Genomic DNA, 115,343 nt, shown 5'->3' on the forward strand with positions numbered 1-115,343 from the left:
GTCGTGGGACTTCGCCCCGCACTTCAACATGTTCAACATGATTCGCAACCATGGCTCCGTGATTGCGCTGCTTCCCTCTGCACCCGACGGAAGCGCCTGGTCAGCCGCCTCGTATCCGCAGGGCTTCCACGCACTCCTGGCTTCCCTCGCTGAAGTCGTCGCCGGCAGCAAGGCCGGCGACGTCGCCCAGGAATCAGTCCTGTTCCTCAAGCTCGTCGGCGTGGCGGCCATCCTTGGCACCCTCCTGGTGGTGGCGGCACTCACCTCCCTGCCCGTTTTCCGGCGGCATTTCCTGGTCACGCTTCCCTTTGTCGCCGTTGTGGCTACTGCGTGGATAGTTGGACCCGGAGCCATTCCTGTGTTCAATGCGTTCCCAAACTTCGGCCTGGGGGTGGCACTCTGCGTCGCCTGCATCGCGGTCGTCCAGCTGCGGCGCGTCGTTCACCCTGTGGCCGCAACGAGTGCCCTTGTCCTGATCCTGACTGCCGTCGCCCACGGCTGGATACTGTTGCTGATCCTTTGCCTTCCGAGTGTCCTCGTCTACGGCGTCTATCTGTTCTGGCACCGGCGGGAAGCCGGCTGGCGCAGCTTGGCGCTCCACTCGGGGGTTGCTGCCGTGGCCGTGGCCGGCGTGCTCGGCGCCGTCTGGCAGCTCCGGAAGTTGTCGGCGGGCGAGGTCCTGACCACACCAGGCGGGACGGCCACTGCTGACACGGGCGTGGCTGTGCTGTGCATCGTCGCAAATGCCTTTGTGGCTTTGGCTTTCTACTCACGCCGCAAGGTCGGCCACGCCGACGACCGCCGGGGAACCCTGACATCTCTCCACGTTCTGGCAACCCCGCTCTTCGCAGCCGTTCTCCTCGTCGGCCTGGCGGTTTTCCAGCTGATGGAAGCTTCCAAAGTCACGTACTACTTCCACAAGTCGTTCCTTGCAGTCGAGCTCCTGGCCATCGTTTGCACCGTTGTTGGGGCGGCGGAACTTTGGGCGCCCCTCCTGGCAGGACAGAGCCGCCGAAAAACCTTTGTCGCCGCGTCCCTGTTGACGTCGCTGGGCGCCACGCACTTCTTCGGGCTGCCGTTCACGAATCTGAGCGAACAGGGACTGGAGCCGACAGCGCAAGGTGCCGTAGGCGTCCTGCAGCAGTCCAAGGCACTGTCCGACCCGGTACCGCGGCTGATTTCAAAACTGACCGGAATGGCCGCCCTGAAGAACCCGCGGCCTTTCATCTATGTCGGCTTCGACGACGCCTTTGACCCCCAGCTGGCAGCACAATGGTCTTTGACCCTGCAAGGGAAGTGGACGGCGTCCTCCGACCTCGCGGTGCCGATGGTCAAGCCGCTTTACCGGGGTCCGTCCCATGTCCCGGAGGCAATCGACGCCATCCTGACAGCTAAGCCGGACATCGACGTCGTCGTGGACCCGGAACTGGTCCCGGAGCTGCGGGCCTGGCGTCCCCAATTCGCGTCCCGGATCATTACGTACTAGGCCCGGCCTGGCAGCCCGCTGGCACAGAACTAAGGCCACCCCTGCCGCAGCAGGGGTGGCCTTAGTGATGGGTCGCAGTCTTAGCGGGGGTTGACGGCGATTCCGGCCCGCTGGTGGTGGGTGTGGGCGGTCGAGCGAATGAAGTTCACTGCCCGGCGCGACGTATCGCTGATCTGGTAATCCGCCGGAATTGCCGGCGGACCATCCGTCTCAAACTGGTCGAGAACGATCGCGATGGCATCAACTATTGCGTCAGCCTTCACTCCGGTCGTGATGATGGCTGCGGTGTCGAGGGACTCCGGCCGTTCAATTGCGTCCCGCAAGGTCACCGCGGGGAACCCCAGCAACGAAGACTCCTCGCTGATGGTCCCGCTGTCCGAAAGGACGAGCCGTGCATCTTTCTGCAGCCTGACGTAGTCATTGAAGCCAAATGGCGGATGGAAGCGCAGACCGCGCTTGAGCTCTTCCGGCTGGTCCTCGAGGCGCTTCCTGGTCCTCGGGTGTGTTGAAACCAGGACGGGAAGCCCGTACCGCTCGCTCACGGCCTGGAGGGCCTTCAGGATCTCGGCCAGGCGCTCGGGGCTGTCAACATTTTCTTCCCGGTGCACGCTGACCATGAAGTACCCGCCGGGGGTAAGCGACTGCTTCTCGAGGACATCGCTCGCAGCGATGGCGTCCGCGTTGCCCTGCAGGACCTCTTTCATCGGGGAACCGGTGAGCAGGATGCGGGACGGGTGAAGCCCTTCCGCGAGCAGGTTGCGACGAGCGTGCTCGGTGTAGACGAGGTTGTAGTCGGCAACATGGTCCACCAGGCGGCGGTTTGTTTCCTCGGGAACGTTCTCGTCGAAGCACCGGTTGCCGGCCTCCATGTGGTAGACGGGGATTTTGAGCCGCTTGGCCATCAGCGCGGAGATGCAGCTGTTGGTATCGCCCAGGACCAGCATTGCATCCGGCTTCTCCTGCAGGAGGACCTGCTCCGTCTTCGCCAGGATCGAGCCCAGGACGGCGCCCAGCGATGACGTGTCGGCGGCCAGGAAGTGATCAGGCTTGCGCAGTCCCAGGTCTTCGAAAAAGACTTCGTTCAACTCGTAGTCGTAGTTCTGGCCGGTGTGTACCAAAACGTGGTCCGTGCTTCTGTCCAGACGTCGAATTGTGGCAGCCAGGCGAATGATTTCGGGCCTGGTGCCAACAATGGTCAAAACTTTTAGCCTGCGGCCAGCGTCGGTCATACTTCCTCCGGGAAAGTGTCGGGAGAGGCTGGATCAAAGATTTCGTTGATCCAGAACATCGTGTATAGCTTATCGGATCCGGTATTTGTGATCTTGTGCGACCACATTGTCGGCATGTCTATGGCGACAGGATTTTGCCCGTCGACGTGATAGGTGACAACGTCATCGCTGAAGAGTTTTCGCATGGAAATTTCAGCGGTGCCCGACAGCACCGTAAATCGTTCTATCTTGCGCCGGTGGTAATGCTGGCCCCGCGTCACGCCCGGTACCGTCGTGGAGAACGAGGACTGGCCTTCTCCTCCACCGCTGCGCACGACTTCGAAGAAGGCGCCTCGCGAGTCTTCCTTCCGGTCCAATGAAATCGGGAGCCGGTCGCCGACCAGGAAAGAACGGTAGGTGTTGAACATGTCCCGTTCAAAGGGCCCGGAAATGTCGGGAATTGTCCCCGTGGAATAGTGGTCCGCAGTCTTTTGGATCAAGTCCGCCACTTCGCTGACCAGCCTGGTCGTGGCGAGGCCCAGCGCGTCCTCCGGCTCATGGAGCCCCAGCAGGACTTCCGCGGCCGTCTGTGCGTGGAGCAGCAGCAATTCCTTGTCGTCCTGGACCTGCAAGGGTTTGCCGTTGGCTGCGAGGTGGCAGAAGGTGGCGACCACAGAGTTGTAGAAGGGGAGCCCGTGCTCGCCGAACAGGTTGGGGAGCTTGACGTCGACGAAGCGGGCGCCGGCTTTCTTCGCCGCCTCTTCCAGAATTGTTCCCGCCTGTTTCTTCCCGAGCCCGTAGGGCGAACTGTTTCCGGCCTGGATGGAATTGGCATACACGACAGTTGTTGGCTTCGTGGGCGCCGTTTCGAGTGCCCGCGCGAGTTGCTCCGCAAATTCCACGTTTCCCTGACGGACGGTCTCGTCGTCGCCACGGTTGACCCCGGCGACGTGAACCAGTGTCGTTGCGTTTTCGACGGCGGTGGCAGCCGCAGCGGCGTCGAACTTCTCGCCCAGGGTTATTGCCTCCGTCGTCTCGCCGAGGGAATGGGCGAGGACCCGGGTGTGCCATCCAAGGAAGCCGTTGCTCCCGGTTAATGCGATCGTCACTGCAGTGTTCCTTTCAACGTGTATGCCGTCACTGTCCGCACGCAGTCAGTTTGTAAAGTTTCGCTTGTCCTTGGGAATCCACGAGGCTGGCGACGCCGTCTGCCTCAAGGTTGTCCAGTCCTCTGAACCCGTTGTCTCCCCCGTGCACCTCCCGGTGGCCAAAGTCCAGGACATAGCCCACGTGGAGCTGTTGCACGGCGGGGCAGACGGCGGGATCGGACTTCGCCTCATTCAGGTGCGTGAACACCTCCTCCGCGCCGGCCGGCAACTCGCTCAGGATGTGAAGCTGAATAAGTTTGCGCCCGGTGAAGGCGTACGCCAGCGCGCTTCCGTTCCACGGGTTGCCGGCCAGGGTCGCGTCTTTCGGGACCTCACTGGGAATCCGATTAATCAATGCCAGCTCGTCGGAGGAAACCAACGGCGAGTCATTGGACAATTGATAGCTCACCGCTGCGGAGGACACTGCCTCGCGGACGTTAGCCTGCTGGGTGCTGACGGCCAGCAGGCCGGCCACAATCACTGCAGCCGCGCCCATCGCGAGACCTGGTGATCCGCCGGGCCGGTGCGCGAGCCGGACACTGCGTCCAACCGGGTATTTGACCGCAAGGGGGCGAATCCAGGTGTCCCAGCACCACACGGTGCCCACGGTAGCCAGAGGCAGAATCACCACCGGCAGCAGCGAAGCCAGGCGGGGCGGGTCGTTGTACCAAACACCGGTAAAGAACGTGCGCACAGGTCCAAACGGGAACGAGGTTACGACGACGAAGAGCCCACCGATCACGGCATACATGCCCACGAGCCAGAGTTGATGCCGCCGCACAAGCAGCGTGACCAGGCCGACGACGGCCAATGCCGCGATGGCCCAGGATACCGAACGGCCGATGCCTGAACTGGTGAGAAGCTCGCCTATGGCCCGTCCGGTCGTTTCGATGGGCGGCCAGAATGCGGCGGCCTCGGCGGGGCGGACGACTTTCCAGATGACCGCAACGATCGCCAGCCCGACGGCCACCAGGGCCACCATTACCGCCAGGGTTCGCCACCGGTTGCCGCTCCTCCGGACGAGTCGGCGGGTCGTCTTGGCCCAGATGAAGAGGAACGGCGGGAGCAGTAACGCGAGCAGCGCCATGGTGCTGCTGGGGTGCGCCAACGTGATTCCAGGGAGAACCGCAACCAGCAGCAGCGCGTCAATGAGCCTTGTCTTGGGCGCCTGCACCGCGACCTGCTTGGACGCCTGCTTGGGCGCCCGCTTCGGCGCCTGCGCCGCGAGGCCGATGGCCTGCAGGCCAACTCCAAGCGCCGCTGGCAGCAGTGCGTTGCCCAGGAAGTTCGGATACAGCACTCCGAAGTCGAGCAGGAGCAGCGGGAAGGCGCCGAACCCGGCAGCCAGGATTCCGGCCACGGTGCTCACGATGACACGCTTCCCGAGGATCTTGTGTGCAAGGAAAATGCAACCCAGCGGCCACACGAGTGAACCCACAACCAGGTTGGTGACATTGACGGCAACGGGGATGCTGGCGCCCGTGACGTCTGCAAGCAAGGCCACGAGATCGTGCCAGGCGGACGGGTAGAAGCCGCCGCCCGTCATGGCGCTCACGGTGTAGGACGAACCGGATCCTGTTTCCTGGATGTAGCGGACAGCGTTCAGGTGGAAAACGTTGTCAAACGTTTGCGAGAAGGACTCGGGCCTGCCGAAAGCAGCGACGAGCCGGCGGCTGATAAGGAATCCTGCAGCAAGGACGGCTGCCGCGTGCCCGGCGCCTGCCCACCAGTTGATCGGCGTCGGTTCAGGCCTGGTTTCGGTCCGGCGAAGCCAGGTGGCCACCCCCAGGGCGACGGCCGCGATGACGATGGTGACCAAAGCCACCGGCAACGGTGACCACTTCAGGTTGACGACAGGCGCCACCAGGGCTGAGACAGCCACGATCGAAACCGTAATTGCCGGGGCCACACCCAGCAGGGCCATCCCGCGGACCCGGCTGGCCCAGGCAACTGCAGCTCCGGGAACGAACAACAAACCGATTGCCACGAGAGCAAGCGGAACTACAGACCACCAGGACAAAGGATGCCTCCAAAACGTTGAGCGAACGGCAGAGACAAATCGTGAGACTTGCGCCGTCCCCGAGAAATCCTACTCGACTGGGCTTCAGCGCCGGCGCGGCTAGAACCCGAGTGCCTTGGCAAGGGTGGGGGCCAAGGTCTTGGCGAAAGTGTTGGTCATGTGATTGTCCCGATACACCAGGACATTGCCGATCACTGCCGGGCAGAGGTCATTGCGGCAAAAATGGGGGTACAAATCGATCACGTCAACGCCCGCCACCTGCGCTGCGGCACTCTTCAGGGGGTCGGCAGGCCTGTCGCCTGGTCTTTGCAGTATCTGGCACTCCGTTGAATCAGCGCCCTTAAGCTGAACGCATTCAGGGGCCGAGAAGCTTGGATAGGGTATGTCCAGGACAACGGCCACATGGATCCCTGCCTGTCTGAGGGGTGCCAAAAGTTCCACGTACCCGCCGACCGGCGCTTCGGGGTCCTGCCATCCCCACTTCAGCGCCCGCCGGTACCCATCCGGCGTCATGCCGGAGACGACGACGAGGTCAGGCTTGAGGGCCAGGATTTTTTGCAGCGTCGCCTTGTTCTGATCGGTGCAATTGCGGTAAACCGTGCCGGCATCCTGGGGCGGTGCAGCCGTAAACGGGCAACCGTTGCGAACCATGGCTCTCACGTTCCAGCCTGAGGACTGGCCGGCAAGAAGAAGGGGATCAACGTACTGCGCTGCATGGGAGTCGCCGACGACGATCATCTTCTTGGTCGCGTCTGGCGCGCCATACACACACTGTTCGTCGTGCATGAGTGCGGGATCAAAAATTCCGCATTCGTCTTTCCCGGTCAGCGGCACGTCTTTCATTGCCACGCCCGGGTCGGGCTGTACCGGAAGACCGCCGGGAACCGGGGCGGGATGTTCCGGGTCAAATGCCATGGCGCCGGGATACTCACGCAGGTTCAGCAGCCCATTTAGCTCCTGTGCCTTGGCCTCAACGATCCCCCAGGGGATCAACGCCGCAGTGCACGTCGCCGCCAACAAGCCCAGCGCCAGCACAAAAGCGCCCCGGGGTCGTGGCCGTCGACGGGTGGCCAGCGGGGCGGGGCTCAAAGGCTGCTTGCCGCCGTGCCTGAATTTCTGCTCCACGACGTAATAAGACGCCACCGCCAGGACCAGGCTGATAGCGACGATCATGGCGCCGTGGAGGGGGCCGGGCGCCCTTCCGAGAAGGAAGACGTAGAAGACGACGACGGGCCAGTGCCAAAGGTAAAGGGAATACGATACGTCGCCGATGTAGGTGGCAGGCCGCATGCTGAGCAATCCGGCTACCGACATTGGCTGGCCGCTACCGGGCGCTGCCTCCGAAGAGCCCGACGCGAGGATGGCCAGTGTGGCTACCACGGGCAACACTGCCACATAGCCGGGGAATGCCATCGCTGTGGTGAAGGTGACCGCCGAGTAGAGGATGCCGGCGAGCCCAGCCCAGCCCAAAATTCGTCGAGCCGCTGCCGTCAAGGACAGCTTGGGTAGAAGCAGGGAGCCGATGCCCCCGAGCCCGAGCTCCCACATACGCGTGGTGGTTGCAAAGTAGGCAACATCGTGCTCCGCCGCGGAGAATACGATGCTGTGCACGAGCGACGCGGCAGTCACGGCGGCCAGGAGAACGAGGCAGACAGTTTCCGCCCGAAAGCCCCGTTTCCGCAGCGCAACCACAGCGCCTATGAGAAGGAGCGGAATCACGATGTAGAACTGCTCTTCAACGGCCAGAGACCAATAGTGCTGCACAGGGGACACCAAAGCCGTCGCTCCGGCGTAGCTACTGGTGCTGAACGCCTGGTTCCAGTTCTGGATCTGCAGGCCCGACATAATGACGTCCAGGCAAATCGACTGCCACCTGCTTTGGGGAAGGAGGAGCACCGTCCCGACGAGGGTCGCGAGCAGAACAACGCTGGCCGCCGGGAGGAGCCGCCTGATCCGCTTCCCGTAAAAGGTGGTGAGCCTGATGCGGCCCGTTTCGGCCAACTCCCGGACGAGCGATCCGACGATGAGGAAACCCGAAATAACGAAGAATACGTCCACCCCGACAAAGCCGCCGGACAGAGCCCCCGGCCATATGTGGTAGACGATAACCAAACCCACCGCCAGCGTCCGCAGGCCTTGTATGTCCGCGCGTTGTGCGCTCCGTGGCTTGGCGCCCTCGGGGCCGCGTCTAGTGCGGCGGCCCTGGATAACCTGAAGGGTCGGCGAGATGGTGATCACAGCTCTCTGTCATCCGGGGTCGGTTTCATGCGCGCAGGAGCGCTACGGCTTCGTGAATGGGTCCATCGAACATCAGGTTGCCATGCTCCAGCAGCACGCCGCGGGAGCAGATGCGCGACACCAGGTCCAGGTCATGGCTGACGACGACGAGGGTCTTGCCCTTCTCTGCCAGTTCCTGGATCTTGGCGATGCATTTGCGTTGAAACGGCTCGTCTCCCACCGCCAGGATCTCGTCGATGAGGAACACTTCCGGATCCGTGTGGACCGCCACCGAAAACGCCAGCCGCAGGTACATTCCCGAGGAATAGAACTTCACTTCGGTGTCGATGAACTGGCCGATCTCCGAGAATTCCACGATCTCGTCAAACCGGTCGTTGACTTGCTGCTCAGTCATGCCCAGGATGGCGCCGTTAAGGTACACGTTGTCCCGACCCGACAGATCCGGGTGGAACCCGGCACCGACTTCGATCAGGCCGGCAACCCGCCCCCGGGTACGAACCGTGCCGGTGTCCGGCAGCATGACACCTGAGATGTGCTTCAGCAGCGTCGATTTTCCGGACCCGTTGAGGCCCAGGAGCGCGACGGTTTCACCGGACTCAACCTGGAGTGAGACGTTCTTCAGAGCGTGGAACTTCTCTGACAGGTCTCCCCGGCGGCCTTTCGCGAGCCAGACCACAGCTTCCTTGATCGACCTGGTATGGCGCAGCACGAACTGCTTGCTGATATCAGAGACCTCTATTGCGGTTACCACTTACAGCTCCTGCGCAAAGCGGCCCTCGAGCCGCCGAAATGTTAGTTGACCAAGTCCAAGCACCAACAGTGAGGCCACAAAGCCCACTGGCACCCACAGGCTGAACAGATTCGGGGGCATCGCCGTCGAACCGTCCGTCGTCGGCAGCCAGAATGCATAGTGGAAGAGCTCGACGCCGACCGTGACCGGGTTGGCCTGGTAGATGGAAAAAGCGGCTGAACCGAGTTTCGTTTGCACCATCGTCCACGAGTACATCACCGGGGACGCCCACGTCGCGATCATGAGCAACATGTCCACGAGATTCTCCGAGTCGCGGAAGTAAACGTTTGCGGCGCCGAAGAGCAACCCGAGTCCGGTTGCGAGCAGCGCAACGATGACGAATCCGACTACGGCCGCAATCAACTGGAGTATGTCCGGGTGCCAGCCCGCGAACAAGCATCCTGCCACCAGGACAACCAGCTGCGGGAAGAAGTGAACGGCCGAAACCCACACCGAGGCCACCGGAAACAATTCCCGTGGCAGGTAGATTTTCTTGATCAGGTTCCCGTTGTTCACGATCGACCGGGCCGCATTGCCTAAGGCCTCCGAGAAGAAGTTGATCAGCGCAATGCCCGAGAACAGGTACACCGCATAGTTCGCCAGGCCATCAGGGTTCTTGGAGCTGCGCTCCAGCCCGAGGAAAACGCCGAGGGCAACGTAGAAGACGATGAACTGCACGCCAGGCTTCACGTAGGACCACAGAAGTCCCAGCACGGAGCCGCGGTACCGGACCTTGAGTTCCTTGCGCACCAGCAGCTTCAGCAGGAAGCCTGACTGGCGGATGTCGCGGATGCCTCCGCCCACCCCGGGAGTGGTGAGTTCCGCGTAGGAAACCTGGCTCACTTGGTCTCGTTCTGGGTGTGCTCTTCGAACGTCTTCCTCCAGGACTCAATCGAGGTGAGGTCCTGCATGGCTGACTTGTACTGGGCGCTCAAGGCACGCCAGTCCTTGAGCAGCAAAGCATGGAGCCTGGTGCTCTCGGCCAGCATGTCCCGCATTTGCTTTGGGTCGCGCTTGTACCAGGAGGCGCCGGTTCCTTCGGCGTTTGAAACAACAGCACTGTCGTACTGTGCCATCCGCCACCAGCGGTTGTCCTGGTGGGCGACCGTGGCCTGGGGGCGCTCGGCGCTCGACGCAGTCACCGGGCGCAGCAGCTGCCGCATCACAGTCTTGGCCGCCCATGGCACGAGGCTGATCTTGGAGGGCTGCGAAATACCATGACCGCGCCGCGGCGGCTTGTCCATCTTGGGCGCAGGGAACTCGTCCTGGTCCGGGCGGAAGACTGAATCGGAGTAGTCCGCCATCATTTTGCGGATCTCCGGAAGTTTCGAGGGCAGCAGCGCCCGAAGGCCGTCCGGGCCCTTCAGAACGTCTTCAAGGGCCCAGTTGCGGCCGTGGGCCGTAGCGTATTGCATTGAAACCAAGTGCTTGACGTCCATGTACTGGGACTCCCGGACTACACGGCCACCGTATTCGTAGGGGCTGTGAAGCAAGGCCGTGACCACACGGTTGCGGGCATGGAAATAGGCCTGCCAGCCGACGAGGTCGTCCTTGTCGATCCACGAGACGTGCCAGACAGCGGACCCGGGGAGAGACACGGTGGAGAATCCGTGCTTCTTTGCCCTCAGTCCGTATTCCGAGTCATCCCACTTGATGAACAGCGGGAGCGAAAGGCCGATTTCCCGGATCACTTTGGTGGGGATCAGGCACATCCACCAGCCGTTGTAGTCCACATCGCATCTGCGGTGCAGCCACGACGTCTGCCGCAGGTTCGAGGACATGAAGTCATGTCCCAGCACCATGTCCTCGCTCGGGAGTGAAGGCTGGAACCGGTAGGGGTTCACAACCTCGCCGAAAGTGTGCAGCACCGTCCGGTTGTAGAGATCGAACATGTGCCCGCCAACGATGGTGGGCGTCTTGCAGCGGTCTGCAAAAGTCAGCAGGCGGACAATGCTCTCGGGCTCCACGACGACGTCGTCATCCATGAGAAGCACGTAGTCGCTGCCGTTTTCGACGGCTTCGAACATTCCGCGGGCGAAACCGCCCGATCCGCCAAGGTTGGACTGATTGATGATCCGAAGCTTCCCGTGGAGGGAATCGCGGACTTCCTCAAATCCCTCGGCGTCCTCGACTTTCTGCGAGCCCTGGTCCACGAGAAGAATTTCCTGGACATGCTGCAGTGATTCGGGCGTCTCCGCCAGCAGACGAAGGTTGTTGAGGCAGAAATCAGTCTTGTTCAGCGTCGTGATCTGCAGCGTCACGCTCCCGGGCTGGCTGGCCTGGGCCGGTCCCTGCCATTCTGCTTCGAGCATGACGAGCGGTTCCGAACCTGCCACGAGGTCAAACCAGTACCAGCCGCCATCACCAAAGGGCGCCAGTGAGAGGTCGAAGAAACTTTCGGAGATGCCCTCGACCCGCCGGGTGTCCACACGCTGCAGCGAGCCGCGTGCGTTGGATTTGTACACGATGACCGACCCGGTTCCCTGGGTGCGCACGTGGAGCCGGACACTCTCAACTGTCGTCCACCGACGCCAGTAGCTGGCCGGGAACGCATTGAAATAGCTGCCGAACGAGACCCGTTCCCCGGACCTGACCGACGTGGAACGCCGGGACAGAAAGTCCTCGACGTGGGCTTCTTTGGTGGAGCTGCTGAAGGACTGCGGCCTGCTCGGTTTTCCGTCGCGGTCCCCGGCAGTCGGGAGCTGGATGCCCGTCGCCGCGCCCATGTCCATGTAGAGCGGGACCGTGTCCATCTGGCTCGGGCTGGGAAGGATCACGCGCTGCAGGGTATCCCACTCCGGCTCTGACCCCACGGTTAATTCCTGTTCAGTGCGTGCTTGTTTTTCACTGGAGATGCTCATGCGTCCACTCCCCCGCTTTCGATGGTGGCGCCACTCTCAAAATGGGGGCGGATCTTGTTGTCGAACATGGTCAGGGCGGAGCCGATTGCCATGTGCATGTCGAGGTACTTGTAGGTGCCCAGCCGTCCGCCGAAGAGAACGTCCTTTTCGGCGGCAGCCAGGTCGCGGTACTTCAGGAGGCGGTCGCGGTCCGCGGCGGTGTTGATCGGGTAGTAGGGCTCGTCGCCCTTCTCCGCGGCGCGGGAGAACTCGCGCATGATGACGGTTTTTTCCGTCTGGTAAGCGCGCTCCGGGTGGAAGTGGCGCGGCTCGATGATGCGGGTGTAGGCAACGTCGTCGTCGTTGTAGTTGACCACGGAGGTTCCCTGGTAATCGCCGACGTCGAGGACTTCTTCCTCGAAGTCAATGGTGCGCCAGGACAGGTCGCCTTCGGCATAGTCGAAGTAGCGGTCCACGGGGCCCGTGTAGATGACCGGGATGTTGCCGACGACCTTGTCCTTGCTGTACTCGTGCGAGTCATCGAAGAAGTCGGTATTGAGCCGCACTTCGATGTTCGGGTGCTCGGCCATCTTCTCGATCCAGGCGGTGTAGCCGTTGGTCGGGAGGCCCTCGTACTTGTCGTTGAAGTACCGGTTGTCGTAGTTGTACCGGACCGGGAGGCGGGAGATGATGCCGGCGGGCAGGTCCTTGGGATCGGTCTGCCACTGCTTGCCGGTGTAGTGCTTGATGAACGCCTCGTACAGGGGCCGGCCGATCAGCTGGATGCCCTTGTCATTGAGGTTCTGCGGATCGGTGCCGGCAAGCTCGCCGGCCTGCTCCTTGATCAGTTCCTGCGCCTGTCCCGGGGTGAGGTTGGCCCGGAAGAACTGGTTGATCGTGGCCAGGTTGATCGGCAGGGAGTAGACCTCGCCCTTGTGGACGCCGTATACCTTGTGCACGTAGTTGGTGAACGTCGTGAACCGGTTCACGTACTCCCACACGCGGTCGTTGGAGGTGTGGAACAGGTGGGCACCGTAGCGGTGGACCTCGATGCCTGTCTGCTCTTCTTTTTCGCTGTAGGCGTTTCCGCCGATGTGATGGCGACGGTCGATGACGACGACCTTCAAGCCCAGCTCAGTGGCGGCCTGTTCTGCGATTGTCAGGCCGAAAAAGCCCGACCCTACGATGACGAGGTCAGCGGTCACAAAATCTCCTGGTTCGAATGGGGGCAGCGCAACGTTGTGCATTGTCTGCTGCTCTAGCCTACCCGAGACAGGGTATGAACCGGCGAATCGGGCCGCACCCCCGGCTCCGTCCCGCCCCCGGTCAGCGTCGCAACGGCCCGGCCTGTGGGTGTCACGACAACGCGGCCTGGCCTTTCCACATAGCCGGAAATCCGCGGGTCTGCTGCCCTCCGCCTGCCTTACCGTGGGTTCCAGGCCACGGGCCGGAAAGGATCCGTCGATGTTGCTCCATTGCACCCTGGTATCGGCACCCGGGAGTTCTGCACTGAGCCGGGAGCCGGTCGAGCTCTCCGTCGCAATTCCGTCCGGCTGCCCCGGTGCGGACCTGCAGGCGGCCGTGTCCCGGCGCTACGGAACCGGAGGGCTGTTCGTGCAGGGCGTCGCAGTGGCAGCCCTGACTGTTGGCGTGGCGCCCCTTGTCCACGGTGCCGTCCTCATCGATGGATTCACGGGAGCCTCCCCCAGAGCGGCAGCCGGGCAACCGCCGAAAGCCGCACTGATTCTTGCGGTCCATAGCGGACCGGGTGCCGGAACGATCGCCGCGCTGCGGCGCGGGCGGTTCCGGATCGGTCGCGGCGGGGCGGAAATAGCCATTCCGGATGCCGAACTTTCGCGGGACCACGCGCGGCTGGAGGTCTCTGACTCCGCAGTCACCATTGTCGATCTCGGCAGCTCGAACGGTACAAGCGTCGACGGCCGGATGGTCCGGGAGTCTGCTGTCACCACCGGCTCGATCATCCGTTGTGGCGACTCGACGATGTCCCTCATCTTCGGCACTGTCGATGCATCCGGCGACGTCCCGGACTGTGTCCTCGCGGCTGCCGGGTCCAACGTCGCCGAGCCGCTGCTTGTCCGGAACACCGTTGGCCAGGGCAACCGGGCGGCACTTGTTCTGGCTGCCACCGTGCCCCTCGTGATCGGGATCGGCCTGGCCCTCGCCACCGGCACGTGGATGTTCCTCGCCCTGACTGCAGCCTCTGCGTTCTCGGTCGTCGTTCCGGCCCTGTCCGGCCGCCATCAGCGCCGCGAACGCCGGGCGGATGTTGCTGCTGCGATGCAGCGGGACAAGGAACGACGGCGGCGCGCTGCTCCGTCCGCGGCGGAGCTGTGCGTCCGCGCCGCATCCGGAGGACCCGGTCCGGTGCCGCCCGCCGGCAGAACGGCACCGGTGTGGCTGCGACTCGGGCTGGCCGGGCAAGCGGCCAACCTCAGGCTGGAACCCGCAGACCCCCGTTTCCAGCCCCCTCCGCTGGGCCTGATGCCCCTGACGCTGGACCCGTCCGCTGTCCTGACCACCGTTCATGGACCGCGACGCGCCGTGGCCGGGCTCGTCCGTTCCTTCACCATGCAACTCGCCGGATACCCCCTCGCGTGCCGTACCAGGCTCCTCATCCACGGCTCCCCGGAGTCCCTCCCGTTTGCGGCCCGGTTCCTTCCCGCCGTGGCGCTGTCGGCCAATGGAGCCGCCACCGCCGCCATGCTGGCTGCCGGTCCCGGCGAAGGCTACGACCACGGGCTGTTGATCATCCTTGACATGGCCCCCACCCCGTCGGACGGGACGGTTTCCCACGACGCCAACGGAACGGCAACGCTGTGCGCCGTGGCCAGCGGCCACGGCTGGCGGGTGATCGACTGCTCACAGGACCCGGACCGGGACCGGGACCCAAGTTCTCCCGCCGGCCCGGGCATTGTGCTCGGCGGACACAGCGCCCGGCTCGTTGCCGGATCCGCTGTGATCCGCTTTGTCCCCGACCTCGTCCCGCCATTGGTGTTCGACCGTTTCTGCCGCCGGTCCGGATCCGCAGCGTGGCCAACGGATCCGTCCCGGGCGGCCATTCCGCGCCGCTGTGCCCTGGAGGAAGTCCTGGCCCTCTCGGCCGCCGACATTTCCCGGCGCTGGGAGCGCGGCCGACGCACGCATGGGCTCCCCGTCCCCGTGGGCGCCGGCAGCGCCGGACCTATTTACGTCGATGTGGAGGCGGACGGTCCCCACTTCCTGGTCGCCGGTACAACCGGCTCGGGGAAATCGGAGTTCCTGCGCACGCTGGCCGCAGCACTCGCGGCCAGCCATGCTCCGGACCGACTTAATCTGCTCTTCGTCGACTTCAAGGGCGGCTCGGGTCTGGGGCCGCTGACTGGCCTGCCGCACTGCGTCGGCGTACTGACGGACCTCGGCGCGAATGGCATGGGGCGCGCGTTGGTTTCGCTGCGCGCCGAAGTGCGGCGCAGGGAAGAGCTTCTGGCCGCTGCGCATGTCCCGGACCTCGCCACATACGAGTCGCGGGACGGGCCGGCCGATCCCCTGCCGCACTTGCTACTCGTCATAGACGAGTTCCGGATCCTGGTGGAGGACGCGCCCGAGGCGCTCTCCGAACTCATGAGGATCGCGACCATCGGCCGTTCACTCGGGATCCACCTCATCATGGCAACCCAGCGACCCCAGGGGGCCCTGACGGCGGACATCCGCGCCAACGTGACGAGTTGCGTCGCCCTCCGGGTCCAGTCCGACCTCGAATCGATGGACGTCATGAATTCCAGGCTCGCGGCAGGGATCCCCATCGCCAGTCCCGGGCGCGCATTCCTGACCCGTGGATCCGGCGCGCCCGAGGAATTCCAGACCGCCACCATCACGCCGCAGTCCGCGGCCGCAGGAGCTGTCACTGTGGAGACTGCCAAAGACGTCTTCGTGCGGGCGCCCGTTGCCGCGCCGCACAGCACCGACGACGGCCCCGGCCCCCGCCCCGGAGAAACACTGACGCCTGCGCAGGCGGCGGCGTCGTTGGTCGAGGTGACTGCCGGTTTGTGGCGGGCCCTCGGCGGCGCGCCACCACGCCGGCCGATAGCCGACCCGCTCCCTGCCCGCCTGCCCTATCCGGTGCCGAAACCCCGCGCAGCCGCACGGCTTCACCGTGCACCGGAAGCCGAACCGGGACGCGCAGTCGGACATGACGAGACCGCTGAGGGCACGGTCCGGCTCGGATTGGTGGACCTTCCGGAAGAGCAGCGCGTCACCGAGTTGGGCTGGAGTCCTGCCGGACACGGGCATCTCGGACTCATAGGCGGTGCCGCAGGGGGCGCGGACCAAGCCTTGGCGCTGGTCATGGATCAACTCCTGGCTGCGGAGACGGAGACGCACCTCTACTTCCTGGACTCCGCCGGCTCTTTCCTCACGGTTGCGGACTCCCCCCGTGTCGGAGCCGTGGCGGGTTTGCACGAGCTCCGCCGGGCAGTCCGGGTACTGGAACTCCTCACCGGCGAAATGACGCGGCGGCTCAGCGCGCTGGCGTCCCGTGGATCGCCTCGGCTGGTCCTGGTGCTTTGCGGCTGGGGAGCATGGGTGTCGGCGTTACGGTCCGGGCCCCTGGCGTGGGCTGAAGACCTCGTCCTGGATATTGTCCGGGACGGCTCGAAGGCTGGAATCACTGTCGTCGTTTCCGGTGAGCGTGAACTGGTGACGTCGAGGTTCTTCGCTGCTGTCCCGAACCGGGTCTTCTTCCCCGCGGGATCCACGGAGGAGGGACGGCTCACGTGGCCGCGCCTGCCGGCCCTTGAATCACTTCCGGGGCGCGTGGCCGTTTTCGGTGCATTCACAGGCAACACTGGCCCGGGAAGCCCTGCGCCGGCCGGCCACGTGTGCCAGCTCTTCGAAACGCCCGGACCCGGACGGCTCCGCACCCCTCCGGCGGTCCGGAGCCGTCCCTTCAGGGTCGAGGCACTCCCCCGTCTCGTTTCTGTTGCCGAGCTACGCACCCGGTGGGCAGGGGCCAAGGGAACGCTTCGTGCGGCCCAGCTTCGAGGAGCACCGTTTTCGGCGGTGCCGGCACCCGCACCGGCCGGACCCGCCGGCACGGCGGAGCATCCACTCTGGACTCCGCCGAGGAACTCGCTCTGCATCGGCGTCGCAGGAGACGAGCTGCAGCCGTTCACGGTTCCCTTGCCAGGGGGCAGCGTTCTAGCCGTCCTCGGAGGGGCCGGGTCCGGTAAGAGCACCTTGCTGGCGGCCCTGCCGGGCCTCAACCCTGCCGCCGGCTGGCTGGCACCGGACGCCGGAACAGAGCCCGAAGCGTATTGGTCCGGGGTGCACGCCAGCGCCCTCGCCGGCACCCTGGATTCGACAGCGGTCGCGTTGGCCGACGATATTGATTTACTGTCCGAAGCCACGAACGCCCGGCTGCTCGCGCTCAACAGTCTCGGCTGGACAGTGATCCTGACGGCCGGTTTCGACACGGCACTCAGTCAGAGGGTGCCCCTTGCCGTGAAAGCGCGCAACCAGGGACGCGGGATCCTGATTCGTCCGCGAACACCTGTCGATGGGGACGTGTTCGGAGTCCGGTTCGAACTCGAACACAACCCTCCCCCGGGACGCGCCGTCGCAATCTTCGACGGGCAGGCAACAGCCGTTCAGCTGGCCGTAAACGCACAGGACAACCCGCGGGACATCCGGCAGCTGTAAGGGTCCGCCGAACGCCCGTGCGGACCGGGCTACGATCCGGCGCACGTCGAGGCAGGCCACGGGCCAGGCCGCTGGGCCCCGTGACGCTACAGGGCAGGCGGCGCCCCGCCTGCCCGCGAGGCGAAGGCGATGACACGCTTGTCGAACAGCAGCACAATTGCGGTGGCGGCAGGAATCAGCATGGCCAGGCCGGCGAAGGGGTAGCCGCCCGCCAGGGTCGGGAAACCGATGGTCAGCACAAATAGCTGGGCCACCAGGGAGCCGGCCCGGGGCCAGCGGAAACCGCGCATCAAGAACCGTGCCACGGCATACAGCCAGACTGAAAACGCCAGCAGCAGAAAGAGAGTAAAGACGGCACCCCAAAAGGACAGCACGGGGGCTCCGGTCAGGAGCTGGGTTCCGTACCAGAGGGACGCAAACAGGAGAGCCGTTGCCTCAAGCGCCACAACGATGGCGATGACAAGAATTCCCACCGGCCTTGTGGCCCCTTTGGTCACGGCGCGGCCGGCACCGTGTTCGCCGGACCCTGGCACTCCCGCCGGGCCGCCGCCGGGATTCCCGGAGGGATTTTCAGCAGGATCGGGGGGGTTCACCGGGGCTCTTGACACACTGGCACACTACCGGACATAGTCGACTAGATGTGAGGACGCCGCCAGAAGATGTGATGCATCGCTCACAATCCCACTGCATTTTGACGCCCCACACCCCTTGTTTACACAGCGTTAACATGACACGCTTAATCCAGATGACCGAGGGGGCCCCAGAGGGCCCCTTTCTTATGAAGCCCCTAGTGAATAATTTCACAAAGGCATTTAACGTGTTCCCAGGAATGGAGTGACTGATCAGCATGGATTGGCGTAACCGCGCAGCGTGCCTTGACAAGGACCCGGAGCTGTTCTTCCCCGTAGGAAACACCGGGCCTGCCCTCCTGCAGATCGAGGAAGCCAAAAGCGTCTGCCGGCGCTGTCCCGTCGTGGACACCTGCCTGCAGTGGGCCCTCGAATCCGGCCAGGACGCCGGCGTCTGGGGCGGCATGAGCGAGGACGAGCGCCGCGCCCTGAAGCGCAGGGCAGCCCGGGCCCGCCGCGCCTCCTGATTTTCCGCCGGCCGGTGCGCCGGCCCTAGAACCGCAGCAACGGCCGCGGACCAAATGGTCCGCGGCCGTTGCCTTTAAGCCGGTTCCGGCCCTGTGGCGAAACTCTGGGTGCGGCCAAACTCAGCGTGTGGCCAGGCTCAGGACAATCTGCACGGCCGTTCCGCCCCCCTCGCGGGACTTCCACTGGATGTTCCCGCCGAGTTCACTCGTGACGAGGGTACGGACGATCTGCAGGCCCAGCCCCTCGACGTACGGCGTTTCCGGCAGGCCGATGCCGTCATCCTCGACCGTCACGGTGAGAAGCTCCTCGCCGTCTTCGCTTTCGGTACGGTCTGCAATCAGACGTACGGTGCCGGTCCGCCCCTCCAGCCCGTGTTCGACGGCGTTGGTCACCAGCTCGTTGATGACCAGGGCCAGGGGTGTGGCGAAGTCGCTCGGCAGCTCGCCGAAAAGTCCCGCGCGCTGTGTCTTGACCTGCTGCGACGGCGAGGCGACCTCTGCTGACAGGCGGAACTGCCGCCCTATGAGTTCATCGAAGTCAACGCTTTGGGCCAGGCCCTGGGAGAGTGTCTCGTGCACAAGGGCAATCGTTGCCACCCGCCGCATGGCCTGTTCGAGCCCTTGTTTGGCCTCGTCGCTGACCATGCGCCGGGACTGCATCCGCAGCAGTGCCGCCACGGTCTGCAGGTTGTTCTTCACCCGGTGGTGGATTTCGCGGATGGTCGCGTCCTTCGTGACGAGTTCCATCTCCCGCCGCCGCAGTTCCGAAACATCGCGGCACAGCACCAAGGCGCCGAACCGCTGCTGTTCGTCGCGAAGCGGGATGGCGCGCAGTGACAGACTGACACCGCGGGATTCGATTTCGCTGCGCCACGGCATGCGTCCGGTGACCACCAAGGGCAGTGTCTCGTCGACCAGCCGCCGGTCTTTCAGGAGCCCGGCGGTCACCTCGGCGAGGGACCGGCCCTCGAGGGACTCGCCGTCGCCGAGGCGGCGGAACGCGGAGACACCGTTGGGGCTCGCATACTGCACGATCCCTTCGGCGTCGAGCCTGATCAGGCCGTCGCCAACCCGGGGCGCGCCGCGGCGGGACCCGGTCGGCGAGGCAAAGTCCGGCCACAGCCCCAGCGTTCCCATGCGCAGCAGGTCGTAGGCGCACTGGCGGTAAGTGAGTTCAAGCCGCGACGGCATGCGCGAACTGGAAAGGTCCATATGGGAGGTCACGATGGCCAGCGTGCGGCCATTGCGGACCATCGGCACCGCCTCGACCCGCAGCGCCATGTCGCTGCTCCAGTTGGTTTCATTGGAGCGCTCGATTGTTCGGCTCTCCCAGGCTTTGTCGACCAGAGGCAACAGGTCGGACCTGATTCCCTCGCCCACGAAGTCGGCGTGGAACACCGTGTGCGTAGTGGAGGGCCGGACATGGGCCAGGGCCACGTAGCCCAATTCAGGATGCGGAAACCACAGCGCCAGGTCGGCGAAAGCCAGGTCGGCGACCATCTGCCAGTCGCCGACCAGGAGGTGCAGCCACTCGGCATCACCGGGCCCGAAATCAGCGTGCTCCCTGATAGGGTCCGTAAAGATTGCCACAGCACCTCCATTTGCGACACCGGGGACAACTGCCCCTAGCGTCGGACGATTGACCTCAAGAGCCTCAATGCTACCGACAGTGAGGCCATGTCATCGGCTTCGAGCGCGTTGACTTCGTCGAACATGGACTTCGCGCGGTCCAGCTGCTCCAGGTTCTGGCCCTCCCAGGCCGCGAGGCGTTCCTCCGCAGGAGTTCCCGCGGGCGTGCCCTCCAGTACCGCCGTCGTCATATCCGAAATGGTGGAATAGAGGTCGTCGCGCAGGGCCGCACGGGCCAGTGCCTGCCAGCGGTCCTCCCTCGGCAGCTTCGTGATGCGTTCGAGCAGGGAATCGGCGTGGAAGCGGTTGAACACCGTGTAGTAGACGTGGGCGATGTCTTCCACCGGCTCGGGGCTGACATGGACAATCTTTGCGATGTCCAGGAGCACGAAGCTCTCGAACAGCTCCGCCCAGCGGTGTGCCAGGTCTTCCGGGAGGTCCCAGCCACGGGCCTTCTCCAGCCAGTCGGCGACGCGGGCACGGTCATCGCCGCGCAGGTAGTCCAGCAGCCGGGCCCGCATGGGGTCCATCAGCGGTTTGAACTCTGCGACCGTCTCGGCGATGGGCCGGGAAGTGTTGCCCTGGCTGAGGACCCACCGTACGGCGCGGTCCAGGAGCCTGCGGATATCGAGGTGGACGGTGCTCCAGTGTTCTGTCGGGAAGGACGCGGGCAGTTCGTTCAGTTCCGCGACCATGACGTTCAGCTCGTAGACCTCCCTGAGCGCCACGAAGGCCTTGGCTACTGCGGCCTCGGTGGCCGAGGTCTCCTCGATGGCCCGGAAGGCGAAGGTGATGCCGCCCAGGTTGATCATGTCGTTGGCCACGACGGTCGCGATGATTTCCCGGCGCAGCGGGTGGGTGTCCAGTTCGGCGTCGAACCGTTCACGCAGCTGCTTCGGGAAGTAGGCCCTGAGTGTGCCGCGGAACCACGGATCATCGGCGAGGTCGCTGTCCCGCAGTGCCGTGGCGAGTTCGATTTTGGCGTAGGCCGCCAGGACCGAGAGCTCGGGGGACGTCAGCCCCTGTCCCTGTGACAGGCGCTCGCGAAGTGTGGCGGTGCTGGGCAGCGCTTCCAGGTCCCGCTTCAGGTCGGCTGACTTCTCCAGCCAGTCCATGAGGCGTTCGTAGCTGGGGCTCCATTCGGACACCCGCATCCTGTCGTTCAGCAGCAGGATGTTCTGGTCGATATTGTCCTCCAGCACCAGCCGGCCGACTTCGTCGGTCATGGAGGCCAGGAACTCCGCGCGCTCTTCCTTGTGAAGCTTGCCGGCGGCGACCATGCGGTCAACGAAGATTTTGATATTGACCTCGTGGTCGGAGCAGTCCACCCCGGCAGAGTTGTCGATCGCGTCGGTGTTGAGGATGACGCCCTGCAGCGCCGCCTCAATGCGTCCGCGCTGCGTCATGCCAAGGTTGCCGCCTTCGCCGACCACCTTCACACGGAGCTCACGTCCGTCGACGCGGATTGCGTCGTTGGCCTTGTCGCCGACCTCCGCGTTGGTTTCCGTGCTGGCCTTGACGTACGTGCCGATTCCGCCGTTGTAGAGCAGGTCGGCGGGGGCAAGGAGGATCGCGCGCAGGAGTTCCGGCGGGCTCAGCTGGGTGGTGGCCTCCGGAAGCCCCAGCGCGGCGCGGACCTGCGCAGAGATGGGGATGACCTTGGCCTGGCGGGGGAAGATGCCTCCGCCGTCGCTGATGAGCGACTTGTTGTAGTCGTCCCAGGAAGACCGGGGCAGCTCAAAGAGCCGCTGGCGCTCCGCAAAGGATGCGGCCTCGTCCGGGGTGGGATCGAGGAAGATGTGCCGGTGATCGAAGGCGGCCAGGAGGCGGATGTGCTTGGACAGCAGCATGCCGTTTCCGAAGACGTCGCCGGACATGTCGCCGACGCCCACAACAGTGAAGGGCTCGGACTGCGTGTCCAGGTCCAGCTCGCTGAAGTGGCGCTTGACCGACTCCCAGGCGCCTCGGGCCGTGATGCCCATGGCCTTGTGGTCGTAGCCCACGGAGCCGCCGGAGGCAAACGCGTCACCAAGCCAGAATCCGTACTCCATAGCAAGGCCGTTGGCGATGTCGGAGAACGATGCGGTGCCCTTGTCTGCCGCAACCACCAGGTAGGAATCGTCGTCGTCGTGGCGGACGACGTCCGAGGGCGGCATGACAGTTTCGCCCTGCGGCGTCGCGACGAGGTTGTCGGTGATGTCGAGGAGACCCCGGATGAACGTCTTGTAGCTCTCGATGCCTTCGGCCATCCAGGCGCTCCGGTCCAGGGCCGGGTCCGGGAGCTGCTTCGCGTAGAAGCCGCCCTTGGCGCCGGTGGGAACGATCACGGCGTTCTTGACGGTTTGGGCCTTGACCAGGCCGAGGATCTCGGTGCGGAAGTCCTCGCGCCGGTCCGACCAGCGCAGGCCGCCGCGGGCCACCTTGCCGAAGCGCAGGTGCACGCCTTCGACCCGGGGCGAGTAGACCCAGATTTCGAACATGGGCCTGGGGAACGGCAGCCCGTCGATGGCGGCGGGGTTCAGTTTGAAGCTGACGTGGGTCTTGTTCTGGAAGAAATTGGTCCGCAGTGTCGCGCGGATCAGGTTGGCGAAGGTGCGCAGCACCCGGTCAGCGTCGAGGGTGGCAACCTGTTCGATGGCGGCGTCCAGTTCGACGCTGACCTGGTCCTGCCTGCGCGTGCGTTCGGCATCGGTCAGTGTCGGATCGAAGCGTGCGCTGAACAGGGCGGTCAGCGCACGGGTAACGTCCGGGTTCGCCAGCAGGGTGTCGGACATGAACTCGAAGGAGTTTGTGTTGCCCATCTGCCGCATGTACTTGGCATAGGCGCGCAGGACGATGACCTGGCGCCAGTGCATGCCCTCGCGCAGCACGAGACGGTCGAAGCTGTCGGATTCCACTGCACCGGAGACGGCTGCGCCGAAGGATTCCCCCAGGAGTTGGCCCGTGCTTTGCGGATCCACACCGGCCGGGTATTTCAGGCCGAGGTCGTACAGGAAGAAGTCGCGGTGGTCCGCGGTTTCAATCTCGAAGGGGCGTTCGTCCAGGACTTCGAGCCCGAGGTTGTGGAAATACGGGAGAATTTGGCTGAGGCTCTTGGGTTCGAGCATGTAAAGCTTGACCCGCGCGTCCTCCTCCAGCGTCGCCCCGGCACCTTCGGGCAGGTAGACGTGCACGCCGGGCTGTTCCTTGGCGCTTTCCGCTGCCCGTTCAGCCGCCGCGCCGTACTTTTCGAAGCGGGCGATGTCTTCCAGCGCGTCTTCAACCTCGTAGTCCACGCGGTAGCCGGCCGGGAACGCCTCGGCCCAGAGGGCTGCCAGTTCCTTCGCACCTTCGGCGCCGTCGTTTTCAGCCCGTGCGTGCAGGACCTCGGAGACGCCCTCGCTCCAGGAGCGTGCGGCGCGCACCAGGCGTTTCTCCAGCTCGTCGCTGTTGACGTTGCTGACGTCAGCGTCCTTGGGCAGGCGGATCCGGAAGAACAGCCGGGCGAGAGCGGATTCGGTCATCCGCGCCTCGTAGTCGATGGACACGGCGTTGAACGTCTCCCGCAGCTCCTGCTCAATGCGCAGGCGGACGTTCGTGGTGTAACGGTCGCGCGGTAGGTACACGACGGCGGACATGAACCTGCCGTAGATGTCCGGCCGGAGGAAGAGCCGCGTCCGGCGGCGTTCCTGCAGCCGCTGGATGCCGGTGGCGGTGGCCGAGAGGTCGGGGACCTCGATCTGGAAAAGCTCATCGCGCGGGTATGTCTCCAGGATGCCCAGGAGGTCCTTGCCAGAGTGGGAGTCGGGCGGGAAGCCGGCCTCGCTCAGCACGGCGGCCACTTTTTCCCGGACTACAGGGATCTCGCGGACGGAGCCGGCGTAGGCGCTTGTAGCGAAGAGGCCGATGAAGCGGCGCTCCCCGTTGACGTTGCCGGCCGCGTCGAAGCTTTTGACGCCGATGTAGTCCAGGTACGCCGAGCGGTGGACGGTAGAGCGGGAGTTTGCCTTGGTGATCACCAGGGCGCGCTTCTCGCGGGCTTTCTTCCGGCCTGCCTCGGTGAGGTGCTGCACCTGGCGGGTGTCGGTGCCCCCGCGCAGCAGGCCCAGCCCGCTCTCTTCGCGCAGCTCCAGCACGTCCTCGCCGGATTCGTTCTTGAGGTCATATTCCCGGTAGCCGAGGAACGTGAAGTTTCCGTCGTCCATCCAGCGCAGCAGCTCCTGCGCCTGGCGCAGCTCGGCAATCTGGGCCGGATTTGCCACCTTGTCAAGGTCCGCTGCAATCTCCAGCGCCTTGGTCCGCATCTTCGGCCAGTCCTCCACGGCCGCCCTCACGTCGCCGAGTACGCGGCCGATGCCCTCGATCAGCTGCTCGCGCTTGGCGTCGTCGGCGCGGTCGATTTCGACGGCGATCCAGGACTCCATGTGCGAGGCATTGTCACCGTGGGCAATCAGGTGGGACAGGTTCGGCATTGCAGCGGTGTCGCCGCTGGAGATGCCCAGGTGCGAGGGTACGCGCGAGACCCGGACGAGCTGGCCGGTCTCGCGGTTGCGGGTGACGACGAAAAGCGGGTGCAACACGAGGTGGATCGGGGCGTGCTGGCGGACCAGTTCCGCGTTGACCGAGTCGACGAGGAAGGGCATGTCATCGGTGACGATGTAGACGACGCTGCAGTCTGCCTCATCGATGATGGAGATGTTGGCGACGCCCGGGAGCCGCTTGGCGGCCAACTGCCGGTGCGTTTCGGCCCGGGCGGTCAGGACTTCCTGGGCATACCCGCGGAAGTCCTCTTCTGCAAGGTGCTCGTAGTAATCCCCGAGGTAGCCTTCAACGGCACCGATCGAAACGGGTTGATCCTCCACGCTGGACCCAGACGACATCGACAAACGCCTCCATAAAGCAGTTCATGGCCGCCTCTTTGCGGCCCCTACGTCGACCCTAGCCCTTTGCCGGCCGCTTTGCTGTGGAAGAAAAGACAGAGGATTTACGATTTCGCTGGGCAGGTGCACAAACCAAAAGTGCGATGGCCCGGCGCAGGGCAGAGTCAGGGGCGGTTTCCAGCAGGAGCGAGCCCGCCAGCAGTGCCGCGTCGCTCGCCGCGGGGTCTGCGGGCAGGAAGGCCGTCAGTTCCAGGGCGGGCCCGTACCGCTGCCACGCGTCCCGCAGCTGACGTTCCGGGGACCGCCCCACGGCGGCTGCCCGAACCTTGTTCATCACGACCGTGGGGAAAGCACCAGGAACGGCCGTTTGCAGTTCGGCCAAACCGCGGACAAGCCGCGGGACACCGATCGGATCCGCAGCTCCGACGGCAAAGACGGTATCGGCCATTTCCAGGCTCCGCAGTGTCGCCGCGTTCCGCCGCGGCGCCATCGTGTCGAAACTGAGTTCCTCGTCGGTCTCGAGGCAGAAGCCGGTGTCCACCACCGTCACGTCGGCGATCTCCCTCGACCGCTCGAGCACCAGCGAGAGGGGGGCAGCGCGCAGTTCAGTCCACCGGTCCGCCCGCGTGATGCCGGTCAGCACGCGGAACGTCCCCGACCTGGTCGCCACCGGCGCCGCTATCCTGAGCAGGGCATCGGCGTCGAGCAGTCCCTGGTCCGCCAGCCTGCAGGCCTGCGCCAGCCCGGCAGCCTCGTCGAGAAGACCAAGCATGGCCGCAACGCTGGCGCCGTAAGTGTCGGCGTCGACAAGCAGGACGGATTGACCTTCCGCGGCCAGTTCCCCTGCGATGTTGGCAGCCACGAAGGTCCTGCCCGGCGAGCCGGCAGGACCCCACACGGCAATGATCCGCCCCTTACCTGTGTGGTCCGGGGTGCCGGCGCGGGAAGCCGTGTATCCATCGGATGTCGCTGCCCGGGACGCCGGAACGGGTGCATGGTCCACGAAGGCGCCGCCGGCCAGGTGCGGCCCCGGCCCGGCCCCGCTCAGCTGCGCCACTGCGGCCGAGATCCGTGCGGCGAGGGTGGACGCATCCACCGCACGCAGCTCCGCAGCTGCGCCGATTCCCCGCAAACGGGCCATTTCCTCCGGGCTGTCCGTCAATGCCAGAACAGCCACACCGACGGCGGACAAGCGGTCAACCAGCGAGGCCGTCAGTTCCTCGCTCCCGGCCACGACGACGGCGGCGCGGGCAAGTCCGCTCTGGCACGCTGCGAGCAGCTCCGCGAGTTCGCTGCACCGGCGGACGACGGATACCGGACCGTGGAGGCGTTCCAGGCCGCCGACCAAATCGTCGTTGGAATGTCCGACGGTCACGACGGGAATGTTCACCGCGGCGTACCACCCGGGTTCCAGACGACCGATATCTTGGCCTTGTTAGCCTGGGCCCCCAGCAGCTTCGGCATCTGCTGATCGGCCACCAGCACCATCACGACGGTGGAACGCGATGACCCGAGCGCGGAACTACCAGGGCTAATCTGCGCGATTTCGGCGCCCGGCAAAAGCAGCGTGGGCTCGCTGAAACCGTTACGGGTATCCGGAAGCGCCACCCAGACATCCACGCGTGAGCCCGCCACCGCCTGCACCGGAAGGCTCTCTTCGATGGTGATGGCCACGGGCTTGCGGTCCAGGCCGTCGAGTCGGCCTACACTCTCGCGAGGCAGCAACTGGTCCTTGCCGATCCTCTGGACGGCCACGAGACCGTCGGCAAGCCCGGTCTCCGGCGTCAGGTAGTGCTCTTCAACCTCGCCGAGGCGGACCTTGACGCGATGGAGTTTGTCGGCGGTCAGCGTCTCCCCGACTGCAATCGGCTCGCGGGCCGCATAGGCTTCGGTCGTCTGGTCCGCCGCTCCAACCAGCGAGATGACGCCCACGACCGAAGCCAGGACCAGCAGGATGCCGACCAGGAGCCGGGGGTCCTTCCAGGACGGCTTCCTCAGGCGGGCCCCGTCAGCCAGTGCGCTCCCGCTCATGCTTGCTGCTCCCCCTGTAGTCGCATCCCCGGGCTCCGGGTGCCTGACACCCTTATTGTTGCGCCCCGGCGGCCCGTGCGGAAGACGCAGGACCAAACACGGACAAACTGTGGATATCGGTCCCGGATGACACCAACGGTGGCAAAATGGAGTCATGCCCCGATTCCTGACACTCGCTGACGTTGCCGAGCAGCTCCAGATCAACTCTCCGGCTGCCTACGCCCTGGTCCGCAGCGGGGAACTCAAAGCGATCCAGGTCGGCGGCCGCGGGCAGTGGCGCATCGAGGAAAAGATGCTGGAGCAGTACATCGAGGAGCGTTACGCCGAGGCCAGCCGCATGATCGAAGAGGCGAAGCAGTCCAAGGCGGCCAGCACCTGACCCCCCGGACTAGCTGGCAGCGGCGCGGACGGACCTGAGGCCGGCCAAGGCCCCAAATGGAATGGTCGTGACCCGCCGGACGTTGAGCGGCCGCCGGTCCTCCGCGTCGTGGGTGAGAGCCAGATCCAGGAAATCCTTCCCCACCTTGTCGATCACGCCATGGAGCGCCGTCTCCCCGGGACCCTTCGACACGAGAACGGCCAGGGCCGCCCGGTCCCTGGCCAGTGCGCGCAGTGCGCTGGCCAGGCCCAGCCGCTGACCGGCCCTGGACGGCTCCGCCACCGCCAGCCGGGCGAGGCCGGCATACCGTAGCGCTGACGCGTACGGGATGAGGACCTGGTGCCCGGGCTCGTCGAGCACCAGCGCCTCGCTGCCCGCGTGGCTAAGGTTCCCCTCAAAGACGGAACCGGATGCCAGATGGACCCGGATACACAGCCCCAGGGAACCCCGGAGCCGGTCCGCAAGCTCCACACCCGCTGCATCCACCCGCGCGCGCTCCGCGATTTCCGCGTCGAGATCCAGCCGCTGCTGCGCGGCCAACTGTGCCTCCAGGTCCTCGAAGAGCGCATCCCACCGCATGGCGACAGCGTAGGCGGGCGCAGGAACCCGGTCAATCCACACACACCGGACAAACCCTAGACAAACACGTGAGACGAGTACACACTGGCGTGAAATAGATCAACCGATATCAAATCATGCTCAATGCTATTGAACGATATTGAATGATCTCAAAATGGATTCAAAGCGATGGAGGTCTGTCTGATGAATACGGAATCGTTCCTGGCGGCTGGACGCCGGCGCCAGTTGCATGGAGACGCCGCGATGGCAGCCCTGGTCCTGCTGCTGGGGTCGTTCCTCGCGGCCATGGGAAGCACCCTCATGCAGCGCTGGCATTCATCGTCCGCGCGCCAGCAGTCCCTTTCGTTCGAGGACCAGCTGGGGATCGTGGCAAACACGGCAGGCCTGATCGTCGTCACCTGGTGGGCGCTGTCCTTCGCAATCGCGGTCGTGGCGGCGTTGCTGGAGCGCAGGGGCAGGCAGCGTGCTGCCGCAGCAGCCGGCAGGTTCAGTCCGGCGTTCATGCGACGCCTCGCACTGGCCGCCGTCGGACTCCAACTGCTTGCGGCTCCCCTGGCCACTGCCGCCACGCCGCCCGCTGCCCCGACTGCCTCCGCCGGCCCCGGCGTGACCGCCCACTCAGTCCAGGCGGCCGTGCCGGCGGCGTGGACTCCGACGGCGGACAGCGCCCACCCGCAGGTCCCTGTTCGGGCCGACGCTCCCGCAACGGCGTCCCCGGCACCTTCCCCGGCAGCTGCCCGGGCTTCCGGTCGCCTCGGATTGGATCCGCAGTGGAAGCCGCAGGGGCCTGTCGTGGAACCCGGACCGCTCGCGGCCCGCCACTTGCGCGCTCCCGAGGCCGATACGGCGCCGACAGAGGTGACCGTGCGGGCCGGAGATTCGCTGTGGAGCCTCGCCGCGGCCGCTCTGGGTCCGTTTGCGTCAGACCTTGAGGTCGCCATGGAGTGGCCCCGGTTTTACCAGGCCAACCGTGCAGTCATCGGTGAGAACCCCGACTTACTGGTGCCCGGACAGGTGCTCGTCCTGCCACCCGGAACCTGACACAGCACGGCTGCCCGGTCAGCGATACTTCAGTCCGCCAGCAGCGGCGGGGCGCCCCGCGCCCCGCGCCCCGCAACCAACACCAGCACCAGCACCACGAACACAGCATGAATCCACCGTCCACCGCCAAAACCGCAAAGGAACACCAAATGACCGTCTTGCCCGGGGTCCATGCAACAGCGGCCGGCGCCGCTGCTGCGGTTGCGCCCCTCCGCCTGGTCCCCGACACCGAGGCTCCGGCCTCCACCCTTGCCGCCTCCCACGCCGACGAACCGGCCCTCCGCTCCGGCGGGGCGGCCCAGGCAGCCCAGGCGTCCCGACCCCAGGTGCGTCCTGACCCGTCAGCCGGGTCCGCGCCGCTCCGGCTTGTCGATGAGGGCCGCGAGATCTGTGCCATCTCGCGCAGCACTGTACAGGCCGCCATCGAGGTCCTCGCCGGCACCCGGCCCGTCCAGCAACTTGCCCGCCGGCTTGATCCGAGGTGCCTGGCTGCCCTCCAGCACCGGGCGGCCTTGACGCGTCGGGTGGCCTCCGGCAGCTCGCCGACCGCTGGACGGCTGCACCGGAACCCCTCCGTCCGGTCCGTCCAGGCCTGCCGGATTTCGGACGACGTCTACGAGGCCAGCGCCGTCGTGGTCGAAGAGTTGCGGGTCCGCGCCGTCGCGCTGCGGCTGGAACGCGGAAAGTTGGCCTGGCGCGTCACTGCCCTGGAGATCGGCTGAGGCGTCGCTGGGCCGCCCGGTCCGGACACGAAAGGAGGCAGAAAGATAAGGAGGACCGGAACAGCTGTTCCGGTCCTCCTTTCATCACGTCAGCCCTGGCATTATTTCAGGGCGGGCAGGCTTCAGCCGCCGCTCAGCGACGCTTCTTTTTGGCGGTGCGGCGCCCTGCATCCTGCGCCGCAGCCTTGGCCGGATTGCCCGAGCGCCCCGGGCTCTTGGCTTCGACGCGGGTCTCGGCCGCGCCGTCCTCGCCGGGAGCCGTGTACTGCAGCTGGGCCGGCTTCTCGGGGGCTTCGAGTCCCGCCGCGTGGATCTGCGGCTCGTGGTGCTCGGTGTGCTGGCCGGAGGCATCCGCCACTACGACGTCTTCGGCCGGGGTGACCTCGACGTCCAGATTGAACAGGAAGCCGACGCTTTCCTCACGGATGGCCTCCATCATGGCCTGGAACATGATGAAGCCTTCGCGCTGGTACTCCACCAACGGATCGCGCTGGGCCATCGCCCGCAGGCCGATGCCTTCCTTCAGGTAGTCCATCTCGTAGAGGTGCTCCTGCCACTTGCGGCCGATCACCGAGAGGACCACGCGGCGTTCGAGTTCGCGCATGCTCTCGGAACCAATCGCATCTTCCCGGGCCTGGTAAACCAGGCGGGCGTCGGAGAGGATCTCTTCCTTGAGGAACTCGACGGTGATCCGGGACTTGCCGCCGGCCTCGTCGATGACGTCGCGCGGAGTGAAGCTCACTGGATACAGCGTCTTGAGGTTGGACCAGAGCAGGTTGAAATCCCAGTCGTCGCCGGTGCCTTCGGCGGTGGCCTCCTCGATGAAGGCATTGATGGTGTCTTCCAGGAAGAACTGGACCTTCTCGTGCAGGTCATCACCTTCGAGGATGCGGCGGCGGTCGCCGTAGATGGCTTCGCGCTGACGGTTCAGGACGTCGTCGTATTTAAGAACGTTCTTGCGCTGATCTGCGTTGCGTCCCTCCACCTGGCCCTGGGCGGAGGCGATGGCGCGCGACACGAGCTTGGATTCAAGGGCGACGTCGTCCGGCACCGAGCTGTTCATCAGCCGCTCGGCCGCGCCGGAGTTGAACAGGCGCATCAGATCATCGGTGAGGGAGAGGTAGAACCGGGACTCGCCGGGGTCTCCCTGGCGGCCGGAGCGTCCGCGGAGCTGGTTGTCGATGCGGCGGGACTCGTGCCGTTCCGTGCCGAGCACATACAGGCCGCCGAGCTCGAGGACCTCCTCGTGTTCTTCCTTGACGGACTGCTTGGCTGCTTCGAAGCCGGCCGGCCAGGCGGCCTCGTATTCTTCGGAGTTCTCTTCCGGGTCCAGGCCGCGGGCAGCCAGTTCGGCGACGGCGGTGAATTCCGCGTTGCCGCCCAGCATGATGTCGGTACCGCGGCCCGCCATGTTGGTCGCAACCGTCACGGCGCCCTTGCGGCCGGCCTGCGCCACGATGGCAGCCTCGCGGGCATGGTTCTTCGCGTTCAGGACTTCGTGCCGGACGCCTTCCTTGGCCAGCAACCGGGAGAGGTACTCGCTCTTCTCGACGCTGGTGGTGCCGACGAGGACCGGCTGGCCCTTTTCGTGCCGTTCGGCGATGTCCTTGACCACGGCGTCGAACTTCACGGCCTCGTTCTTGTAGACGAGGTCCGCCTGGTCGATCCGCTGCATGTCCTTGTTCGTGGGAATGGCGACGACGCCGAGCTTGTAGGTGCTCATGAACTCGGCGGCTTCGGTCTCGGCGGTGCCGGTCATGCCCGCGAGCTTGTCGTACATGCGGAAGTAGTTCTGCAGGGTGACCGTGGCCAGCGTCTGGTTCTCTGCCTTGATCTCGACGCCTTCCTTGGCTTCGATGGCCTGGTGCATGCCCTCGTTGTAGCGCCGGCCGGCGAGGATGCGCCCGGTGTGCTCGTCGACGATCAGCACTTCGCCGTCGAGGATGACGTAATCCTTATCCCGCTTGAACAGTTCTTTGGCCTTGATGGCGTTGTTCAGGAAGCCGATCAGCGGGGTGTTGGCGGATTCGTAGAGGTTGTGGATGCCGAGGTAGTCCTCGATCTTTTCGATGCCGGCTTCGAGGACGCCCACGGTGCGCTTTTTCTCGTCGACCTCATAGTCCGTCTCGGGCTGCAGGCGCATGACGACCTTGGCAAATTCGCTGTACCAGCGGTTGGTGTCCCCCTGGGCCGGACCGGAGATGATCAGAGGGGTGCGGGCCTCGTCGATGAGGATCGAGTCCACTTCATCGACAATGGCGAAGTTGTGGCCGCGCTGGACGAGTTCGGAGCTGTCCCATGCCATGTTGTCGCGGAGGTAGTCGAAGCCGAATTCGTTGTTGGTGCCGTAGGTGATATCGGCGGCATACTGTTCGCGACGCAGCGCGGGGTCCTGGTTGGACAGGATGCAGCCGCTGCTCAGGCCCAGGAAGCGGTAGACGCGGCCCATGAGGTCGGACTGGTATTCGGCAAGGTAGTCGTTGACGGTAACGACGTGCACGCCTTTGCCGGTGAGGGCATTGAGGTAGGCCGGGGCCGTGGCCACCAGCGTCTTGCCTTCACCGGTCTTCATTTCGGCAATGTTGCCCAGGTGCAGGGCGGCGCCGCCCATGAGCTGGACGTCGAAGTGGCGCAGTCCGAGGGTGCGTGAGGATGCTTCGCGCACGGCGGCGAACGCCTCGGGCAGGAGGTCGTCCAGCTTTTCGCCGTCCTGGTGCCGTTCACGCAGGCGATCGGTTTCTTCGCGCAGCTCAGCGTCCGTGAAGGTCTGGAAGGAGCTCTCCAGGGCATTAATGGAATCGGCATAATTCCGCAGTTGCCGCAGGGTTTTTTTGTCCCCCGTGCGGAGAAGTTTTTCGATAAGTGATGCCACGTGAAGTTGCTCCCAGTCTCAAGCTGCCGAATTCTGGCGTGTTTAGTCTACGGGAGAGACGCAGGGCCGGTTACGCCTGTTCCCTCAGAGCGGATAGAGGCCCGCAACAGCTTCCGCGAGCGCCGGCCCTAAGTCCCCGTTCGGTGACACGACAACGCTGTCCAGTCCCAGCCACTCTGCCATGAGCTGCAGTTCCGCGGCGAGTTCGACGGCGGTGTCCGCCGGCGCGCCGGGTTCAGCATGCGCAGCCTTGGCCAGGAGCCTTCCGCCGGCGCGGTCCGCTTTGAGGTCCACCCGTGCCACGATCCCGTCGCGCAATAGGAAGGGCAGGACGTAGTAGCCGAAACGCCGCCGTGACTCCGGAGTGTAGATCTCGATCCGGTAGTGGAATCCGAACAAGGCCTCAAGCCGCCGGCGTTCGAAGACGAGCGAATCGAAGGGGCTCAACAGCGCCCGGCCGGTGGCGGCGCGGGGAAGTTTCGCTTCGGCATGCCGATACAGCGGCTTGTCCCAGCCTGCAACCGTGACCGGCTCCAGACGCCCGGCCTCCACGAGGTGTGCGACCGAAACCGCGGCAGCGCGTAACGGCGTCCGGAAGTAGTCCGCAAAACATCTCACGGTTCCTATCCCGTGGGCCTGGGCGGCGGCGTCGATCAGCCGGTCCATGGCGGCCGTCGGGTCGCGTACAGGGTCCCCGGCCGGGGCGCCGCGCCCTGGCAGGACCCTGGCCGTCAGCGTGTAGCGCCGTTCGAAGGATTCGGTCCGGGAGGCGGCGGAGACGAGACCCTCTTCGAAGAGGTGCTCCAGGACCCGTTTGACCGCATTCCAGTTCCAGCCCCAGTTGTCCGTCTGCCGGTCCTCCACGTGGCCGAGCCTGGCGGTGAGCTCGGCGGCGGTCATCGGCCTGCCGGTGGCGAGGGTTTCAAGCACTTGGGCCGTCACGCCGTTGCGCAGTTCCGGGTCCATGGCCGAAGCCCCTACCCATTTGCGGTTCTGCCACTGCACCAGGTCGTGGAAATGGTCCGGCCTGATGAAGCTGGCCTCATGGGCCCAGTACTCCATCATCCGGCGCGGATGCGCCCCAGCCATCCGCTGCAGGATCGCGCGGTCGTAGTTGCCCAGCCGGGAAAAGAAGGGCAGATAGTGGCTGCGGGAGAGCACGTTGACGGAGTCGATCTGAACCAGGTGCAGCCGGGAAAAGGTACGGCCCACCGCCCGTGCAGTCACGGGTCCGGCGGGCCGTACCTTGTCCAATCCCTGGGCTGCCAGTGCGATCCGCCGCGCCTGGTTGAGGCTCAGCGATGCGTGCACGTCAGTCCCTTCGTCGAAAAAGTCAGGACCAGCCTATGCGCTGGCGGGCTCGTCCTCGGAACGGTAGGCGAGAATCTGCTCCTCCAGCTTGGATTGCCCCGGCTCGCAGGTCTGGTCCAGGGAAATCACGCCGTACGTCCAGCCGTCACGGCGGTACACGACGGACGGAGCCTTGGTTTCCTTGTCCACGAAGAGGTAGAAGTCGTGGCCCACAAGTTCCATGTTGTCGACTGCATCGTCGAGCGTCAGGCTGGCCGCGGGAAAGACCTTCCGGCGGATCAGCACGGGCGAGTCACCGGCGGGGATGTCGTTGTCGACGTCGTAGGGTGACTTTTCTGCCGCCGGCGCCGCCTCCTGCTGATGGCTCGCCTCGACGTAGAGGGGCTCGCTGGGGCTTGCCGGTTCAAGGGTCGCCGTCGCCTCGGTGACGGACTTCGGGGTGTGCCTGCCGTGGTGGACCTTCTTGCGGTCCTTCGCCCTGCGCAGGCGTTCAAGAAGCTTGTTGTAGGCGAGATCGAACGCGGCGAACTTGTCGGCGGCGCTTGCTTCGGCGCGGATCACGGGGCCGCGGCCAAGGACAGTCAACTCAACCGTGAGCAATTCTGCAGTCTGGCGGGCTTTGGTCTCCTTGGTGACCTTCGCGTCCACCCTCTGGACCTTGTCTCCCAACGATGCGATCTTTGAGATCTTCTCGTCGGCGTATTCGCGGAAGCGGTCTGAGACCGTCAAGTTACGTCCGCTGATCATGAACTCCATGGTGCCCTCCAAATGACTTCGGTGACACGACGGCGGCACTTCCCGGGGCCAAACTGACTGACAGTCGAGCCCCTTTCCGAGCCGCTATCGACAGGTACATCTGTTCTTGGTACCCAGCTTCGACGTTAGTTCATAGCCTCCTGTTATTCATCCTTTTCCGGTTTATTTTTTTCCTTGTGGCCACCCTTTGCCGCCACGGCAGGCCCGGCGGCGTCCCGGTCCACAATGAGCGGCGGGCGTGTCGCCGCGACGACGACGGCGCCGACGACAAGCGCTCCTGCCGCCCGCAGCGCGCGGGAGGCCTCCGCGAGCGTGGCCCCCGTAGTGAGCACGTCGTCGACGATGATGCAGGGTTGTCCCCGCATGTCCGGGGCACGCAGTCCGTCCGCGGCCCGCATGGACCCGTGCACGCGCTGCGCCCGGGCGCCACGCCCCAGTCCCTTCTGGCCGCCAGTCGGGCCGGGCGGCCAATCGGGGACCGCCCGCAAGGCAAGTTCCATGCCCGGCCGCCGGCGCGTGAGCGGGGACCCGGCAGGCACCAGGCCCTTGACAAGCGGGCCTGGCCTGCGCAGGGCGTCGACGATTCTCACGCCGGAAAACTCACGGCGCCGGCTGAGCCGGCGCAGCAGAAGGTGGACGGGGCTGAATCCCCTCCTCCTGAACGCGCCGGCGCTCGTAGGCACGGGCACAAGGCACAGCCCCTGCACCTCGCCCGCGGCGGCGCTAAGGGCCCGCGCCAGCCCTTTCGACAGCACGGCGCCGAGCTGCCCCTGGCCGTGGCGCTTGAAGGACAGCACGCACTGGGCCAGCTCCGCGCGGTACACGCCCGCCGCCACGACCGGCAGGAGTGCGGTGCCGTCCATGTTCATCAGGGCCGGCGCCTGCGCCTCTGCCCGGAACGGGCTGAGCGTCAGCGACCGGACCTGCCGCTCGCAGGCACAGCAAAGAGCAGCGTCTTCAGCGCCGCAGCAGACGCAATCCACCGGTGCAGCGAGCGCAAGCAATTCGCCCGCTGCCGCCGCGGTGCGGTCGGCCATTCTCGCCAGCGCACGGGCGTAGTCGCCGCGATGCTTCGTCGCCGGCGCCGGAGACAGGTCCGGATCGGCGGTCCTGCCCCTGGCACGGTCCGTTCCGTTGGGATCACGGCCGATAGGGTCACGGCCCGGCGCATGGCAGCTCATTCCCCCAGCCTGGACCGGTCAGCGCTCCCTGCGGAAGCGCGGAGGACCGTATGTGGACAACCCGGACCGGCCCCGGGACAGCGGCGGACGACAGCCCCGCGGGCCCGCACACAGGCGTGGCGCAGGATGCCGTCACCGGCCCGGGAGAAGCCCCGGAGCAGCCGTCCGGGGCCCCCCGGGAATCAGCCTGGGAAGGCCGGGTCGATGGGACCCTTGAGCTGGGGTGACCAGCCGTTCCCCAGCCGCTGGAAGACCCCTTCCGCGGACTGCCCGAAGATCTCGTCCTGGCCGTTGCCGGCACTGAGGTCGGTAAGGCCAGGCCAGGGTGCCAGCTGTTGCGGCTGGGCGGACGTAAGGGACAGCAGTTCGGGGGTGACGTTGTCGGTGGCGGAGCCCTTCATGACAGCGACGGTGGTGTCGTCGACCCAAACGCCCTGGTCCGGGTCACGCGAGGTCAGGAGCGTCGACGGCACCGTCAGGTCGCGTGGCGTGCCGTCGGGGCTCCGGATGACGCCGGTCACCTGGACCTTCGTCTTGCCGGCCTGCTCCGAGATGACCAAGGCCCGCGCGCCGTCCCGGGAAACCCTGAACTCCTTGACGGTCCGTCCCGCAAGCCACGCCGGTGCCAGCGTCACCGTGGGCACACTGGCGCCCTCCGCCACGCCGACGGGCCGGTACGCCACGACTTCAGTGGCCCCGGTCTCCCCTGGTCCTGCCGTCCACACCCAGTCGTAGCGGCCAAACGAGGGCCGTGACAGCGCAGCCCGGGTGGTCAGGGCCCTGGCGGGCTGGCCGGGCACGATCGAGTAAAGGGTGGTCCGCGCTGCGTTCAGGAACGCCGCGGACTGCGAAACGGGAGATTCCGCCGGGACCCGCGGCCCGAGGGCGGCGACGGACTGGATGTCGGGAAGCGGCGAAAGCCTGTTGTTCTCGTACCGGACCAGATCGTTGTTGTTCACGGCAATCTGGTGGGCCGGGACGTTCTTGTCACGGACCGGCGGGAGGACCGTCCCGTTGTCATCGACGCGCACCAGGTCCTGGTTGGCGCGCAGCTCGACGTTGACGACGTCCGGCTGGCTGCGGAAGGTCAACGCCAGCTGGGTCTGCATCCGCAGCCTGTCCTCGTTGGAGGCATCCAGCAGTTCCTTGGCTGTGAGATCCACCTGGGCAGCGCCGGACACCACGGGGACCGATTCGCGGGCCAGTTTGATGCCCGAGGGGAATGCGCTGACGACGGCGCCCTTGAGGTAGGGGGCGGGCCCCCCCAGGAGCGCACTCGTCATGGCCTTGACCGTCTTGTTCCGGATGAACCACCGGACATCGGGCACCGCATACGCGAACGTGGGGTCGTAGAAGTAGATCGGATACGCGCCGTAGATGACCTTGAAGGTCTCTTCCGGGATGGCCGTCCCGTCCGGGATCTCCGCGATCCGCCATTCCCCGTCCACCTGTGTCAGCGTGGCCGGAATATTCTCCTTGGTGCCCTCCGGAAGCTGGGTGGCTACGCCCTCCGCATCGACCGAGTAGGCCAGGTCGAGCTCGTAGTTGAACACGTTTTCGACGCCGGTGCGCACCACCCGGGCGGACCGGAAGACCAAGGTGCGCTGGTCCGGCTTCCACGTCACCGACGATGCCTGCGTCAGGTACTGCCGCGCGACGGCGTAGTCGTCCTCGTACCCGCTGCCGGCAAGGTAGAAGTCTTCGATGACGGACTCAGGCCCGGCACCGGCACGGGGCGCGGACGGAAAGAAGACCGGCGCACTGGGGTTTCCGGCGGACTCATCCTTGCTCTTGCCGACCGGCCCGGACCGCGGGATCTGCGCGCAGGACGTCAGCAGGAGCAGGAGGAGGGCGAGGAGGGCAGCACCCGCACGGGTGAACTTTCTTGGCGAACCGTTCATGCCCTGTCCTTCGTTCCGGTTCCGTCGTGTCCGGGGGCGCCCGCCCCGGGAATGTGGTGGCCGGCCCCAGGAACGTGGCCGGCCGCAGGGGCACGTCCCGGATCCGGGAGATGGCCAGCCCCAGGGACGTTTCCGCCGTCTCGCCCCGGACCCGCCTCCGCGGCTGCGGAGCCGTCCGGACCCGGATCCTGGGCCGGCGGCTGCAGCAGCAGCATGGTGCGCTCGCGTCCGGCGCCCGGGAGGGCGACGTCGACAGGCTCCAGCTGGAGGGGTGATTTCGTGATGCTTTCACCCTRGCGCAGCGGAAGGGTCAGGCGGAAGTTGGAGCCGTTCCCTTTCTTCCCCCACGCCTGCAGCCAGCCGTTGTGGAGCTTGGTGTCTTCCGCGGCGATCGAAAGTCCCAGGCCGCTGCCGCCCGTGGTCCGCGCGCGGGCCGGATCAGCGCGCCAGAAGCGGTCAAAGACGCGGGCCGCCTCGGCGGACGTCATGCCGATTCCGTGGTCCCGCACCGCAACCGCGACGGCGGTGTCATTGGCGGCCACCGAAATGTTCACCGGCCGGCCCTCGCCGTGCTCGAGGGCATTCAGGACCAGGTTGCGCAAAATCCGGTCGATCCTGCGGTCGTCCATGTCCACGATGATGCTGCCGGCAGGGCCGTTGAGGGTTACCGCAGAGCCGTACCCGGCGGCGACGGGCGCGACACCGTCCATGACGTGGGAAATAAGCTGGACGATGTCCGTGGGTTCGGCGTCGAGGGTGGCCGCTCCGGCGTCAAAGCGGGAGATTTCCAGCAGGTCGGCGAGCAGCGACTGAAACCGTTCCACCTGGTTGTAGAGCAGTTCGGCGGACCGTTTGTTAATCGGATCGAAGTCCTCGCGGGCGTCGTAGAGGACTTCGGCAGCCATACGGACCGTGGTGAGGGGGGTGCGGAGTTCGTGGGATACGTCGGAAACGAACCGCTGCTGCATCTGCGACAGCGTCGCGAGCTGGGTGATCTGTTCCTGGAGGCTGGCGGCCATGTGGTTGAACGACGCACCGAGCCGGGCGACTTCGTCCTCGCCCTTGACCACCATCCGCTCCTGCAGCTGGCCGGCGGCGAGCTTTTCGGAGACGACGGCGGCATGGCTGACCGGGCTGACCACGTTGCGGGTGACGTACCACGCAATGGCGCCGATCATCAGGACCAGCAGTGCACCGCCGGCCAGCAGGACGTTCTGGATCTCATCCAGGGTCTTTTGGGCCGTGTTGAGGTCGTAAATGAGGTAGAGCTCATAGACGGTGCCGTTGAAGGTGACCTTGTTGCCGACGGCGATGCCAGGGCGGTCCTCGGTGCCCACCGGGAATTGCGTGGACGCCCAGTACTGGTCTTTGCCCGATTCCTCGACGGCCTTGCGCAGGTCCGCGGGAATGACGCTGATGGTGAGCTGGTCGGAGGCACGCGATTCGACCCAGCGGTTGCGGGGTTTGGTCTGTTCCGGCATCGCTTCAAACACATAGCGGCGCTGGATGACGGAGCCGCGCCCTTCGACGGCGGTCAGGGTGTCGGAGACCAGTGTGATGACGCTGGACTGGTCTGTGACCTGGGCACCGTCGAACGTGTCCTGGACCTGCTTGACGTTGTAGCGGGTCTCCGACTCGGCCTGGGCCAGCCGCTCCTGGAAGAGATTGTTGGCGATCTGGTTTGAGAGGTAGGCGCCGACCACGGCAAACGAACTGACGGCCAGGATGAGCGTGGTCAGCACCGTCCGGAACTGCAGCGACCGCCGCCACCGCCGGTGCACCGCGCGCAGCAGGAACCGGAGTCCCGGAAGAATGCGAGAGACCCCGGTCCGGACCAACCTGGCGACCCGGACGCCGACAATCCGTGCACGCTTGGCCCAGAGCCGGGTCCGGAAGCCCAGGGCCTGCGGGGCTGCGTCTTCGCTGTGGGGGCCCGCCTGGACAGGATCGCCGTCCGCAGGCTCAGGAACCTGCTTTGTAGCCGACACCACGAACCGTCAATACAACTTCGGGGGCTTCCGGGTCACGTTCGATCTTGGACCTTAGCCGCTGGACATGGACATTGACCAGACGGGTGTCGGCGGCATGACGGTAGCCCCAGACCTGCTCGAGGAGCAGCTCACGGGTGAACACCTGCCACGGCTTCCGCGCCAGGGCAACGAGCAGATCGAATTCCAGCGGAGTCAGGGAGATCCTGTCGCTGCCGCGGCTGACCAGGTGGCCGGCGACGTCGATGGTGACGTCCGCAATGCGCAGGGTCTCCGGGGCTTTCGTGTCGCCGGGCCGGAGCCGTGCGCGGACCCGGGCCACGAGCTCGGCAGGCTTGAACGGTTTCGGCACGTAGTCATCAGCCCCGGATTCCAGGCCGCGGACCACGTCGGAGGTATCCGCCTTCGCCGTCAGCATCACGATCGGGACATCGGACTCGGCCCGGACCTGGCGGCAGACCTCGATGCCGTCCATCCCGGGAAGCATGAGGTCAAGCAGCACCAAGTCCGGCTTGGAGGAACGGAAGACGTCAAGGGCCTGCCCGCCGTCAGCKCAGAAGACAGGTTCAAACCCGTCATTGCGCAGCACAATACCGATCATCTCGGCGAGCGCCTCGTCATCGTCCACTACCAGAATGCGTGCCTTCATGTTTATATATTCCCTTATTGAAATGGCTTTGTCGTATTCGGCCGCTCCCCGGCATGGCGCGCACCGCCCCGGGGCCGGGATCAGGTTGTGACAATCGGCGCGTTCTACTGCATGCTGTGGACAGGCCCCGATCACCCCGCCAGGATCCCAGGAGGTCCCCGTGCACGTCCCGATCTACGAGCGCGCCCTTGGCCGTGACTTCGCCCGGCTGCAGCCGGAGCTGCAGGAATATTTCTCGCTCGCGCCCGGATCCGGCCACTACGGCATCGGCGAGGGCGTATTCGATGTCGTCGGCTGCGCCCAGCCCTGGCTGCGCCCCCTGCTGCGGCTCGCGGGCGGCGAGCAGGCATTCTTCCCCGAATACGGCGAGGGCATCAGGTTCCGCATCGAAAACCACGCCCATCTGGACCCGTTCGGCCGGTCCAGCCTGACGGCCAGGCGGGAAATCTTCTTCCCCGGAACCACCCGGCTCTTCCACGACACCACCAGCCTCGACGGCACCGCGCACGGAGCCCGGCTCGTGGACTACGTCGGCCGCTACCGCCGGCTCGTCACCGACCTCAACCTCAGCGTCACGCCGCAAGGCCGCCTCCGGGGAGTGTCTGAGGCATCACGGCTGTTCCTCGGGCCGCTGCGGATTCCGCTGCCGGGCGCCCTCGATGCCAAGGCCTACGCCGAACAGTGGTGGGAACCGGCCGAAGGACCCCGCGGCCAACACCGGATCCAGGTCAAAGTCATCCAGCCCCAGATCGGCCTCGTGCTGGTCTACGCCGGGCACTTCGACTACCGGCTCGAGCCCTATCCCGAAGGCATCACCGCCGCGGGCTACCTCCCCGGGCGAGCGCGTCCGGACCGCTGGGAGAGCCGGAGCTGACCGTCCGGGCCCGAAGCGAAACCATCGCTCAGCCGAGGGCCAGCTGATTGAGCCCGTCCGCGACCTGGGTCAGGCGGGTCAGTGCCGCCATCGCGGCGGAGGGCGAATGTTGGGCCAGCCCCTCCGACGGCGTGACCCGCAAGGTTCCCAGCGCCGACGCCGGAAGTCCCAATTGCCGCCAGGGACGCCAGAGGTTTTCGACGACCTCGGGAACCCGGGGCAGCCGCGCGCCCGGATCGGCGACATCCAGCGCTCCGGCCCAGAGCCGCTTCCCCGCTTCCACCGCGCCGGCAAGCTGTTCCCACTGCCGCGAGGTAAGGGCCCGGAGCGGCACGGCGATTCCGTCCGCTCCCGCGGCCAGGATGCGGTCAAAGGGCGCCTCGACTTCCGGGACCGCGACGACGACTTCGGCGGCGCCCGCAGCGCGAAGCGCGTCAATGACCAGCTGCCACGACTCCGTGATCTCCTGGCCGGACACGGAGCGCAGCGTGCGGTAGCCGCTGGACGTCGGAATGGTTCCGCCCAGCACGGACGCTATCTCCGGTTCGTCGATCTGCACGGCGATACGGGCGCCCGGCGCCGCGTCGGCCACCCTCTTCAGGTGGCCGCCGACGCCGGCCGCCAGGGAGGCCGCAAGGTCACGCCGGGCCCCGTAGTCGATCAGGGCCCGCTCCCCGTTGTGCAGGTGCAGGCCGGCCGCAAGGCTGAGCGGTCCGCGCAGCTGGACCTTGAGATCCGCCGCCGGCGACTCCTCGGCACCGATAACATCGGCCAGGATATTGATGTCGGTGGACAGCGCCGATCTCGCCCGCATGAGGTCCTTGCCGGGGCGGTCCACGAGCCTCCAGCCATAGGGCTGGACGTCCACGGAGAGTTCCACGAGCAGTGACGCCGTCCTGCCGAGGGCATCCGAGCCGACTCCCCGGTCGGGAAGCTCGGCCAGGAAGGGAAGGTGCGGGCTGCCGAGCTCGCCGCGGACTATCCGCGCGGCCTCGGCCGGGTCCTCACCGGGCCACGGTCCCAAGGCCGTCGCGGTGACCTGGACGGGGTCAGGCAGCGCGGAGACGGCCATGGCTAGGCGTCTGCGGCGACGGCTGCGCCTGCGGAGTCATCGGCCTGGACAGGGGCACGGCCTGCGGTGCCGCCGGCGGCACCGCCTTCGGCGTTCCGGGCAGCAGCCTGGTGGTCCTCGGCGATGGCTTCGTGGTGGCGGATGACCTCGCCGATGATGAAGTTCAGGAATTTTTCGGCGAAGGCCGGGTCGAGGTGGGCCTCGGCTGCGAGATGGCGCAGGCGTGCGATCTGGGCCGTCTCACGGCCGGGGTCCCCGGCGGGAAGATTGTGCGCGGCCTTCAGGAAACCGACCTTCTGCGTGGCCTTGAAGCGCTCGGCGAGAAGGAACACCAGGGTGGCGTCAATGTTGTCGATGCTGGAGCGGATCGACAACAGCTCCGCCATCACCGCCGGGTCCACCTGGCCAGCCAGGGAGCTGGCCTCCGGGTCATAGGAATCAGCATCGGAATGAATGTGGTTCTGCTCGGTCATGGACCCAGTCTAGGGGCACGGGGGCGAATCACTTCTGCTGTTAAGCACGGTTGCAGCCGCCCCGTCCGGCCCCGCAAAAGGGACATGCCCGCCGTTCGCAGCGAACGGCGGGCATGTCCCTGGAGCGTCGCGGCAGGGTGCCGCAGACGGTTCCAAACAGCTAGCCTCCCAGCACCGCGCGGAATTCCCGGCGGCGACGGGCCTGCTCGTCGGGGTCGGGCACGGGCAGGGAAGCGATGAGCTTCTTCGTGTATTCGTGCTGCGGGTGGCCCATGACCTGGTTCCCGAGGCCCTGCTCCACCATCTTGCCCTTGTAGAGGACGCCAACCCAGTGGGAGAGCATGTCCACGACGGCGAGGTCGTGGCTGATGAACAGTGCCGCGAATCCGAACTCCCGCTGGATCTCCTTGAACAGTTCCAGCACCACGGCCTGCACGGAAACATCCAGGGCCGAGGTCGGCTCATCGGCGACGAGCAGCTTCGGGTTCAGGATGAGCGCCCGGGCCAGCGAGGCGCGCTGCCGCTGGCCGCCGGAGAGCTCGTGCGGGAACCTGTCAGCGTACGACGCCGGCAGCTGCACCGACTCAAGCAGTTCGCCGACGCGCTTGCGCGCCTCGGCCGGGCTCGGGTTCGAGTGGATGATCAGCGGTTCCGCCACGCAGTCGCCGATGGTCAGCTGCGGGTTGAAGGATGCGGCCGGGTCCTGGAAGACGAAGCCGATCTCCTTCCGGAGCGGCTTGAAAGTGCGCTCCTTGAAGTTCAGCATTTCGTAGCCGAGCACCTTCAGGCTGCCGCCCGTGGTCCGGTTCAGTCCCGCGATGGCGCGGCCGATGGTGGTCTTGCCGGAACCGGACTCCCCCACGAGGCCGAAGACTTCACCTTCGGACACGGTGAAGCTGACGCCGTCGACGGCCTTGAAGGCCGGGCTGCCGAGCCTTCCCGGGTACTCGATGGTCAGGTTCTTCGCCTCGACGAGCACCTTTCCGCCCTGGTGGGCGCGCTCCACCATGCCTTCGGAGGCGGAGTTGCGGCCAAGGTGCGGAACGGCTGCGAGCAGCTTCTTGGTGTAGTCCTCGCGGGGCTGCGCGAACAGGACCCGTGCGGGGGCCTCCTCCACAACATCGCCCTGATACATGACAACCACACGGTCGGCGAGGTCGGCGACCACCCCCATGTTGTGCGTGATGAGCACAATGGAGGTCCCGTACTTGTCCCGCAGATCCCGGAGCAGCTCCAGGATCTCGGCCTGTACCGTGACGTCCAGGGCTGTCGTGGGCTCGTCGGCCACGATCAGGCCCGGGTTCAGGGCCAGCGCGGCGGCAATCACGACGCGCTGTTTCTGGCCGCCCGAGAACTGGTGCGGATAGTAGTTGACCCTCGTTTCAGGATCCGGAATGCCGACCTTGCGCAGGGCGTCGACGGCCCGCGCCTTGGCTTCCTTCGCGGAGACACGGTGCCCCCCGGTGTCGGCGTGGGCGCGGATGCCTTCGGCAATCTGCCAGCCCACGGTGAAGACGGGGTTGAGCGCGGTGGAGGGCTCCTGGAAAACCATCGCGACGTCACGGCCGCGGATCTGCCGGAGCTTCGCCGCGCTGACGCTGATCACGTTGTTGCCGTTAATCAGCACCGCACCGGAACTCACTGCCGTCTCCGGCAGGAGGCCGAGGATGGTTTTGGCCGTGACGGTCTTGCCCGAACCTGATTCCCCGACGATGGCAACCACCTCGCCGGGGTTCACCTCGAGGCTGACGTCCTTGACGGCGTACACGTCGCCGGAGTCGGTCGCGAAGGTGACTTTGAGCTTGTCGATGTCCAGCACCGGGCGTCCGCCCGTTTTCGGCTGGTCGGAAACGGAACCGATATTGATGGTCATAGCACTTTCGATTCTGCGTCAAGGGCGGCCTGGGCGCCGGCGGTGGTGTCGGGGCCACTGGCGGGAACTTTGCTCCCGGCCTTCCTGCGGCCCCTGAGCCGTGGATCGTTGAGATCGTTCATGCTTTCGCCGACGAGCGTCAAGCCGAGCACGGTCAGGACGATGGCCGTGCCGGGAAAGACGCCGGTCCACCAGATGCCGGAGGACGCGTCAGCCATGGCCTTGTTGAGGTCGAAGCCCCACTCGGCGGCGGACGACGGTTCGATGCCGAACCCGAGGAAGCCCAGGCCCGCGAGGGTCAGGATGGCCTCGGAGGCGTTGAGTGTGAAAATCAGCGGCAGTGTGCGGGTTGCGTTCTTGAAGATGTGGCGCCCCATGATGCGGACGCTGGAGGCGCCCACCACTTTGGCCGATTCGACGAAGGGCTCCGCCTTCAGCCGGATGGTTTCCGCCCGGATCACGCGGAAATACTGCGGGACGAAGACCACGGAAATGGCGAACGAGCACGCGACGATGCCACCCCAGAAGCTGGACTGGCCGCGGTTGATGACGATCGACATGACGATGGCCAGGAGGAGGGACGGGAAGGCATAGATCGCATCGGCGATCACCACAAGAACCCGGTCCAGCCAGCCGCCGAAGTAGCCGCTGACCAGGCCCAGGGCAACGCCGAGGAAGATTGACATCGCCACGGCCACAACGATCACGATCACGGCGGTCTGGGAACCCCAGATCACCCGCGAAAAGACATCGTAGCCGCCCACGGTGGTGCCCAGGATGTGTTTGCCGCCGGGTGCCTGCTGGGCGGGGAAGGTGCCGGACGCGTCACTGAGCTGCGAGTATCCGTAGGGCGCGATGACCGGAGCAAGTACCGTCGTGAGGAGGAAGAAGATGGTCAGCACAAGGCCGGTGACGAGCATGCCGCGTTGCAGACCGACGCTTTTCCCGAAGTGCGAAATGACCGGAAGCCGGTAGATGAGGGGCTGTTTCCGCCCGCTTACTGTGGTTGCGTTCATGGCTAGTACCTCACTCGCGGGTCGATCAGGGCCGCGACGACGTCGACGACGAAGTTGGTGACAGCGACGATGACCGCCAGCAGGACAACGATGCCCTGGACGGCGACAAAGTCCCGCGCGTTCAGGTACTGGACCAGCTGGTAGCCGAGGCCTTTCCACTCGAAGGTCGTCTCCGTCAGGACGGCGCCGCCCAAAAGCAGGGCGATCTGCAGCCCCATGACCGTGATGATGGGGATCAGCGCGGGCTTGTAGGCATGTTTGGTCACGAGCCGGAACTCGCTGACGCCGCGGGACCGGCCGGCCTCAACGTAGTCCTTGCCCAGCGTGCCGATCACGTTCGTGCGGACGAGCCGGAGGAAGACCCCGGCTGTCAGGAGCCCGAGGGCAATCGCCGGGAGGACGGCATGGGCCATGACGTCGCCCAGCGCCGCCATGTTGCCGCTGCGCAGCGCGTCCAGCCAGTAGATCCCCGTCGGTGCGGCGAGGCTTCCCATGGCCAGTTCGGTCCGCGTGGAGGCCCGTCCTGCGACGGGCAGCCAGCCAAGCCAGACCGAGAACGTCAGCTTCAGCAGCAGTCCCGCGAAGAACACGGGAGTGGCGTAGCAGAGGATCGCGAAGAAGCGCAGGACGGCATCGGGTGCCTTGTCGCGCCGGTGGGCGGCAACCATGCCCAGGGGGATGCCGACGAGCAATGCCACGATGACGGCGTTGATGGCCAGCTCCAGGGTTGCCGTGCCGAACGTTGCCAGCATCTCAACCACGGGACGGCGGTCGGTGATGGTCGTGCCGAAGTTGCCTGTCGCCACCTGGCCCATGTATTCGAAATACTGCACGAGGATCGGCCGGTCATAGCCGGCGTCGTGAATCCTTTGCGCCAGAACATCAGGGGGAAGCCTGCCGCCCTGGGCGGCTGTGATGGGATCGCCGATGACCCGCATCAGGAAGAAGACCATGGTCACCAGGATGAACATGGTCGGAAGGATCAGCAGGAACCGGACGAGGATATAAGTGCCCAGCCCCCCGCCGGAAGATTTTTTCTTGGACGGAAGAAGTCCGTCGGCGTCGCTTGGCGGCGCCTCTATCAGTGTTGTCATTGGTACCTAAACTTGTGCTTTCGCGGCCTTGGGCCGGCCCCGTGAACTGCAGGTGCTGCAATGACCAGGAAAGGCGGGGCGCCGTGGGGGCGCCCCGCCTCCTAGGCTGGTCAGAACCGCAGGGATGCAGCGTTACTTGGAAACAGTTCCCAAACGGAACTTGAAGGAAGCATCGAGGGTGGAATCGACACCCTTGACGCCGTTGCCGGAGATGGCAACCTGTGCGCCCTGAAGCAGCGGAAGCGTGGAGATGTCCTTGGCCAGGGCATTCTGTGCATCCTTGATCGCGGACTCGCGTGCGCTCTTGTCCACGGTGGTGAGCTGCTTGTTGATCAGATCAGTGACCGTGGGGTTGTTGTAGTGGTTCTTCAGGAAGCCGCCGTCCGGGAAGAACGGGGTGAGGTAGTTGTCGGCGTCGCTGAAGTCCGGGAACCAGCCGAACTGGAACACGGGGTACTCATCTGCGCGGCTGGCCTTGCTGTAGGTGACCCATTCCGTGGACTGCAGGTTGACCTTGAACAGGCCGGACTTCTCCAGCTGGTCCTTGACCATGGCGTATTCATCGCCTGAGGACTTGCCGTAGTGGTCCGGGTTGTACTGCAGGTTCAGTGTGACCGGGGTGGTCACACCGGCGTCGGTCAGGACCTTCTTGGCCTTGTCCAGGCTGGGCTTGCCGCCGTCGCCGTACATGTCCTTGAAGGAGGTGTTGGCGCCGAGGAAGCCGCTGGGGACGTTGGAGTACAGCGGCAGGTAGGTGCCCTTGTAGACCTGGTCTGCGATCGCCTGGCGGTCGACGAGGTTGGCGACTGCCTGGCGGACGGCGAGTGCCTTGGCCGGGTCCGCGTCCGCGGCCTTGGCGCCGAACGGCATGGTGTTGAAGTTGAACGTGATGTAGCGGATTTCGCCGCCGGGACCGACGTTGACCTTGACCTTGGAATCCTTCTTCAGGTCATCGATGTCGGTGGCGCTCAGGCTACGGTTCGCCACGTCGATGTTGCCCTGCTGGATGTCCAGCTTCATGTTGGTGGGATCGGCGTAGTACTTGATCGTTGCGGCATCGTTGGCGGGCTTGCCCAACACGCCTTTGTAATCGGCGAAGGCCTTGAAGCTGATGAGCTCGTTCTTCTTGTACGTGTCAATCGTGTACTGGCCGTAGAACGCCTTGGCCTTGACGATCGAGTCGTCGTCGAGCAGCTTGTCGGCCGGGAAGACTTCGTCGTCCACGATCGGCGCGGCAGGGCTGCTGAGGATCTGCGCGAAGGTCTGGTCGTTGGCCAGCTTCAGCTTGAAGACCACGGTGGTGGCGTCGGGGGCCGTGACGCTGTCGACGTTCGCCAGCAGGCTCGAGGGACCGGCGGGATCGTTGATCTTGATCTGCCGGTCAAAGGAGAACTTGACGTCCTTGGAGTCCAGGGTGTGCCCGTTGGCCCACTTCAGGCCGGACTTAAGCTTGACGGTGTACTCGGTCGGCGAGGTGAAGGAGGCTGACTCGGCCAGGTCCGGGACAGGGTCGGCGCCGCCGGGCTTGGAGTTGAGCAGGAAGGAGTAGACCTGGTTCATCACCATGAACGAACCGTTGTCGTACGAGCCCGCCGGATCCAGTGCGGTGACCTTGTCCGTGGTGCCGTAGGCGATGGGGCCGCTGGCCGCAGCTGATGAGCCACCGCCGCCACCGGACGGGCCCGTGCAGGCTGTCAGTGCAAAGGCGGAAACCCCGGCGAGCGCGATGACGCTCTGGAAGGCCTTTTTGTTCATTGCCATCTGTGAACTTTCTGTTCGATGAGTCCTAGCGCAGCCCGAAGTGATGCAAGCGACTCGACGGGCGGCGCGCTGTGCTGATTCCTCGATTGAATCAGAGAATCACGCGGTGAAACGTTACATCTTGTGAGATGAGACACAAAATTTACACGAATAGGTGGAACTCATCGTTTTCTTCAGGATTACGCCCGATTCTTCGGCAGGGCAACCCTTCACGGCGCCGGGGGGAATTGTATCGGAGCACGCCATCGGCCTATGGAAACCGGCTCAGGGAATGGCGTTGGAACCCCGCGTTGGCACGGCCGGCCGGCGGCGCCGCACGGCGCGCGCAGAGTGCCGGGCGCGGGGCTGCCCGGGCCTTGGGCCGGGCGCGGAGTGCCGCACAGCGCGCGCAGGGTGCCGCGCGTGAGGCCGGGAGTGAGGCTGGGGCGGGCCTTGGGCCGGGCGCGGGGCCGGGGCGGGGCTAGAGTGCAGCTCGCTGCAGCGAGCGGGCGGCGTCAATGGTCGCCTGTCCCAGCACACGGCTGCCCTGGTAGAGCACGACAGTCTGGCCGGGCGCGACGCCCCGCAGCGGTTCCGTCAGTGTGACCACGAGGTTGCCGGGGTCTTCCCCGCGTTCGATGTGGGCGCGGGCCGGGACGGGATCCCCGTGGGCGCGGACCTGGGCGTAGCAGTCGAACTCCTCGCCGGTGCCCACCTCGGCAATGGGCAGCCCGGCCCAGGAGACCTTGATGCCGCGGATTTCGTCAATGGCCAGCAGTGCCTCCGGGCCCACGACGACCCTGTTTTCCTTCGGCCGGATTTCCAGCACGAACCGCGGCTTGCCGTCTGCGGCCGGGGTCCCCAGCTTCAGGCCGCGGCGCTGGCCCACGGTGAAGGCGTTGGCGCCGGGGTGCTCCCCGACCTTGGCGCCGGATTCATCCACGATGTCGCCCGTGGACATTTCGATCTTTTCGGCCAGCCAGCCGGCAGTGTCGCCGTCGGGGATGAAGCAAATGTCGTGGCTGTCCGGCTTGTTGGCCACGGAGAGCCCGCGGCGTTCGGCCTCGGCGCGGACTTCAGCCTTGGACGGCGTGTCCGCCAGCGGGAACATCGAGTGCTTGAGCTGTTCGTGGGTCAGCACGCCGAGGACGTAGCTCTGGTCCTTGGCCCAGTCTGCGGCTCGGTGGAGCTCGGGGTTGCCGTCGGCGTCGTTGATGACCTTGGCGTAGTGGCCGGTGCAGACGGCGTCGAAGCCAAGCGCGATGGCCTTCTCCAGGAGGGCGGCAAACTTGATCCGTTCGTTGCACCGCATGCACGGGTTGGGGGTGCGCCCGGCAGCGTATTCGTCGATGAAGTCCTGGACGACGTCTTCCTTGAAGCGCTCGGAGAAGTCCCACACGTAGTAGGGGATGCCAAGCACGTCGCAGGCCCGCCAGGCGTCGCGGGAGTCTTCGATCGTGCAGCAGCCGCGGCTGCCGGTCCGCAAGGTTCCGGGCATGCGGGACAGCGCCAGGTGGACCCCGACGACGTCGTGTCCGGCCTCGACGGCGCGGGCGGCGGCAACGGCAGAATCGACGCCGCCGCTCATGGCTGCAAGAACTCGCATGCTGGCTTTCTTTAGGGATCGGGGGCTGCAGGAATAACACGATGCCTGCCGCCCCATTCTATCGCCACGCCGAATCCTGGCCCAAAAGCCCTTGACGGTCCTCCCCCGCACTTCTAACGTCAGGATTACCGGTTATAGAACTGAAGCACGCGCCAGCGGGAATCGAGCGGACATGGCTGTTGAGAACATCGTGATCGTTGGCGGCGGACTGGCCGGGGCCACTGCCGCCAGGACCCTGCGGGCGGAAGGCTTCGCGGGGCCGGTGATCCTGCTGGCGGAAGAGTCCCACCATCCCTACCTGCGGCCCCCGCTGTCCAAGGAGTACCTGCTGGGAAAGGCCGGGGCCGACGCCCTGCCGGTAGTCCCGGCGGCGTGGTACGGGGAGAACGCCGTCGAACTGCGGATGGGCGATCCGGTGACATCGATCGACCCGGTTGCCCGGACCGTGGCCTTGCGCGACGGCGCCACGGTGGAGTACGCCGCGCTGCTGCTGGCCACCGGCTCCCGGCCCCGGAGCATCCCGCTCCCGGGCAGCGGACTCGACGGCGTCAGCACCTTCCGCACGGTCGAGGACAGCCGCGGCCTGCGCACCAGCTTCGCCGCGGGCGGCCGCAACGTCGTGATGATCGGCTCGGGGTGGATCGGGATGGAACTGGCCGCAGCGGCGAGCGCCTATGGGAACAACGTCACCTTACTGGGGCTGGAGGAGGTGCCCCTGGGGGCCGCAATCGGGCCGGAGCTTGGCGGCTTCTTCCGGTCGCTGCATGAGGCCGCGGGCGTGCGGTTCCGGCTCCCCGCCTCGGCCGCTGGGATCACCGGCGACGCCGGCCGGGTCACGGGCGTCGTCACCGACTCGGGCGAGATCCTGCCAGCGGACCTGGTGATCATCGCCGTGGGCGTCGTCCCGGAGGTCTCCCTCGCCGCGGCGGCCGGACTCGGACTGCGGAACGGAATCCTCACGGACGCGTCGCTGCGGACCTCCGCGCCGGGGATCTTCGCCGCCGGCGACGTCGCCAACGCCCTCCACCCGTTCACCGGGGAGCACCACCGCAGCGAGCACTGGTCCAATGCCCTCAACGGCGGCAAAGTGGCCGCGAAGGCCATCCTCGGCCAGGACGCGGTCCTGGACACGGTCCCGTACTTCTACACCGACCAGTACGACGTCAGCATGGAATACTCCGGGTTCCCGACCCTGGTCTCCGGGCCGCCCACCGTCCGCGGCTCGCTGGAAGCCAAAGAATTCCTCGCTTTCTGGCAGCGTGAGGGGCGCGTGGTGGCCGGCATGAGCGTGAACTGGCCGCGCTCCGACAAGCCCCAGAAGATGATCAAGGCACTCATCGCGTCGAAAGCCGCCCTGAGCCCCGGGGCGCTGGCAGACCCGGCGCTCCCGCTGGATCAGCTCCTGCCGGAGGCCTGACGGGCCACCGTGCCGGCGGTCTGGATAGTGGACTCGTGTCCTGCCATGCCGGCCCGGCGGGCACGGGCACAGGCGCCCGGCAGCGCGGCCAGCAGGGCGTCGACGTCGGCGTCGTTGGAGGAATGCCCCAGGGTGAACCGCTGGGCACCCCGCGCCGTGTCCTCATCCAGGCCCATCGCCAGGAGCACATGGGACGGACGCGGAACCCCTGCCGTGCAGGCGGAGCCGGTGGAGGATTCAACGCCGGCCAGGTCCAGCAGGAACAGCAGGGAATCGCCTTCGCAGCCCGGGAAAGTGAAGTGGGCGTTGCCGGGTAGCCGTCCGGCCCCGGGCGCGCCGCGCAGCACGGCCTCGGGGACGGCATCGCGGACGCCGCCGATCAGCCGGTCGCGGAGGGCGGCGATCCGTGACGATTCCCCGGGGAGTTTCGCGGCGGAGGCCTCTGCCGCGGCCGCAAAGGCGGCGATGGAGGCGGTGTCCAGAGTGCCGGAGCGGACGTCGCGTTCCTGTCCCCCGCCATGCTGGACCGGGGTCAGCTTCACGGCGCGTCCCAGAATCAAGGCGCCAACGCCGACGGGCCCGCCGATCTTGTGGCCGGAAATGGACATGGCGTCCAGTCCGCTGCCGCGGAAGTCCACCGGGACGGAGCCGAAGGCCTGGACGGCGTCGGAATGCACCGGGATACCGGCACGGCGGGCCATCGCGGCGATTTCGGCGATGGGCTGGATGGTTCCGACTTCGTTGTTGGCCCACATGACCGTGACCAGGGCGATTGACGCCGGGTCGTCGGACAATTCGGCCTCGAGCACGCCAAGATCCACCACGCCGTCGGCGTCCACGGGCAACCAGCGGACGTCGGCCCCTTCATGCCGTTCCAGCCACTCCACCGTGTCCAGGACGGCGGGGTGTTCGACGGCGGAGCACAGGATGCGCGTGCGCGCCGGGCTCTCGGCGCGCCGGGCCCAGTACATTCCCTTGACCGCGAGGTTGTCAGCTTCCGTGCCGCCGGATGTGAAGATCACCTCCGACGGATGGGCCCCGGCTGCCGCCGCCAGCGCTTCACGGGCGTCCTCCACGGCGCGCCGGGCACGCCGGCCCGATCCGTGCAGGGAGGACGGGTTGCCGGTCCGGGACAACTCGCGCGTCAGCGCAGCCAGGGCCTCCGGAACGAGGGACGTGGTGGCGGCATGATCCAGGTATACGGGCACACCCCAATTCTACCTGCGGTCCTGCCCGGCCTCCGGTGTACATGCAGGCATCACAGCGGCCTGATCCGCGCGCAACATTGTTCCCGCCCTGCGGTCCCCTGCATCCTGAGGTCCTCGATGGCAAGCGGCTCCACCCGGTCCGGAGCCACCCCGCAGCCGGCGGCCGCACCGCGCAGGAAAGCGCCGTTCATGGCACAGACCACCTCCGCGTGGCCAGCGGCGATGCGGTGGAAGGGGCAGTTCAACAGGACCAGCCCGCCGTCGCCGTCGCCGTCGCCGTCGGGGTGGTACCCCTCCGAGGTGAGGAGTTCCGCGAAGCCCCCGGAACCGGCTGCTGCCTGCACTGTTGCGTGGCCTGCCGCCTCGCCCCGGGCGTACGCGGCCCGGAGCAGCGCCTCGCGCGGGGATCTGCCGCCTGACGTCGAGTCCTCGATCGCGGAGACCAACAGCTCGGCGGCCAGATCGTAGTTGCGGTCCGGAACCGAAGCCCCCACTTCCTCGACGGCGGCCCGGTAGAGCTTGGCGGGTCGGCCCGAACCGGGGCCTTCCCGGCCACCGAGCTTCCGGAATTCAACAGCCAGCAGTCCGTCGTGGACAAGCCGGTCCAGATGGAAGGAGGCAGTGCTCCTGGCAATGCCAAGGGCGGCGGCCGCGGCGTCCCGGCTGACGGCGCCCTCCGCCGACGCGACGAAATCAAACAGCCTCCGGCGGTTCTCATCCCCCAGGGACGCCACGGCCGCAACCCTTCGGATCCAGGGAAGTTTGCTCATGGGACCAGCGTATCTCTAAAAACAAGATTCATTGCTTAATATCGGGTTGCGTTCTAAAATCTGAATATCCATTTTTAGAAGGAGCAAGCCATGAAATCTTCACCAGTCCTCGCCGCACCGGCACAGTCCCTCGCGTCGGACCCGCACCGCCAGGCCTTCCTGTTGTTGCGGACCGTATTCACTGTCGCGCCGATCATCTTCGGCCTGGACAAATTCACCAACCTGCTGACCCACTGGACCATGTATCTCGCCCCGGTCGCGACGTCGGTCGTCCCGCTGCCGGCCCAATCCATCATGTACGTCGTCGGCGTGGTTGAAATCATCGCCGGGCTTGCGGTGGCCCTCCGGCCGCGGTTCGGCTCGGCACTGGTGGCCCTCTGGCTCCTGGGAATCATCGTGAACCTGATCGTGCTCGGCAGCTTCTACGACGTGGCGCTGCGCGACTTCGGACTGCTGGTCGCCGCCCTGGCACTGAACAGGCTCTCTCCGCGGAAAGCCGGGTAACCGGGGCCGCGCGGGAACCCGGCCGCCGGCGCGGCGAACGGCCGGGCCCGGGCCGGCTTTGCCACCGGCACCGGCGGACGGTCAGCCCGGCTTCCCTGCCCCGCCGGGAGGCCGCCTTGATTCCGGACCGGTCCCTCCGTGTACTACGCCAGGACCCGTACCGCCCGGGGAACGACGTCGATGGTCAGGGGCAGCGCCCCGATCCGCTCGCCGTCGGCGTACGCCACGATGTTCCCGGCTGCCAGCTCCACCCGGCGGATCCGGCGCAGATGCACCGCGGGATGCCCGACATGCCGGCCGGAGTACACCTTTGGAAAGACTGCCAGCAAGCCGGCCCGGGACAGCGGACCGACGATGAACAGATCCAGGTAGCCGTCATCGAGGACGGCATCCGGTGCCACCTGCATCCCGCCTCCGATCGACTGGGCGTTGGCGACGGAAACCAGCATCGCCGGCTGCTCCCAGCGCTCGCCGTCGGCTGTGACGGTGTAGTTGATCGCCCGGATCGAGGCGAGTTCGCGGAGCATGGCGAGCTGGTAGCGCAGTTTGCCCCGGGGCCAGCGCCAGGTGTTGGCCCGTTCGTTGACGGCGGCGTCAAAGCCGGCCGAGACCACGCCGGCGAACCAGCGGCACGTGCCTCCGGATGTGACCCGGCCGGCATCGATCATCCGGCCGCCGGCGGCGAGGGACGTGAGCACCTGTGCGCAGGCGGCCCGGGTGTTGTGCCGGGGCAGTCCCAGCGCCCGTGCCATGTCGTTCCCCGTTCCGGTCGCAATAATGCCCAGTGGAACCTTGCCGTAACTGCCTTCCGCCGCACCGGAACCGGCGAGCGCATTGATTCCGAGGTGGACCATGCCGTCGCCGCCGACCACCACGAGGGCGTCGACGCCTGATTCGAGCGCGCCGTCAACGGCTGCGGCGAGCTCGGCGTAGCTGCCCTCGCACAGGAACAGGACGTCCGCCCCGGCCGCGCGGAAGTAGTCCGCCGCCTCTTTACCCGCGTGCTGCCTGCGGCCGAACGATGCCCGCGGGTTGACGGCGACGGCGATTATCATGCGCTGAATTATGCCAGTGGCCGGGAACCATCCGTGCGGACGCGCTCGTTGTTCTTCCAGCCGGTTAAACTGGCCAGGCCGGACGTCCAGATGCGCTGGCCACATAACGTAAAGGATTCTTGCTTGACGCAGGGCAGCAGCTCGCATTACCAGGTCCTCAGGATCCCCGTGACGGCGACGGACAAGGAAATCAAGGTGGCCTACCGCAAGGCCGCCCGCATGGCCCATCCTGATCACGGCGGCGATCCGGCAGCCTTCCGGCGGGTGACCCTCGCCTACGAGACCCTGATCGACGCGAAACGCCGCGCCGCCTACGACCGCTCCTACGGCAGCGGCTCCCGTGGCGCCTTCTCAACCGGTCCTGACGACGGCGCTGAGGGCGCGCACTTTGACGCCCCGGCGGCCGAAAGCCGCGCCTCCGCCCACGTGCGCCGCCCCAACACGCCGCGGAACACCGCCGCGGATGCGCCCGTTTACGTTCCTCCGTTCGAACAATTCGCCCCGGGCGGAGCTGTGCCGCTGATTCCGGAGGACACGGCACGGCAGCAGGTCCATGGCATCCCCCGCAAGCGCGGAATCTTCGGGGCCGAGGCGAGGATCCAGCGCGAACTGCGGACGGTACAGCTGATCAGCAGGCAGATCCTCCCGGCGATTCCGTCCGCCCGGCTCATCAACGGCCTGCAGTCGCCGGTGGACAACAGCCACATCGACCACGCACTGTTGGCTGGCTACCGCCTGGCCATCATCGGGTCCATGTTGCTGCCGCCCGGCGCCTATGCCTGGAACGGCAGCACACTGACGCACGGCGGACGTTCCATCGCGCCGCCCCATCTCGCCCACGTGGTGCGCCGGATGCAGGACATCTTCCCTGAGCTCAACGTCACCGGCTGGACCGTTGTCCACAGCACTGACGGCAACCTCCACGAACCGGTGATCGACCGGCACCGCAGGTCACCCGCCGGGCAGGATGCCCGGGGAGACGCTTCCGACACAGTGCAGGTGGTCAACGCCGCCGGCCTGGCCCGCGGCCTCAAACAGTTTCTGGGTTCCGGACCGGCGCCCAATACCGTCAATGTTCCCGTGCTCGCCCGCCTGCTGCGAGGTATGCACTAGGGCCTCCGGCGGCTCGCTAGGATGGAACCGTGTTCCGCATCCTCTTCCACACCCCCGAAATCCCCGGCAATACCGGCAACGCCATCAGGCTGGCCGCCATCACCGGTGCCGAACTGCACCTGGTGGAGCCACTTGGCTTTGATTTTTCCGATGCCAAACTCCGGCGGGCCGGGCTGGATTACCACGACCTCGCCGTCGTCACCGTCCATCCGGACATCGACGCGGCGTGGGCGGCGCTGAAGCCGGAGCGCGTCTTCGCCTTCACCTCCGACGGTGAAGCGTCCTATACGGAGATCCGCTACGTCCCGGGCGATATCCTGCTCTTCGGCCGGGAATCCGTGGGCCTGCCCGAGGACATCAAGCACGACCCGCATGTGACGTCGCGGGTCCGCCTGCCGATGCTGCCGGCCCTGCGCTCGTTGAACCTTGCCAATGCTGCGTCGATTGCCGTGTATGAGGCCTGGCGCCAAAACGGGTTTGCCGGTGCCAGGCTTTAACGCCCTGCCGCGACACGGAATTTTCCCGCGGCGCCGGCCCATCCGATTCCCTGGCTGCGCCGAATCACCTGTGTAGGCCGCTTTAGGGCCTGCGGCCAGGGAGACGGGGAAGGGAGTGAGGTGCGGTACGTGACAACAACTCAGGTTCAAAGACGCCCGGACCGGCAGTGCACGGCCGGCCACGCCTCCCAAGCCGGGCATCCTGGCCCGGGATCGGCGGCCGGGACCTTATGCTTGAAGGTGATGGAAACTCCCAACGCCCCGAATCCCGAGGCCACCGCTCCCCCGGGCGCTGCAGCCGACGTCAACCGCCGGCTTGGCATGCTGCTCGGACAGATCGCCCAGGGAGACCAGGGTGCCTTCGCGGAGTTCTACGAACTGACTTCCCGGCGGGTTTTCGGCATGGCACGCAGGGTCCTGATTGACACCGAGCTCAGCGAAGACACCACCCAGGAGGTCTTCCTCCAGGTCTGGCAGAACGCGTCCAAGTTCAACCCCGATGCCGGCAGCCCGCTCGCCTGGCTCATGACGATCTCGCACCGCCGCGCCGTGGACAAGGTCCGTTCCTCGCAGTCCGCCACCGACCGGGAAGCGAAATACGGCGCCAGCAGCCAGGAAATCGACCACGACTCCGTCTCGGACGAGGTCGGCAGCCGGCTTGAAGCCGAGGCCGTCGTCCGTTGCCTGGAGACGCTGACGGATACGCAGCAGGAGTCCGTGCGGCTCGCCTACTACGGCGGCCTCACTTACCGGGAAGTCGCAGAGAAGCTCAACGCGGCGGTTCCCACCATCAAGTCCCGCATCCGCGACGGACTGATCCGACTGAAGACCTGTCTGGGGGTGAGCTGAGATGACCGACATGAACGCACAGAACAACGGACGCGTCGCTGGTGGCTTCGCGGCTGATATCGCCACCGACCTCGCCTCGGGGCGGGCCGTTGACCTCGCCGAGGTCTTCGCCCTCAACGCCGTCGACGACGCCGAACGGTCCGCCATCGAGCGCTACCTCGCCTCGGCCCCTGTTGCTGAGCGGACCGCCTTCAACGAGCGCGTGCGCCAGGCTCGGGAGACGCTTGCCACCAGCTTCACTGCGGAGGAGGAACCTCCGGCCGGACTGCTGGACCGGATCATGGCGTCCCTCCCTGCGCAATCAGCGGCAGCGATGGCTGGCCCCGGGCAGGCTCCGGACCGGACCGGCTTCCCGGTGTCCCCCGTGGTGGCGAAACCGATCCGGGAAGCCCCGGAAGAACCTGTCCCCGATGAGCTCGGCGCGGCCCGGCAGCGCCGGGAAGAACGACGCCGGCCGCAAGGGATGCGCAATTGGCTCGTCGGCGTCGCGGCCGCCGCAGTCATCGCCCTGGGCGGGGTGGGTGTCGGCGCCTACGTGGCCAACCAGAACGATCCGCTCAACCAGGTCATGCAGGCCGGGGACGTCCGCCAGGCCACCGTCGACGTTGCAGGAGGGGGCACAGCCACCGTGTCCATCTCCTCGTCGAAGGACGCGGTTGTGGTGAAAATGAATGGGGTGCCGGCACCGCCTGCCGGCAAGGTCTACCAGATGTGGCTGATTCCCAAGGACGGCTCGGCGCCCGTGTCGCAGGGCCTCATGGATGCCCAGGCGCTGTCGAAGCCGGCCGTCGTCAAGGGCATCGGCTCGGCCGCTTCCCTCGGCATCACGGTCGAACCCGTCGGCGGATCAACCAGTCCGACGCTTCCGACCGTGGCCGCCGCACCGCTCGGAGCCTAGCTCCCGGCGGTGGCGCCCCCGGGCGCAGGCACCGGACTCAGCGAATCCGGACACAACAAAGCCGCGCAGTCCATGGAACCCTGAAAGGATCCACGGACTGCGCGGCCTGGTTGTTTAACCCGCTGTCCGGGGCAGCCGGGCCGGGTCGCAACCCGACGGCAATCCCGCTAGATGATCAGCGAGAGCAGCATCACGAAGCCGAAGCCCACCACGGAGATCAGCGTCTCCATGACGGACCAGGTCTTGAACGTCTGGCCGACCGTGAGGCCGAAGAGTTCCTTGACGAGCCAGAAGCCGGCGTCGTTGACGTGGGAGAGGAACAGCGAGCCGGCGCCGATGGCGAGGGCCAGCAGTGCCGCGTGCGTGGGCGACAGCGAGCTGGCAAGCGGTGCGACGATGCCGGCAGCCGTCACGGTGGCGACGGTTGCGGAACCGGTGGCGAGCCGCAGGGCGACCGCGACGATGAAGCCGAGCACGAGGACGGACATGTTGGTGCCCTCGGCCCACTTCTTGACGGCATCTCCGACGCCGGCGCCGATCAGGGTCTGCTTGAAGCCGCCGCCGGCACCGACGATCAGCAGGATTGCGGCGATCGGGCCGAGGCTGGCGCCGATCTTGGTCGTGATCCTGGGTCCGGTGAAGCCCACGGCGTAGCCGAAGGTGACGATGGCCAGCAGCACGGCCAGGGTCATCGCGACGAGCGGCTGGCCGATGAAGTCGAAGAACGTCCGGATGGCCGGGGCCGTCTTGGGGTCGGACCAGACGATGTCCATGACGGCTTTGAGGAGCATGAGCACCACCGGGAAGATGATGGTCAGCAGGGTTACGAGGAAGCTCGGCTGGCGCTTGAGGCCTTCCATGTCCGCGCCGTGCTGAGTGTCGATGCCGCCCGCGACGGCGGGGGCCCCGACGGGGACCCACCGTGCGGCAAGCCGGGAAAAGAGCGGCCCGCAGATGATGACTGTGGGGATGGCCACGAGGAGTCCAAGCGCCAGGGTGGTGCCGAGTTCGGCCTTGACGGCGCTGATCGCGATCAGCGGTCCGGGGTGCGGCGGCACGAGCCCATGCAGCACGGACAGGCCCGCCAGCGCCGGAATGGCGATGCGCATGAGGGGCATCTTGGAGCGCTGGGTGACCAGGACGACCACGGGAAGCAGCAGCACCAGGCCGATCTCGAAGAACATCGGCAGCCCGATGATCACCGCGACCAGCGTGATGGCCCAGACCGTCTTGTTGCCGCTGGCCTTGGCCAGCAACGTGTCCACGACACGGTTGGCTCCGCCGGAGTCGGCGAGGAGCTTGCCCAGCATCGCGCCGAGGGCAATGAGGAGGCCGACTTCCTTCAGGACGCCGCCAACTCCGTCCTCGAAGTTGCTGATGACGCTGGCCAGTCCCACTCCGGAGGCGAGGCCCACGAAGGCCGAGCCGAGGACGAGGGCCAGGAAGGGGTGGAGCTTGAACTTGGCAATGAGCACCACGATGAGTGCGATGCCAATGCCGGCCACCACCAGAAGTTGGGTGTCGTGGCCGTTCCAGGCCTCGACGGCAGCAGGAAGCTGCGTTGCTGTCAGAGAATTCAAATTATTTCCTTGGTGCGCTGTCGTTGCGTGGAGGCTCAAGGCCTGGCGGCGTCGGCAGCGTCGAGATTCAGTCGGTCGATGATTTCCTGTGCTTCGTCCGCAGGTGTCGCGGAGACGCACAGGCTAATGAAGTTTTCGTCCGCAGTGGGCGCTTCGAGCGCTTCAAACTGGGACTCCAGCAGGGCGGGGGGCATGAAGTGCCCGTGCCTGGAAGCGAGCCGGTCCGAGATCCGGTCCTTGCTGCCCTCCAGGAAAACGAACACGACCCCTTCGCCGCGCAGGACGTCGCGGTAGCGCTTCTTGAGGGCCGAACAGGTCACGACGCCGGGGGTCCCGGCCGCTGTGTGCGCCCTGATCCAGTCGGCGATGATTTCCAGCCAGGGCCAGCGGTCCTCGTCGGTCAGCGGCTGGCCTGCGTGCATCTTCGCCACATTGGACTCAGGGTGCAGGTCGTCGCCTTCTGCAAGATCCCAGCCCAGCCTGCCGGCCAATAGTCCGGCCACGGTTGATTTGCCCGATCCTGAGACCCCCATGATCACAAGGACGGGGTGCTGCGCAGTCTTCGCCATCAAAGTCTGCCTTCCATCAAATAAATATGATTTAAACAGAGGCAAGCATATGACAGAGGTTACATTCCGGCAACCTCAGAACCCGGCGATGGTCTCCGGACCGTTGACTGTTACGACGTGGAAGGCCTCGGCGCTGCGCCCGGCCGGCAGCCCCGCACGTTCGCCGGTGTGCAGCATGAGTCCGCGCACCGTCCGTTCCATCGCGTCCGCATCGGGATGCTGGCTGACGTGGATGTGGATGGCTTCGACCTTGCTGTCCACGTGCCCGGTGACATCGACGAAGTGGTTCTCGCGTTCCTCCGGCCCTGCGAAGAGCCACAGCCAGGGCAGCTTGTACGCGTCGAGCCCGGCGGCGGCCAGCTCCGGGTAGGCAAAAGGGTTCTCCAGCGCAGGATAGACAGCCCGGGTCACAGCCTCCCCCACGGCCAGGTGGTCCGGGTGGCTTTTCTGGATCCGGTTCCAGTTGCGTTCAGGATGCATCGACAGCACGACGTCGGGCCGGATCTGCCGGATCAGGCGCACCACTTCGCGCATCACGTCGTGCGAGGGTTCCAGGAAGCCGTCCCGCTCGTGCAGGTAGTGGATGTCCGTAACGCCGACCAGGGCGGCGGCGCGCTTCTGCTCCGCCGTGCGAAGCCGCACGATTTCCTCGCGCAGCGCCGGATCGAAGCCGCCGGCATCGCCGTCGGTCATGATGCAGTAGCTGACCTGGACCCCGGCGGCCGTCCACGCGGCGATAGTGCCCGCGGCGCCGAAATCGATGTCGTCCGGGTGCGCGGTGAAACAAAGGACCCGCTCGATCCGGGATGTCCCCGGATCGAACGGGCTTTGCGCCGCGGTGGCGTTGATGGGCATCCGATCAGCCTCTGCGCTTCTTGATTTCTTCGGTCGCCTGCGGCAGGACCTGGAACAGGTCCCCGACGATCCCGAAGTCCGCGATTTCGAAGATCGGCGACTCGGCGTCCTTGTTCACGGCCACGATCACCGTGGCGGTCTGCATGCCGGCTTTCTGCTGGATGGCGCCCGAGATCCCGGCGGAGATGTAGAGCTGGGGCGAGACGGTCTTGCCGGTCTGGCCCACCTGGGCGTCGTGGCCGATCCAGCCGGCGTCCGTGGCGGCACGCGAGGCCCCGATGGCAGCACCCAGCACATCGGCGAGGTCTTCCACCGGGCCGAAGTTGCCGTCCACGCCGCGGCCGCCGGCCACGACAATCCGTGCCTCGGACAGGTCGGGGCGGCCGCTGCCCGGCTTGTCGCTGCGGGCCGTGATCCTGGCGGCCGCAGCCGTGGCATCGGCAGGAACGTCCACGGTGACGGACCCGGGTGCCGTGGCCGTCACAGCCGGCTCCGGCGTGATGCTGTTGGCCTTGACGGTCAGCACGGAGACCGGTGTCGTGGCCCTGGCCGTGGTGGTGTAGGAACCGGCGAGCACCGACTTGTGGGCCGTCCCGTCAGGGTCCACGGCCACGACGTCGGTGATGACGCCGGCGCCGAGCTTGATGCCGAGACGCGCCGCGACTTCCTTGCCTTCGGCGGAGTTCTCGGTGAGGACCACGGTTGCCTCCGAGGCCGCCGCGGCCGCCGCCAGGAAGGCCGCTTTCGGGCCCACAAGGTAATCGTCCAGGTTCTGGGCGGACGGGCGGTAGAGCGCCTGGGCGCCGTAAGCTGCCAGGGCCGCGCCGGCGTCAGTGTGCAGTTCGCCGTTGAATGCGACGGCCGCCTCCCCGAGGGAACGGGCGATAGTGAGCAGCTCGAGGCTGGACTTTTTCAGCGTCTGGCCGGGGTTGTCAATGAAAACGAGTACTTTTGCCATGTCTGGATTTCCCCTTAGAGCAGCTTCTGTGCGGCCAGGAACTCGACCAGCTGGACGCCGGCGTCGCCTTCGTCAGTGATGATGGTGCCTGCCGTGCGCGGCGGACGTGCTTCGGCTGTCGTGACCGCGGTCCAGGAACCGGCCAGCCCGACCTGCGCCGCGTCCACGCCGATATCGGCAAGGCTCAGCGTGGTGATGGTCTTCTTCTTGGCCGCCATGATGCCCTTGAAGTTCGGGTAGCGGGGATCGTTGATCTGGTCGGTGACCGAGACAACGGCCGGCAGCGCGGCCTCGACAGTATCGGTGTGGGCGTCGCCGTCGCGGCGGGCGGTGAGCTTGCCGCCGTCGAGCTCCAGCGACGACGCGAAGGTCACCTGGGGCAGGCCCAGGCGCTCGGCGAGCTGGGCCGGGACGAGGGAGGTTTCGCCGTCGGTGGATGCCATGCCCGTGAGGATAAGGTCCGCGGGGGTGTCGGCGTCGAGGTGGCGGATCGCCGCGGCGAGCGCCAGCGAGGTGGCTGCGGCGTCGGAGCCTGCCAGGGCCTCATCGCTAAGGTGAACGCCTTCGGTCGCGCCGATCTGCAGCGACTTCTTGACAGCGTTGACCGCGCCGGCGGGTCCCATGCTCAAGGCGATGACCTTGTTGCCTGCAGCTTCTCCGCCGCGGGCTTCGCTGAGCTGCAGCGCGGCTTCGAGGGCGTACTCATCCAGCTCGGACAGGATGCTCTCGGAACGATCGGTCGTGTGGCCCCCGCCCGTGAGGTGCCGGTCGAACTGGGCGTCAGGGACGTGCTTGACCAGCACGATGATCTTCAATGTCTCTTCCACTGTGTTTGCAGCAGCCTTCCATGCGGGTGGACAGCCGCCCCTGGGGGCATGGCCACGGAACGCCCGGAGTGCCGGGTTGTTCCTAGCTAACCATATTGCGGCTCGCGTGCGGCGCCTGGGTTAACGCCCGTGTCAGCACGGTCTCCGGCCGAGTTACAGACCCGGGGCTGCGGATAGGCGGCCGGTGCAGCATGGAGGCCGGGCAACACCATACGGTGCTGCCCGGCCTCCGTGTTGCTGCGGCCCCTTGCTGCGGCTGCGTGCCCTACTGGTCGGCTGCCGCGCCGAGGGTCACGTCGAGTTGCTGCTCCTGCCCGGCGCGCAGGACCGTCACCTTGACCGTGGCGCCGGCGGCTTGTTCGCGCACCGCCGCGGTCAGCTGGTTGGGGTCGCTGATGGTCAGATCCTGGAATTTCGTCACGACGTCGCCAACCTTGATGCCGGCCTTGTCAGCGGCCGAGCCGGATTCGACGGTCGCGACCTCCGCGCCCACCGAGAATCCGGAGGCTGAGGTTCCTGCGGCCTTGGCCTTCACGCTCACGCCGAACTGTGCGTGCGTGGCCTTGCCGTTGCTGATGATTTCCTGCGCGACGCGCTTGGCGTTGTTGATCGGGATGCTGAAGCCAACACCGATGTTGCCGCTGCTGCTGCCGCTGCTCGAATCTCCTCCGGCCGAGGCGATGGCGACGTTCACGCCGATGATCTCACCCTTGGTGTTCACCAGCGCGCCGCCCGAGTTACCCGGGTTGATGGCCGCGTCGGTCTGGATGACGTTGAGCGAGATAGATCCCTGGTTCGCGGTGCTCTGCCCCTGTCCGCCGCCTGGCGGGGCGAACTGGAAACCTTGGTCACCGCCCTGGGAGTTGTCGGTGCCGTCCTTGGGGGCGGCCGAGGAGGCAACGCTGATGGTGCGGTTCAGCGTCGAAACGATACCGTCCGTCACGGTCCCAGTGAGGCCCAGCGGGGATCCGATGGCGACGGCGGTGTCCCCGACGTTGAGCTTGCCGGAGTCGCCCAGTGTTGCGGGGACGAGCCCGGACGCGTTGTCGATCTTGACGACGGCAAGATCGGAGAGCGGATCGGTGCCGACGATCTTCGCGCTGTACACCTTTCCGTCACTCGTGCGGACCTCGACGGCGGCCTTGGCCGTCTTGCCGTCGAGCGTGACCACGTGGGTGTTGGTGAGTATGTGGCCGTCGGCGTCCAGGATGATTCCCGAGCCCGTGCCGCCGTCGCTGCCGCTGGTCGCCTTGATGGTCACGACGCTTGGCGAGGCTTTCAGGGCGGCTGCGGTGATGGCGTTGACGTCGTCCTTGTTGTTCACGATCACCGGGCCGGACTGGCTGGAATTGCTGCTGGCAACAGTCGTGGGCCTGTTCGTCAGCAACGCGCTGCTGCCGGCGACGACGCCGCCGCCGATCAGGCCGGCGGCAAGGATGCTGGCCACCAGGGTCGGCACGCCGAACGCCGCTTTGCGCTTGGGGGCGTGGGCGGGGTTGTTTCCATAGCCCGGGTTGGACGGGTAGGGCGGCTGGCCGCCGGAGTAGGCGCCGTAGTGGGACTGGCTCGTCTGCCCGAAAGCGCCCCTCTGCTGCTCGGGGCTGTGGCCCTGCTGCCCCTGCGGGGGCTGTCCGCCGGAAGCGGCCGGGGCGCCGAACTGCTGGGTTTCCGGCGCGGCGTGCTGGCCGTAGGCGGGCTGGTGCTGCGGATAGACCGGGCGCGGCGAACCGTCCCCGGACTTGTCCAGCGGGAGGGTCGGATTCTCGTGGGCTGATTCCGGCGCCCGGGCGTCTTGCGGCTCCGAAGAGCCCTCACGCGGCTGGGCCGGCTCCCGGTTCTCTGGTGACGCACCCTGCACTGGGTTCTCAGTCATAAGACTTCCTTTCATCCTCGTCTGCCATTAACTATGGACGCTTTGACTGATACTAGAGCGCACGTTTGCTGGGAGGTTCCTGAACGGCGCGGCAGAGGTCCGCGACTGACTATTTGAACGCTACAGCGCGTTTCGCTGGTGGCATATTCCCATTGGTGGACGGCCATTCGGGTGCACCATAGAATCAAATGGAATTGCCACAGCGACCTGCGGCTTTACATCTGCGTGGGGGCGCTGCTGCATTCTGTGATGACTGGTTCGACCGAACCGGTCACAGAAGTGCTGAAGGGTTGCACATGCGGTCTAAGTTCAATCATTTCCTCGCCGTTCTTGGCGTCGCTGGATTGCTGGCATTGCCTGCCGCTCCGGCCCTGGCCGAGGATCCGGTGACCATCCCGTCCGGCTCGAATGTCGTGGACAACGCAAACGTGCTCGGCAACCGCAAGACCGAAGTCCAGGACGCCGTACAGAACCTGCTCAAGGACCACAAGTACAATCTGTACGTCGTCACGGTGAAGACTTTCGAGAACCCGTCCGAGCCCAAAGCGTGGGCCCAGGCCGTAGCCACCAAGAAGGGCATGGGCAAAGCCGACGTCATCCTGACAATGTCTGATGACGGCAAGTTCTACTTCGCCCCCAACTCGACCAGCGCCATTGCCTCAAAGACGTCCAACATCAGCCAGAACGCCCTAGTTCCCAACCTCGACGGCGGCAAGCGCGACTTCGCCCAGGCGGCCATTGACACGGCCGCCGCGGTCGGCGATGCCGCCGGCGGCGGCAGCGGATCGGTGCCCTCCGGGGCCGGCGCCGGCAACGGCGTTCTCGTGGGAGTCGGCGTCGTCGCGGCCGGCGGCGTCGGCACGTACCTGTACCTCCGCAACCGCCGCAAGAAGGCAGGCCAGGGAACCGGCCCGGGCTACGGGCCGCAGGGTGCCGAGTTGGACCCGCTGGCCGGGCTGAGCGTGCAGGAACTGCGCCGGAAGAGCGACTCGCTGCTGATCGAGGCCGACGACGCCATCAAGTCCAGCGAGCAGGAGCTTGGCTTCGCCCAGGCCCAGTACGGTGATTCGGCCGTCGGCAACTTCACGAAGGCATTGCAGGAAGCCAAGGCCCACATGTCGGAATCCTTCAAGCTGCAGCAGCAGCTGGACGACCATATTCCGGACACCGAGGAACAGCAGCGCTCCTGGCTCGGCGAAATTATCCGCCGGGCCGAAGCCGCCCTTGCATCCCTCCAGGAACAGAAGGCGGACTTCGACTCGCTCCGGGAACTGGAGAAGAACGCCCCCCAGGCCCTCGCCGCGGTAGCTGCGGGAGCCACCGAGGCAGGGGCGAAGATTGCCAGCTCGGAACAGTCGCTGACCGAGCTGCGGGCCAAGTACGCTGACAGCGCCTTGGCGCAGGTTGCCGACAACATCAGCCAGGCCAAGGACCGGCTCGCCTTCGTGCAGAACGCCTCGGTCACGGCCCAGGAGAAGCTCGGCACGGGCGAAACCAGCCTGGCAGCGGTCGCCGTCCGGGCCGCGGAAGAAAGCCTGCACCAGACGAACGTGCTGATCGGCGCCATCACCAAGGTCGCCGGAAGCCTGGACGAGGCACGCAATGGGCTGGAATCCGCCGTCGTCGACACCTCCCAGGACCTGGCACAGGCGCGGGCGATGATCCAGTCCGGAGCCCACCCGGAGCTCGCCGGTCCCGTGGCCGCAGTCGAAGCCGCGCTGGCCGCGGTCAAGGCCGAGATCCAGGGCGGCAGGATCGACCCCATCGCCACGCTGGCCAGGGTCGAGACGGCGCATCAGTCACTGGATTCCTCCCTCACCGGGATCCGTGACCAGCAGGAGCAGGCGCGCCGGGCGCAGGCCTCGCTGCAGCAGAGCATCATGTCGGCCCAGGCGCAGATCAGCGCAACGTCGGACTACATCACCGCGCGCCGGGGCGGGGTGGGCACCGAGGCACGCACGCGCCTCGCTGAAGCCCAGCGGAATCTGGACTACGCCTTGTCCATCTCGCGCACCGATCCCGTCTCTGCGTTGCAGTACGCGCAGCAGGCGTACTCGCTCGCGGCCCAGGCAGCCCAGTTGGCGCAGTCGGACGTCGACCAATTCGGCGGCTACGCCAACCAGGGCTACGGCCGTGGCGGGATGTTCGGGGGCGGTGGAGGCGGAGGCCTGGGGGGCGCCATCCTTGGCGGCATCCTGATCAACTCCATCCTCCACGGCGGCGGAGGCGGCGGCTGGGGCGGTGGAGGCGGCGGCGGTATGTTCGGCGGGGGCGGCGATTCCGGCGGAGGCTGGGGCGGCGGTATGTTCGGCGGGGGCGGCGATTCCGGCGGAGGCTGGGGCGGCGGTGATTTTGGCGGCGGCGGTGGCGATTTCGGCGGCGGGGACTCCGGCAGCTTCTAGGCCGCTGCAGGCGGGCACGGACTAAGGGCCTCGCGGCGCGCCGGCGGGATCGACGGCCGGCGGATAGCAGTACGCAATAGATCATCTGTTCACGGAATTCAGTGGGAACCACTGAGCAGGACGAAAGGTAACACCATGAAGCAGTCCATTTTCGGCCGCATGGCGCAACTGGCGAAGGCCAACATCAATTCCCTGCTGGACCAGGCTGAGGATCCGCAGAAGATGCTGGACCAGATGGTCCGCGACTACACGAACAATATCGCCGAAGCCGAGTCCGCGGTGGCCCAGACCATCGGCAACCTGCGCATGCTCCAGGATGACTACAACGAGGACGTCAAGAACGCCCAGGACTGGGGCAACAAGGCCCTCGCAGCGTCACGGAAGGCCGACGAGTACCGCGCCAAGGGAGACGTCGGCGACGCGGAGAAGTTCGACAACCTCGCCAAAGTGGCCCTTCAGCGCCAAATGTCCTCGGAGAACGAGGCGAAGTCGGCACAGCCCAGCATTGCGTCGCAGTCCGAGGTGGTGGACAAGCTCAAGCACGGGCTGGACCAGATGAAGGGCAAGCTCAACGAGCTCACCAGCAAGCGCAACGAGCTTGTGGCCCGTTCCAAGACGGCCGCGGCGCAGACCCAGGTGCATGATGCCCTCAAGAGCATCGACTTCATGGACCCTACATCCGAAGTGGGCAGGTTCGAAGAAAAGATCCGCCGCGAAGAAGCCAAGGTCCGCGGCCAGCAGGAACTCGCCGCGTCCAGCCTGGATGCGCAGTTCAACTCGCTGGAAGACCTCGGCGAGCAGACCGAAATCGAGGCGCGGCTGGCAGCCCTGAAGTCCGGCGGAGCCCCCGCGGCCATCGGAACGGGCAACAGCGCAGCTGCCGGCTCCTCGGTCGTCGACGAAGCCGACTTCGACAAGCTTTAGCCCGTCCCGGGGCGGCTTTCCTCCGACTGCACAGGCCGGGCCGCGGCGAGGAATCCCGGAAGTCCGGGATTATCCGCCGCGGCCCGGCCTCTGCTGTGCCACTACCTGCTGTGCCCCTACCTGCGGGCACGCGTGTACCTTCCCGGCGTGTACCGTGGATTCATGTCTTCGGGAACCGCATCTTCGACCGTCGTCTGGCTCCGCGATGACCTCCGCCTGGATGACAATCCGGCGCTGACGGAAGCCGCGGCGCTGGGGCACCCCCTCACCGTTGTCTACGTGCTGGATGAGGCCTCGCAGGGTGTCCGCCCCCTGGGCGGGGCGGCGAAGTGGTGGCTGCATCACTCCCTGGCCGCGCTTGCCGCCTCGTTGGAGGCCGCGGGCTCGCGGTTGCTGCTCCGTCGCGGGCCGGCCGCCGAGGTCATCCAGGAACTCACGGCGGAAACGGCCGCCACGAGCCTGCTCTGGAACCGCCGCTATGGCGAGCCTGAACGCACCATCGACGCCCGGGTGAAGGGCTGGGCCGCGGACCAGGGCATCAGTGCAAGCAGCTTCCAGGCCAATCTCATGTTCGAGCCATGGACGGTGCGCACCGGCGCGGGAGGGCCGTACAAGGTCTTCACGCCGTTTTGGCGCGCGTGCCTCGACCAGACGGACCCGCGGCTGCCCCTCGAGACGCCGGACCGGCTGCCGGCGTCCGCCCGGCGGCCCGGCGGCGGACTGCCGGACGGTGACGCGCTGGAGGACTGGGGGTTGCTCCCCTGCCGGCCGGACTGGAGCGAAGGACTGGCCCGGACGTGGAGCCCCGGGGAGTCCGGCGCCCACAGCCGGCTCGAGGAGTTCCTCGACGGCCCTGCCGCAGATTACGGCACCGGACGGAACATCCCCGGCGTCGAAGGCACCAGCAGGCTGTCCCCGCACCTTCGTTTCGGCGAGATCAGCCCGTTCCGGATCTGGCACGCCCTCCGTGAGCGCTTCCCCCACCAGCCCCCGGCCGACGTCGGGATCTTCCGTTCGGAACTGGGCTGGCGGGAATTCTGCTGGCAGCTGCTGTACGAGAACCCGGCCCTGGCAATCCGGAATTACCGGCCGGAATTCGACCACTTCGCCTGGCAGACGCCGTCGGACGCCGAGCTGGAAGCCTGGCAACACGGCCAGACCGGGTACCCGCTGGTTGACGCCGGCATGCGCCAGCTGTGGCAGACCGGCTGGATGCACAACCGTGTCCGGATGGCGGCCGCATCCTTCCTGGTGAAGAACCTGCTGGCCGACTGGAGGCTGGGCGAGGCCTGGTTTTGGGACACCCTGGTGGACGCAGATGCCGCGAGCAACCCGGCCAACTGGCAGTGGGTGGCGGGCTCCGGCGCGGATGCCTCCCCGTATTTCCGTATCTTCAACCCTGTCACGCAGAGCAGGAAGTTCGACTCCGCCGGCGCCTACCTTCGTCAGTACGTCCCTGAACTCGCGGCGCTGGACGGCAAGGCAATCCACGAGCCGTGGAAAGCCACGGGCACCGTGCTTGGCGACCCGGCCCCGGACTACCCCGGACCCATCGTGGGGCTGCCGGAATCCCGTGCCCGGGCCCTGGAGACGTACCAGCGGCTCAAAGAGGGCTAGCCAGCGCTGACGACTCGGCCGGGAAAGGCTGGGCTGGACGCACCGGACACGCCCGGACTTTACACACGTTTTGTCCTCTAACCCCCTTTGACCCCAGTTCCGCGGGACAACAAGAAAGGCCCGGATCAACAGATCCGGGCCTTTCTTGTTACTCCATGGTTGCGGGGACAGGATTTGAACCTGTGACCTCTGGGTTATGAGCCCAGCGAGCTACCGAACTGCTCCACCCCGCGTCGCTTGATCAACACTACCTTAGTTTGGGGGCCGCCCCGACCACACCGGGCGTGAGGGTCCGGCCGTGACCGTTTCCGTCCCGGACGGGTCGTGGCCGCGGGCTTCCAAGTGGTCCTGATCGTGGGCCAGCCTGATGTCTTCGTCCCGGAGAACCTCTCCGTGGCCGCGACCTGCGCGACCCGGGTGGCGACGCTCCTTCCCAGTTGCTGGCCGCCGGGACCAGCTTCGGGCCCATGGAACCCCTGGATTGCCACTTGTCGGCCTGAGTGGACTCCGGGCGCATGCCGAGGCGTTCGCACAGCGCGGGGCAGGCTGACCGTTCGGGGCGGATGGGAAGATGCACTTCCGCCATGGCTCCAAAGCCCCCATCGGTTGCTGCGCAGGTGCCGTTTTGGGCCGCCAAAAGGGCCGCTACGGAGCAGCCGGCGGGGGAAGGACGCCCGCGGTTGCCTCGGCGGTCGCGGGTTCCCCGTCCGTCGGCACTACAGGCTCCGGGATGGCCGACTCGGGTCTGGAAATTACCCGGGGCTCCTTGGACCGCTCACGGTTCGGGCCGGCGCCGAGCCGCACGCTCAGGGCGCCGGGCCGCTCCGCAACGCGGGCCCTGAACTGGTGCGGGTTTCAAGGGGACCGACTGGTCGTTAAAGCAGAAAGCCCGGAACACTTTGTCAGTGTTCCGGGCTTTCCCTCCAGTTGCGGGGACAGGATTTGAACCTGTGACCTCTGGGTTATGAGCCCAGCGAGCTACCGAACTGCTCCACCCCGCGTCGCACTTACAACTCTACCTGCCACCGAACTTGAGACCAAATTGAGGCGGCGTGACGTGCATCTCGCCTCACGGCCCGGGATGCGCAAAAGCCGGGCCTCCCCCGTTGGCGAGGGAAACCCGGCCTGCTGCTGCATCGGCTGCCGGTCGTCAGCTGCTGGGTGTCGGCGCAGGCGTTGCCGGAGGCGACGCCGTGCCGCCAGGCGTGGGCGTCGCCGGCGCCGGAGTTGCCGGCGCTTCCAGCTTGCCCTCGGCGGCGACCGCCTTCTGCAGCGCGGCCGCGAGCCTCTTCTGCTGGTCCCCGTAGGCGGCGAAGTCGCCCCTCGCGAGGGCTTCCTGGCCGGCCTTGATGGCCCCGTTCGCATCGTCCAGGGCTGCCTTCAGCTCAGCCTTCGCATCGGTACTGGGTGCCGGGGTGCCGCCCGGGGCTGGCGTGGCCGGGGCTTGGCCCTTGTTGGCCGAGTCACCGGCCGTTGCCCCGGAGTTGCCGCCGAACAACTGGTTCAGCGCTTCATCAAGGGTGGGTGCGAACCCGATCTTGTCACCGAACGCCACCAGCACCCGCTGGAGCGTCGGGTACGACGTTTCGCCCGTGGACCGCAGGTACACCGGCTGCACGTAGAGCATGCCGCCGCCCACGGGAAGCGTCAGCAGGTTGCCGTTGAGTACAGCCGAAGCGCCCTGGCGCAGCAGGTTCAGGGCCTGCGACACGGTGGGATCGGAGTTGAACTTGTTCTGCGCCTGACCGGGGCCCGGCACCTGGGTTTCGGGCGGGATCTGCAGCAGCCGGAGCTGTCCGTAGCTGTCCGCCTTCACGCCCTTCTGGTTGCCGGCGTCCGAATCGGCGGCGAGGAAGCCGTACATGACGTTCCGGGCTGCGCCATTGACCACCTGGGGAATGAACGAGGAGGTCAGCTGGAAGGCCGGCTTCTGCTGGTCCGGCATCTGCAGGGACATGTAGAACGGCGGCTGCTTGACCTCATCCTTGACGGTGGGATCGTTCGGCACGCTCCACGCGTCGTCGTTCTTGTAGAAGCTGTCCGCCTGGGTGACGTGGTAGCGGCCCAGGAGCTCGCGCTGGACCTTGAAGAGGTCCTCCGGGTAGCGCACGTGGCTCATGAGGTCGCCGGACATTTCCGAGTACGGCTTCAGGGACGTCGGGAAGATACTCTGCCAGGCCTTCAGCATCGGGTCCTGGTCGTCCCACGCGTACAGCGTCACCGAACCGTCGTAGGCATCCACGGTGGCCTTGACCGAGTTGCGGATGTAGTTGACCGAGCTGTTCGGCAGCGCCGCGGTGCGGCCCGCCGTCGTCTGTGAGTCGGCGGTGGCGGCGGAGAGCTGTTCCTGCTGGGAGTACGGGAAGTAAGGGCTGGTGGTGTAGCCGTCCACGATCCACTTCACCCTGCCATCGACCACGGCCGGATACGCGCTGCCGTCCACGGTCAGGTACGGCGCGACCTTTTCCACGCGGTCGCGGGGATTGCGGTCATAGAGGATTTGCGAATTCGCGTTCACGCCGTCCGAGAGCAGCAGGTCCGAGGACTGGAACTTGATCGAGTACAGGACCTTGTTGAAGAAACTGCCCACGTTCGGGCCGCCGTTGCCGGTAAAGGTGTATTGCGTGTCACCGCCGCCTTCGGAGGTCGCGGGCCGGTCCTGTTCCCGGTGCGGGGCACCGTCAGGGGCGCCGACGATCGAGTAGTCGGGCGAGTTCTGGCCGAAATAGATGCGGGGCTGGTAGGTCTGGTCAGTGCCCAGGACACCGGTGGACGGGATACCCGACTGCAGGAAGTCCGGCTTGCCGTCCACGGTGAACTTGTTGCCCTTGGCGGCGACGACTCCATAGCCGTGGGTATAGACCACATGCCGGTTCAGCCACGACTGCTGGTTGGTGCTGAGCCCGTCAGGGTTGAGTTCACGGACCGCGATGACCGTGTCCTGGATCTTCCCGTCCACCGTGTACCGGTCCACGTTCAGCGCGCTCGGGAACTGGTAGTAGGGCCGGTACTGCTGGATCTGGGAGAAGGCATCGGAGATCAGGTTGGGGTCCAGCAGGCGGATGTTGGCCGTCGTCTGCGCGTCCGGGGCCAGTGCTCCGGTCGTGGCGGTGGTGGTGGCGTTGTAGACCTTCTCCTGGATCTTATCCAGGCCGTAGGCGGCGCGGGTCATGCTGATGTTCCGCTCGATGTAGCTCTTCTCGAGAGTCTGCTCCGAGGGGCGCACCTGGAACTGCTGGATGACCCAGGGGTAGACGCCGCCGGCCAGGATCGAGGTGATGATCAGCATGGCGGTGCCGATGACGGGCAGCCGCCACTTGCCGATTACCGCGGCAACGACGAAGAGCACGGCCACGAGCACCGCGGCCACGGCCAGGATCGATTTCGTTGGTATGACGGCGTTCACGTCCGTGTACAGGGCGCCGGCCCAGCGGCCGCCGTTGCTCTGCACCGTGGAGTAGCGGTCCAGCCAGAAATTGACGCCCAAGAGCATGAGGAACGCCGCGCCCGTCACCGCGAGATGGATCTGGGCGGCGCGGCTGGTGAAAATGCCCCGCTCCATGATCCGGATGCTGCCGTAGAGGTAGTGCGTGAGGATGCCCGCCAGACCGGCGACGACGGCGACGCTGATCAGGAAGCCGGTGACGAAACCCAGGAACGGCAGGGTCATCAAGTAGAAGCTGATGTCCAGGCCGAACTGGGGGTCGTTCTGCCCGAACGGCTGCTGGTGCATGAACAGGAGGACTTTTTGCCACTGGCTGGCTGCGGCGCTGCCGGCGAAGAGGCCGAACAGCACGGGCAGGCCGAGCATGACCACGCGGCGCACCGGTTCCAGCTGGATCTGGTAGCGGTTGAGGTTGTCCCGGATTTCGGAATCGGGGGCATAGACCGGACGTGCGTGGTACGCGATCCGGATGGCGTAGAACATGGCGGCGAACATGATCGCGAAACCGGCCGCGAAGATGATGATCTTTGCCAGGTTTTCCGTCAGGAAGACTTCGAAGAAGCCCAGCTGCTGGTACCAGAGGACGTCCGTCCAGACATTGGCGAAGAATATGAACCCGACCACGATCAGGGCGACGACGATCAGCGTCGGCGTGAGGGCGCCGCGTCGTGTCGGGAGTCTTCCGGGCGGGACAGTGCTGGCGGGACGGGACAAACTCGGTACCTCATAGCTGGTCGTCAAATACTGGTTTTTAGTTATCAGTCAGTGCGTTGATTCGATGCATGTGATGAAGTGTTGATGCATTGTATCGGCAGCAACTCCCATGATTGCCACGAGTGGCGGAAGAGCTTAGTTCCGCGGTCAGTCTAGTTCCTGGTGCAGGCAGGAAGACCGGATATGTCGGCACCTGACGCGGCCAGTTCGACGGCTTTCCGCGCGTCGGCCAGATTCTCGACTTTGACCACCTGGAGGCCGTCGGGAATGTGCCCCACGACGTCGTCACAGTTGGCGGCCGGGGCCAGGAACAGGGAGGCCCCGCCAGAGCGTGCGCCGTGCATTTTCTGGCCGATCCCGCCGATGGGGCCTACGGCGCCGTCGGGAGTAATGGTTCCGGTGCCGGCAATGTGTTTGCCGCCGGTGAGGTCGCCGGGTGTCACGGTGTCGATGATCCCGAGGGCGAACATCATGCCGGCGCTGGGGCCGCCCACCTTGTCGAGGGAGATCTTGACGTCGAACGGGAACGTGAACTTGTACTGCAGGATCACGCCCAGGACGAAGCGGCCAGCGGAACTCTTTGTGGGGGTGATGGTCGCGGCAACCCTGGTTCCGGCACGGTCCACGACGACGGTAACGGGTGCCCCGTTGCCCGCTGCCAGTTCCGCCTGGACGACCCCGAGGCTCGTGATGGGCTTGTCGTTGATGGAAACGAGAACGTCGCCCTCTTTGAGCTTTCCGTTCGAGGCGGAGCCATCGGGAAGGCTCGCGATCTGCATTTTCTGCTCGAACGCGATGTTCAGGTCCTTCAGGGCCGCGGCGACGGCGTTCTCCTGGGAGGTTGTCATCGCCGTAGCGCTCTCCTGCTGGGACTGCTCCTTCGTCACTCCGCTGGGAAAGATCAGCTCCTGCGGATAGACGGCTTTGCTCCCGTTCAGCCACGCCGAGAACGCCTCGAAGACAGTCACGGGACCATTGGGGCCGCCGTCGACGTACACCGTGGTGAGGTCCAGGCTGCCCTTGGCGGGAAACGCGTCGTGGCCTGTGACGCTAATGACCGGCTTGCCGTTGTCCTCGCCGAGCGTGTTGAACGTGGGACCGGGAGATTCGACGACGTAGGGGACGGGGAGGCTCATCGCCGTCACGCCGAGTGCCACCGTGAGCAGGCCCGACACCAGCATGGCCGAGGACCTCTTGTCGCGCTTCCTGGGGGCTCGGGCTCCGAAGAGAAGCCCCCTTTGGCCCGGGGCCCGGCTGTCCGCTGGGTCGCTGGCGGGCTGCTCGCCCTGGCTATTCGTCAATGAAGGACCTCTCCGTACCGGCGCGGGTGTGGGCCCTGCGGGCCCGCGGACAGCGCACTAGGGCCACAGCCTAACCCGAGGCTGCCGCCCGCAAATATTCCAGTTCCCAACACTACGCGTCCGGGTGCGCCGACCGCTCTTTGCCTACAGCGAACGTGGCGCAGTTTCGGCAGACAGCCGCTCTCGCCGCGGGGTACCGTGAAGTTGAGAAACAGCCACACCGACGATCGGCGGGATCATGACTTCCAACCCACTCAATCCGTCCAACGGCGACGAGGAACCCAAGGATCCGCTGGCAGAAATGCTCAAGAATCTGATGGGCGGCCAGGGTATGGGGAACATCGACCCCGCGGAACTCGCCAAGGCCGCCGGCCTTCCGGACGATCCGAACCTTCTCGCCCAGATGTTCTCCCAGGTCCAGGCGATGATGAGCGCCTCCTCCGAAGGCCCCGTCAACTGGCAGCTCGCACACGAGAACGCCCGGCGGGTGGCCGCGAGCGGCTCCGATCCCTCCGTCACCGCGCATCAGTCCCGCGACGTCGATGAGGCACTGCGCTTGGCCGAACTCTGGCTCGACCAGGTTACGGAGCTGCCGGCCACTGGATTGATCGGCAGGGCGTGGTCCCGCGCCGAGTGGGTGGAAGAGACCCTGGGCACGTGGAAACGGCTCACTGAACCCGTCGCCAACAGCATCGCCAATGCGCTCTCCGCGGCCATGACCGAGCAGATGCCCGAGGAAATGAAGTCGATGATGGGGGGTGCCTCCTCGATGATCCAGAACATGGGAGGCGCAATCTTCGGCATGCAGCTTGGCCAGGCCATCGGCGCCCTGTCGGCCGAAGTTGTCAGCTCCACCGACATCGGAGTGCCCCTGGCTGACCTGGAAATGGCGCTCCTGCCCGCCAACGTGGTGAAGTTCGGCGAAGGCCTCAGCCTGCCGGAGAACGATGTCCGGCTGTTCCTGGCGGTGCGCGAAGCGGCCCATGCCCGGCTCTTTGTCCAGGTCCCGTGGCTGCGGGGGCACCTCCTCAGCGCCATCGAGGCATACGCCCGCGGCATCCACATCGACACCTCAAAGATCGAGGAACTCGCGAGGGACCTCGATCCCAGCAACCCCGAAGGTATCCAGGAGGCTCTGTCCCAAGGCGTCTTCATGCCGCAGCGCACGCCGGCCCAGGATCAGGCCCTCGAAAAACTGGAGACGGCCCTCGCCCTGGTGGAAGGCTGGGTCGACGAACTGACATGGGCTGCCACAGAGAAACTCCTTCCCTCGGCCGCGGCCCTGCGCGAGACCGTACGCCGCCGCCGTGCCACCGGAGGTCCTGCCGAACACGCGTTCTCCTCCCTTGTCGGCCTCGAACTGCGGCCGCGGCGCCTGCGGGAGGCTGCCACCCTGTGGGCCTCCCTCAAGGAGGAGCGCGGGGTCGAGGGACGCGACGCCATCTGGCAGCATCCTGACCTGCTGCCCACCGCGGAGGACCTGGACGATCCGAAGGGTTTCAGCGAACGCCGGAAGCTCGCCGAGGCCAGCGACACCGAGGTTGACGACGCCCTCCAGAAGCTGCTGAACGGCGGTTTCGATGAACCGGCCGGAACAGGAACCACACAGGAAGAGGAGTCGGGCGCCGGAGAGACCGGCCCGGAGGACGCAACCGGGAGCGGCGACGGCGACGCTGGCAAGGGCAACGCCGGGGAAACCGGCTCCGAGGACGGCGGTACGCCCAAGGCGTAGGCCGCAGGGCTTAGAAAAGCTGGCCGGCCCCGGCCGGAACTTCGGTTCCGCCCGGGGCTTCTTCGTGCCGGGACTCGGCGGCGTCATCGATGTCGTCCGGAGACAGTCCCCGTGACGTTGCGAAGGACACCCCTTCCAGGAATGCCTTGGCACGCTCCGTCTCCGGATAAGCCTCCAGCAGCCGCCAGAAGGCGGCGTTGTGGTTGGCCACGAGCAGGTGCGCCAACTCGTGCAACAGCACGTAGTCGATGACCCACTGCGGCATCGGCTGGAGCTTGTCCGAGAGCCGGATGGTTCCCTGTGACGGCGTCGCCGAACCCCAACGTGAATTCTGGTTGCTCACCCAGCGGACTGAGGACGGCACGGCCCGGCCGCCGAAGTACTTCGCGGAAAGCCCGGCCGCGTGCGCGGCCAGTGCGGCATCGGTGCGCGGACGGCGCTGGCCCGCGCCGCCGGTCCCCCGTTCGCCCTGGAGCCGGAGCTTCTCGAGCATCCGGTGCACCCAGTCGCGTTCCTGGGCCCGGCTGAAGGAGGCAGGAATGGCGACGACCGCGGTGCCGTCCTCCCAGAACGCTGCAACGGTCCGGCGGCGCCGGGCGGAGCGCCGTATCTCGACCGGGGCGCCGTCGGCCGTGGTCAACGGCGTGGCCGCCGTTGCCGGGCCGGGGGCTCCGCCGGCTGGCCTCCTTGCCGGGCGCTTCGCGGAGGCGCCCATCAGAGCTCCGTGCTTGCGACCAGAACGGCCAGGACCGCTTCGCCGTATTTCTCCAGCTTGGAAGCTCCCACCCCGGCGAGCCCGGCCAGCTGTTCAAGGGACGCGGGGCGGGCCTCGGCGATGGCCGTCAGGGTGGCGTCCGTGAAGACCACGAAGGCGGGGACGTCGGCGGCGAGCGCCACATCCTTGCGCCATTGCCGGAGCGCATTGAACGTCTGTTCCTCATAGCTGGGCGGGCACTGGCTGCAGCGCCCCACCTTGCGTTCGGCCCCGGAGGAGAGCATGGTCCCGCAAACCCGGCAGGACGCCGGGACGGCAGCCTTCCGGCGCGGTGCCGCTCCCTTGCCGCGGAGGGAGGAGCTGGCCACGGAGTCGGGCCGCAGCCCGTCAAGGAAGCGCGAGGGCTTGCGGTTCGCCCGGCCGCCGGGCGTCCTGGCGGCCGACCAGGACAGGAACAGGTGCTCGCGGGCTCGGGTGATGCCCACGTAGAGCAGCCGGCGTTCCTCGTCCACGGCCTCCGGAGTATCGGCAAAGGAAATCGGCATGAGCCCTTCGCTGAGCCCGACGAGGAACACTGCGTCCCATTCAAGGCCCTTCGCGGCGTGCAGCGAAGCGAGCGTCACACCCTGGACGGTCGGTGCGTGCTGGGCCAGGGACCGCTCCTGGAGCTCGTTGACGAAGTCCGGGAGGCTGAACTGCGGTCCCCTGCTGATGACGAGCTCGTCGGCCAGCGCCACCAGCGCGGCGAGCGATTCCCAGCGTTCCCGGACGGCGCCGCCACTGTGTGGCGCCGAATCCGTGTAGCCCAGTGAGGCGACGATGTCGCGGACCAGCTGGCCCAGGGGCTCGGGCGTGGCGGTTTCGGCGACCGCCCGGGTGGCGGCGCGGAGCTGCAGGATGGCGTCGCGGACCTCCTTGCGGGCAAAGAAACGTTCACCGCCGCGCAGCTGGTAGCCGATGCCGGCGGCGGCAAGGGCCTGTTCGTAGGCTTCGGACTGGCCATTGGTGCGGAACAGCACCGCGACCTGGCTTGCCGGCGTGCCGGCGTCGAGCAGTTCGCGGATCCGTGCGGCGACTGTTGCCGCCTCGGCCTCGTCATCGGAGCATTCGGTGAATTGCGGTACCGGTCCGGCCGCCCGCTGGGCCACAAGCTGCAGGGGGGTGGCCCAGGCGGCGTCTGCGACGGGGCCGCCGCTGCGCCGTCCTGCCAGGAGATCGTTGGCCAGCTTGACCACCTGCGGAGTGGAGCGGTAGTCGCGGATCAGCTTGACCACGTGGGCCTGGGGATACATGGCTTTAAATCCAAGCAGATGCTTCGGGGACGCGCCCGTGAAGGAGTAGATGGTCTGGCTGGCGTCCCCGACCACGCAGAGGTCATCACGGCCGCCCAGCCACAGTTCCAGGAGCCGCTGCTGCAGCGGCGAGACGTCCTGGTACTCGTCGACGACGAAGTGCCGGTACTGCTCGCGGACGGTCGCGGCCACCTTGGGATCCTCCTGCAGGATGCCGACGGTGATCAGCAGCACGTCCTCGAAGTCGATGACGTTGCGGTCTGTCTTGACGTCCTCGTAGGACTGGAAGACCCGTGCGGCCGCGGTCAGGTCAAAGCCGCCCGGGTTCCCCCGGCCCTGGGCGTTTTCCAGGTAGTTCGCGGGCGTCAGCATGGACACCTTGGCCCACTCGATCTCGGACGCGAGGTCGCGGATGGACGCCCTGTCCGTGCTGAGCCGGAGCCGGCGTGCCGCCTCGGCGATCATCTGTGCCTTGTGGTCCAGGAGGTTGGGCAGCACCCCGCCCACGGCCTGTGGCCAGAAGAACTGCAACTGGCGCAGCGCCGCGGCGTGGAAGGTGCGGGCCTGGACGTTTCCGACGCCGAGATCACGGAGCCGGCTCCGCATTTCTGCGGCCGCCCGCGCGGTGAAGGTGACGGCCAGGAGCCGCTGCGGGCTGTACACCCCCGAATGCACGCCGTAAGCGATGCGGTGGGTGATGGCACGCGTCTTGCCCGTCCCGGCACCTGCCAGAACGCACATTGGCCCCTGCAGGGTGCTGGCAACCTCGCGCTGTTCGGCGTCGAGGCCTCCCAGAATCCGCTCCTCGAGAGGGCGGTCGTCCGGTGCAGGGCCGTCTGCGGGAACGCCGTCGGAGGCCGGGGTTTCGGGGCGTGGGCTGAAGTTCAAATGCTCTGTGGTCACGTTTGCTGCTCAGTCGATAGAGTGTGTCGTATGGATGGCGGGCCGCCGTGCCGGGCCCGCTAGGTGCCGCTGCGTGTGGCTGCCATCCGCGGGGTCATTCGGTTTCCGGGCGGTCCTGGATGACGCTGCCGTACCAGTGCTCGATGAGGGAGCGTGCGATGGAGAGCCTGGTGGAGATGACGATCTCGCCGTTCAGGACCGCTTCCTGCAGTTCCTGGCGGCTGAACCAGCGCGCGCGGGTGACCTCGACGCCGTCGGGCCGGGCCTCGGTGTCCGTCGTCGTGGCGGTGAACCCGAGCATCAGCGACGCGGGGAACGGCCATGACTGGGAACCAAGGTACTGCGTTGCCGTGACCCGCACGCCAACCTCCTCGCCGATCTCCCGGACCACGGCCTGTTCGAGCGACTCCCCCGGTTCGACGAATCCTGCGAGGGTCGAATAGTTCCTGGCGTCGAGGGGACCGCCGCCGCCGAGCAGGAGCCGGCCGTCCGGGCCCACCACCGTGACGATGATGGCAGGATCCGTGCGGGGGTAGTGCTCGGAGCCGTCGGCCGGGCAGCGACGGACCCAGCCGCCGGCTTCCGTCTCCGTGGCGGCGCCGCAGCGCGGGCAGTGGGTGTGGGTCGCGTGCCAGTTGGCGATGGCGCTCGCTTCGATGAACAGGGCGGTGTCCACCGGGTTCAAGCGGGCCGCGACATCGCGGAAACCTGCCCATTGCGCGGCAGCCGGGATGCCGGCCACGTGTGCCTCGAACGCCTCCGTTTGGACCTCAAACTGTTTGGGAAGGACGAAAAGGACGAGCTCGGTGCCCTCTTCCAGGCCGCCGCCGGCCACGGCGGAGCCCAGATAGACCAGGTGCTCAGGCGCGTAAGAGGTGTCCTGAAGGTGTCCTGCGAGGTCCGCGGCGTCCAGGAGGACGAGGCTGTTTCCGCTGACGAGGGCCTGCCGGCCGGAGAGCACCATCGCCCGCGCGGTGCCGGAGCGGACAAGCTCCGCCAGCATTCCGGGTTTCAGCCGGGCCGCGGAGCCACGGTCGATCAGTGCCGGCCGCACTGGAAGTACCGTGTCCATCAGGTGGTTGGCCGGAAGGTTCGGCTCCGGCGGGGACCCCGGGGCGGTGCTTTCCGATGCCGTACTGCCCAATGCGGCGTTTTCTGGTGCTGGTGACTCCGCAAGACTCATATACCCACCGTACTGACTCCCGCAGACAATTGACATTTGCGCGGGCGTCTCGGGGGGCGAGCCAACGGCGGCGGAGGCTGGAAATTATTGCGCCCCCAACAAAACGCTCTCCGGTATTTATTCCCGATCTGGAGACTCGCCGTGGTGCCTCACTGTCTTATGCGCCGCTCAATCTACCGTGGAAGCGTGAGAAGAAAACCAATCGAACTGGCAGCTGTAGCAACCGCGGCGGTCCCCGGCCTGACCCCGACCGCCGTCAGCTCTGCGCCCGACGATCCGGCGGACTTCGACTCCGCCCTTCTCCTCGACTCCGAAGGCAAACGCTGGCGCGTCCGCTCCCCCCGCCACGCCGAAGCCAGTGCACGCCTCGAGACGGAATTCATGGTGCTGCGCGCCTTTGTCCCCGGCATCCGGGCGGAGCTGCCGTTCCTGATGCCCACGGTCGCCGGAACCGTCAGGCAGGGTGAGCTGAGCACCTTCGTGTATTCGCACCTCGCGGGGGCCACGCGCTCCGTCGAGGAGCTGAGCGGCGGATCCGCCGCCCTGGCCGCCGAAATCGGCACAGCCCTCGCCGCGATCCATGACCTCCCCCGGTCACTGGTCAGCAACGCCGATCTGCCTAGCTACACGCCCAACGAGTTCCGGCAGCGCCGCCTGAACGAGCTGGACCAGGCCGCCACGACCGGCAAGATCCCGCCGCTGCTGCTGCGCCGCTGGGAACACGCCATGGAGGACGTGTCGCTGTGGCGCTTCAACCCGTGCGTGGTCCACGGCGACCTGCACGAGGACAACCTCCTGGTCGACGGCGACCGCGTGACCGCCGTGACCGGATGGACCGACCTCCGCATCGGCGATCCGGCCGACGACATGGCCTGGCTGGTCGCCTCAAACGAGCAGGCCTTCGTGGACGCCGTGCTGGAACACTACACCGCCAGCCGGAAGGACGCGCCCGACACCCACCTGCTGCGGCGGGCGGCATTGTCCGCAGAATTCGCGCTGGCGCAGTACCTGGTCAAGGGGCTCGCCGCCGGAGACCAGGACATGATCCATGAGGCCGAGTCCATGCTCACCGCACTTGCCGACGACGTCGCGGAACACGGCGGCCAACCGATCAGCGTGGAACCCCTCCCCCGGCCTGTCCCGGCGCCCGAAAACCAGCAGAACGCTGGCGGCGCTGCAGTTCCGGCGGTCCCGGGAGTCCCGGCCGGCCCGTCAGTCCCGGCTGTGGGCAAAGTAACCGTTCTCCCGGTTCCCGTGCCCGCCGCGGATCCGGTCTCCGGACCGGACGCGGTTGCCGCCGGAAACGCCATGCCCGCCGTACACGTGACGCCGATCCCCGGCGACGGGAAAGACGGGAAGAATGACGCCAGCGGTACCGAAGCAGCCGGCACGGCCGCCAGCGGCACGGCCGACCGTGTTTCGGAGGACACCTCGACGCAGTCGATCGCTGTCATACAGCCGCATCCCGGCGAGGACGCCTCAACGGCGGCCATCACCATCGTTGAGGCGAAGTCCCTCTAGTCCGGTTTGCCCACACCGGGCTGCGCGTTGCTCTGCCCGGTCGCGCTAGGTGCCGCCCGCGGGCGCCGACGTCACGCCCAGGGCAGCGGCGACGATGGTCTCCAGCCTTTCCGCTGACCCAAGATCGTGGGGGCGGACCACCTGGTTGTCGGCCACATAGTAGAACGCGGCCCGGACGTCCTCGAGCGGGACACCCTTGAGCCGGGACCAGGCCAGGCGGTACACGGCAAGCTGGACCGCCTTGACCTTCAGCTGGGCGGCCGAGGGACGGCGGCCGGTTTTCCAGTCCACCAGGTCCCAGCTGCCGTCGGCATCCCGGAATACGGCATCAATCCGGCCTCGCACCACGACCTCGCCAATCCTGGTCTCGACGGGAACTTCGACAAAGGCTGGCGCGCGGTGGGCCCACTCGGACTGGCGGAAGGTTTCCACCATGGCATCGAGACCGTAGGCCTCGTCGATATGGTCATCTGAGCCCGCCGCCTCGCCGAGATCCAGCATGCCGGCGGCGCCGAAGTACCCCTCCACCCAGGCGTGGAAGGCTGTGCCCTTGCGTGCCGACATCCCCGGTTCGCGCGGAACGGGCCGCCGCAGCCGGGCCACGACGGAGCCCGCGTCGTCCTCAAGATCCACCAGCGTTGACGCGGAAATGTGTCCAGGCAGGTGGACATCCTGCATAGTCGTCCGCCGGGACCGGCGGTCCAGCAGCGTCGCCGCCTCCTTGGCCCACCCCGCCGCAGGGCCGCGGAGGTGGTGACGGTGTCCGCCGTCGTCCGCAGGGCCGTTCAGGGCGCCGGCCAGGGCGCCGGGCTCGTCCGGTCCCAGGATCCGCAGCACCCGCTCCGCCGCTGATTCCATGGCGGCACGCCGTCCCGGCACCAGCCGCAGCCGCGTCCCCGTCCGCGGGTCGTACGGGCCTTCCAGGGGGTCGTAGGGCCAGACGGCGACCTCAAGCTCGGCGGTCAATGGGCTCTCCTCCGGCAGCAATTCCTCGCTCACGGACAGGGGGTGGATCTCCGCGGTACCGTCGGCGGAGAGGACCTCCAGTTCCGCCAGGAACGGCGACATCCCCGCCATGCCGGCCCGTGACCCCACCCACGCGGCACTGGATATCCAGAGGACGTGCTTGGCACGGGTATAGGCCACATAGGCCAGCCGCCGTTCCTCGGCTTCCCCGTGGGTCTGGACCGCTGACTTGAACTCCTTCTCGGCGTCGAGCCAGCCTTTCTGGTCCGGCTGGTCCAGGTCCCATTGCGGCAGGTCGGCGCGATCACCGCGCAGCGGCCACGGCAGTGCTGCACTTCCGCTGCTCCAGCGCGAGTCCCGGCTGCTCGGGAATGCGCCGGCGTTGAGTCCGGGCACAAAGACGACATCCCATTCCAGGCCTTTGGACGCGTGGACCGTCAGGAGCTGGACCGCCTCATGGTTCACTTCCGCCGCGGCGGCATCGAGCCCGTTTTCCTCGGCCGCTGCTGCCTCGAGCCATGCGAGGAAGGCCAGGACGTCGATCCGCTGGGACGTGTGCAGGAATCCGGCGGCCGCATCCTGGAAAGCGTCGAGGTTCCGGCGTGCCTGGTGGATGCTGGTCCCCGGCCGCGCCGCCACTTCGATGTCCAGGAGCATGGCCCGTTCCACTTCGCCGAGCAGTGTGGTGAGGTCATCGCCCATGTACGTGCGCAGCTGCCGGAGCTCGGCCGAAAGCCGCCGGAGCCGGTCCAGGGCCGCGGGCGTCAGCCTGCGCCCGTGCGCCGACGTCCAGTCCTCGCGGGGCAGCCAGTCCAGTGCCTCGACAAGGCTGGCGGCATCGGTGAGGTCGCCTTCGATCACGGCGTCGGCAGCCTCGTTTACGGTGTCGCCGGAGTCACCTGTGTCGCCGGTGTCCGGGCTGCCGGGGCGGCCTCTGCGACGGGCGAGGAAGCTGGACCAGTCCCGGAACGCCATCAGGTCCGCCGGGCCGATCCGCCACCGTGCACCGGCCAGCAGGCGCATCAGGGAGTCCGAGCGGCCGGGATCGGCCAGGACGCGGAGCGTCGCGACAAGATCGATGATCTCCGGGGTGTCCAGCAGGCCGCCAAGGCCGACGATCTCGTAGGGGATGCCGCGGGCCTCGAACTCGCGGCGGATGCATTCCATCTGGGCCCTCCGCCGGCACAGCACGGCCATCGCCGGTGGTAGGGACCCGGCCGATGGCGACGCGTCGAAGTCGGTCACGCGGAACTTCAGGACGTCCCCGGCGATCGCGGCGGCCTCGGCCACGTCCGTGGCGTACCGGCCCATCACGACCCTGCCCTGGACGGCGGCCGGGCTTGGCTGCAGGGGCGGCACCTCAACGGAGTCTGCGGTGTCCCTGGCACCCGGGGCACCGGCATGGGCCGCGGTCTTGCTGAGGGGCGCGGAAATGAGGTTGGCAGCGGAGAGGATGTTCCGGCCGTTGCGCCAGGCCGTGGTCAGGTACGACGTCGGGGCGACGGCAAGGCGCGGCACGCCACCTGTCGCGTCTGTCGCGGGCGAGCCCGCCGCGGGCGCCCAGGAGTCGTCTCCGCCGGCATTATTCCGCCCGGTGTTGTCACGGGTGACGCGGAGGGGGAATTCGCGGACGAAATGGAACAACTGCCCGGCCGACGCGCCGCGGAAGCCATAGATGGACTGGTTGGGGTCCCCCACGGCGGTCACGGCGTGGCCGTCGCCGAAGAGCCTCGAGAACAGCACGAGCTGGGCGTGGGAGGTGTCCTGGAACTCGTCCAGCAGCACCACCTTGTAGCGCTGGCGTTCCATCTGCGCGGCGACCGGGATCTCGTTGGCAACCCTGGCCGCCAGAGCCACGAGGTCGCCGAAGTCCAGGGCCCCCCTGGCCCGTTTCGCTTCGGAATATCGGTCCACCATCTCCGCGACGCTTGCCCGGGTGCGCAGCATGCCGCTGAGTTCCCCCGCGGCCTGGCTGGGGTTTTTCCTGGCAGTGGCGAGGTAGGGCAGTGCCTCAAACGCGGAGACCCGCTCCAGCACCCAGGCCCGGACCTCTGCGGGGTCGCGGAGGTGCTCCGAGCACTCCCCGGCGAGCTGGATCACCGCTTTGACGAGGGTGGACTTGGCGGACCGGAAGTGTTCGTAGTCGCCGTCGAACGCCTCCACGACCTCGCTGGCAAGCTGGAAGGACTGGGCCCCGCCGAGAAGCACCACGTCCCGTTCGACGCCGAGCCGAAGGCCGTAGTCGGAGACGATGCCGCTGGCGTACGAGTGGTAGGTGGAGACCTTGGGTTCGAGGGCGTCGTTGCTGAGCAGTCCGGCGGGGAAGATCTTGTGCTCCGGGTCCGCCGCGGCGATCCGCTGCAGGGAGGCCAGCTTGGCGCGGATCCGGGAGGCGAGTTCGCCGGCGGCCTTGCGGGTGAACGTCACGCCGAGCACTTCTTCCGGCCTGACCCAGCCGTTGGCTACGAGCCACACCACCCGGTCGGCCATGGTGGCGGTCTTTCCCGAACCGGCGCCGGCGATGACCAGCCGTGGCGACAGAGGCGAAGAGATGATCAAGGATTGTTCGGCCGTGGGGCTGTTCTTCTCCCCCAGCATGGCGGACAATTCCTCGGGGGTAAACCTGGGGTCGGGAAGAATGGCCGGGGGTGCCGGCGGGGGCGGTGCCGGAACGCCCGCCGGCTGGACGTCGGTGGTCATTCAGTAACCTGCTTTCCGCGCGCGCACAGCGGGCAGACTTCAGGGAGCCGGCAGCCGTGGCCGCCGTGGCCCCCCTTGGACGGATCGTGGCGGGCTTCGAACGTGTTCCCGGACATCACCTTGGCGGCGTCGTTGACCATGCCCAGAGCCCAGTTATCCTGCGGGTCCAGCGGGGCCTGGGCCTGGATGCCCGGGCTCTTGGTCCCGGTGCCGAGCTGGGCCAGGACCGCGCCGCCAGGGAGCGGCGGCGGACCATCATCCGCGCCGGAAAACCCGCCGGCCAGCACCGCCGCCTGGTAGGCGCCGAGCTGCGGATGCCGTTCGAGATCCGTTTTGCCGGGCTGGCTCTTGCCGGTCTTGAGGTCCACGATGACCAGGCGGCCCTCGGCGTCGATCTCCAGCCTGTCGACCTGGCCCCGCAACACGGCGGGCCGTGCCGGCCAGGAGTCCTCGCCGGAATCCGGTGCGGCACCCGCAGCGCCGGTGTTCGCCGGGAGGTCAGCGAGTTTCACTTCGAAGTCCTGCTCGACGCCCAGCAGGCTGCGGCCCTGGCTGCGCATGACGAGGACGTACTGGGCCAGTTTGCGGACCATGGATTCGGCGCGCTGGAAGTCCAGCTTTCCCTCCCAGTTGTCTTTCATGCCGAGGGCGGGCCAGCGCCGGAGAAGTTCAGCGACGTATTCGCCGCCCGAGGCGTCCGGGAGGTCCTGGGCGATTGCGTGGACCAGTGTGCCCAGGCTGCGGGCAAAGTCCGTCGCCGCCTCGCCGCCGGCGGCCTGGACGAACCAGTCAAGCGGCGACTTCTGCACGGTCTCCACCTTGGAAGGCGAGACGTACACGATACTGCCCGGGGGCACCACGGGCGTGTCCGAGGACAGCGGCGCGAGCCCCCACCAGCTCCCCGGATGGGCCCCCGGAACGGCTGGCTCCGCCGAGGCCAGGGCGCCCAGCACCGCAGCGGCCTCGCGGGATTCGGGAGCGGCGGCATCCAGCTGGGCGTACTGGCGCAGCTCGGCCACGAGGGCCCGCAGGGTAAGGGGACGCTCCACCGGGGTGAAGCCGCGACGGTCCTGGTCCGGGCGCAGCGGAGCCACATAGTCCAGGAAGGAGGACGGCTGCTCGTCTTCCGAGGAAACGGCGCTGCAGATCAGCACGTCCTTGGCGCGGGAGACGGCCGTGGAGAAGCTCCGCAGCTCGTCGTAACGGATTTCGCGCAACCGGCTGAGCGGGTCCAGCTGCAGCGCGTACTCCACGCCGTGTTCGACGGCGTCCGCGAACACGGTGCTGCCAAGCAGTTCGCCGCGCAGCCGGGTGTTGGGCCACACGCCTTCCTGCAGCCCTGGGATGATCACCACCGGCCACTCCCTCCCGGCGGCGCTGGCGGGCGTCATGAGTTCCACCGCGTCCTCCAGCTGTGCCCGCGCGGCGAGGGTGTCCATGGGGAGTTCCTGGCTCAGCAGGTATTCCAGGAATTGCTCGGGCCCGGAACCGGGCAGCTGGTCCACGAAGCGTTCCGCGGTGTGGAACAGCGCCATCATGGCGTCGAGGTCCCGGTCGGCCCGGGCTCCGGCCGTGCCGCCGGCAAGGGCGGCGTCGGTCCAGCGGCCGGCAAGGCCGGTGGAGTGCCACAGCGCCCACAGCACCGTTTCGGCGTTGCCGCCGGGCGCCACGGCCGCGTCCCGGCCGGCCCGGATCATGCGGGCAATCCTGCGGGCGGCCTGCCCCTCGATGCCAAGCGTCGCCAGGGCTCCCGGCTCCAGCAACGCCTCCACCAGCAGGGCGTCGCTGGTGCGGCCACCGCCGCCCAGGATCTCCTCCCGCCGCAGGGACTGGCGCAGCCGCCGCAGCTCGATTGATGTCGCTCCGCCGATGCGCGAGGTGAGCAGGGAAACAGCCGACTCCGGGGTGAGCACTGCCGGGTCCAGTGCCACCGCGTAGGCCTCCAGCAGCGGACGCACCGCGACCTCATCCCTGACGGCCGAATCGGCCACCGGGACCCGGACCGGGATCCCCTGGCCGGCGAGGTACCGCTGCAGCTGGCTGAGCTGGCCGCCGTTGCGTACGATCACGGCGATTTCGCCGAAGTCACGGCCGTCGTTCAGCTGGGCTTCCAGGATCCGCTGCGCCACGTATCGCAGTTCGTGGGCCGGGGACGGAAGCAGATGCGCCTCGACGCTGCCTGCGCCGGCTTCAGCTGAGGCAGCCGGGCGGGGCTGTTCAAGCCGGCGTGCGGACTGGCCGCCGGCGCGGCGTGAGATGCGCACGGCCACCGATTGCCAGGCCTCCGCCACGGCGGGAGCGTGGCGGTGGGCGGAGAAGAGCGGGCGCTCCAGGACGGTGCCGCCGGCGGGGGCCAGCAACACGGGCAGTTCGGCTACCAGGTCCGGCCTGGCCCCGCGGAAGCCCTGGACCACGGTGTCCGGGGACGAGGTGATGATGGCGTCCTTGCCGGCCGCGATGTCCGCGAGCAGTTCGAAGACGGCGGGATTCGCTTCCTGGATGTCATCGACCAGGATCAGCTGGAGCCTGTCCCGCTCCGCGGCCAGGAAGCCGGGCTCGTCCTGGAAGATCTGCCGCGCGGCCGTGATGATGCCGGCGGGGTCGAAGGCTTCGGGCATCCGAAGATCCAGGACGTCACGGTACTCGGCGTAAAGGGCAGCGGCGGCCACCCAGTCGGGCCGGCTGCAGGCCCGGGCGAGGACCACCAGGTCCTCCGCGGTCCGCCCGGATTCGATGATCCGGTCAAAGAGCTGTCGGACTTCCTGGCGGAACCCCCGCGTCTGCAGGGCAGGCCCCAGGTCCCCGGGCCACGGCAGATCGAGGCCAGGCTGCATGTGGCCTTCCAGCAGCTCCTTGATGATGAGGTCCTGTTCCGGACCGGAGAGCAGTTTCGGCGGACGCGGGAGGGGCAGGATGCCTTCGGCCTTGGCGCGCCGGATGAGATCGAAGGCGTACGACGCCCACGTGCGGGCCGGCGTCGTGCTGAGGCTCCGGTCCAGCCGGGCGGTGAAGCGGTCCCGGAGCGAATCAGCGGCGAGCCGTCCCGGAGCCAGAATGAGCATCCGCTCGGGATCCAGGCCATCGCGCTGCGCGCGGCGGACGGCGGCCTCCACCAGGACGGTCGATTTGCCGGTGCCGGGCGCCCCGGGCACCAGGACGGGTCCGGACCCGTGCGGAACGTCGACGGCGGCGAGTTGGTCCGCCGTCAGCGCCGGAACGGCGCTGTGTAGCGTCCTGGGCGGCAGCAGGCGCAACCCCGAACCGGGGGGCCGGGGACGGGATCCGCCTGCTTTGGACAGCGGGAATTCCGGACGTTGGCTGGGGGTACTCACACAGTCATTTCATCATCCGGTGCCGACATTTTTTTGCAGCTCACCATGGAGCGCAGCGTCCAGCCGCCCCGCAATGGAATCGATCCGGTCGAATTCGTCCTCCGAGGGCCTCCACCGGGCCGCCGGGAGGTCAACGCGCCATCGTCCCTCGCCGGTACGAAGGTATTCGGCGTGACTGCCCTGAAGCGGGGTGCCTTCGACCACATACAGTGCCAGGGCCTCTCGCTCATGCCCGGGCGGGGCGTCACCGCTGGCCTTGAGAACCCGCCACCAGGGCACCGCGCTGCCGTAGTGGCTCATCACCGAACCGACCTGACGGGGTCCTCCGGAGCCGAGCAGTTCCGCGACATCCCCGTACGCGACCGCTGCGCCGGCCGGGACCAAAGCCACGAGCTCCAGCACTGCTTCTACATACTCGGTGCGCATCGGTCCAGCCTAGTCGCCGGAACCGTGGCGCGAGGTCACATTCGGCCCATGCCGGGCCCCGGAAGGAGCGCGACGTGACCACGATGCGGTGTGGGCCTGTCGGGCAGGAACTGTCAGAGGCAGCAGGTAGCGTTGAAGCATGAGCACTTGGAACACCCTCCCCCGCGCAGCCTTCGACCTCGAGACAACCGGGCGGAATTCCCGCGCCGCGAGGATCGTGACGGCGTCGGTCACCGTGGTGGACTCCGCCGGCGCGGTCATCAAGGAACATGAGTGGCTCGCCGATCCGGGCGTGGACATTCCAACGGAAGCCAGCGACGTCCACGGCATCACCACCGAACAGGCGCGCCGCGACGGCCGGCCCGCAGCGGAGGTGACCCGTGAGCTCGCAGCCGTGCTCCAGGAACTTTTCGATGCCGATGTGCCCGTCATCGCTTTCAACGCCAGCTACGACTTCACGGTCCTCGCCGCCGAATCGGCCCGCTACGGCGTCCCGCAGCTGAACCGCTTCCCGGTCCTGGACCCGTACATCATGAACAAGCAGGTGGACCGCTACCGCAAAGGCAAGCGCACCCTCACGGCCCTGTGCGAGGAATACGGCGTCAGCCTCGAGAACGCGCACACATCCGCGGCCGACGCCCTGGCCACCTTGCGCATGCTCGACGCCATGGCCGGGAAGTTCCCCAAGCTCAGGATGCCCGCAACCCACCTCCACCAGCTCCAGGTCGAATGGGCCTCCGCGCAGGCCGCTGACTTCCAGACGTACCTGCGCAAGACCAAACCGGCCGCCGTCATCGAAGGCGAGTGGCCGGTCCTGCCGCCGGAGGACGCCAGCCGCGGCGACTTCTAGGCCGCCGGACAGCTGCAGCGGCGGAACGGCCGGCTTCTTAAAACGAAACCTTGGCCGGCGCGACGGCTGGTTTAGCCCACAGTTACCGGCAAATCCAGCCGTTGAGACGTAACCCACACCCCCCGGCGGACGCCGCCGCGTCGCCTGCCCCGGGCGATGATTTCGCCCGGGGCAGGCGGCTCTCTCGGAAGCGTGCGCTGCCCACGGGAACGTGGAAGATAATTCGCCCCGAGCCCTCTTGCGTGACGATTAATTCGAATTGAAGTGTCCCCGGCGCCGGGTGACACAATTATCTTTCGCGGTGCGCCTGCCTACCCGGCGCGCCAGCAGACGGCCGGGAACCGAGAGGTTCCGCGCGGCCCACCGAACTTCGGACGAAAGTGATTGCGCGATGAAAAGCAAAGCCTTGAAGTGGCTGACAACCGTTCCTGTGGCAATCGCCATGGCGGCCTCCCTCGCAGCGTGCGGCGGCGGCGCCGCACAGTCAACGGGCTCACCCACGGATGCCCTCCAGGGCAGTGACCAGACGTCACTGGACAAGTACACCACCAAGGAGGTCACCCCGCTCGACAAGATCGACAAGTCGAAGCTGGGCCTGATCACTGGCGGCACCTTGCGGGTCGGCACCCTGTCCGACGCCCCGCCGAACATCTTCATCGACCCGGCGGGCAAGTTCACGGGCTACGACAACGAGCTCCTCCGGGCCATTGGCGACAAGCTGGGACTCAAAGTCGAGTTCGCTTCCACCGACTTCTCCGCGTTGCTCTCCCAGGTCAAGAACAAGCAGTTCGACGTCGGATCCTCCTCGATCTCCACCACCGACAAGCGCCGCGAAACCGTCGGCTTCACGAACGGCTACGACTTCGGCTACATGGCCGTCGTGACCAAGAGCGACGCCAAGGTCAAAGGCTTCGCCGACCTCAAGGACGGCGTCCGCATCGGCGTCGTCCAGGGCACTGTCCAGGACGACTACGTGACCAACACGCTCAAGCTCGAACCGGTCCGGTTCCCGGACTACAACACCGTGTACGCCAACGTGAAGTCCGGCCAGGTCGACGCCTGGGTGGCTCCTTCGCAGCAGGCCACCGGCCAGGTCAAGGATGGCGACAACACCAAGATCGCCGAAAAGGTTGTCAACACCCAGAACTTCACCGCTTACGCGGTCAACAAGGACAACCAGCCGCTGATTGACGCCCTGAACGCCGGCCTCGACGCCGTCATTGCTGACGGCACCTGGACCAAGCTCACGGCCCAGTGGTACACGGACCGGCCCACCGCTAAGGAGCAGACGCCGCAGGGCTGGAAGCCGGGCAGCAAAGCCGTCCAGGTCGCCGCGAAGTAACCCGGGCGCTCCATGGATTTCCTCACATTGCTCTCCGAGACCTTCCTGGACTGGAAGGCGATCGGCGCCGTCCTCCCCAAAATGTTCGCCGTCGGGCTTCCGAACACGCTCGTTTTGGCCGTCGCGTCAGGCGTCATCGGAACAGTGCTCGGCATGTTGCTTGCCCTGATGGGGATTTCCCGGAACGCCGGCGCCCGCTGGGTCGCGCGCATCTACACCGACGTGCTTCGGGGGCTGCCGCCCATCCTCACCATTCTGGTGATCGGGTTGGGGTTCGGGCCGATTGTCCGGCAGATGACCGGATCCACCAGCCCGTACCCGATGGCGATCGCAGCGTTATCCCTGATGTCGGCCGCCTACATTGGCGAGATCTTCCGCTCCGGTATCCAGAGCGTGGACAAGGGACAGCTTGAAGCCACCCGGGCCCTGGGGTTCGGCTACGGCCCGGCCATGCGCCTGGTGGTCGTGCCCCAGGGTGTCCGGCGGGTGCTTCCTGCCCTGGTCAACCAGTTCATCGCCCTGATCAAGGAGTCCTCCCTGGTCTTTATGCTGGGCCTGCTGGCGTCGGAACGCGAGATTTTCCAGATCGGCAAGGACGCGGCGTCCACCAGCGGAAACCTCTCCCCCTACGTGGCGGCAGCGGTGTTCTACCTGGCGCTGACCGTGCCGTTGACCCACTTCGTGAACTGGATTGACCGGCGGTTGCGCTCGGGCCGGCCGGAAAAGAAAGAACCGGACGAGGCAGCTGCCGTCGTCGGAAAGGGAGCCCAGGCATGAGCGAGTTCGTTTCCGGATCGTTGACGGCACAGAATATCCACCTGTCCTTCGGGTCGAACCGCGTCCTGCGCGGCATCGACCTGCACGTCGAGAAGGGATCCACGGCTTCCGTGATCGGGCCTTCCGGCTCGGGCAAGTCCACGCTCCTGCGGGTCATGAACCGGCTCATTGAGCCCGAGCAGGGTGACATTCTGCTCGACGGCCGTTCGGTGCTGAAGGACAACCCGGACGAACTGCGCCGGCGGATCGGGATGGTCTTCCAGCAGTTCAACCTGTTTCCGCACAAGACCGTGGCGGAGAACGTCTCCCTGGCGCTGCGGAAGCTGCGCGGGATGTCCAAGGACCAGGCGCGGGAGGAAGCTCTCGCCCAGCTGGACCTGGTCGGACTCAAGCACAAGGCCGATTCCCGTCCCGCCAACCTCTCCGGCGGGCAGCAGCAGCGCGTGGCCATAGCGCGGGCTTTGGCCATGAAACCGGAGGTGATGTTCTTTGACGAGGCCACGTCCGCCCTGGACCCGGAGCTCGTCAAGGGCGTGCTGGCGCTCATGGCCGACCTCGCCAAGGGCGGCATGACCATGGTGGTGGTCACGCACGAGATGGGGTTCTCCCGCAACGTTTCGGACACCGTGACGTTCATGGACGGCGGCGTCGTCGTGGAGTCCGGTGCGCCGGAACAGATCTTCACGAACCCGCGCACGGAACGGCTGCAGGGATTCCTGGCGGACGTCCTCTAACCCTTCGCCGGTCCGGCGTTCAGCGTTGCCGGCGTTAAACGACTGATGGCACCCGCTGTTGCGGGTGCCATCAGTCGTTTGGGCACGACGGCGTCGCACGCCGTGTGCTTGGGGAAGCGCGCTTAAGCCTGCGCGGCGGCGGCGGCCTTCGCCGCGGCCGGCAGGGCGTCGAAGATCCGGTTCATCGCCGCATCGTCGTGCGCGGCCGAGAGGAACCAGGCCTCGAAGACCGACGGCGGCAGGTAGACGCCCGAGTCCAGCATGGAGTGGAAGAACGGCGCGTAGCGGAAGACCTCCTGGCCCTGGGCGTCGTCATAGTTGTGGACCCCGCGGGCCGAGGTGCCGAACGCAACCGAGAACAGGTTGCCGGCGCGCTGGATCGAGTGGTCGACGCCGGCCGCATCGAGGGCCGAGGACAGGGCCCCGGAAAGCTCCAGCGAACGGGCGTCCACGAACGAGTACACCTCCGGCGTGGCGTGGGTCAGGGTCGCGACGCCGGCGGCCATCGCCACCGGGTTCCCGGAGAGGGTGCCGGCCTGGTAGACGGGGCCGAGCGGCGCGAGGTAGTCCATGACCTCCGCCCGGCCGCCGAGGGCTGCCGTCGGCATGCCGCCGCCGATGACCTTCCCGAAGGTCAGCAGGTCAGGGGCCCAGGGTTCGGCGGCGTCGGCCGCCCCGCCGGTCAGGCCCCAGTAACCGGAGTAGCCGGTCCGGAAACCGGTGAGGACCTCGTCGAGGATCAGCAGGGCGCCGTGCTCGCGGGTGATCCGGGAGAGCCCCGCGTTGAAGCCCTCCCCCGGTGTGACGACGCCCATGTTGGCGGGCGCCGCTTCGGTGATCACGGCCGCGATGCTGGGCCCGTGCATGGCGAAGGCGGCTTCGACGGCGTCGAGGTCGTTGTACGGCAGGACGAGCGTTTCGGCGGCCGTAGCGGCCGTGACGCCGGCCGAGCCGGGCAGCGCAAGGGTTGCCAGGCCCGAACCTGCCGCGGCGAGGAGGCCGTCGAGGTGGCCGTGGTAGCAGCCGGCAAACTTGATGATGAGGTTCCGGCCGGTGAAGCCGCGGGCCAGCCGGACGGCCGTCATGGTCGCCTCAGTGCCGGTGGAGACCATCCGGACGCGTTCGGCGGCCGGGACGCGCTCCTTGACCAGGGCCGCGAGGTTTGCCTCGTCCGGCGTGGAAGCGCCGAAGGACAGGCCGCGGTCGACGGCGGCGTGCACGGCCGCCAGGACGGCCGGGTGGGCGTGTCCCAGGAGGGCCGGGCCCCAGGAGCAGACCAGGTCCACGTACTCGGCGCCGTCGGCGTCGGTCAGGTAGGGGCCCTTGGCGGAGACCATGAAGCGCGGCGTCCCGCCCACGGAGCCGAAGGCGCGGACGGGCGAGTTGACTCCGCCGGGCATCAGCTGGCGGGCACGGTCAAAGAGTTCCTCGTTGCGAGGCATGCTGGAGGTCATGGTTCCTATTCTTTCAGTTCCGCGGCCGGGTCAAGGCCCGTACAGCCTCAGCCGGCCGGCGATCCGGCCAGCAGGGCCGCCACGCGGGGCGCGACTTCGGTGCCGAACAGCTCGATGGAGCGCATCATGGCGGCGTGCGGCAGGGTGCCGTGGCTGTATTTGAGGTCGAAACGGTCCACGCCCAGGTTCTTCTTGAGCAGCGCGATCTTCGCGGCGACGGTGTCCGGTGACCCGACGTACAGGGCGCCTTGCGGGGTGCACAGGGCGTCGAACTCGGCACGGTTTCCGGGACCCCAGCCGCGCTCGGAGCCGATCCGGTTGCGCTGTGCCAGCCAGTGCGGGAAGAGTTCCTCGCGGGCTTCCTCGTCTGTGGCCGCAACATGGCCGGGTGAGTGCGTTGCCATCTGCCGCATCGGGTGCCCGTACTTGGCCATGGCCTCGCGGTAGAGCCCGGCCAGCGGGCCGAAGGAACGTGGTTCGCCGCCGATGATGGCGAAGATGATCGGGTAGCCGTACTCGGCGCAGCGCAGCACCGATTCGGGGGTGCCGCCGACGCCGATCCAGGCCGGCAGGAGATGGTGTTCCAGCGGCGGATAGACGCTCAGCCCGCTGAGGGACGGGCGGGTGCGGCCCTCCCAATGGATGGGTTTCTGCGCCCGGACCTTGTCGAAGAGTTCGAGCTTTTCCTCGAACAGGACGTCGTAGTCGGCCAGGTCGAGTCCGAAGAGCGGGAAGGACTCGATGAAGGACCCGCGGCCCAGCATGACCTCGGCCCGGCCCCCGGAGATGGCGTCGACTGTGGCGAAGCGCTCGAACACCCGGATGGGGTCATCGGAGCTGAGCACTGTCACGGCGGAGCCCAGAATGATGTGCTTGGTCCTCGCGGCCGCGGCGGCGAGGAAGACCTCGGGCGCGGACACCGCGAAGTCGCGGCGGTGGTGTTCGCCCACGCCGAAGGCATGGAGCCCCACCTCGTCGGCAAGCTCTGCCTGTTCGAGCAGTTGCCGGAGCACCTGGGCGTGCGGGACGGGGTGCCCGTCGGGGAAGACGCCGACGTCGCCGAACGTGTTCAGGCCCAGGAGGATCCGGTCCGGCCCGACCGGGTCCGCAGGAGCTGCCACGGAGCCCAGGGGCGAGGTCGCGCTGCTCATCAGGATTCCTTCAGCCAGCCGGCGAGCTCGCTCGCCCAGTAGGTGAGGACCAGGTTGGCGCCGGCACGTTTGATGCCCAGCACGGACTCGGTGATGGCGGCCCGCCGGTCAATCCAGCCGTTGGCGGCGGCGGCCTCGATCATCGAGTACTCCCCCGAGATCTGGTAGGCCGCCACCGGCACCGGGCTCATGGCGGCGACGTCGGCGAGGATGTCGAGGTAGCTCATGGCGGGCTTGACCATGACCATGTCGGCGCCTTCGGCCAGGTCCAGTTCCACTTCCAGGATGGCCTCCCGGCGGTTGGCGGCGTCCATCTGGTAGGTGCGCCGGTCCCCTGTCAGCTGCGAGTCGACGGCTTCGCGGAACGGGCCGTAGAACGCGGAGGCGTATTTCGCGGCGTAGGCCACGACGGCGGTGTTGGCGTGTCCGGCGTCCTCCAGGGCCTGCCGGATCACGGCGACCTGGCCGTCCATCATGCCGGACGGGCCCAGTACGTGGGCGCCGGCGTCGGCCTGGGCGACGGCCATCTGGCCGTAAATTTCCAGGGTGGCATCGTTGTCCACGTAGCCCTTGGCGTCCAGCACACCGCAGTGGCCGTGGTCGGTGAATTCGTCGAGGCAGACGTCGCTCATGACCACGAGCTCATCGCCGACCTCGGCGCGGACGTCCCGGATGGCTTTGTTCAGCACGCCGTCGGGGTCCAGGGAGGCGGTGCCGCGCGCATCGCGTTCAGCGGGGACTCCGAAGAGCATGATGCCGCCGACGCCCAGCCGCACGGCCTCGGCTGCGGCGCGTTTGAGCGAGTCGGTGGTGTGCTGCTGCACGCCGGGCATCGAGGCGATGGGGTTGGGCTCGTCCAGTCCTTCCCGGATGAAGGCGGGGAGGATCAGTTCCGCGGCGGAGAGGCGGTGCTCGGCGGTCAGCCGGCGCATGGCGGGGGTGGTGCGGAGCCGGCGGGGGCGGTGGGTCGGAAAGCTCATGGTCTGTCCTTCGCTGGGTGCTCGGTTGCGGGCGGTTGAGGGGACGGGTGGGGCGCTGCTGTCAGGGAACGGACCACCGCGGCCACGAGGCCGGAGGCTGTCGGCTTTTCGGCGGTGGCCGCGACGGTGAGGCCAAGGGCCTCCGCTTCCCCCGCCGTCGAACGCCCGATCGCCACGAAGCGGCAGCGGCCAAGGGGCGCGAGGGCGGCGTGGATGCGGCGCGCGGCGCTGGGTGCGGCGGCGACGACGGCGTGCAACCGGCCGGCGTCGATCTCGGCCTTCGCCTGGGCCGTGGTGAGGACTGCTGCCGGTGGCCCGGCGTCGTGTTGCCCGGGAAGCGGCGGGCAGGCGGGCAGTCCGCGGGCCGGATTGGCCGGGTAGTCCACCGTCCGGTACGCGGTGACGGCCTGGACGGATGCTCCCCGGGCCTCCAGTCCCCGGCGGAGCCTGGGGTCGGCGATGTCGGCCTGCGGCAGGAACACGCTGGGCCGGCCTTCGGGCCAGATTCCGGCCAGGCCGGCGCCGGACTGCTGCGCCGTGGGTGCCAGGTCGACGCCGATCCCCCGCGACTCGAGCGCCCGCCGCGTGGCCGGGCCGATCGTGGCCACCTGCACGCTGCCGGGGAGCCAGGTGCACAGGGTCGCGCCGCGTTCGGCGGCCTTGGCCTCGAGCACCTGGACGGTCGTCACGCTGCTGATCACAAGCCAGGTGTAGGCCCCTGCGCCGAGGGCATCGAACGCGACGTCGAGGGAATGCTGGTCGCTGGCGACCTCGAAGTCGATGAGGGGCAGCAGCACCGGTTCGGCGCCCACGCGGCGCAGGGCCGCCACGAGCTCCCCGGCGCGGTCCGGGGTGCGGGCGACGAGGATCCGGGCGCCGTCCAGCGCTCCTGCCCGGGAGCGCGCGCCCGGGCGGTCGTCCCCGCTGTGCTGTTCCGTGGCCTGCCCCATGACGTGATGGATTCCGCGGTTCAGGAAGCGGCCAGGTCCGCGATGTCGGCGGCGCCGCGGGCCAGCAGGCCTTCGGCCAGTTCGATCCCCAGGAGGGTGGCCCCGACTTCGGTCAGGCCGTCGGTGGCCTTCTTGTCCCGGAGGCTCGCTGTGCCGTCGACAGCGCAGACGACGGCTTCGAGGTGCAGCATGCTGCCCTTGCGGTAGGCGTAGGCGCCCACGGGGGCCGCGCAGCCGGCCTCCAGCCGGGCCAGGAGTGCCCGTTCGGCGGTGACGGCGAGTCTCGTGTCGGGATCATCGAGGGCCGCGAGGGCCTGGGCCAGGACGCCCTGGGAACCGTCGGTGGATCCGGATTTCCGGGGGGCGTCGGCGGTCCGGCATTCAATGGCGAGGGATCCTTGTCCGGCTGCGGGCAGCATGACGTCGGTCTCGAGGTATTCGCTGACCGCGTCCAGCCTTCCGATCCGGTGCAGGCCGGCGGCGGCGAGCACGACGGCGTCGAGGTCGCAGGACTTGCCCTCCACGACGGCGTCGGAGGTGTTGCCCGGAAGTCCGGGAACCCGTCCAAGGCGTGTGTCCACGTTCCCGCGGATGTCCCGGATGTCCAGGTCCGGCCGCGCGGCGCGCAGCTGCGCGGCCCGGCGGGGAGAACCTGTGCCAACCGTGGCGCCGGCGGGCAGGTCCGCGAGCTTGAGCCCGTCCCGGGCGCAGAGGACATCCCGGACGTCGACGCGCTTGGGCGTCGCGGCAAGGGCCAGTCCGAGGGCCGGCCCGGTGGGGAGGTCCTTGAGGGAATGGACTGCGACGTCGCAGCGGTCCTGCAGCAGGGCATCGCGCAGCGCGGCGACGAAGACGCCGGTGCCGCCCATCTGGGACAGCGAGCCTTTGAGGACGTCGCCGTCGGTCCTGATGTGCACCAGTTCGACGGGGAACCCGCCGACGGCGGCCAGCTGGTCCGCGGTCTGCTGGGTCTGGGTGAGCGCCAGGGTGCTGGCGCGGGTTCCGATCCTGACGGTCACAGTGCTGCCTGACCTGCCGCCGGGAGGCCGGCAGGCGCCGGGGACGGGTCGTGGCCGGTGCCGACGGTGGTGTCCGCGCCCGCGATGGTGGGCTTTTCGCCGCGGAAGTTGGCGCAGCAGCCCGGGCGGCAGACGTCGTACCAGGGGCCGAGCGTGGTCAGGTGCGGCCGGTCCGTGATGTTGTTCGCGGCGGTCCGCTCACAGATCAGGTCCACGATCCCGGCCACGAACTTGCGGTGCGTGCCGGGGGTAGGGACGCGTGTGGCGGCCAGGCCGAGCTTGCCGCAGGTTTCCAGTGCCTCGGTGTCCAGGTCCCAGACTACTTCCATGTGGTCGCTGACGAAGCCAAGCGGCACGATCACGATGCCCTTGGTGCCCTGTCCGGCGAGCGCCTCGATGGCGTCGTTGATGTCGGGCTCGAGCCACGGCACGTGCGGCGCGCCGGAGCGGGACTGGTAGACGAGGGACCACGGCGCGGTGAGGCCGGTCTCGGCTTCGACGCGGCGGATGACCTCGGTGCCGGTGGCCAGGTGCTGGGCCACGTAGGCGGAGTCCTCGTCGAAGTGGCGCGGCTCGCCCTCGGAGCGTCCGGCGGCTTCGGCGTCGCGGGTCGGGATGGAGTGCGTGGCGAACAGGATGTGCACGGGAGCATCGGGGGTGCCGGCCGCGGCCAGCTGGGCGCGGACGTCGTTGAGGCCGGCGGCGGTGCCTTCGATGAACGGCTCCACGAAGCCCGGGTGGTCGAAGTACTGGCGGACCTTGTCGACTTCGAGTTTTCCGTCCAGCCCGGTGTCCGTCAGCGCCATGCCGATGTCCTCGCGGTACTGGCGGCAGCTGGAGTAGCAGGAGTAGGCGCTCGTGGTGACCATGAGGACCTTGCGGTGACCGGCGTCGTACATGTCCTGAAGGGTCTGCGGGATGTAGGGATCCCAGTTGCGGTTGCCCCAGAAGACGGGGAGCTCGATCCCGCGCCCGGTCAGTTCCGCCTCGATCCCGGCTTTGAGCTCGCGGTTCTGCTGGTTGATCGGGCTGATGCCGCCGTTGGCACGGTAGTGGTGGGAGACCTCTTCGAGCCGCTCGTCCGGGATGCCGCGGCCCCGCGTGACGTTGCGGAGGAAGGGGATCACGTCCTCCTGGCCTTCGGGGCCGCCGAAGGACGCGAGGAGCACGGCGTCGTACTCCTTCGGGGCCATCCGGACCGCTTCCGTGACGGAGTTGACGGCGGTCGGCGCCGTGACGGATTCCTGGCGATCCGGTTGGCTCATGAGAGCACCTCGAGGATCCCGGCGGCGTTGACGCGGCGTCCGGTGTAGAACGGGACTTCCTCGCGGACGTGGTGGCGGGCTTCGGTGGAGCGCAGGTGGCGCATGAGGTCGACGAGGTCCACGAGTTCGGGCGCTTCCAGGCCGAGAATCCATTCCCAGTCGCCCAGGGCGAAGGAGGAGACGGTGTTGGAGATGACCTGGGGGAAGTCGCGGCCCAGCATTCCGTGGTCGCGGAGCATCGCGCCGCGCTCGGCGTCGGGCAGCAGGTACCACTCGTAGGAGCGGACGAAGGGGTAGACGCAGAGCCACTCTGCCGGTTCGACGCCGCGGGAGAACGCCGGGGTGTGGTTCTTGGCGAACTCCGCCTCGCGGTGCACGCCCATGGCGGACCAGGCGATGTCGGTGCCCGTGAACAGCTTGCTGCGCCGGATGTCCCGGACAGCCCGCTGCAGCGCTTCGGGCTGGGGGCCGTGCAGCCAGATCATGATGTCAGCGTCGGCGCGCATGGCGGAAACGTCGTAGCTGCCGCGGTGGACCACCCCTGCGGCGGCCAGGGTCCCGATCAGGGCGTCGAACTCCCCGGCAGCTTCGCTGCTGCGCGGGACGTCCCCGGAGCGCTTGAACACCGTCCAGAGGGTAAAGAACTGCTCGGCTGATTCTTCGGTTTTAGTGACAGATTCGGCAGAAGTGTGGCTCATGCCTACCAGTCTGCCCCTTCACCGCATCTAAGTCGAAAAAAAGCACTTCTACAACGCGTAGAAGTGCTTTATTTCACATCCGGGAGGCCGCCTTCGGACGGACGGGTCCGTCAGATTTTGCGCATCCGGACGACGGCGACGCCGGCCCCGAGGGACAGGGCGACCAGGCAGACGCCCCAGCCGACCAGCGGGGACGGTCCGGCGGGTTTGACCGCCGCGGTTGCCTGCGTGGAGGAGCTGCCCGTATGTCCCTGCGCTCCGGCGGCCGACGGCGCCGGAGCACCTGCGGCCTGGGCGCCCCCGGCCTGGGGCTGCGGCGCGGCAGTCCCCGCCGGTGGGGACGGCGACACGGCGGCTTCGGCCGGGGCCGAGGCCTGGGAGCCTGCAGCCGGAGGCTGGTCAGTGCCCGCTGCCGGCTGCTGGCCAGCGGCGACGCTTCCGGAGGCGGACGCGGACGCGGCGACGCTTCCGGAGGCGGAGGCGGCGACGCTTCCGGAGGCGGACGCCGCGACGCTTCCGGAGGCGGACGCCGCGGGCTGCACGGTGCCGCTCTGGGGGGCGGCGGGCTCTGCGGCGCCGGGCTGCACGGTGGGCTGCACGGTGGGCTGCGCAGGGCCTCTTTTCTGCGCGGCGCTTTGTGCCGGGGCTTGCTGCGGTGTCGCGGTCGGTGCGGTCTGCGTCGGAGCGGCAGGCGTGGACTGCTGCGTGGGCGTCGGCTGCGGTGAGGGGCCCAGCAGTCCGCCCAGCAGATCATCGATGCCCAGGGACAGCGAGGCGTTGGCCGTGGATGTGGAGGCTGCAGCGGAAAGTCCCGCTGCGGCCTGTGAGGCAGAAATCCCTGACGTAAGGGCCAGCACCACTCCGAGGGTGGCAGCCGCTGCGCCGCGCCGGAGTCCCCAACGGTGACCGGTGTGCGCCCGTGACCCGTGGGACCTGAAAATAACCATGGTCATCGAGCCTAGCCGCCCAAACGCCGGCCGGGAAAATTTGCCTAATACGCCGCCTCCGGGTACTTGCCGGGCTCAACCGCAGCGGTTCCCGGGTGCGGTAGGACCTTGTCGGTTGCCGGGGAACTTCTTGTCGGCCAGACTGGGGTCATGCTCGAAGGGGCCGGCGGCTCGTCGGGCTCAGCAGGGTCAGGAGAGCAGTGCCCGCACCTGCCGTGGCGTGTCGGCAACGATCGCCGCGAGGCCGTTGCCGGAGAGCCAGCCGCCCACCACAGCCACGCTGCCGTCTGCGGCGCAAATGCTCCGGACTTCGTCGACGCGCCTCCTGTGGCCCAGGGAAGCGAACGGCAGCGCCCCGGCCCAGCGCACGACGTCCCAGTCCACGACGTCCCGGGCAGCGACCGGGACGGACAGGAGCGTGGAGGCGTCCCTGAGGGCGGCTTCGAAGAGCTCCCCATCGGTGCGCGGCTCAGCACGTCCCGGGGCGCCGTGCCGCGTGTCGCCGCGCCCGTAGGACAGGCGGATGACGTGGGTGCCGGGGCCGGTCCGCCCGGCGAGCCAGCCCCATTTGGCAGTGGCATGGGTGAGGGCCTTGGCCTGGATGCCCGGGCTTTGCGGGGCCACGAGGACCCCGGTGCCGCGCGGAGCGGCGTCCAGTGCCGGCACGTCCAGCACAAGCGTGACCAGGCTGACGTCGGGTCCGGCGCCGGGGCGGAGTCCTGCGAGCGCCGGCAGGGCCCTGGCGAGCAGTGCCACGGCGGCAGGGCCTTCCGTGGCAACAACGAGCAGTCCGGCGTCGTACCAGGTCTCCCCGGCGCGGATGCGCCAGCCGCCGGCGGTGCGTTCCACGGAGTCCGCCGGTGAATTGGCATGCAGCGTGACGCCGCGCTCGCGCAGCTCGGCCAGCAGCGCAGACACCAGGGTGTGCATGCCGCCGCGCAGACCTGCGACAGCTGACCCTGCCTTCTGCAGCCCGGCTTTCGGCGGCGCCGCTCCCCCGCGGCGGGCGCCGCCAGGCGCCGCTCCCCCGCGCTGGGCCGTGACGGCGGCGGCAAGGGACCCGTGCCGTCGGGTTCCGGCCCGCAGCCCGGGCGCGACCATGTCGACGTCGAGGACCTCGGGATCGGCCGAGTGGACGCCGCCGACGACCGGCGCCACGAGGCGTTCGAGGACCCGCCGCCCCATCCGGGCACGGACCAGCGCGGCGACACTCGTGTCCTCGTTGCCGGTGCCGATGGAGGCGGGCAACACCGCGTCGAGGGAGGCCCGGAGCGAGCCCAGGAAACCGAGCGAGCGGCGGACTTCAGGATCCCAGGGGTTGGCCGGGATGCCGAGCACCCCGGTGCGGGGAAGTTCCCGCGGGCCGTCCGGGAGCTGGACCCAGGCGCCGCCCGGATTGGGCCGGACGATTTCGCCGGCAAGGCCCAGCTCGGCGGCGAGATCAGCCACGGCGGATGAACGCGTCGCAAAGGACTCGGCCCCGCTGTCCAGGGTCAGTCCGCCCACGATGTGGCGTCCCACGCAGCCGCCCCATTCCCCGGAGGACTCCAGGACCGTGGTGCGGGCGCCGGCCAGGGCCAGTTCCCGCGCGGCGAGCAGGCCGGAGATCCCGCCGCCGACCACGACGGCGCTTGGCCCGGCAGGCGCCGGCCCGGCGGCAGTAATCCCGGCGCCGGCCGGGCCTGCGTCCACGCCGCTACTCCGGGGAGATGGAGTGGATGAGCTGGACGACGCGCGTCAGAACCGCCGGGTCCGTCTCCGGGGGCACTCCGTGGCCGAGGTTCAGCACGTGGCCGGGGGCCGCGGCGCCGGCCGCGATGACCGCGCGGACGTGGGCTTCAAGAACGTCCCAGGGCGCGGAAAGCAGCGCGGGATCGATGTTGCCCTGCAGCGGCACGGTGCCGCCGAGCCGGCGGTTGGCCTCGTCCAGCGGCAGCCGGTAGTCGACCCCCACGACGTCGACGCCGACGTCGCGCATGGCCGCGAGCAGTTCCGAGGTGCCGGTGCCGAAGTGGATGAGCGGTGCCCCCAGGTGCCGGACATGGTCCAGGGCGCGCGATGACGCCGGGGCAACGAAGCGTTCATAGTCAGCGAGTCCCAGCGATCCTGCCCAGGAGTCGAAGAGCTGCGCGGCGGAGGCGCCGGCTTCCAGCTGCGCGCGGAGGAACATCCCGGACGCGTCGGCCGCCCAGTTGGCCAGCGCCGTCCAGGTTTCCGGGTCAGCGTGCATCATCGTGCGCGGGCCGAGGTGGTCGCGGGAGGGTTTGCCTTCCACCATGTAGGCCGCAAGGGTGAAGGGAGCGCCGGCAAACCCGATCAGCGGGGTGCTGCCGAGCTGCGCCACCGTGAGCCGGACTGCCTCCCGGATCGGCTCGAGCGCCTCCCATGTCAGCTGCGGGAGCGCGGCGACGTCCGCGGCTGTGCGGACCGGCTGGTCCAAAACGGGGCCCACGCCGGGAACAATGTCGACGCCGACGCCGGCCAGTTTGAGCGGAATCACGATGTCGGAGAAGAATATGGCCGCATCGACGTCGTGCCGCCGGACAGGCTGCAGCGTGATCTCGGAGGCAAGTTCGGGGCGCAGGCAGGAGTCCAGCATGGCCACTCCCTCGCGCACTTTCAGGTATTCAGGGAGCGAGCGGCCCGCCTGGCGCATGAACCAGACGGGGCGGCGGGAGGGCTTGCCGCCGCGGTAGGCCGTAATCAGCGGGGAACCGGCGGTGCGGCCGTCCATCAGCGGGTGTCCGGCGTCGAGCCCGGAGGTCTCGTGGGTAGACGTGTCGTCAGTGGCCGCAGCGCTAGGAGTCATGACTTCGATTGTGCCCAAATTCGGTCCATAAAGATAACGACAGCCTGTCACCGCTTCCTCCCCGGGCCCGCGCGTGGCGGGAATCACAGGCCGGGGTGCCCATCCCCCCTCCGGTTTATTGTTCTACACGGACACGAAAAAGCTATGATGGTCGTGCTGTGGTTCTTTTCTCATTGGTGGCTACACACGCCGACATCGATCTCGAAACCGTTGCTCAGTTGAGCACCGGCGCTTCGGAGCTCGCCACATCCGCCCTCGCCGGATCGCCGGCAGTGGCGGGTGCAGTTGTGCTTGCCACCTGCAACCGCTTCGAGATCTACGGTGAGGCACCGCACCCGGACGACGTCGAAGCCGCCCGCGCGGCTCTGATCAGCCACATCAGCGGAGCCAGCGGGCTCAACGACCAACTCGTCTCCCGGGCCTTCAGCACCCGCACCGGTCCCGAGGTCAGCCAGCACCTCTTTTCGGTCAGCTCCGGCCTGGACTCCGCGGTGGTCGGCGAACGCGAGATCGCCGGGCAGGTCCGCCGCGCCCTGATCACCGCCCAGCATGAAGGCACCGCAAGCTCGGGCCTTGTGCGGCTGTTCCAGGCCGCGTCCAAGACGGCCAAGGACGTCGGCGCCCAGACTGCACTCGGCTCCCGCGGCCTCTCCATCGTCTCAGTGGCCCTGGATCTTGCTACCGACCTGTCAGAGAATCCCGACTGGTCCACCAAGAAAGCAGTCGTCTTCGGTACGGGCGCCTATGCCGGCGCCACGATGTCGCTGCTGCGCGAACGCGGCTGCACCGACGTCTCTGTCTTTTCCTCCTCCGGCCGCGCCGCCGGGTTCGTCGCAACCCGCGGCGGCACGGCGCTGGACGAGGCGACCCTGCCGGCCGCCGTCGCCGCTGCGGACGTCATGATCGGCTGCAGCGGCTCGGACACGCGCGTCGAAGCCGACGAGCTGGCCCGCGTCCGGGCAGCGTCAACCCGGCCGTTGATCGCGATCGACCTGGCCCTCACCCACGACTTCGACCCCGCAGTCGGCGAGCTCGACGGCGTCGAACTGCTGACCCTCGAGTCCGTCCGGCTCGCCGCGCCACAGGAACAGGCCGAGTCCCTGGCGCAGGCGAGCAGCATCGTGGAAGGTGCGGCCAGCGCCTTCGAGCAGGAACGCGAGGCGCGCTCGGTGGACTCGGCGATTGTCGCCCTCCGCCGCCACACGATGAACGTCCTCGATGCGGAAATGGAAAAGGTACGTGCCCGGCACGGCTGCACCGCTGCGGCCGAGGAAGTCGAATTCGCCCTGCGCCGGATGGTCAAGCAGCTGCTGCATGTGCCCACCGTCCGCGCCCGCGAACTGGCCGCCAACGGGCAGCAGGAACACTACGTCGCCGGCCTCGAAGCCCTCTACGGCATCACCGTTGACCCGCCGGCAGCGCCGGCGGCAACGGCCGAGTGCCCGGCCGGCCGCGGCCAGCTCCCCGGCGATGCCGGCGAGAGGCACACCGCCTGACCCGTCCGGCTGCTCAGCCGAACGCGTTGATGCCCGTCAGTCCGGCCGACAGCGCCCACAGGCGGGCGGCATCATCCTGGTCCACAGCGTGGGCATCCACACCCCGGATCCGTGCCTCGGGCGATCCGGACACGGTAGGCTCCGCGATATCGCAGTCCTCGCAGTAGACCCCGCCCATTCCTTCAAGCGCAGGGGATGTCGCCGCCCACACGGATGTGGCGGCACCCTGCGCCGGCGACTTGAACCGCGCGTCGACGTTGCCCTGTTCGTCCATCCAGCCGGAGGCAATCATTTCCTCCCGCGGCAAGTGCCGTTGAAGCTCAGTCATGATGCCTCCCGGATGCACGGCGAAGGCGCGCACCCCGAAGTTCCTGCCGAGGGCGTCCAGCTGGACGGCGAAGAGGGCGTTGGCCGTCTTTGCCTGCCCGTAGGCCCGCCATTTGTCGTACCCGGAATCGAAGTTGATGTCCTCGAAGCGGATGCGCGAGAGCTTGTGCCCCGTCGAGGACAGCGACACCACGCGGGCCCCGTTCCCCGCGGAGAGCGCCGGCCACAGCAGGTTGGTGAGGGCATAGTGGCCCAGATGGTTCGTGGCGAACTGCGATTCCCAGCCCGGTCCGACCCGGCGCTCGGGACTGGCCATGATGGCGGCGTTGTTGATCAGGATGTCCAGGCTGCGGCCCGCGCCCGGCGCGCCGGAGGCCAGGAATGCGGCCGCGAATTCCTTCACGCTGGACTGGTCCGCGAGGTCCAAACCGGCCACTGTGACGTCCCCGGGTGCCGTTCCGGCCGGAAGCCCGGCCGCGTCGAGGACCTCGTGGGCGTGCTCAGGCCGGCGCGCCGGCACGACCACTGCGGCGCCGGCAGCGGCCAGTGCCCGGACGGTCTCCAGGCCCAGCCCTGAGTAGCCGCCGGTGACGATGGCGGTCTTCCCCGTCAGGTCAATGCCCGCAATAACCTCGGCCGCGGTCGATTCCCTGCCGAAGCCGGAGCCGGTCTTCCGCTGCGGTGTCAGCGCGTGTGCCTCGCTCATAATGCTGCCTTTCGACTCTGACGGAACCCGTTCAGTAGACGGGCTTGCCCGGTTCAACGTCCCGCACCCAGGCAAGGATCCCGCCTTCGAGGTGGCTGACGCGTTCGTAACCGGCGGTGCGGGCCGCGGCGAGGACCGCTGCCGAACGCGTGCCGGCCTTGCAGTGGAAGACGATGTCCGCGTCCTGGGGCAGGTCCTCCCACGCCTCACCGGCCAGAATCCGGCCCTGCGGGATAAGCACCGCCCCGTCGATGCTGACGATCTCATGCTCACCAGCTTCCCGCACGTCCACCAGGTGGAAATCCTTGAGGCCCGCTTTGCGCGAGGCCAGCATGGTGGCGAGCTGGGTCGCCGTCACCGTGTGCTCGGTCCCGGCATCCGCCGTCGGGGTGATCCCGCAGAACGCCTCGTAGTCGGTAAGTTCCGTGACGCGGGTGGCCTCGGGGTCCCGGGAGACCCTGATCTCCCGCCAGGTGCCGCCCAGCGCGTCATAGAGCGCCAGCCGTCCCAGCAGGGAACGCCCGACGCCGGTGATCAGCTTGACGGCCTCCGTCACCATCAGCGATCCGACGGCGGCGCAGAGCATGCCGAACACGCCTCCTTCCCCGCAGGACGGCACGGATCCGGCCGGGGGCGCCTCCGGGTAGAGGTCCCTATAGGTGGGTCCGTGCTGCTCCCAGAAAACGCTGACCTGCCCGTCGAACCGGAAGATCGACCCCCAGACGTAGGGCTTGCCGAGGATGGCGGCGGCGTCGTTGACGAGGTAGCGGGTCGCGAAGTTGTCGGCGCCGTCGAGGATGAGGTCGTAGCCGGCGAAAAGTTCCAGGGCGTTGGACGCGTCGAGGCGGATGTTGTGGAGCCGGACGTCCACGAGCGGGTTCAAGGCCGCAATGGCATCGCGGGCGGACTCGATCTTGGGCCGGCCGACGTCGGCGACGCCGTGAATGACCTGGCGCTGGAGGTTGCTCAGGTCCACGGTGTCGTCATCGACGATGCCAAGGGTGCCCACCCCGGCGGCGGCGAGGTAAAGGAGGGCCGGAGACCCGAGCCCACCGGCGCCGATCACCAGGACTTTCGCGTTCTTGAGCCGTCGCTGGCCGATCGCGCCGATTTCGGGAATGATCAGGTGGCGCGAGTAGCGTTCCACTTCGTCCGGACTGAGGTCCGCCGCAGGTTCCACCAGCGGTCCGGGCCGTTGCTCCGGTGTAGCGGGCGCGGCATGTGCGATGAACTTGGAAGCCATACTTCAATCTATGCCCGAAGATACCGTCAGGTCATATTACCCGCGCGTAAAGTGTTCTTAACTGCAAGGGAAAGAAGGCCGACAGTGATTCATCGGGCACCGGGTGGGCGTGACCAGGCGGGCGAATCGCCGGCCGCACAGTCGCGGAGCGGCGGACAGCGCTCGGCACGGCTCCCCCGCGACGAACGCCGGGCGCAACTGCTGGCAGCTGCGCAGGAGGTCTTCGTGGCGAACGGGTACCACGGAGCGGCCATGGATGAAATCGCCGATGTCGCCCGCGTGAGCAAGCCGGTGCTCTACCAGCACTTTCCGTCCAAGCGCGAGCTGTACCTGGCGCTGCTGGACAGCCACCTCACAAAGCTCATCGAGCTCCTCATGGGCGCCCTGAATTCCACAACGGACAACGACGAGCGGGTCCAGGCCGTCATGCGCGCCTACTACCGGTTCATCGCCAGCGACGACCAGGCGCACCGCCTCGTCTTCGAGTCGGACCTGATCAACGATCCCGATGTCAGCGCCCGGCTGGAGGCCTTCAACAAGACCTTCGCCGACGCCGTCGCGCGCGTGATCGCCGAGGACACCAAGCTGCCCGAGCTGGAGGCCCAACTGCTGGGCCGCGGCCTCGCAGGAATGGCGCAGGTCAGCGCCCGGTATTGGCTGGAAACCGGCGGCGACCTCGACCTCGATGTGGCCAGCGACCTGATCTACCGTTTAGCTTGGCGCGGAATCAGCCGCTTTCCCAAAGAGACCTAGACTACAAATAGAGATGACCCCTTGATATGTATTCGACTTTGATTGGCTTGGAGGCCTTGCAGTGGAAGTAAAGATCGGCATTCAGAACATCGGCCGCGAAATCGTCCTGGAATCTACCCAGGATGCGGACGCCGTGGCAAAGGTAGTCGGAGACGCCATCGCCAAGGGCACTGAACTGCGCCTGACCGACGACAAGGGACGCCAGATCATCGTTCCGGCCAGTGTCCTGGGCTACGTCGAAATCGGGGCCGAAGAGGTCCGCCGCGTCGGATTCGGCGCGCTCTAGCCCCACCCGGCTGGCCGCCGGCGTACCCCCGCAACTGCTGCCCCGTCATTGTCCCGACGAAGATAAGGTGTCCGAAATGCTTTCCCTGATTGTGGTCGCCCTGGTGACTGTTGCCGCGGGTTTCGTCGTGTGGGCCAATGACAAGCGCCACGCCAAATACGGCATCAGCGTCCCGGCGGGGGTCTCCGCCTCAGTCGGGATGCTGAGCTGGATCATCTTCATGGCGGCAGGGTTCGGCTACCAGCCGGGCCTGACGTGGATCCCCTGGATCTTGCCGCTGTTCCTGGGCACCGCTGCGGCCATCGTCTCTGTGATGTACCTCGGCAGGCACCGGACCCGCCACGACACCGCCCGGCTCACGGCCATCCTGAAGATCTAGGGACCCTGCCGGAGGCAGAGCCGGCCTAGAGGAACTCGGCCCGGCCTTCCATGGCCGAGGACGCCAGGGCGTGCTCGCGCCGCGGGATTCGGCCAGCCGCTTTCGCCAGCCTGCCGGCGATGACCGCGTGTTTGAAGGCCTCCCCCATGAGCGCCGGATTCTGCGCCCGGGTCACTGCCGTGGCCAGCAGGACGGCGTCGCAGCCGAGTTCCATGGCGAGCGCGGCGTCCGACGCCGTACCGATCCCGGCGTCGAGGACCACCGGTACGGACGCCCGCGAGACGATCAGTTCAATGTTGTGCGGGTTCAGGATGCCCAGGCCGGTGCCGATCGGCGACCCCAGTGGCATGACGGCCGTGGCGCCGAGGTTTTCCAGCCGCAGGGCCAGCACGGGATCGTCGTTGGTGTAGGCGAATACCTTGAAGCCGCGGGCCACAAGCCGTTCGGTCGCGTCCACCAGTTCCACGGCATCGGGCAACAGGGTGTGTTCGTCGGCGATGACTTCCAGTTTGACCCAGTCGGTTTCGAGGGCGTCCCGGGCCAGCTCGGCTGTCAGGACGGCGTCCTTGGCGGTGAAGCAGCCAGCCGTGTTGGGCAGGACCCTGATGTTGTGGTCCACGAGCAGCTGGAACAACGAGCCTGCCTCCGCGGGCGAGTAGCGGCGCATCGCGACCGTGGTCAGTTCGGTCCCGGACGCGGCAAGGGCCGCCCCCAGTCCGTCCAGGCTCGGGGCGCCGCCGGTGCCCATGATCAGTCGCGATCCCAACCGGACGCCGTCGACAATAAACGGGTCGCCGCCGGACGGGGTGGCCTGGGCCGCCGGCGGTTCCGTGAGTGCAGTTTCCTTCATATCGTTCATCCTCCCTGTACTGCCGTGACCAGCTCGACGTCGTCGCCGTCGGCGAGCGCGGTGGCGTGCCACTGGCTGCGCGGCACTACCTCGGAATTCCGGGCCACCGCGACGCCGAGCCTACGCCCGTCCGCGGACTGGCCGTCCGGGCCGACGGCCCGGCCGGTGAGCTGGCTGACGAGCGTGCTGACGGAGGTGCCGTCCGCGACGGCGTGCTCCGTTCCATTCAGTCTGATGTTCATGGTGCTTCCTTGTTGGGGTTTTGTGCCTGCCTCACGTGCCCGGCTTCATCTGCCGGGCACGGACGCGGAGGCCTCAGCGGCACGGGAAAACCGGTCCGGACGGAAGCCGGACCAGCGCGGGTCCGCGGTCCCGTCCATCAGTTGCCGGCAGAGAATGGCAGCCGCGGGGGTGAGCAGGACGCCGTGCCGGAAGAACCCGGTGGCGATGATGAGTCCGGGGATGTCTCCGACGTCCGCGTCCTCCGCCACCGGGCCGTGGTACGCGACGCGCCCCAGCAGCGGCGCGTTGTCCGGCGTGCCCGGCCGGGCGCGTGCGGTGGCCTCCAGGAGTTCCAGCTCAGCCACGGCCGGCACCAGCTGCTGGGCGTCCCGCAGCAACTGGTAGACGCCGCCCGCGGAGACTGCGGACGGATCCGACGGCCCGTCTTCGCGCTGGGTGGCCCCGATCACCACCGTGCCGTCCTGCCTCGGGACGATGTAGACCGGGATCCCGCGGACCAGGCCGCGCACGGTGGAGGCCAGCAGGGGCTGCAAGTGGGCGGGCACGCGGAGCCTGAGGATGTCCCCGTAAACCGGCCGGAGCGGCAACGCGAGCCCCGCCGGGAGGCCTGCCAGGTCCGGGGCTCCGAGTCCATTCGCCACGACCGTTTCCCGGGCGTGGACCACACCGCCACCTTCGAGGCTGACCCCGCTGACGCGTCCGTCCTCCCAGAGCAGTCCGGCCGCGCGCCGGCGGAGGGCGCGGCCTGGACCTTCTCCTGCCAGCAGTGCGGCGATCCTGGCAAGCAGCTTCCGGGGGTCCACCTGGTGGTCTGCCGGGATGTCGAAGGCGCAGGAGATCGCCGGGCTCAGCAAGGGTTCCCTGCTGCGCGCTTCGCGCACGGTCAGGGGTTCGACGGTGAGGCCGCAGGCCTGCTGGACCGTCCGCAGGTCCGCGAGTGTCCGGCGGTCGGCGGCGTCCGCTCCGACGACGAGGGTCGGCGTCGTCAGGTAGCCGGTATCCGGGCGCGTGTCCGCTGCTGTTCCCGGGTCGTGTCCCGCTCCGGCGGCGCCGTCGAGTCCCGCGGCGAAGCCCGGCCACAGCCGCGAGGACTCGAGCATCAGTTCCAGGAGGCCTTCCTCCTGGTAGTGCAGTTCACTGACGGGCGCGAGCATCCCGGCGGCAGCCCAGCTGGCGCCGCTGCCGGGGGCCTCGTCGATCAGGACAACCGACCGGCCCGAGCGGCGGGCCTCCCAGGCGATGCCATGGCCGATCACGCCGGCGCCGATGACCGCGACGTCGTAACAATCATCGAGTGTCGGGGTGCCCATGAGGATTCCTTCCCTACGCCGGTACTAACCGGATCAGGTCAAGCGGTCGGCTCTGACGCCCTCTCAGCCGTGCAGTGTCCTACGCCGGTGGCGTGAACGGCTGCAGCGGGCTCCCGCGGTATGGGCCCAGTTTAGAGGAACTAGGCTGGTCCCATGAGCCAGGAAGCCCTCCACACCACTGCCCGCCTGTACCTGTGCACCGACGCCCGCAAGGATCGAGGCGACTTCGAGGACTTCGTGGACGCCGCTTTTGCCGGCGGGGTGGACATCATCCAGTTGCGCGACAAGTCCCTGGAGGCGGCCGAGGAACTTGAGCTCCTCGACGTCCTGCACAAGGTGGCGCAGCGCCACGGACGGCTGTGGGCCGTCAACGACCGGGCGGACATCGCGTCCCTCTCCGGGGCACCGGTGTTCCACATCGGGCAGAAGGACATTTCCCTCGGCGCCGCCAGGAACTTCCTGGGCAAGGGCGCCGTCATCGGGCTGTCGACCCACAGCCCCGGGCAGGTGGACGCCGCCATTGCGGCCGCGCCCGGGCGCAAGGGACTCGACTACTTCTGCGTCGGGCCCGTGTGGGCCACGCCCACCAAACCCGGGCGCGCCGCCGTCGGGCTCGACCTGGTGCGCCACGCTGCACAGGCTGTCCGCCGTGCCGGGGCCGCAGGAACCGGCACGGTCGACGGCGGAGTGCCCTGGTTCGCGATCGGCGGGATCGGCCTCGGCAATGTCGAGCAGGTCGTCGAGGCCGGAGCCCGGCGGATCGTGGTGGTCCGGGCCATCACCGACGCCGATGATCCCGCCGGCGCCGCGCGTGCCCTGCTCGCTGTGCTGGACGCCGCGGAAGCCTGAGGCCGGTCCCGGCCCCGTCGCGAACGTGGTTCCCGGGCAGCGGCGGACCTAGCCGGCCAGACCCAGCTGCGCCATCCTGATGGAGTGGTTCGCGGCGAGCTCGGCCGTCAGCCCGCTGACCAACTCCCTGGACCGGGCATCGTCCCCGACGAGTCCGCCGAGGAACGCGTGCTCGAAGCTCACCCGCTGCGCCTGCGTCAGGGCCTCGCCCAGCAGGCGCCTGGCCCACAGTGCCAGCCGGGACGCCAGCCGGGGGTCATCGGCCAGCGCCGTCTTGAGGCGGTCCCGCAATGCGGCCGTCCCCTCGTCGGCGGATTGGATCCGCTCGATCAGTTCCCGGGTCCCGGCGTCGACGTACCGGGCGATGGCACGGTAGAAGTCTGCGGAGACTGTGTCGATCACATAGGCCTTCATCAGCGATTCATACCAGTCCGCAGGGCGCGTCCGTTCGTGGAAATGGTCCACGGATGCCTGGAACGGCAGCATGGCAACCTCCGGGTCCAGGCCCATGTCCGCGAGCTTGGCGCACACGAGTTCGTAGTGCTGGAACTCGACGACCGCCATCCTGCCCAGGACCGCGCGGTCGTGCAGCGTTGGCGAATACCGGGCGTCCGAAGACAGCCGCTCGAAGGCCGAAAGCTCGCCGTAGGCCATGACGCCGAGCAGATCCCTGAGGAAGCTGTTGTAGCGGGCGGGATCAGCCGGGGATGCGCTCATGTTCCAAGACTAATGGCCCAATTCGGGCTAATCTGATTTTCGTGTCCCATCATCGCCTGACCCCCAGCGTCCACGAACAGAATAACCAGCTTGCCGGGGCTCTCAAGGCGCTGCGCACCACGTTGGAACTGCCGGGCGCGTTCCCCGAGAACGTGCTCCGTGACGCTGAGGCGGCCGTGGCCGAACACAAGCTGCCGGATCTTGATCTCACGCATGTCGAGTTCGTGACAATCGATCCGGCGTCGTCCACCGACCTCGACCAGGCACTGTTCATTGACCGCTCCGGCGAGGGTTACAGGGTGTTTTACGCCATCGCGGACGTCCCTTCGTTTGTGGCCCCGGGCGGGGCGCTCGACGCCGAAACGCGCCGTCGCGGCCAGACCTTCTACACACCGGACGGGCGGATCCCCCTTCACCCGGAAGTCATCAGCGAAGCCGCCGGCAGCCTCCTCGCCGGGCAGCTGTGCGCCGCGTTTGTCTGGGAGTTTGAGCTCGATACCGCCGCGGAGGTGTCCTCGGTGCTCGTGCGGCGGGCGCAGGTCCGCAGTCGCGCCAAGCTCAGCTACAAGGGCGTGCAGGCCGGGCTCGACGACGGCACCGCGGCGCCGGTACTGCAGCTTCTCAAGGAGGTCGGCATCAAGCGGGTGGAACTGGAGCGCCTCCGCGGCGGGGCGAGCCTGAACATGCCGGAGCAGGAAATCCAGCAACTGCCCGACGGCGGCTACCGGATCGTGGCGGCGCCGCCGCTGCCGGTGGAGGACTGGAACGCGCAGATTTCCCTCATGACGGGCATGGCCGCTGCCCGGCTGATGCTCGAGGGCAAGGTCGGCATCCTGCGCACCATGCCCGCCCCGGATGAAAGCTCCCTGCGGCACTTCCACCGCCAGACGCAC

89 protein-coding genes and 2 tRNA genes (2 of these 91 cut by a window edge) are annotated in these 115,343 nt (G+C 67.3%); 28 read left to right on the forward strand and 63 right to left on the reverse strand.

The features are described from left to right. Positions 1 to 1,486, forward strand: partial view of a hypothetical protein gene (locus AC1DCZ_RS08395; protein ID WP_476974172.1) — the 3' portion only. It extends 536 nt beyond the left edge of the window; only the last 1,486 of its 2,022 coding nucleotides appear in the window; its start codon lies beyond the left edge, outside the window; the stop codon is at positions 1,484 to 1,486. An 80-nt stretch (positions 1,487 to 1,566) separates the two neighbouring features. Here the strand turns inward: AC1DCZ_RS08395 and wecB are convergent, their stop codons facing one another. The 8 genes from wecB to glf all read right to left on the reverse strand — a co-directional run bounded on the left by wecB (position 1,567) and on the right by glf (position 12,935). After that, on the reverse strand, positions 1,567 to 2,715 hold the full coding sequence (gene wecB / locus AC1DCZ_RS08400) for a non-hydrolyzing UDP-N-acetylglucosamine 2-epimerase (RefSeq protein WP_476974173.1): 1,149 nt from the start codon (positions 2,713 to 2,715) through the stop codon (positions 1,567 to 1,569). After that, positions 2,712 to 3,803 carry a polysaccharide biosynthesis C-terminal domain-containing protein gene (locus tag AC1DCZ_RS08405; RefSeq protein ID WP_476974174.1) on the reverse strand — a complete coding sequence of 364 codons (1,092 nt, stop codon included), beginning with the start codon at positions 3,801 to 3,803 and terminating at the stop codon, positions 2,712 to 2,714. Before AC1DCZ_RS08405 ends, wecB begins: the two co-directional genes overlap by 4 nt. Positions 3,804 to 3,831: 28 nt before the next feature. Then, positions 3,832 to 5,829: a DUF6541 family protein gene (locus AC1DCZ_RS08410; RefSeq protein ID WP_476974175.1), complete on the reverse strand. Its 1,998-nt coding sequence runs from the start codon at positions 5,827 to 5,829 to the stop codon at positions 3,832 to 3,834. A gap of 132 nt (positions 5,830 to 5,961) precedes the next feature. Beyond that, entirely contained in the window at positions 5,962 to 8,100 is a 2,139-nt protein-coding gene (locus tag AC1DCZ_RS08415; RefSeq protein WP_476974176.1) for an acyltransferase family protein, read from the reverse strand. A gap of 25 nt (positions 8,101 to 8,125) precedes the next feature. Then, positions 8,126 to 8,851 (reverse strand): ABC transporter ATP-binding protein, encoded by a 726-nt coding sequence (locus tag AC1DCZ_RS08420; RefSeq protein WP_476974177.1) that lies wholly within the window; start codon positions 8,849 to 8,851, stop codon positions 8,126 to 8,128. Then, positions 8,852 to 9,733, reverse strand: a complete 882-nt coding sequence (locus tag AC1DCZ_RS08425) for an ABC transporter permease (protein WP_476974178.1) — start codon at positions 9,731 to 9,733, stop codon at positions 8,852 to 8,854. Next, positions 9,730 to 11,643, reverse strand: coding sequence for a glycosyltransferase (locus tag AC1DCZ_RS08430; protein ID WP_476974269.1), 1,914 nt, complete (start codon positions 11,641 to 11,643; stop codon positions 9,730 to 9,732). The genes AC1DCZ_RS08425 and AC1DCZ_RS08430 overlap by 4 nt, the downstream gene beginning before the upstream one ends. Positions 11,644 to 11,747: 104 nt before the next feature. After that, on the reverse strand, positions 11,748 to 12,935 hold the full coding sequence (gene glf, locus AC1DCZ_RS08435; RefSeq protein ID WP_476895261.1) for a UDP-galactopyranose mutase: 1,188 nt from the start codon (positions 12,933 to 12,935) through the stop codon (positions 11,748 to 11,750). 259 nt (positions 12,936 to 13,194) lie between these two features. Here glf and AC1DCZ_RS08440 point away from each other — a divergent pair, with 259 nt between their 5' ends. Then, positions 13,195 to 17,427: an FtsK/SpoIIIE domain-containing protein gene (locus AC1DCZ_RS08440; protein WP_476974179.1), complete on the forward strand. Its 4,233-nt coding sequence runs from the start codon at positions 13,195 to 13,197 to the stop codon at positions 17,425 to 17,427. Between the two features lie 86 nt (positions 17,428 to 17,513). Here AC1DCZ_RS08440 and AC1DCZ_RS08445 read toward each other — a convergent pair whose 3' ends face one another. Beyond that, on the reverse strand, positions 17,514 to 17,900 hold the full coding sequence (locus tag AC1DCZ_RS08445) for a hypothetical protein (protein ID WP_476974180.1): 387 nt from the start codon (positions 17,898 to 17,900) through the stop codon (positions 17,514 to 17,516). Between the two features lie 374 nt (positions 17,901 to 18,274). Here AC1DCZ_RS08445 and AC1DCZ_RS08450 point away from each other — a divergent pair, with 374 nt between their 5' ends. Then, positions 18,275 to 18,523, forward strand: coding sequence for a WhiB family transcriptional regulator (locus AC1DCZ_RS08450; protein ID WP_003804966.1), 249 nt, complete (start codon positions 18,275 to 18,277; stop codon positions 18,521 to 18,523). Between the two features lie 120 nt (positions 18,524 to 18,643). Here the strand turns inward: AC1DCZ_RS08450 and AC1DCZ_RS08455 are convergent, their stop codons facing one another. The 4 genes from AC1DCZ_RS08455 to AC1DCZ_RS08470 are packed head-to-tail and all read right to left on the reverse strand — an operon-like array spanning position 18,644 to position 27,042. After that, the gene (locus tag AC1DCZ_RS08455; protein WP_476974181.1) at positions 18,644 to 20,113 is read right to left on the reverse strand and encodes a sensor histidine kinase; all 1,470 of its coding nucleotides are present in this window, start codon (positions 20,111 to 20,113) and stop codon (positions 18,644 to 18,646) included. 35 nt (positions 20,114 to 20,148) lie between these two features. Next, positions 20,149 to 25,011 carry an NAD-glutamate dehydrogenase gene (locus tag AC1DCZ_RS08460; RefSeq protein WP_476974182.1) on the reverse strand — a complete coding sequence of 1,621 codons (4,863 nt, stop codon included), beginning with the start codon at positions 25,009 to 25,011 and terminating at the stop codon, positions 20,149 to 20,151. 58 nt (positions 25,012 to 25,069) lie between these two features. Then, complete coding sequence (locus tag AC1DCZ_RS08465; protein ID WP_476974183.1) at positions 25,070 to 26,401, reverse strand: CpaE/TadZ family protein; 1,332 nt, start codon at positions 26,399 to 26,401, stop codon at positions 25,070 to 25,072. Continuing rightward, positions 26,398 to 27,042: a CpaB family protein gene (locus AC1DCZ_RS08470; protein WP_476974184.1), complete on the reverse strand. Its 645-nt coding sequence runs from the start codon at positions 27,040 to 27,042 to the stop codon at positions 26,398 to 26,400. The genes AC1DCZ_RS08465 and AC1DCZ_RS08470 overlap by 4 nt, the downstream gene beginning before the upstream one ends. A 154-nt stretch (positions 27,043 to 27,196) precedes the next feature. Between AC1DCZ_RS08470 and AC1DCZ_RS08475 the strand changes: the two genes are divergently transcribed. Next, the gene (locus AC1DCZ_RS08475) at positions 27,197 to 27,421 is read left to right on the forward strand and encodes a helix-turn-helix domain-containing protein (protein WP_476895255.1); all 225 of its coding nucleotides are present in this window, start codon (positions 27,197 to 27,199) and stop codon (positions 27,419 to 27,421) included. A 9-nt stretch (positions 27,422 to 27,430) separates the two neighbouring features. Here the strand turns inward: AC1DCZ_RS08475 and AC1DCZ_RS08480 are convergent, their stop codons facing one another. Beyond that, the gene (locus AC1DCZ_RS08480) at positions 27,431 to 28,000 is read right to left on the reverse strand and encodes a hypothetical protein (protein WP_476974185.1); all 570 of its coding nucleotides are present in this window, start codon (positions 27,998 to 28,000) and stop codon (positions 27,431 to 27,433) included. A 183-nt stretch (positions 28,001 to 28,183) separates the two neighbouring features. On the opposite strand from AC1DCZ_RS08480, the gene AC1DCZ_RS08485 reads away from it, so the two are divergent. Both AC1DCZ_RS08485 and AC1DCZ_RS08490 read left to right on the forward strand, forming a co-directional pair. Next, a complete protein-coding gene (locus tag AC1DCZ_RS08485) occupies positions 28,184 to 29,041 on the forward strand; it encodes a LysM peptidoglycan-binding domain-containing protein (RefSeq protein WP_476974186.1) in 858 nt (285 codons plus the stop codon). 149 nt (positions 29,042 to 29,190) lie between these two features. Further along, the gene (locus AC1DCZ_RS08490; protein WP_476974187.1) at positions 29,191 to 29,763 is read left to right on the forward strand and encodes an Rv3235 family protein; all 573 of its coding nucleotides are present in this window, start codon (positions 29,191 to 29,193) and stop codon (positions 29,761 to 29,763) included. A gap of 133 nt (positions 29,764 to 29,896) precedes the next feature. Here AC1DCZ_RS08490 and secA read toward each other — a convergent pair whose 3' ends face one another. The 7 genes from secA to mtrA form a co-directional block, all read right to left on the reverse strand. After that, positions 29,897 to 32,635 (reverse strand): preprotein translocase subunit SecA, encoded by a 2,739-nt coding sequence (secA, locus tag AC1DCZ_RS08495; protein ID WP_476974188.1) that lies wholly within the window; start codon positions 32,633 to 32,635, stop codon positions 29,897 to 29,899. An 84-nt stretch (positions 32,636 to 32,719) separates the two neighbouring features. After that, on the reverse strand, positions 32,720 to 33,946 hold the full coding sequence (locus tag AC1DCZ_RS08500; protein ID WP_476974189.1) for a winged helix-turn-helix domain-containing protein: 1,227 nt from the start codon (positions 33,944 to 33,946) through the stop codon (positions 32,720 to 32,722). Positions 33,947 to 33,979: 33 nt separating this feature from the next. Continuing rightward, positions 33,980 to 34,702, reverse strand: coding sequence for a ribosome hibernation-promoting factor, HPF/YfiA family (hpf, locus tag AC1DCZ_RS08505; protein WP_476974190.1), 723 nt, complete (start codon positions 34,700 to 34,702; stop codon positions 33,980 to 33,982). Positions 34,703 to 34,845: 143 nt separating this feature from the next. Then, positions 34,846 to 35,883, reverse strand: coding sequence for a ComF family protein (locus AC1DCZ_RS08510; protein ID WP_476974191.1), 1,038 nt, complete (start codon positions 35,881 to 35,883; stop codon positions 34,846 to 34,848). 182 nt (positions 35,884 to 36,065) lie between these two features. Further along, entirely contained in the window at positions 36,066 to 37,784 is a 1,719-nt protein-coding gene (locus AC1DCZ_RS08515; RefSeq protein WP_476974192.1) for an LpqB family beta-propeller domain-containing protein, read from the reverse strand. Beyond that, on the reverse strand, positions 37,781 to 39,775 hold the full coding sequence (gene mtrB / locus AC1DCZ_RS08520) for an MtrAB system histidine kinase MtrB (RefSeq protein WP_476974193.1): 1,995 nt from the start codon (positions 39,773 to 39,775) through the stop codon (positions 37,781 to 37,783). Before mtrB ends, AC1DCZ_RS08515 begins: the two co-directional genes overlap by 4 nt. Continuing rightward, positions 39,747 to 40,421, reverse strand: coding sequence for an MtrAB system response regulator MtrA (gene mtrA / locus AC1DCZ_RS08525; protein ID WP_476974194.1), 675 nt, complete (start codon positions 40,419 to 40,421; stop codon positions 39,747 to 39,749). Before mtrA ends, mtrB begins: the two co-directional genes overlap by 29 nt. 160 nt (positions 40,422 to 40,581) lie before the next feature. On the opposite strand from mtrA, the gene AC1DCZ_RS08530 reads away from it, so the two are divergent. Continuing rightward, positions 40,582 to 41,295 carry a DUF4166 domain-containing protein gene (locus AC1DCZ_RS08530; protein WP_476974195.1) on the forward strand — a complete coding sequence of 238 codons (714 nt, stop codon included), beginning with the start codon at positions 40,582 to 40,584 and terminating at the stop codon, positions 41,293 to 41,295. A 28-nt stretch (positions 41,296 to 41,323) separates the two neighbouring features. On the opposite strand, the gene AC1DCZ_RS08535 is transcribed toward AC1DCZ_RS08530, so the two are convergent. The 7 genes from AC1DCZ_RS08535 to mnmA all read right to left on the reverse strand — a co-directional run bounded on the left by AC1DCZ_RS08535 (position 41,324) and on the right by mnmA (position 50,169). After that, complete coding sequence (locus AC1DCZ_RS08535; protein ID WP_476974196.1) at positions 41,324 to 42,367, reverse strand: uroporphyrinogen decarboxylase/cobalamine-independent methonine synthase family protein; 1,044 nt, start codon at positions 42,365 to 42,367, stop codon at positions 41,324 to 41,326. Between the two features lie 2 nt (positions 42,368 to 42,369). Beyond that, positions 42,370 to 42,840, reverse strand: coding sequence for a chorismate mutase (locus AC1DCZ_RS08540; protein ID WP_476974197.1), 471 nt, complete (start codon positions 42,838 to 42,840; stop codon positions 42,370 to 42,372). A gap of 160 nt (positions 42,841 to 43,000) precedes the next feature. After that, a complete protein-coding gene (locus AC1DCZ_RS08545; RefSeq protein WP_476895241.1) occupies positions 43,001 to 44,713 on the reverse strand; it encodes an ABC transporter ATP-binding protein in 1,713 nt (570 codons plus the stop codon). Then, the gene (locus tag AC1DCZ_RS08550) at positions 44,710 to 45,729 is read right to left on the reverse strand and encodes an ABC transporter permease (protein WP_476895240.1); all 1,020 of its coding nucleotides are present in this window, start codon (positions 45,727 to 45,729) and stop codon (positions 44,710 to 44,712) included. The genes AC1DCZ_RS08545 and AC1DCZ_RS08550 overlap by 4 nt, the downstream gene beginning before the upstream one ends. A gap of 2 nt (positions 45,730 to 45,731) precedes the next feature. Continuing rightward, complete coding sequence (locus AC1DCZ_RS08555; RefSeq protein WP_476974198.1) at positions 45,732 to 46,823, reverse strand: ABC transporter permease; 1,092 nt, start codon at positions 46,821 to 46,823, stop codon at positions 45,732 to 45,734. 132 nt (positions 46,824 to 46,955) lie between these two features. After that, positions 46,956 to 48,584 (reverse strand): ABC transporter substrate-binding protein, encoded by a 1,629-nt coding sequence (locus AC1DCZ_RS08560; protein WP_476974199.1) that lies wholly within the window; start codon positions 48,582 to 48,584, stop codon positions 46,956 to 46,958. 460 nt (positions 48,585 to 49,044) lie between these two features. Continuing rightward, entirely contained in the window at positions 49,045 to 50,169 is a 1,125-nt protein-coding gene (gene mnmA / locus AC1DCZ_RS08565) for a tRNA 2-thiouridine(34) synthase MnmA (RefSeq protein ID WP_476974200.1), read from the reverse strand. Between the two features lie 172 nt (positions 50,170 to 50,341). Between mnmA and AC1DCZ_RS08570 the strand changes: the two genes are divergently transcribed. Further along, on the forward strand, positions 50,342 to 51,586 hold the full coding sequence (locus AC1DCZ_RS08570; RefSeq protein ID WP_476974201.1) for an NAD(P)/FAD-dependent oxidoreductase: 1,245 nt from the start codon (positions 50,342 to 50,344) through the stop codon (positions 51,584 to 51,586). On the opposite strand, the gene AC1DCZ_RS08575 is transcribed toward AC1DCZ_RS08570, so the two are convergent. Next, entirely contained in the window at positions 51,565 to 52,794 is a 1,230-nt protein-coding gene (locus AC1DCZ_RS08575; RefSeq protein ID WP_476974202.1) for a cysteine desulfurase family protein, read from the reverse strand. The two genes, AC1DCZ_RS08570 and AC1DCZ_RS08575, sit on opposite strands and share 22 nt — an antisense overlap. A gap of 50 nt (positions 52,795 to 52,844) precedes the next feature. Then, the gene (locus AC1DCZ_RS08580) at positions 52,845 to 53,564 is read right to left on the reverse strand and encodes a helix-turn-helix transcriptional regulator (RefSeq protein WP_476974203.1); all 720 of its coding nucleotides are present in this window, start codon (positions 53,562 to 53,564) and stop codon (positions 52,845 to 52,847) included. A gap of 90 nt (positions 53,565 to 53,654) precedes the next feature. Here AC1DCZ_RS08580 and AC1DCZ_RS08585 point away from each other — a divergent pair, with 90 nt between their 5' ends. Beyond that, positions 53,655 to 54,068 (forward strand): hypothetical protein, encoded by a 414-nt coding sequence (locus AC1DCZ_RS08585; protein ID WP_476974204.1) that lies wholly within the window; start codon positions 53,655 to 53,657, stop codon positions 54,066 to 54,068. Positions 54,069 to 54,211: 143 nt separating this feature from the next. Here the strand turns inward: AC1DCZ_RS08585 and AC1DCZ_RS08590 are convergent, their stop codons facing one another. Continuing rightward, a complete protein-coding gene (locus tag AC1DCZ_RS08590) occupies positions 54,212 to 55,123 on the reverse strand; it encodes a diacylglycerol/lipid kinase family protein (RefSeq protein WP_476974205.1) in 912 nt (303 codons plus the stop codon). Between the two features lie 123 nt (positions 55,124 to 55,246). Here AC1DCZ_RS08590 and AC1DCZ_RS08595 point away from each other — a divergent pair, with 123 nt between their 5' ends. The 4 genes from AC1DCZ_RS08595 to AC1DCZ_RS08610 all read left to right on the forward strand — a co-directional run bounded on the left by AC1DCZ_RS08595 (position 55,247) and on the right by AC1DCZ_RS08610 (position 58,480). Continuing rightward, complete coding sequence (locus AC1DCZ_RS08595) at positions 55,247 to 56,236, forward strand: J domain-containing protein (protein WP_476974206.1); 990 nt, start codon at positions 55,247 to 55,249, stop codon at positions 56,234 to 56,236. A gap of 29 nt (positions 56,237 to 56,265) precedes the next feature. Further along, positions 56,266 to 56,733 (forward strand): tRNA (cytidine(34)-2'-O)-methyltransferase, encoded by a 468-nt coding sequence (locus AC1DCZ_RS08600; protein WP_476895230.1) that lies wholly within the window; start codon positions 56,266 to 56,268, stop codon positions 56,731 to 56,733. Between the two features lie 243 nt (positions 56,734 to 56,976). Continuing rightward, on the forward strand, positions 56,977 to 57,582 hold the full coding sequence (locus AC1DCZ_RS08605; protein WP_476974207.1) for a sigma-70 family RNA polymerase sigma factor: 606 nt from the start codon (positions 56,977 to 56,979) through the stop codon (positions 57,580 to 57,582). Positions 57,583 to 57,592: 10 nt separating this feature from the next. After that, positions 57,593 to 58,480: an anti-sigma factor gene (locus AC1DCZ_RS08610; protein WP_476974208.1), complete on the forward strand. Its 888-nt coding sequence runs from the start codon at positions 57,593 to 57,595 to the stop codon at positions 58,478 to 58,480. A 167-nt stretch (positions 58,481 to 58,647) separates the two neighbouring features. Here the strand turns inward: AC1DCZ_RS08610 and AC1DCZ_RS08615 are convergent, their stop codons facing one another. The 6 genes from AC1DCZ_RS08615 to AC1DCZ_RS08640 all read right to left on the reverse strand — a co-directional run bounded on the left by AC1DCZ_RS08615 (position 58,648) and on the right by AC1DCZ_RS08640 (position 65,142). Further along, positions 58,648 to 60,051, reverse strand: coding sequence for a GntT/GntP/DsdX family permease (locus tag AC1DCZ_RS08615; protein WP_476974270.1), 1,404 nt, complete (start codon positions 60,049 to 60,051; stop codon positions 58,648 to 58,650). 44 nt (positions 60,052 to 60,095) lie between these two features. Continuing rightward, the gene (locus AC1DCZ_RS08620; RefSeq protein WP_476895227.1) at positions 60,096 to 60,629 is read right to left on the reverse strand and encodes a gluconokinase; all 534 of its coding nucleotides are present in this window, start codon (positions 60,627 to 60,629) and stop codon (positions 60,096 to 60,098) included. 75 nt (positions 60,630 to 60,704) lie between these two features. Continuing rightward, a complete protein-coding gene (locus AC1DCZ_RS08625) occupies positions 60,705 to 61,484 on the reverse strand; it encodes a PIG-L deacetylase family protein (RefSeq protein ID WP_476974209.1) in 780 nt (259 codons plus the stop codon). A 4-nt stretch (positions 61,485 to 61,488) separates the two neighbouring features. Continuing rightward, positions 61,489 to 62,442 (reverse strand): electron transfer flavoprotein subunit alpha/FixB family protein, encoded by a 954-nt coding sequence (locus AC1DCZ_RS08630; protein WP_476974210.1) that lies wholly within the window; start codon positions 62,440 to 62,442, stop codon positions 61,489 to 61,491. A 14-nt stretch (positions 62,443 to 62,456) separates the two neighbouring features. Further along, complete coding sequence (locus tag AC1DCZ_RS08635) at positions 62,457 to 63,257, reverse strand: electron transfer flavoprotein subunit beta/FixA family protein (RefSeq protein WP_476974271.1); 801 nt, start codon at positions 63,255 to 63,257, stop codon at positions 62,457 to 62,459. Positions 63,258 to 63,534: 277 nt separating this feature from the next. After that, positions 63,535 to 65,142, reverse strand: a complete 1,608-nt coding sequence (locus AC1DCZ_RS08640; RefSeq protein WP_476974211.1) for a S1C family serine protease — start codon at positions 65,140 to 65,142, stop codon at positions 63,535 to 63,537. A 296-nt stretch (positions 65,143 to 65,438) separates the two neighbouring features. Between AC1DCZ_RS08640 and AC1DCZ_RS08645 the strand changes: the two genes are divergently transcribed. From AC1DCZ_RS08645 to AC1DCZ_RS08655, 3 genes are all read left to right on the forward strand, one after another. Beyond that, positions 65,439 to 67,544 (forward strand): TPM domain-containing protein, encoded by a 2,106-nt coding sequence (locus AC1DCZ_RS08645; protein WP_476974212.1) that lies wholly within the window; start codon positions 65,439 to 65,441, stop codon positions 67,542 to 67,544. Positions 67,545 to 67,679: 135 nt separating this feature from the next. Further along, a complete protein-coding gene (locus tag AC1DCZ_RS08650; RefSeq protein WP_476974213.1) occupies positions 67,680 to 68,468 on the forward strand; it encodes a PspA/IM30 family protein in 789 nt (262 codons plus the stop codon). Positions 68,469 to 68,630: 162 nt separating this feature from the next. Then, a complete protein-coding gene (locus tag AC1DCZ_RS08655; protein WP_476974214.1) occupies positions 68,631 to 70,085 on the forward strand; it encodes a cryptochrome/photolyase family protein in 1,455 nt (484 codons plus the stop codon). Positions 70,086 to 70,241: 156 nt separating this feature from the next. On the opposite strand, the gene AC1DCZ_RS08660 is transcribed toward AC1DCZ_RS08655, so the two are convergent. The 4 genes from AC1DCZ_RS08660 to AC1DCZ_RS08675 all read right to left on the reverse strand — a co-directional run bounded on the left by AC1DCZ_RS08660 (position 70,242) and on the right by AC1DCZ_RS08675 (position 75,425). Next, positions 70,242 to 70,318 (reverse strand) — tRNA-Met (locus AC1DCZ_RS08660). 694 nt (positions 70,319 to 71,012) lie between these two features. After that, positions 71,013 to 71,086: transfer RNA gene (locus AC1DCZ_RS08665), tRNA-Met, on the reverse strand. Between the two features lie 149 nt (positions 71,087 to 71,235). After that, complete coding sequence (locus AC1DCZ_RS08670; RefSeq protein ID WP_476974272.1) at positions 71,236 to 74,244, reverse strand: UPF0182 family membrane protein; 3,009 nt, start codon at positions 74,242 to 74,244, stop codon at positions 71,236 to 71,238. Between the two features lie 152 nt (positions 74,245 to 74,396). Continuing rightward, the gene (locus tag AC1DCZ_RS08675; RefSeq protein ID WP_476974215.1) at positions 74,397 to 75,425 is read right to left on the reverse strand and encodes a YlbL family protein; all 1,029 of its coding nucleotides are present in this window, start codon (positions 75,423 to 75,425) and stop codon (positions 74,397 to 74,399) included. 358 nt (positions 75,426 to 75,783) lie between these two features. Between AC1DCZ_RS08675 and AC1DCZ_RS08680 the strand changes: the two genes are divergently transcribed. Further along, on the forward strand, positions 75,784 to 77,277 hold the full coding sequence (locus tag AC1DCZ_RS08680; protein WP_476974216.1) for a zinc-dependent metalloprotease: 1,494 nt from the start codon (positions 75,784 to 75,786) through the stop codon (positions 77,275 to 77,277). 10 nt (positions 77,278 to 77,287) lie between these two features. On the opposite strand, the gene AC1DCZ_RS08685 is transcribed toward AC1DCZ_RS08680, so the two are convergent. From AC1DCZ_RS08685 to nudC, 3 genes are all read right to left on the reverse strand, one after another. Next, positions 77,288 to 77,992, reverse strand: a complete 705-nt coding sequence (locus AC1DCZ_RS08685; RefSeq protein ID WP_476974217.1) for a YgjP-like metallopeptidase domain-containing protein — start codon at positions 77,990 to 77,992, stop codon at positions 77,288 to 77,290. After that, positions 77,992 to 80,082 carry an ATP-dependent DNA helicase UvrD2 gene (locus AC1DCZ_RS08690; protein ID WP_476974273.1) on the reverse strand — a complete coding sequence of 697 codons (2,091 nt, stop codon included), beginning with the start codon at positions 80,080 to 80,082 and terminating at the stop codon, positions 77,992 to 77,994. The genes AC1DCZ_RS08685 and AC1DCZ_RS08690 overlap by 1 nt, the downstream gene beginning before the upstream one ends. A 199-nt stretch (positions 80,083 to 80,281) precedes the next feature. After that, positions 80,282 to 81,370 (reverse strand): NAD(+) diphosphatase, encoded by a 1,089-nt coding sequence (gene nudC, locus AC1DCZ_RS08695; protein WP_476974218.1) that lies wholly within the window; start codon positions 81,368 to 81,370, stop codon positions 80,282 to 80,284. A gap of 186 nt (positions 81,371 to 81,556) precedes the next feature. Between nudC and AC1DCZ_RS08700 the strand changes: the two genes are divergently transcribed. Next, on the forward strand, positions 81,557 to 82,891 hold the full coding sequence (locus AC1DCZ_RS08700; protein WP_476974219.1) for a macrolide 2'-phosphotransferase: 1,335 nt from the start codon (positions 81,557 to 81,559) through the stop codon (positions 82,889 to 82,891). 45 nt (positions 82,892 to 82,936) lie between these two features. Here AC1DCZ_RS08700 and AC1DCZ_RS08705 read toward each other — a convergent pair whose 3' ends face one another. From AC1DCZ_RS08705 to AC1DCZ_RS08715, 3 genes are read right to left on the reverse strand one after another with little or no spacing between them, the layout of a single operon-like run. Next, positions 82,937 to 86,557: an ATP-dependent helicase gene (locus AC1DCZ_RS08705; protein WP_476974220.1), complete on the reverse strand. Its 3,621-nt coding sequence runs from the start codon at positions 86,555 to 86,557 to the stop codon at positions 82,937 to 82,939. Continuing rightward, on the reverse strand, positions 86,554 to 89,856 hold the full coding sequence (locus AC1DCZ_RS08710) for an ATP-dependent helicase (protein ID WP_476974274.1): 3,303 nt from the start codon (positions 89,854 to 89,856) through the stop codon (positions 86,554 to 86,556). Before AC1DCZ_RS08710 ends, AC1DCZ_RS08705 begins: the two co-directional genes overlap by 4 nt. A gap of 45 nt (positions 89,857 to 89,901) precedes the next feature. Next, positions 89,902 to 90,315: an MGMT family protein gene (locus AC1DCZ_RS08715; protein ID WP_476974221.1), complete on the reverse strand. Its 414-nt coding sequence runs from the start codon at positions 90,313 to 90,315 to the stop codon at positions 89,902 to 89,904. Between the two features lie 139 nt (positions 90,316 to 90,454). Between AC1DCZ_RS08715 and AC1DCZ_RS08720 the strand changes: the two genes are divergently transcribed. From AC1DCZ_RS08720 to AC1DCZ_RS08735, 4 genes are all read left to right on the forward strand, one after another. Next, the gene (locus tag AC1DCZ_RS08720; RefSeq protein ID WP_476895213.1) at positions 90,455 to 91,165 is read left to right on the forward strand and encodes an exonuclease domain-containing protein; all 711 of its coding nucleotides are present in this window, start codon (positions 90,455 to 90,457) and stop codon (positions 91,163 to 91,165) included. Positions 91,166 to 91,556: 391 nt separating this feature from the next. Next, positions 91,557 to 92,507, forward strand: coding sequence for an ABC transporter substrate-binding protein (locus AC1DCZ_RS08725; RefSeq protein ID WP_476974222.1), 951 nt, complete (start codon positions 91,557 to 91,559; stop codon positions 92,505 to 92,507). Between the two features lie 12 nt (positions 92,508 to 92,519). Next, the gene (locus tag AC1DCZ_RS08730) at positions 92,520 to 93,284 is read left to right on the forward strand and encodes an amino acid ABC transporter permease (RefSeq protein ID WP_476974223.1); all 765 of its coding nucleotides are present in this window, start codon (positions 92,520 to 92,522) and stop codon (positions 93,282 to 93,284) included. Beyond that, positions 93,281 to 94,018 (forward strand): amino acid ABC transporter ATP-binding protein, encoded by a 738-nt coding sequence (locus AC1DCZ_RS08735; RefSeq protein WP_476895210.1) that lies wholly within the window; start codon positions 93,281 to 93,283, stop codon positions 94,016 to 94,018. The genes AC1DCZ_RS08730 and AC1DCZ_RS08735 overlap by 4 nt, the downstream gene beginning before the upstream one ends. A gap of 122 nt (positions 94,019 to 94,140) precedes the next feature. Here AC1DCZ_RS08735 and hemL read toward each other — a convergent pair whose 3' ends face one another. The 10 genes from hemL to hemE form a co-directional block, all read right to left on the reverse strand. Further along, positions 94,141 to 95,472, reverse strand: a complete 1,332-nt coding sequence (gene hemL, locus AC1DCZ_RS08740) for a glutamate-1-semialdehyde 2,1-aminomutase (RefSeq protein WP_476974224.1) — start codon at positions 95,470 to 95,472, stop codon at positions 94,141 to 94,143. Positions 95,473 to 95,519: 47 nt separating this feature from the next. Beyond that, positions 95,520 to 96,623 carry an LLM class flavin-dependent oxidoreductase gene (locus tag AC1DCZ_RS08745; protein WP_476974225.1) on the reverse strand — a complete coding sequence of 368 codons (1,104 nt, stop codon included), beginning with the start codon at positions 96,621 to 96,623 and terminating at the stop codon, positions 95,520 to 95,522. Beyond that, positions 96,623 to 97,603, reverse strand: a complete 981-nt coding sequence (gene hemB / locus AC1DCZ_RS08750; protein ID WP_476974226.1) for a porphobilinogen synthase — start codon at positions 97,601 to 97,603, stop codon at positions 96,623 to 96,625. Before hemB ends, AC1DCZ_RS08745 begins: the two co-directional genes overlap by 1 nt. Continuing rightward, positions 97,600 to 98,553, reverse strand: coding sequence for a uroporphyrinogen-III synthase (locus AC1DCZ_RS08755; RefSeq protein ID WP_476974227.1), 954 nt, complete (start codon positions 98,551 to 98,553; stop codon positions 97,600 to 97,602). The genes hemB and AC1DCZ_RS08755 overlap by 4 nt, the downstream gene beginning before the upstream one ends. 20 nt (positions 98,554 to 98,573) lie before the next feature. Next, complete coding sequence (gene hemC / locus AC1DCZ_RS08760; protein WP_476974228.1) at positions 98,574 to 99,572, reverse strand: hydroxymethylbilane synthase; 999 nt, start codon at positions 99,570 to 99,572, stop codon at positions 98,574 to 98,576. Further along, positions 99,569 to 100,837 (reverse strand): ferrochelatase, encoded by a 1,269-nt coding sequence (locus AC1DCZ_RS08765; protein WP_476974229.1) that lies wholly within the window; start codon positions 100,835 to 100,837, stop codon positions 99,569 to 99,571. Before AC1DCZ_RS08765 ends, hemC begins: the two co-directional genes overlap by 4 nt. Continuing rightward, complete coding sequence (gene hemQ / locus AC1DCZ_RS08770) at positions 100,834 to 101,535, reverse strand: hydrogen peroxide-dependent heme synthase (RefSeq protein ID WP_476974230.1); 702 nt, start codon at positions 101,533 to 101,535, stop codon at positions 100,834 to 100,836. The genes AC1DCZ_RS08765 and hemQ overlap by 4 nt, the downstream gene beginning before the upstream one ends. A 110-nt stretch (positions 101,536 to 101,645) precedes the next feature. Beyond that, positions 101,646 to 102,482, reverse strand: coding sequence for a hypothetical protein (locus tag AC1DCZ_RS08775; RefSeq protein ID WP_476974231.1), 837 nt, complete (start codon positions 102,480 to 102,482; stop codon positions 101,646 to 101,648). A 189-nt stretch (positions 102,483 to 102,671) separates the two neighbouring features. Further along, complete coding sequence (hemG, locus tag AC1DCZ_RS08780) at positions 102,672 to 104,174, reverse strand: protoporphyrinogen oxidase (protein WP_476974232.1); 1,503 nt, start codon at positions 104,172 to 104,174, stop codon at positions 102,672 to 102,674. 4 nt (positions 104,175 to 104,178) lie between these two features. Next, complete coding sequence (gene hemE, locus AC1DCZ_RS08785) at positions 104,179 to 105,291, reverse strand: uroporphyrinogen decarboxylase (protein ID WP_476974233.1); 1,113 nt, start codon at positions 105,289 to 105,291, stop codon at positions 104,179 to 104,181. Positions 105,292 to 105,449: 158 nt separating this feature from the next. Between hemE and AC1DCZ_RS08790 the strand changes: the two genes are divergently transcribed. Further along, entirely contained in the window at positions 105,450 to 106,787 is a 1,338-nt protein-coding gene (locus AC1DCZ_RS08790; RefSeq protein WP_476974234.1) for a glutamyl-tRNA reductase, read from the forward strand. A gap of 13 nt (positions 106,788 to 106,800) precedes the next feature. Here the strand turns inward: AC1DCZ_RS08790 and AC1DCZ_RS08795 are convergent, their stop codons facing one another. Together AC1DCZ_RS08795 and moeB are read right to left on the reverse strand one after the other, a co-directional pair. Continuing rightward, a complete protein-coding gene (locus AC1DCZ_RS08795; protein ID WP_476974235.1) occupies positions 106,801 to 107,820 on the reverse strand; it encodes an oxidoreductase in 1,020 nt (339 codons plus the stop codon). Positions 107,821 to 107,851: 31 nt separating this feature from the next. Then, complete coding sequence (moeB, locus tag AC1DCZ_RS08800) at positions 107,852 to 109,063, reverse strand: molybdopterin-synthase adenylyltransferase MoeB (protein WP_476974236.1); 1,212 nt, start codon at positions 109,061 to 109,063, stop codon at positions 107,852 to 107,854. 6 nt (positions 109,064 to 109,069) lie between these two features. Here moeB and AC1DCZ_RS08805 point away from each other — a divergent pair, with 6 nt between their 5' ends. The 3 genes from AC1DCZ_RS08805 to AC1DCZ_RS08815 all read left to right on the forward strand — a co-directional run bounded on the left by AC1DCZ_RS08805 (position 109,070) and on the right by AC1DCZ_RS08815 (position 110,481). Further along, the gene (locus tag AC1DCZ_RS08805; RefSeq protein WP_476974275.1) at positions 109,070 to 109,816 is read left to right on the forward strand and encodes a TetR/AcrR family transcriptional regulator; all 747 of its coding nucleotides are present in this window, start codon (positions 109,070 to 109,072) and stop codon (positions 109,814 to 109,816) included. Between the two features lie 61 nt (positions 109,817 to 109,877). Then, complete coding sequence (locus AC1DCZ_RS08810) at positions 109,878 to 110,102, forward strand: DUF3107 domain-containing protein (protein WP_476895196.1); 225 nt, start codon at positions 109,878 to 109,880, stop codon at positions 110,100 to 110,102. Between the two features lie 76 nt (positions 110,103 to 110,178). Beyond that, positions 110,179 to 110,481, forward strand: a complete 303-nt coding sequence (locus tag AC1DCZ_RS08815; RefSeq protein WP_476974237.1) for a hypothetical protein — start codon at positions 110,179 to 110,181, stop codon at positions 110,479 to 110,481. Between the two features lie 25 nt (positions 110,482 to 110,506). Here the strand turns inward: AC1DCZ_RS08815 and AC1DCZ_RS08820 are convergent, their stop codons facing one another. The 3 genes from AC1DCZ_RS08820 to thiO are packed head-to-tail and all read right to left on the reverse strand — an operon-like array spanning position 110,507 to position 112,884. Beyond that, a complete protein-coding gene (locus AC1DCZ_RS08820) occupies positions 110,507 to 111,331 on the reverse strand; it encodes a thiazole synthase (protein ID WP_476974238.1) in 825 nt (274 codons plus the stop codon). 5 nt (positions 111,332 to 111,336) lie between these two features. Next, entirely contained in the window at positions 111,337 to 111,573 is a 237-nt protein-coding gene (gene thiS, locus AC1DCZ_RS08825) for a sulfur carrier protein ThiS (protein ID WP_476974239.1), read from the reverse strand. 45 nt (positions 111,574 to 111,618) lie between these two features. Next, the gene (thiO, locus tag AC1DCZ_RS08830; protein WP_476974240.1) at positions 111,619 to 112,884 is read right to left on the reverse strand and encodes a glycine oxidase ThiO; all 1,266 of its coding nucleotides are present in this window, start codon (positions 112,882 to 112,884) and stop codon (positions 111,619 to 111,621) included. Positions 112,885 to 113,037: 153 nt separating this feature from the next. On the opposite strand from thiO, the gene thiE reads away from it, so the two are divergent. Further along, a complete protein-coding gene (thiE, locus tag AC1DCZ_RS08835) occupies positions 113,038 to 113,733 on the forward strand; it encodes a thiamine phosphate synthase (RefSeq protein WP_476974241.1) in 696 nt (231 codons plus the stop codon). A gap of 48 nt (positions 113,734 to 113,781) precedes the next feature. Here thiE and AC1DCZ_RS08840 read toward each other — a convergent pair whose 3' ends face one another. After that, positions 113,782 to 114,450, reverse strand: coding sequence for a ferritin-like fold-containing protein (locus tag AC1DCZ_RS08840; RefSeq protein WP_476974242.1), 669 nt, complete (start codon positions 114,448 to 114,450; stop codon positions 113,782 to 113,784). Between the two features lie 41 nt (positions 114,451 to 114,491). On the opposite strand from AC1DCZ_RS08840, the gene AC1DCZ_RS08845 reads away from it, so the two are divergent. Beyond that, positions 114,492 to 115,343, forward strand: the 5' portion of a protein-coding gene (locus tag AC1DCZ_RS08845) for an RNB domain-containing ribonuclease (protein ID WP_476895189.1). It continues 657 nt past the right edge of the window; the window shows 852 of its 1,509 coding nt (coding positions 1-852); its start codon is at positions 114,492 to 114,494; its stop codon lies off the right edge, out of view.

The sequence above is a fragment of the Arthrobacter sp. 10N418 genome (genome assembly GCF_056394725.1).

Coding starts and splice junctions, on each gene's coding strand:
- AC1DCZ_RS08620 (WP_476895227.1), bottom strand. CDS start 60,629: ATGGCGAAGACTGCGCAGCACCCCGTCCTTGTGATCATGGGGGTCTCA.
- AC1DCZ_RS08485 (WP_476974186.1), top strand. CDS start 28,184: ATGAATACGGAATCGTTCCTGGCGGCTGGACGCCGGCGCCAGTTGCAT.
- hemQ (WP_476974230.1), bottom strand. CDS start 101,535: ATGAGCCACACTTCTGCCGAATCTGTCACTAAAACCGAAGAATCAGCC.
- AC1DCZ_RS08550 (WP_476895240.1), bottom strand. CDS start 45,729: ATGAACGCAACCACAGTAAGCGGGCGGAAACAGCCCCTCATCTACCGG.
- hpf (WP_476974190.1), bottom strand. CDS start 34,702: ATGGAGTTCATGATCAGCGGACGTAACTTGACGGTCTCAGACCGCTTC.
- AC1DCZ_RS08560 (WP_476974199.1), bottom strand. CDS start 48,584: ATGGCAATGAACAAAAAGGCCTTCCAGAGCGTCATCGCGCTCGCCGGG.
- AC1DCZ_RS08675 (WP_476974215.1), bottom strand. CDS start 75,425: ATGCTGGTGTCGGGCCTGCTCACGGTGGCACTCGGCGTGACGGCGATG.
- AC1DCZ_RS08755 (WP_476974227.1), bottom strand. CDS start 98,553: ATGGGGCAGGCCACGGAACAGCACAGCGGGGACGACCGCCCGGGCGCG.
- thiO (WP_476974240.1), bottom strand. CDS start 112,884: ATGGGCACCCCGACACTCGATGATTGTTACGACGTCGCGGTCATCGGC.
- AC1DCZ_RS08515 (WP_476974192.1), bottom strand. CDS start 37,784: ATGAACGGTTCGCCAAGAAAGTTCACCCGTGCGGGTGCTGCCCTCCTC.
- AC1DCZ_RS08815 (WP_476974237.1), top strand. CDS start 110,179: ATGCTTTCCCTGATTGTGGTCGCCCTGGTGACTGTTGCCGCGGGTTTC.
- AC1DCZ_RS08585 (WP_476974204.1), top strand. CDS start 53,655: ATGAAATCTTCACCAGTCCTCGCCGCACCGGCACAGTCCCTCGCGTCG.
- AC1DCZ_RS08480 (WP_476974185.1), bottom strand. CDS start 28,000: ATGCGGTGGGATGCGCTCTTCGAGGACCTGGAGGCACAGTTGGCCGCG.
- hemL (WP_476974224.1), bottom strand. CDS start 95,472: ATGACCTCCAGCATGCCTCGCAACGAGGAACTCTTTGACCGTGCCCGC.
- AC1DCZ_RS08765 (WP_476974229.1), bottom strand. CDS start 100,837: ATGAGCCAACCGGATCGCCAGGAATCCGTCACGGCGCCGACCGCCGTC.
- AC1DCZ_RS08730 (WP_476974223.1), top strand. CDS start 92,520: ATGGATTTCCTCACATTGCTCTCCGAGACCTTCCTGGACTGGAAGGCG.
- AC1DCZ_RS08715 (WP_476974221.1), bottom strand. CDS start 90,315: ATGCGCACCGAGTATGTAGAAGCAGTGCTGGAGCTCGTGGCTTTGGTC.
- AC1DCZ_RS08540 (WP_476974197.1), bottom strand. CDS start 42,840: ATGACCGAGCAGAACCACATTCATTCCGATGCTGATTCCTATGACCCG.
- AC1DCZ_RS08470 (WP_476974184.1), bottom strand. CDS start 27,042: ATGAGCGGGAGCGCACTGGCTGACGGGGCCCGCCTGAGGAAGCCGTCC.
- AC1DCZ_RS08655 (WP_476974214.1), top strand. CDS start 68,631: ATGTCTTCGGGAACCGCATCTTCGACCGTCGTCTGGCTCCGCGATGAC.
- AC1DCZ_RS08745 (WP_476974225.1), bottom strand. CDS start 96,623: ATGAGCAGCGCGACCTCGCCCCTGGGCTCCGTGGCAGCTCCTGCGGAC.
- AC1DCZ_RS08610 (WP_476974208.1), top strand. CDS start 57,593: ATGAACGCACAGAACAACGGACGCGTCGCTGGTGGCTTCGCGGCTGAT.
- nudC (WP_476974218.1), bottom strand. CDS start 81,370: ATGAGTCTTGCGGAGTCACCAGCACCAGAAAACGCCGCATTGGGCAGT.
- hemE (WP_476974233.1), bottom strand. CDS start 105,291: ATGACTCCTAGCGCTGCGGCCACTGACGACACGTCTACCCACGAGACC.
- AC1DCZ_RS08460 (WP_476974182.1), bottom strand. CDS start 25,011: ATGTCGTCTGGGTCCAGCGTGGAGGATCAACCCGTTTCGATCGGTGCC.
- AC1DCZ_RS08625 (WP_476974209.1), bottom strand. CDS start 61,484: ATGCCCATCAACGCCACCGCGGCGCAAAGCCCGTTCGATCCGGGGACA.
- AC1DCZ_RS08720 (WP_476895213.1), top strand. CDS start 90,455: ATGAGCACTTGGAACACCCTCCCCCGCGCAGCCTTCGACCTCGAGACA.
- AC1DCZ_RS08640 (WP_476974211.1), bottom strand. CDS start 65,142: ATGACTGAGAACCCAGTGCAGGGTGCGTCACCAGAGAACCGGGAGCCG.
- hemB (WP_476974226.1), bottom strand. CDS start 97,603: ATGAGCTTTCCGACCCACCGCCCCCGCCGGCTCCGCACCACCCCCGCC.
- AC1DCZ_RS08645 (WP_476974212.1), top strand. CDS start 65,439: ATGCGGTCTAAGTTCAATCATTTCCTCGCCGTTCTTGGCGTCGCTGGA.
- AC1DCZ_RS08725 (WP_476974222.1), top strand. CDS start 91,557: ATGAAAAGCAAAGCCTTGAAGTGGCTGACAACCGTTCCTGTGGCAATC.
- mnmA (WP_476974200.1), bottom strand. CDS start 50,169: ATGCGAGTTCTTGCAGCCATGAGCGGCGGCGTCGATTCTGCCGTTGCC.
- AC1DCZ_RS08475 (WP_476895255.1), top strand. CDS start 27,197: ATGCCCCGATTCCTGACACTCGCTGACGTTGCCGAGCAGCTCCAGATC.
- moeB (WP_476974236.1), bottom strand. CDS start 109,063: ATGGCTTCCAAGTTCATCGCACATGCCGCGCCCGCTACACCGGAGCAA.
- AC1DCZ_RS08735 (WP_476895210.1), top strand. CDS start 93,281: ATGAGCGAGTTCGTTTCCGGATCGTTGACGGCACAGAATATCCACCTG.
- AC1DCZ_RS08490 (WP_476974187.1), top strand. CDS start 29,191: ATGACCGTCTTGCCCGGGGTCCATGCAACAGCGGCCGGCGCCGCTGCT.
- AC1DCZ_RS08650 (WP_476974213.1), top strand. CDS start 67,680: ATGAAGCAGTCCATTTTCGGCCGCATGGCGCAACTGGCGAAGGCCAAC.
- AC1DCZ_RS08450 (WP_003804966.1), top strand. CDS start 18,275: ATGGATTGGCGTAACCGCGCAGCGTGCCTTGACAAGGACCCGGAGCTG.
- AC1DCZ_RS08535 (WP_476974196.1), bottom strand. CDS start 42,367: ATGGCCGTCTCCGCGCTGCCTGACCCCGTCCAGGTCACCGCGACGGCC.
- AC1DCZ_RS08685 (WP_476974217.1), bottom strand. CDS start 77,992: ATGGGCGCCTCCGCGAAGCGCCCGGCAAGGAGGCCAGCCGGCGGAGCC.
- AC1DCZ_RS08840 (WP_476974242.1), bottom strand. CDS start 114,450: ATGAGCGCATCCCCGGCTGATCCCGCCCGCTACAACAGCTTCCTCAGG.
- AC1DCZ_RS08605 (WP_476974207.1), top strand. CDS start 56,977: ATGGAAACTCCCAACGCCCCGAATCCCGAGGCCACCGCTCCCCCGGGC.
- AC1DCZ_RS08705 (WP_476974220.1), bottom strand. CDS start 86,557: ATGACCACCGACGTCCAGCCGGCGGGCGTTCCGGCACCGCCCCCGCCG.
- thiE (WP_476974241.1), top strand. CDS start 113,038: ATGAGCCAGGAAGCCCTCCACACCACTGCCCGCCTGTACCTGTGCACC.
- thiS (WP_476974239.1), bottom strand. CDS start 111,573: ATGAACATCAGACTGAATGGAACGGAGCACGCCGTCGCGGACGGCACC.
- AC1DCZ_RS08680 (WP_476974216.1), top strand. CDS start 75,784: ATGACTTCCAACCCACTCAATCCGTCCAACGGCGACGAGGAACCCAAG.
- AC1DCZ_RS08795 (WP_476974235.1), bottom strand. CDS start 107,820: ATGAGCGAGGCACACGCGCTGACACCGCAGCGGAAGACCGGCTCCGGC.
- AC1DCZ_RS08820 (WP_476974238.1), bottom strand. CDS start 111,331: ATGAAGGAAACTGCACTCACGGAACCGCCGGCGGCCCAGGCCACCCCG.
- AC1DCZ_RS08430 (WP_476974269.1), bottom strand. CDS start 11,643: ATGGACACGGTCCCGCTCTACATGGACATGGGCGCGGCGACGGGCATC.
- AC1DCZ_RS08580 (WP_476974203.1), bottom strand. CDS start 53,564: ATGAGCAAACTTCCCTGGATCCGAAGGGTTGCGGCCGTGGCGTCCCTG.
- AC1DCZ_RS08570 (WP_476974201.1), top strand. CDS start 50,342: ATGGCTGTTGAGAACATCGTGATCGTTGGCGGCGGACTGGCCGGGGCC.
- AC1DCZ_RS08590 (WP_476974205.1), bottom strand. CDS start 55,123: ATGATAATCGCCGTCGCCGTCAACCCGCGGGCATCGTTCGGCCGCAGG.
- AC1DCZ_RS08775 (WP_476974231.1), bottom strand. CDS start 102,482: ATGGTTATTTTCAGGTCCCACGGGTCACGGGCGCACACCGGTCACCGT.
- AC1DCZ_RS08545 (WP_476895241.1), bottom strand. CDS start 44,713: ATGACCATCAATATCGGTTCCGTTTCCGACCAGCCGAAAACGGGCGGA.
- AC1DCZ_RS08510 (WP_476974191.1), bottom strand. CDS start 35,883: ATGAGCTGCCATGCGCCGGGCCGTGACCCTATCGGCCGTGATCCCAAC.
- AC1DCZ_RS08555 (WP_476974198.1), bottom strand. CDS start 46,823: ATGACAACACTGATAGAGGCGCCGCCAAGCGACGCCGACGGACTTCTT.
- AC1DCZ_RS08440 (WP_476974179.1), top strand. CDS start 13,195: ATGTTGCTCCATTGCACCCTGGTATCGGCACCCGGGAGTTCTGCACTG.
- wecB (WP_476974173.1), bottom strand. CDS start 2,715: ATGACCGACGCTGGCCGCAGGCTAAAAGTTTTGACCATTGTTGGCACC.
- AC1DCZ_RS08630 (WP_476974210.1), bottom strand. CDS start 62,442: ATGGCAAAAGTACTCGTTTTCATTGACAACCCCGGCCAGACGCTGAAA.